Below are 90,312 nucleotides of genomic sequence, written 5' to 3'. Positions count from 1 at the left end.
CCCTATGACTGCCTCAGCCCCGGCCTGATGGACTATATCGCCATCTGGACCGCCAAGAAGTCGGGCGCCTTGGCGGCCTGACAAATCCTGCGATTTCTGCCATGGGGCTGGCTGACACGCCGGCCCCATGTTTGTTTGGAAGTAACGATGCCCGCACCCGTTGTCTACGTCGATGCCGACGCCTGCCCGGTCAAGGCCGAGGTCGAGAAGGTCGCGGAGCGCCATGGCGTCATCGTCACCTATGTCTCCAATGGCGGCCTGCGGCCGTCGCGCGATCCGATGGTCCGCAACGTCGTCGTCTCCAAGGGCGCGGACGCGGCGGACGACTGGATCGTCGAGAATGCCAAGGCCAACGATGTCGTGGTGACGGCCGACATTCCACTTGCCGCGCGCACGGTGGCGCTCGGCGCGCATGTGCTGGGACCCACCGGCCGCCCCTTCACGCCGGAAACCATCGGCATGGCGGTGGCGATGCGCGACCTCAAGCAGCATCTGCGCGAAACCGGCGAGAGCCGGGGGTTCAACGCCAGCTTCACGCAGAAGGACCGCTCGCAGTTTCTCGGCGAGCTCGACCGCATCTTGCGGCGGGCTTTGAAATCCGTCACACCGGACTGATCCAACGTCTTCAGGGGCCTCGGGCCATGGGTGAGGATCTCAACACGCCGATGCATCGGCACATGCAGTTCGCCCTCGCCGCGGCCATCGGCATCGTCGCGCTGCTGCTTGCCTTGTTGCTGCGCGCGCCGCTGCCCTACTCGATCGGCGCCAATGTGTTCTTCGCCAGCTATATCGCCCTGGTGCTGGCCCTGATGCCCAGCCTTACCGGGCGCTATCTCAGCAAGAACGCGCGCGCGACCGACCTGCCCGTCTTTCTGATCTTCGCCGTCACGCTCTTTGTCGTCGGCGCCGCCATCGTGTCGCTGTTCCTGCTCATCAACCAGAAGGATGCCGCTCATCCCCTGCAGCTCGCCTTCGCCATGCTGTCGATCCCGCTCGGCTGGTTCACCATCCACGCTATGGCGTCGCTGCACTATGCGCATGTCTATTGGAAGGATGGCGACGAGCTCGACGAGAAAACCCAGAAGAAGATGCCGGTCGGCGGCCTCGATTTTCCGGGCGGCAAAAGACCGGAAGGCTGGGACTTCCTCTATTTCGCGACGGTCATCGGCATGACGGCACAGACGGCGGACACGGCCATCACCACCTCGCAGATGCGGCTGGTCGTGCTCGTCCATTCGGTCCTGACCTTTTTCTTCAACACGGTGATCGTTGCCGCGGCGGTCAATCTCGCGGTCAGCCTGGGTTCTCCGTAATAAATCCGTGATCGCATGAAACAACGCTTTGCCTGACGGCGTATTGGGAGGAAGAACGCAAGCCGGTAAGCGGTGAGCGATGCAGGGCCGGAGACGAAGATGGAAGCCATTGCCAGGAACGAGCCGGTAGCAGAGGCCGATAAACCTGCGCCGAAAAATGGGCCGCTAATTTACCGGCAGTCGGGCTGGACCCGCCTTACCCATTGGCTCTGGGCTTTCTCGCTGTTCTTCATGCTGCTTTCCGGTCTGCAGATCTTCAATGCGCGACCGCAGCTCTATGTCGGCAAGCAGTCCGGCTTCGAGTTCAACAACACCATCCTCCAGATCGGCGCCGAGAATACTGCCAACGGACCGCGCGGTTTCACCGAAATCTTCGGCCATCGCTTCGACACCACGGGCGTGCTCGGCTGGTCTGGGCCGCCGGGACAAGAGACGCCGCGCGCCTTCCCGGCCTGGGCGACAATTCCCTCCTATTACGATCTCGGCACCGCCCGCGTCGTGCATTTCTTCTTCGCCTGGATCCTGACCACAACGCTGCTCGTCTGGCTGATCGCCGGCCTGGTCAACGGCCATATCCGTCGCGATCTCGCCCCTCGCGTGTCGGACCTGCGCAAGCTGCCGCGCGACATCGTCGACCACGCGAAGCTGAAATTCCACCACACGCGCGAATACAACACGCTGCAGAAGATGGCCTACGGCGGCGTGCTCTTCGTGCTGCTGCCGCTGATGATCGTCACCGGCCTGGCCATGTCGCCGAGCATGAATTCGGTGTTGCCCTGGCTGAATGAGATACTCGGCGGCAGGCAGACGGCGCGGACCATCCATTTCACCGCCATGGTGCTGCTCGTCCTTTTCTTCGTCATCCACATCCTGATGATTCTCGCCGCCGGCCCGATCAACGAGCTGCGCTCGATCATCACCGGCTGGTACCGCACCGACCCGCCCGCGAAGCACGACCAGCCCACCGAGAGGAGCGCCTGACATGGCAAAATTCCAGATCAGCCGCCGCAAGTTCTTGACCGCCAGCAGCCTCGGCCTGTCCGGCATCGCGCTGTCGGGTTGCGATGCCTTCGACAGCGGCCTCGGCATCGGCGGCGGCCTGCGCAGCTTCCTCGAAAACGCCAACGGCCTGACCTGGCGCGCGCAGCGCCTGCTTGCCCGCCGCGACGCGCTGGCGCCGGAATTCACCGAGGCCGATATCCGCCAGCCGCAAAGGCCGAACGGCGTCACAGCGCCCGATGACGACACCTACAAGGGTCTGCTCGCCAACAATTTCGCCGACTGGCGCCTGGAGGTTTCAGGCCTCGTCGAAAAACCGCTGTCGCTGACCCGCGAGCAGCTCCAGAACATGCCGAGCCGCACCCAGATCACGCGCCACGACTGCGTCGAAGGCTGGAGCTGCATCGCCAAATGGACCGGCACGCCGCTGTCGCTGGTGCTCGACCAGGCGGTGGTCAAGCCGCAGGCCCGCTACGTCATGTTCCACTGCCTCGACACGATCGAGCAAAGCCTGTCTGGCGACATCAAATATTACGGCACCATCGACCTGATCGACGCCCGCCATCCACAGACGATTCTGGCCTATGGCCTGAACGGCAAGCCCTTGCCGGTCGAGAACGGCGCGCCGCTTCGCGTGCGGGTCGAGCGCCAGCTCGGCTACAAGATGCCCAAATACATCTACAAGATCGAGCTGGTCGACAGTTTTGCCAATGTCGGCGGCGGCCGCGGCGGCTACTGGGAAGACAATGGCTACGACTGGTATGGCGGGATTTGATGGTCCCTCGCCTGCAGGCCGAGCACGATCTGTCGCCCATCGAATTGGCTGCCCTCGAGGAACGTCTCAACGGCGACAACCGACGCAAAACCGGCTGCGATGATGATCGGGGGTTGATCTTCGTGATCCGCGACGAGGCCGGAGGCGTGATCGGCATTGCCGCCGGCTACTCGTGGGCAGGAACCGCCGAACTCAAATTGATGTGGATCGATGAAGCCTATCGAGGCCGCGGCTACGGCAAGAAGCTGCTCGATGCTTTCACAGCCGAGGCCGCCAGCCGGGGCGTCGGGCGGGTATGGGTTTCGAGCCACGACTTCCAGGCGCCGGGCCTTTACGAAAAAGCCGGCTTCGAGCGCATGGCCGAGTTGCCGCAATGGCCCGAAGGCCATTCCAACGTCATCTTTTGCAAGACGATAGCCGCCCGGCATCGACTGGACGCGACGGAGGCTTAAGCAACCTTGTCGAGCAGCGGCCTCAGCGCCGGATGGATTTCCGGCGAAGCATGCTTGATCAGCGTCAGCAGCGCGCGCTCGTTGTCGCGCAGCGGCCGCTGGCCGCCGCCGACGCGCTCGGCCAGCCATTCGGCCTCGCTCGCATCGATCGTCTCGGCGCGGCGGGCAAGCGCTTCGGTGGCCCGATTCCTGGCTTCCCATTCCGCCTCGATGTCGCCCGGCGACTGATAGGCGCCGAGGATTCCGGCGAGCCCACCCGACACCATGCGACCGAAGAAACCGCCAAGGGTCGGCGCGGCTTCATCCAGGAAGGTTTCATGGCGCAGCGCCACTTCGCGCGTCGGCGGCTCGTAGCCGGCCGAGCACATGACGTAATTGGCGATCGCCTTGACGAAGAGGTCGTTCCAGGACGGATCGTTTTCGGCGGCCGCGGTCCGGTCGTTTATCCTGAACAGGATCTCCGCCTCGGCCTTGCTGATGGCGATGTTGCCGTCGCCGCCATAGGCATAGAGGATGCGCCGCAACAGATCGACCTCGGCCTTGGTGATCAGCCCAGGTACGAGATCGCCGAGCATCAACGGGCCTTTGCCATCGATTACCGCATGCGCGACCTGTTCCAGCGCGTAGGCCGAGAGTTGGCCGGGCGAGGATTTCGCTTCCTCCAGGACATGCACCAGCAGCTCCAGCTCGGTGCGGCTGTCGACCATGCCGTCGCGCGAGATCGTGCGGACCAGCCAGTCGGCATTCTGCTCGGAGATGTAGCCTTCCGGCTTTTCCTGGTGGACGATGTAGTCGGTCACCGCCTCGACGAAGAACGGCGCCCATTCGCCGCATTTGTCTCGCGCCGTCTGGTCGAGCGCGAACAGCGCCTCCGCCTCGCCGCGACCCACCACGCCATCCGCGAAAACCTCGCGCCGCAGCATCGTCACGTCTTCGGCCGTGATCTTGTTCTTCGAGGTCAGCCCCGCCACCGGAGCGCTCATGATCAATTCGCCCATTTGCCGTCCCTGCCCGTCGCCCGCTGCCGGCGAACTCAGTGCATTACCCCACCGAGCTTTATCAGCATTGTCTTGAGAAACCGGCAAACGGCGTGGTTAGCGAAGCCTTGTCGGCCAATGCATATCGCCGAAACGCAGCGCACGCTTTAAATGTCGCTGGGAGGTGACAAGGTGTCGCCGACGGGCTATGGATGGCGCGTCGGGGGCTCAGGCGACTGAGTCCTACCTGTTTGCGGGAGAGAGCAGCGCAAGCTGTCGCCGAAGGGGAAATCGCCCGAAATCTCTCAGGCAAAAGAACCGTAGACGGGAAAGACAACTCTGGAAAGTCGGGATTCGTCCCGCGCCGAAGGTGTAAGCGCTGCCGACAGAGTTACGGGGCGCGAGTCTCTCAGGCTTCAGACAGAGGGGCACGAATTAGGCCGCCACCGGCGGTCGATTGCGTGCGACTCTGGAGAAGACATGACGGGCGACGACATCAGACACCTACCCCTTGAGGATTTGCATCAGGCCGCGGGCGCGCGTTTCGGCGCCTTCGCCGGCTGGTCGATGCCGCTCACCTACCCGCCCGGCGTGATGAAGGAGCACCTTCACTCACGCGAGCATGCCGGCCTGTTCGACATCTCGCATATGAGGCTGTTCGAGGTCGCCGGTCCGGGAGCCATCGCATTGTTGAACCGCGCCTGCCCGCTCGATGCCGGCGCGCTGGACATCTCGCAGTCCAAATACACTTTCTTCCTCAACGAGGCGGCAGGCATCATCGACGACCTGATCGTGACGCGCCTGGGCGATGACCGGTTCATGGTGGTGGCCAACGCCGGCAACGCCGTCGAGGACGAGAAGCATCTGCGCGACCTCTCCGCCGATTTCGACGCCAAGGTCGAGCCGCTTGACCGCGTCTTCCTGGCGATCCAGGGACCGGATGCCTGGGCAGCCCTTGCGCGGGCCGGCACCGAAACCGGCTCGCTGCTCTTCATGCACGGGGTCGAGCCCAGGCAAAACTGGTTCATGAGCCGTTCCGGCTACACCGGTGAGGACGGTTTCGAAATCGGCCTGCCGGAGAGGGATGCCCGCGATCTTGTCGCCAGACTCCTGGGAGACGAGCGCGTGCAGTGGATCGGCCTTGCCGCCCGCGACAGCCTGCGGCTCGAAGCCGGGCTTTGCCTGCACGGCCAGGACCTGACACCGGAAATCGACCCGGCAAGCGCCGGACTGATGTGGGCGATTCCCAAGGAAGTTCGGGCCTCGGGTCATTTCATTGGCGCCGACGCGCTGCGCTCTGTCATCGAGCGTGGGCCGTCGCAGAAGCGCGTCGGCTTGAAGCCCGACGGGCGCCAGCCGGTGCGCGCCGGCGCGGCGCTCATCGATGCCGACGGCAATCCGGCCGGCCACGTCACCTCGGGCGGCTTCGGCCCTTCGGCCGGGCACCCCGTCGCCATGGGCTACGTCAACACCTCGCTGGCCAAGCCCGGCACGAAACTCTTCGCCGACGTCCGTGGGACGAAAATCCCGGTCGACGTCGCGTCCCTGCCCTTCACCCCACATCGCTACCGCAAAGGATAAGACCCAATGGCAAAGATCTATTTCACCGAAGACCATGAATGGCTGCGCGTAGAGGGCGGCGTCGCCACCGTCGGCATCACCGACTATGCGCAGGAACAGCTCGGCGATCTCGTTTTCGTCGAGCTGCCGGAAATCGGCCGCAAGCTTGCCAAGGGCGACACCGCCGTGGTCGTCGAATCCGTCAAGGCGGCGTCGGACGTCTACGCACCGGTCGACGGCGAGATCACCGAGGCCAACGCCTCGCTGTCGGCCGATCCCTCGCTGGTCAACTCGGCCGCGACCGGCGACGGCTGGCTCTGGAAGATGAAGCTCGCCAACGAAAGCCAGCTCGACAGCCTCATGGACGAGGCCGGCTACAAAGCCCATATCGGCTGATATCAGGACATAAAGACATGACCGCAGCGCTTACTCCCTTCTCGGCCCGCCATATCGGCCCGGGCGTCAACGATGTCAGAGCCATGCTTGCCGTGCTCGGCGTTCCGTCCGTCGAAACGCTGATCAGCCAGGCCGTGCCGAGATCGATCCGCCTCGACCAGCCGCTCAACCTGCCGGCTCCGGCCAGCGAAGCGGAAGCGCTGGCCGAACTGTCTGCGATCATGGCGAAGAACACGGTGCTGAAAAGCTTCATCGGCGCCGGCTATCATGGCGTCTTCGTGCCGCCGGTCATCCAGCGCAACCTGTTCGAGAACCCGGCCTGGTACACGGCCTACACCCCCTACCAGGCCGAGATCAGCCAGGGTCGGCTGGAGATGCTGTTCAACTTCCAGACATTGGTGACGGAACTGACCGGCCTGCCGGTGGCGTCCGCCTCGCTGCTCGATGAAGCCACCGCCGTCGCCGAAGCCGTCGGCATCGCGCTGCGCCACCACCGCGACAAGCGCACCAAGGTGGCGCTTGCCGGCACGCCGCATCCGCAAACGCTGGACGTCGTGCGCACCCGCGCCGAACCGCTCGGCATCGAGGTCGACGGCGAGACGATCGACGACAACACCGCCGCCCTGCTCGTATCCTGGCCGGACACATTCGGCGTCTACGGCGACCACAAGGCGGCGATCGAGAAGGCCCGTGCCGCCGGCGCGCTCGTCGTCTTCATCGCCGATCCGCTGGCGCTGACCCTCACCGACGCGCCGGCGAAGCTTGGCGCCGACATCGCCGTCGGTCCGATGCAGCGTTTCGGCGTGCCGATGGGCTTTGGCGGCCCGCATGCCGCCTACTGCGCCGTTTCCGACAAGCTGACCCGCCTGATGCCCGGCCGCCTCGTCGGCCAGTCGACGGACACCATGGGCCGCCCGGGCTACCGGTTGGCGCTGCAGACGCGCGAGCAGCACATCCGCCGCGACAAGGCGACCTCCAACATCTGCACCGCGCAGGCGCTGTTGGCCAATATGGCGACGGCCTATGCGATCTGGCACGGTCCTGCCGGCCTGCAGGCGATTGCCGGTCAGATCCACGGGTTGGCCGATCGCCTCGCCTCGGGTCTCGAGGCTGCAGGCGTTGCTGTGCTTGGCGCAAGCCGCTTCGACACAGTGACCGCGGAAGTGAAGGGCAAGGCCGCGGCAATAGAAGCTGTCGCTCAGAAGACCGGCCGGCTGTTGCGCGTCATCGATGCCGACTGCGTCAGTGTCGCCTTCGACGAGACTTCCACGGAAGCCGACCTCGAGGCGATCGCCGCCCTGTTCGGGGCCAAGCCCGGCGCGGCGGAAGGCGGCTCCATGCCTGGCAAGCCGCGCGGCAAGGAATTCCTCACCCAGCCGGTCTTCCACGACAACCATTCCGAAACCGAGATGATGCGCTTCCTGCGCAGGCTGGCCGACAAGGACCTCGCGCTCGATCGCACCATGATCCCGCTCGGATCCTGCACCATGAAGCTCAACGCCGCCGCCGAGATGATGCCTGTGAGCTGGCCGAGCGTCGCCAATCTGCATCCCTTCGCGCCGGCCGGCCATTGCGAGGGCTATCGCAAGATGGTCGGCGATCTGGAGGCCTGGCTGTCGGAAATCACCGGTTTCGACGCCGTCAGCCTGCAGCCCAATGCCGGCAGCCAGGGCGAATATGCCGGCCTGCTCGCCATCCGCGCCTATCACCGCGCGCGCGGCGAAGGCCACCGCACCGTTTGCCTGATCCCGTCCTCCGCGCACGGCACCAATCCGGCGAGCGCCGCGATGGCTGGCATGAGTGTCGTCGTCGTGCGTTGCCTGGACGACGGCAACATCGACATGGACGATCTGCGCGCCAAAGCCAACGAGCACTCCAAGAACCTCGCGGCGCTGATGTTCACCTACCCTTCGACGCATGGCGTCTACGAGGAAGGGGCGCGTCATCTCTGCGCGCTGATCCACGAGCATGGCGGCCAGGTCTATTTCGACGGCGCCAATCTCAACGCCCTGGTCGGCCTCGCCCGCCCCGGCGACATCGGCGCCGACGTCTGCCACATGAACCTGCACAAGACCTTCTGCATCCCGCATGGCGGCGGCGGCCCGGGCGTCGGCCCAATCGGCGTCAGGGCGCATCTGAAACCCTATTTGCCGGGCCATGTCACCGAAGGCTCGGCGCATGCCGTTGCCGCCGCGCCCTTCGGCAGTGCGTCGATCCTGCCGATCACGTGGATGTACATCCGCATGATGGGCGGCTCCGGCCTGAAGCAGGCGACCGAGACGGCGATCGTTTCCGCCAACTACGTGGCGACGCGGCTCGCGCCGCACTACCCGCTGCTCTACAAGGGCAGGAGCGATCGCATCGCGCATGAATGCATCCTCGACACGCGCGTGCTCAAGGAAAGCGCCGGCATCAGCGTCGACGACATCGCCAAGCGCCTGATCGACTACGGCTTCCATGCGCCGACCATGTCGTTCCCGGTTGCCGGCACGCTGATGGTCGAGCCGACCGAGTCCGAGCCCAAGCGTGAGCTCGACCGTTTTTGCGAGGCGATGATCGCCATCGCCGGCGAGGCGGCGAAAGTTGCGAAGGGCGAGTGGCCGTCCAGCGACAACCCGCTGGTCAACGCCCCGCACACCGCGGCGGAAGCGCTTGCCGGTGAGTGGAAGCATCCCTACTCGCGGCTGGAGGCGGCCTATCCGGCCGGCGACGCGGATCTGGCGGCGAAATACTGGCCGCCGGTCTCGCGCATCGACAATGTCGCCGGCGACCGCAACCTGGTCTGCTCGTGCCCCCCGCTGTCGGAATATCTCGGCGCCGCGGAGTAGCAGCCCAGGTTTTGCTCAGGCGGTTTTCAGGGCCGGCCCCACATCGGGCTGGCCCAATTCGGTCTGAGCGATGACGCGGTTGCGTCCTGCACGCTTGGCCGCATAAAGCGCGGCGTCCGCTTGCGCCAGCACCTCGTCGAGAGGGCGGCCGGCGGTCGAGCCGAATCCCACGCCGCCGCTGACGCTGCTGCGCAGCGGGCCGCGATGGGTCGCAACGATCTCGGTGCCGAAAGCGACGCCGATCCGGCTTGCCATGTCATGCGCCTTTTCCGGCGTCACGCGCGCCATGACGAGCGCGAATTCCTCGCCGCCCAGCCGGAATGCGTCGACCCCTGCCCTGCCGTATTTCTTGATCACCGCCGCGAAGCGGCAAAGCACCTGGTCGCCGACGGGATGACCGAAGACGTCGTTGGTCATCTTGAAATGGTCGAGATCGAACATCGCGATCGCCATGAACGGACCGAAGCTGCGATCGCCGTAAAGCTCGGTGAGCGCCCTGCGGTTCATCAGGCCGGTCAGCGGATCGGTCATCGTCTCCGCCTTGAGCTCGATCTGCGCCTGCAGGTGGTGCAGCGAAAGCGTCAGCGCGCCGAGGCCGGTCATGCAGGCGACCGCGACGACGGAGTTCAGCCGTTCCGCCCAATTGTCAGGCGCGGCGCCGAGAACCCATTGCCCCTGGACGAGCAACACCGCGCCGCACAGCGCGAAGGACAGACCGCAGGCTCCGCTGAGGAAGGAGACGACCAGAAGGATCCGCCGGTCGTGATCCCCCTTCATCCAGAACATCGCCCCGATCGCCGCGAGCAGTGCCGTCACGGCCGCATAGGTGATCTGGAAGCCGATGCCGTCGAAACCGAGATAGGTGACCAGAGCGCAGGCCGCCATGGCGGCCAGCGCCGGCACGATGGCGCGGCGGTAGTCGCGAAAGCCGAGATACTGCATGGCCGACAGGCAGATGATCAGGAAACCCAGGGTCAACAGCGCCAGCACGACCTGGCACAGCCAGGGATCGGCATCCTTGGCATAGCGCCAGAACGCGACGACATGGGCGACGAGCACCAAGGTGCCGCAGGCGACCGTGAGCACGAAGCGCGCCCGCGGCGTGGTGAGCCAGATTGCAAACATGGTGATGCTGAGGCATGTGCCCGACAGTGCCGCCGCGAGCAGGAGCGAACTGAAATCCAACATCCGTGAAGAACTGCCTCTAGCGTCTAACCGGTGCCCGTCCCCTCAATGTAGGCTGGCTGCGGCCGGCGCAAACCGTTTTCGGACGATGCCCAACGCTACCTCGACACAGGGTTTACAAAGCGTCGACATGTGAGGCGAAATCCCGTGACGATACACGGGAAACGAGAACCCGCAGACGGATCAGCCCTTGTCGAGCAGCGCCAGATTGGCGTTGACCACCGTCTGGTCGGCCATGCCGGCCTTGGCTTCGAGCAGCAGCGCGCGCGCCTTCTTCTTGTTGCCGCGCAGAAGCTGCGAATAACCCATATTGTTGACGATCTGCGGCTTGCGCCCGGCGACCTTCAACAACTGCATATAGGCGCGATCGGCGAAGTCGAAGCGGCCAAGCTCGTCATAGGATGCGGCAAGTCCCATCCAGGCCTCGGCATTGTCGGATTTGAGTTCTACCGCCTTGCGGAAATGCTGTTCGGCAAGGCCGAAATTCGCCTCGCGGAACTGCGCCTTGCCTTCAACGAGGTCGTTGGCGCTGACATCCTTGGCCACCGGCTGGATCGCCGTGGTCTTGGTTGTGTCGACGTTGTTGTTCGTCGTGCAGCCGGTAATCATCAAGACGGCCGCCAACGCCGCCGCTGCCCTGGGAAGTCTCTGACGCATGCCCCTGCCCCATCGCCCGATTTGCCGGGTCGTTCTTCAGGAAAAACCATACAGAAGAGCGATTAAGCTTCGGTGCCGAAATGCAGCTAAATTTTGGTTGCCCGCAGAGGATGCGTTAACCACGGTTGCCCGGATTCAGGTCAGGCCGAGCCGAAAGCGACGGGCTCCGAGAACCGGCCTACGCCGGCCGTACCTTCATAGAGCGGAGACACTCACGAGCGCTTCGGCCGGAAGCGCAGGAGGCCGCCATTTGCAGGCCGGCCTCACCTGAATCCTTAGTGCGCGGTCAGCTTCACGATGATCGGTATGATGGCGATCATCAGCACCACCGGCAGGATGCAGACCGTCACCGGAACGGACATCTTGGCCGGCAGGGCATGCGCCTTCTCCTCGGCCAGCGACATGCGCTTGTGCCGCATTTCGTCGGAAAAGACGCGCAGCGAGCCCGACAGGCTGGTGCCGAGTTCCTTGGATTGCTGCAGCAGCGTCGCGAAGGAGCGGACCTCGTCGAGGCTGAGGCGGTCGGCAAGCGCCTTCAGCGCGTCGTCGAGGCTGCGCCCGGCCCGCAACTCCAGCGACACCAGGATCAGGTTCTGGCTGAGCGACGGATAGGTCCTGGCAAGCTCCCTGGAGACCCGCTCGATGCCGGCCTCCATGCTCATGCCGGCATCGGAGCAGACGATCATCAAATCCATGAAATCGGGAAAGCCGTTGCGGTATTCGCGCATCTTTTCCCGAACCTTCTGCGTCAGCACCAGGCCAGGCAGGAAATAGCCGCCTGCAGCCGACAGGATGATGAAGGTCCAGCGGCTGGTCATGGTCGACTCGGCGCTGGCCGCCCAGTGGTTGACCAGGAATGCGCCGAACGCCGCGCCGACCAGCGCGGCGAAACGGATCAGGAAGAACATGCCGACGGCGCGCGGCTCCATGTAGCCGGCCTGGATGAGCTTCAGGCGCAGCCGCGCGACATTTTCCGGATCGCTCTTGGCATAGAACTCCTGCGCCCGTTTCACCGCCTTCTCGCGCACGGCGTTGGTGCTCTTCTTGGGCGCCGGCTCCGCCTGCTCGGCCGGCTGCAAAATCTCCACCTTCAGCCGGCGCTTGACGTCGCCGCGATCGCCCTTGGCGAGCACCAGCGGCCAGGCGACGGCGCCGCCGCCCAGCACAAGGAGCAGCACGGCGACCGGCATCGGCGAGGTCGGCGCGAGCGAAGCGAGGAAGCGGATGACGTCTTCCATCTCAGAACCTGAAATTCGACATCTTGAACATGATGGCGTTGCCGAGCAGCAGCCAGATCACGGAGCCGCTCAGCATGTACCAGGTCTTCGGCACGTCCCAGACATCCTGGTAGAACTGCGGCATCAGCACCATGATGGCGGTGAACAGAAGCACGGGGACCGCAGTCAGGATGTAAGCCGACATGCGCCCTTCCGTCGAAATGGCGCGCACCTTGCGGCGCAGCTTGCCGCGGTCGCGGATCGTCGCCGACAGGCCGTCGAGGATCTCGCGCAGATTGCCACCCGAACTGCTCTGGATCGACACCGCCGTGACGAACAGCGGCAGGTCCTCATGCCCCACCCGGTCGAAAAGGTTGTTCAGCGCCGAGACCAGGTCGGAGCCATAGGTCACCTCGTCGGCGACGACGCCGAACTCGGTGCCGATCGGATCGGCCATTTCGCGCGACACCATGGCAATCGCCACCGGCACCGGATGGCCGGCCTTCAGGCCGCGCGTGATCAGTTCCAGCGCCTCGGGCAGTTGCATGCCGAACCGCTTGTGCCGGCGCTTGCGCAGGAAGCGCATGGCCATTACCGGCAGCACCGGCAACAGCAAGACAAACAGGATAAGGCCGAACAGGAGCGGCAGGCCCTTCCAGATGCCGACAAGCGCCAGCGCCGCGGCCACGCCCGAGGTGATCGTCAGGAACTTCGGCAGCGGCGTGGTCATGCCGGACTGCGTGCGCAGGGCGCGGAAGCGGTCGAGGGAAAAGATGGAGCCGCCGCCGTCGATCCCGCGTTCCTTGCGCAGCTGGATCAGCACCTGCTCCTGGCTGATCTTGTTCTCCGCCAGCTTCATGCGGCGGTTGATGGCCGTGCGCTTGTCGCTGCGCCCGGCATAGAGCAAATAAAGGCCCTCGGCGATCATGATGCCGGTGAGCGCCGCCGCGGCGTAGACGACGTAGACCGGGCTGAATCCCTCGAACACCGGCCTAGTCCTGCGGCCGGCCGGGTTCGAAATACTTGCCCGGGAATTCGATGCCCATGTTGCGCAGGTCCTCGAGGAAGCGTGGCCGGATGCCGGTCGCTTCGAAGTGGCCGAGGATCTTTCCGTCCGCCTCCATGCCGGTGCGCACGAAGCGGAAGATCTCCTGCATCTGGATGACGTCGCCTTCCATGCCGGTCACTTCGGCGACGCTGGTCACCTTGCGCTTGCCGTCGGACAGACGCGTCAGCTGGACGATGATGTCGATGGCGCTGGAGATCTGGCTTCGGATCGACTGCACGGTCATCGGCATGCCGGTCATGCCGAGCATCTGTTCCAGACGCGAGATAGCATCGCGCGGCGTGTTGGCATGGATGGTGGCCATCGAGCCTTCATGACCGGTGTTCATCGCCTGCAGCATGTCGAAGGCCTCCTCGCCGCGGCACTCGCCGAGGATGACGCGATCGGGGCGCATGCGCAGCGCGTTCTTGACCAGGTCGCGCTGCTTCAATTCGCCGTGGCCCTCGATATTGGCCGGGCGCGTCTCCATGCGCGCGACATGCGGCTGCTGCAGTTGCAACTCGGCCGCGTCCTCGATGGTGATCAAGCGCTCGTCTTCCGGAATGAAGGCCGACAAAGCATTGAGCATCGTCGTCTTGCCCGTGCCGGTGCCGCCGGAGATGATCGTGGTCTTGCGGGCATGCACCGCCGCCGCCAGCACCTCGGCCATGTTCTGGGTGATGGCGCCGAATTCGACCAGCTTGTGCAGGCCGAGCTTGTTCTTGGAGAACTTGCGGATCGACACCAGCGGCCCGTCGACGCCGACGGGACGGATCGCCGCGTTGAAGCGCGAGCCGTCGAGCATGCGGGCGTCGACCATCGGCTGCGATTCATCGACGCGGCGGCCGACCGCCGCGACGATTTTATTAATGATTCGAAGTAGATGTGCCTCATCCTTGAACGGGATATTGACCTGTTGCAGCTTGCCGCGCTTTTCGACGAAGCAGTTCTGGTGGCCGTTGATCAGGATATCGTTGATCTCGGGGTCCTTGAGCAGCGGCTCCAGCGGGCCGAGGCCGACCATCTCGTCGACGATGTCGTCGACCAGGGCGTCGAGTTCGGCGTTGTTGATCGCCATCCGCTCATTGCGCGTCTTTTCCGAGACGAATTCATGCACCTGCCGGCGCATTTCATCCCGGGGCAGCCGCTCCAGCGCCACGAGGTTGATCTCCTCGAGCAGCATGCGATGGATACGCACACGCGCATCGAGCACCTTGTTGGCGCTCTTTGCAGGCGCTGCTTCAGGCTTCGGCGGCGCCGGCTTGCGGGTCGTCGGGATGATCACGGCATTGTGCGTGACCGGCGCGGATTCGGGCGCCCGCTGCGGACGAACGTCGCGGCTCTGCAGGTTGGAAAAGCGGCTGTTCATCCTGCCTTCCTCTTCAGCAAGCCCTTGCCCAGGCCGAACAGCGACTTCGACTTGGCCATCATCTGGACGGCCTCCTCCGGCAGGATGATCTTCTTCAGGTCGTTGACGACATTGGCGTTGGGGTCGATGGCGTGCAGCGGCACGCCGCGGTCGACCGCCTCGCGCACCAGCCGGTAATTGTTGGAGATGCCGCCAACGAAATGCTCGCCGAGTATCTCCTGGACGTCGGCCTGCTTGATGCCGCTGTCGAACATCTTCTGCTCGAAGCGGTTGACGATGACATTGGGCTTCACTTCCTTGCCGGCGGTCTCATAGACGGCCTGGATGAGACGCTGCGTATGGCGCAGGCAGGGCACTGTCATCTCGGCGACGATATAGAGCTTGTTCGAGCCGAGCAGCACCGTCTCGGTCCAGGGGAACCATGTGCGCGGCATGTCGATGACGACATTGTCGAAATAGGCCGCCACGAGGTCGAGCATGCGCACCACGACATCGGTCTTGAACGAGCGCATGTCCGACGGGCGCGTGGGAGCGGCAAGCACGCACAGCCCGCTCGCATGCTTGGACAGCATCACGTCAAGCAATTGCCGGTCGAGGCGCTCCGGCTGGTTCTCGATTTCCGTGATGTCGAAGCGCGGTTCGAGATCGAGATATTCGGCGCAGGCGCCTTGCTGGAAATTGAGGTCGACGACGCATGTAGAGGCGCCGCGCGTCACCGAATGATGCAGTTGGAACGCCGTCTGCAAGGCGAGCGTGGTGGTGCCGACGCCGCCGGCGGCCGGCATGAACGTGTAGATGTGCGATTCGGTGTTCTCTTCCCGCCCCGGCCCTTGCAGCGCACGGATGACGGAACGCACGAGGTCGGCCGTGGTGATCGGTTTGACCAGGAAATCGGCGACCTTGAGCTGCACCAGGATACGCACCGCCGCCGCATTGAATTCCTGGGTCACGACGATCACCGGAATGCTGCCTTCCAGCCGTCGCATGACGCGCTGCAGCGACTCGATTTCCTCGAGCTTGGCTGCATCCATGTCGACGATGACCGTGCCGAAGTCCGTCTCGAGGATCTCGCCGCGCAGCTCGTTGACACTCTTTTCCAGCGTCAAAAGCTCGATGACCTCGGAGGCCGCGAAAGCCGTCCGTGTGTCTTGCAAGAACGTCGTGTCCGTCGAAACGAGCAGGATCTTCTTGGTCTTGCTACCAGATGCCATCGTCGTCAGCCCATCAGTCCGATGTCGTTGATGATGTCGTCGGCGCCGACCCCGAGCCGGCCTTCGCACCGACGGCGGTGCTCTCGGAACCCGGACGCTGGGCCGGCACGAGAAGCCGGGTGTTCTGCACGCCGTACTTCCACGGATCGACCATCTGCATGGCGGTATTGGACGCTTGTGCGTTGCCGACTCCGAGCGTCACCCCTTCGGTGCGGACATAGTCGTCGCTGGTGCAGCCGCCGGCGAAACCGGCCAGGAGCAGAGCGATGCAAACGGGGATGCGCATGGCCTTAGTCCTTTGGCAGATCGAGGAAGTGGCCGGACGTGGCGGCAGCTATCGGGCGGGCGGCGCTGCCGTCCGCCAGCGTCACCGGACGCTTCGACGCCGAGGCGTCCACTTCCTCTGTGTTGTTCAGGAAATAGTCGGCGGGACTTGCCGGCTGGGTGCCGTCGGTCGGCTCGACCATCTTCTTCGAGGGATCGACCGGCTTGACCAGGTAAGGCGTGACGATGATGACCAGGTCGGTCTCGCGCCGCTGATAGGATTTCGACGAAAACAGCGGACCGAGCACCGGCAGCCTGCCGATCCCCGGCACCCGCGATGTCGTGATGTCGTTCTGCGACTGCAGGAGGCCGGCGATCATGAAGCTCTGGCCGTTCTTGAGGTCGACCGATGTCCTGGCGCGGCGCACGATGAAGGCCGGAATGGAAATGCCGCTGCTGACCTGGATGGAAGCGGACGGGTCGATCGAGGACACTTCCGGCGCGATGTCGAGGCTTACCAGCCCGTCCTTCAGCACCGTCGGCGTGAAATCCAGGCCGACGCCGTACTTCTTGTAGGTGACGCTGATCTTGCCATTGTCTTCGGAAACCGGGATCGGGAACTCGCCGCCGGCAAGGAAGCTCGCCGTCTGGCCCGAACGCGCAATCAGGTTCGGCTCCGCCAGCCGCCGCGCCAGGCCGCGTTCCTCCAGCGCCTTGATGGCGATGTCGATCGAAACGCCGTTCGACAGCAAGCTGCCGATGATCTCGCCTGTTCCGGCAGCCGTCAGGTTTCCCCCATCCGGGCTCAGCACGACTTTGCGGTTGCCGATGCCATAGGCGAAATTGGCGGCGTATTTGGCGCCGAGATCCTGACCGGCCTGGCGATTGATCTCGACGAAGCGGACGTTGAGCTGCACTTGCTGCGAGGACGAGATGTTGACCGAGTTGATGATTTCCTCGTTGCCGGAAAAGCGCGACGCGATCTTGCTGGCCTTGTCGGCGGCGACCGCATCGTCGGCCTCGCCCGACAGCACGACGCGGCCGTTCGCCGAACCGACCTTGATCTTGGCGTCGGGAACGCTGGCGCGGATGGTGCTGGCCAGTTGGTCTGTATCCAGCGTCACCTCGATATCGATGGTGCCGACAAGCTGCTTGTTCTGGTCGAACAGGGCGATACCGGTGGTGCCCAGATTGTTGCCGAGCACGTAGAAGGACTTGTCGGTCAGCGGATTGACGTTGGCGATCTCCGGATCGCCGATGACGATCTGGTAGAAGGCGGCGCTTGTCATGATCGTCTTCGGCTTGCCCTTGGCCACCTTGATCGAGGCGTTCTTGTTCGCCGATACATAGACGACGTCATTGCCAGCCCTTGCCGGCGCGGCGACGCCAAGCATTGCCGCCGCCAGCGCTATCGCGCCGAGAAGACGCCATCCCCCGGTCGTCCGAAATGCATCAAACCCGAACATCTTGCCCCGTCCCCGCCGGTCCCCACCGGCTATTGCTGCAGTTCCTGCGGCGGTTCCCGTGAAGGAACCTTGTATTCCTCGACCTTGTCGCCACGCGTCACGATCACCGTCTTTAGTTTCGGCTCGCCCTGGTCCTTCGTCATCGCATTGACGAGCGAGGCGGCGCTCGCCTGCGCGTTTGCGGCAACCGAGCCGCCGAAGGACGAGATGGTCGTAAGCCCGCCATTGCTGGCGGTTGCGTCGGCGGCCGACCGCAGCGACAACGACAGCGTGCCGACGGTGCGGGCAAGCGCCACTTTCTGCGCCCCTTCGTTGGTGACTTCGAGGGTCACGGAATTGGCGATTTGCGGCTCGGTCTTGCGCTCGTCGGCGCCCTGTCCAACCGAAAGCACCTTGGCATCGGAGACGACGATCTCGGACGTGACGGTCGATCCGGCGGCGCCCTGCGCATTCTTGGACACTTCCTGGATATCACCAGCGTCGCGCGTCAGCACGACGTCCACGCGGTCTCCCGGCGTGATGAAGCCGCCGACCCCGGCGATCTCATCGGTGCGGATGGTGACGGCCCGCATTCCCGGCGACAGCATGTTGGAAAGGGTGGCGCGGCCATTCGGCCCCGACAGCTTGGTGAGCAGCACCGGTTCGTTGACCTCGATCGGCGACAGCACGACCCGGCTGCCGTCCGCAAGCAGCTTGTCGATCGTCGGGAAAGCACCTTGCGGCAGGGAATCCTGCGGCCACGGAATCTCGGCGAGCTGCGGCCGTCCGAGCTCCATGCCGTAACGCAGTGGCGCTTGCGCCACCACGATGGTCTTGAACTCGACCTTGGGCTGCTGCGGCGCCATGACGGAGACGACCTTGACCTCGGGCTGAGCCTTTGCCTGGCTCTTGACCCAGAAATCCGCCGCAAAGATCGAGATCGCGCCGAACACGGCGGCGATGCCGATCATGGTAATGGCCCTGCCCCTCACAACGAAACCCCTGACGCCCGTGGTCTTTTGTTGGTTGGGCCTCACGCTAGGCGTTAATGTTAAAGAATCGGGAATACCGGGGCACGCCGACCGCCCTATTTCGGCCGGCTTGGTTATCGAATGGTTTTAGAATAAGAGACAGTTTGATCCCTGAACGGAACAGGAACTCGTTCGCCCGCCAAAAGCGTGGCAGTATCGAGACGTGATTCGCATTACCGGACGCTAGGCCCCAGCATGGACGACAGCAACGACCTCTTCGGCAAGATGGAAAAGCCGGCACAGCCGGTGCGCGCGCCGTCGCGCCCGGCCGATCCGCTCATACAGGCCGCGAAGCGTTCGGCCCCCGTCCGCGACGGCAGCGAGGGCTACAGCGCCGCCGACATCGAGGTGCTGGAAGGGCTGGAACCGGTGCGCCGCCGTCCGGGCATGTATATCGGCGGCACCGACGACAAGGCGATGCATCACCTGTTCGCCGAGGTCATCGACAATTCCATGGACGAAGCGGTGGCCGGCCACGCCACCTTCATCGACGTCGAGCTTTCCGCCGACGGCTTCCTGACCGTCACCGACAACGGCCGCGGCATCCCGGTCGATCCGCATCCGAAATTCAAGAAGCCGGCGCTCGAAGTCATCATGACCACGCTGCATTCGGGCGGCAAGTTCGACTCCAAGGTCTACGAGACCTCCGGCGGCCTGCATGGCGTCGGCGTCTCGGTCGTCAACGCGTTGTCCGACCATCTCGAGGTCGAGGTCGCGCGGGGACGTCAGCTCTACCGGCAGCGTTTTTCGCGCGGCGTCCCGGTCAGCGGTCTTGAGCATCTTGGCGAGGTCCACAACCGCCGTGGCACCAGGACCCGCTTCCATCCCGACGAGCAGATTTTCGGCAAGGGCGCCGCCTTCGAACCGGCGCGGCTTTACCGCATGACGCGCTCGAAGGCCTATCTGTTCGGCGGCGTCGAGATCCGCTGGACCTGCGATCCGTCGCTGATCAAGGAAAAGGACCAGACGCCGGCCAAGGCCGAGTTCCATTTCCCCGGCGGCCTGAAGGACTATCTCAAGGCGACGCTCGGCGACGAATTCCAGGTCACGCGCGAGGTCTTCGCCGGCAAGAGCGACAAGCAGGGCGGTCATGCTTCGCTCGAATGGGCGGTGACCTGGTTCGGCGGCGACGGTTTCCTCAACTCCTATTGCAACACCATTCCGACCCCCGAAGGCGGCACGCATGAGGCCGGATTCCGCAACGTGCTGACGCGCGGACTGCGCGCTTACGCCGACCTCATCGGCAACAAGCGCGCCTCGATCATCACCACCGACGACGTGATGATCTCGGCCGCCGGCATGCTGTCGGTGTTCATCCGCGAGCCTGAATTCGTCGGCCAGACCAAGGACAGGCTGGCGACGATCGAGGCGATGCGCATCGTCGAGAACGCCCTTCGCGACCCGTTCGACCACTGGCTGGCAGACAATCCGCAGGAAGCCTCGAAGCTTCTGGAGTGGGTGATCGCGCGCGCCGACGAACGCGTGCGGCGCCGCCAGGAAAAGGAAGTCTCGCGCAAGAGCGCGGTGCGCAAGCTGCGCCTTCCGGGCAAGCTCGCCGACTGCACGCAGAACGCCGCCGCCGGCGCCGAGATCTTCATCGTCGAGGGCGACTCGGCCGGCGGCTCGGCCAAGCAGGCGCGCGACCGCGCCAGCCAGGCGGTGCTGCCGCTGCGCGGCAAGATCCTCAACGTCGCCTCCGCCGGCAACGACAAGCTTGCTGCCAACCAGCAGATTTCCGACCTGATCCAGGCGCTCGGCTGCGGCACGCGCTCGAAATACCGCGACGAGGATCTGCGCTACGACCGCGTGATCATCATGACCGACGCCGACGTCGACGGCGCGCACATCGCTTCGCTGTTGATCACCTTCTTCTATCAGGAGATGCCGAACCTGATCCGCGGCGGCCATCTCTATATGGCCGTGCCGCCGCTCTATTCGATCCGGCAGGGCGGCAAGGTCGGCTACGCTCGCGACGACGCGCACAAGGACGAACTGCTGCGCACCGAATTCACCGGCCGCGGCAAGGTCGAGATCGGCCGCTTCAAGGGCCTCGGCGAGATGATGGCCGCGCAGCTCAAGGAGACCACGATGGATCCGAGGAAGCGCACGCTTCTAAGGGTCGACGTGATCGACGCCGAGCAGGCCACCAAGGATGCCGTCGACGCGCTGATGGGCACCAGGCCCGAGGCGCGTTTCCGCTTCATCCAGGAGCGCGCCGAATTCGCAGAGGCGGACGTGCTGGATATCTGATCGCCTGCCGGTCCATAACAGTCTCCGGCACGGAGAACCGATGTGACCTGGACACGGTTGAAAGAGCTTGTCGAAACGCCCTTAAGCGGTTTGACGCAGCCGACCCGTTCGGACTGGATTTTTGCCCTGCGCACGGTTTCGGCCGGACTGATCGTGCTGCTTGTCGCCTACGCGCTGAAGCTCGACCATCCGCAATGGGCGATGATGACGGTGTTCATCGTCGCGCAGCCGGTCGCCGGCATGGTGCTGGCAAAGGGCTTCTACCGGCTGCTCGGCACGCTGGCCGGCGGCCTGGCGGCCGTCGGCATCACATCGCTGTTCGGCGCCAATCCCTGGCTGTTGGTGAGCGTGCTGGCGCTCTGGATCGGCGTCTGCACGCTGGTCTCGTCACTGTTGCGCAACCCGGAGGCCTATGGCGCCGCGCTTGCCGGCTATACCGCGATGATCATCAGCCTGCCGGCCCTCGGACAGCCGCATATTGTCGTCGACCTGGCCGTCGCCCGCTGCGCGGAGATCGCGCTCGGCATCGTCTGCGCCGGCGTCACCAGCCGGCTGATCCTGCCGAAACTCGCGGCCGACGCCATCATTTCCAGGTTGAAGCGCAGCATCCTCGACCTCGCCGAATATGCCGGCGGCGCCTTTTCCAACGGCGATCCGGCAAGCCTCGCCGCACTCCAACGCAAGCTGATCACCGATGCCCAGACGCTTGCCGAGATGCGCACCTATGCGCGGCTGGAAGCGCCGAGCTTCGCCACCCGCGCCCACCCGGTGCGGCGCACGATCGGTCAGCTTCTGTGGGCGCTTTCGGCGGCGCGCGCACTGCACAGCCACCGCAGGCCGAAGAACGCGGCGCTCATTCCCATGCGCAGCGAATTGAAGGCCTTCGTCGGCGAACTCGCGGCGACACCCGGCGCGCTCGACGACACCGGCCCCTGGGTGGCGCGGCTCGATGCGATCGCAAGCAAGGCCAGGGAGATGCCCGACCTGCCCAACGATGACGGCTCCAACGATACCGCCGAAGACAAGGTCGGCACCATCACCCGCCTGACCATTGCCGGCGATTTCGCCGAGGCGCTGAAGCAGGTGATGCGCGGCCTTGACGCGCTTCGCTCGCCCGTCTCGCGGAAGTCGAGCGAGCGAGCCCAGCCGGCGCTGGTCGTCCACCGCGACTACCAGGCCGCGTGGCGCAACGCCGTGCGCGCCGCGCTCGCGACGTTGCTCGTGGCGATCTTCTGGCTGACGACCAAATGGTCGGAAGCCGCCGGCACCGTCATCCTCGTCGCCGTCGTCTCCAGCCTGTTCGCGGCGCGCCCGGATCCGGTGCAGTCCGCCTGGGGTTTCTTCACCGGAACGCTGATCGCGCTGCCTTTTGCCTTTCTGGTCGGCCAGGTCGCGCTGCCGGCGCTGCCGGGCTTCGGCTGGTTCACGCTCTTCGTGGTGCCGATCCTGGTGCCCGCGGCGCTCGGCATGGCAAATCCCCGCCATGTCGGCGTCGCCACCGCCTTCGCCATCAACTTCCTCGCCTTCCTCAGCCCGCATCAGCAGATGATCTACGATCCCGGGCCGTTCTTCGCCGGCTCGGCGTCGATCCTGGTCGGCATCCTGATTGCCATCGGCGTCTTCATCGTCGTGCTGCCCGCCGACCCCTGGGTCACCGTGGAGCGCATCTCGCAGGCGATGCGCGAGGATCTGGCGCGGCTTTGCCTGCATGAGCGCATACCCCGGCGCTCGGCCTTCGAAAGCCTCGCCTATGACCGGATCAACCAGTTGATGCCGCAGGTGCAGCAGACGGGCCGCAAGGGCGATCCCATTCTTGGCGGAAGCATTTCGGCCGTCACCGTCGGGCTGGAAGTGCTGCGGCTGCGCCACGCGCAACTGAACTCCGCCGTCCCGCACGAAACGGTCGAGTCCATCGGCAATTTCCTGCGCGGCCTGGCGCGCGAATTGCTGTTTAGACGGCCGGGCGAGCCGCAGACCGCGACCGTCGCGGTGGCGAGGCAATATGCGGCCAGCATCGCCCAACGCAGCGATCGGCTCGAAATGCTGCAGATCGCCGCCTCGCTGCGCATCATCGCCGCGGCGATGGAAGATTATCCGGATTTCTTTGCGAAGGGTCGCGCCTGAACAATTCGGAGCGTGCCCCGTTTCAGGTCAGACCGGTTCGGGAATGGTTCTTGTTAGGCTGGTCGAGACATCCTAGGTTGGACACATGGCGCTCAAACGGATGGACAACATAGGAATCGTCGTCGAGGACCTGGACGAGACGATTGAATTCTTCCGCGAGCTCGGTCTTGAACTCGAGGGACGGGCCATTATCGAGGGAGAATGGGCCGGACGTGTCACCGGACTCGGCGATCAGCACGTCGAGATTGCGATGATGCGCACGCCGGACGGTCATAGCCGGCTCGAGCTGTCCCGCTTCATCACACCGCCTGTCGTCGCGGATCACCGCAACGCTCCGGTGAACGCCCTGGGCTATCTCCGCGTCATGTTCGCCGTGGACGACGTCGACGAGACGCTTGAGAGACTCCGCAAGCGCGGCGCCGAGCTCGTCGGCGAAGTGGTCCAGTATAAGGACGCGTATCGGCTTTGCTACATTCGCGGGCCTGAAGGGCTTCTCATCGGCCTCGCCCAGGAACTCGGCTGAGACGTTAATATGCCCTAGGCCGCGGCGATGGCCAGCGCGTGCCCGCGCGCGTTTTCCCGCAAGGCATCGAGGTGGATAGACTTCACCAGCCCGGCAAGATCGCCCTCGGCGGGTTGGCCGCCGAGTTCCTTCAACATCAGCCAGCTCACTTCCTGTACGCCGGCGACACGCCGGCCGTTGGCGACCTCGCGCCAGATCTTAAGCGCGCGCAGGATGATGGCATGCGTGGCCGGCGCAAGTCCGGCGCTGCGGAACAGCGCCTGCAGGGCCACGTCGTGCCCGCCGGCTAGAAGTGCCGTCACCCGCTGCTCGGACTGTTGGGCCAAAGCCACCAGCGTCGAGCCGAAGAAGTCCACCTTGCCATGCGCGATGGTGCGGATGATGAAGCTTGCCGTAAGGTCGCCGCGCAGCCTCAGATGCTCGATCAGCGCGGCATGTTCTTCCAGGCGCGTTCCCTCGATCAGCGTCACCGAGGCCTTCACGCAGGCGTCGCGCATCACGCGATCGGCGCGCGCCGCGCCCATCATCGCCAGCACCAGGGGTGAACCTTTCAGGGTCTCGCCGAGCTTGACCAGCAGCATGTGCCGGCAATCGGCGGGCAGGCGTTGATCGGCAATCAGCGCCTCGCGCACCAGCGGCAGGTGGCCGTGCCGCTCGGCCATGCGGCGGAAGCTCAGCGAAGCAATCTCGGCGCCGCTGTTGCCGACTAGCGCGGCGCAGGCCTCCGGTTCGCCGATCTCGGCGATCGCCGCCGCCAGCGACATCGAGACGACCGGACGGTTGGCGATCAGCTTCTGCGTCGCCTTCTGGCCGCAGGCGACGCGGTCGATCAGATCGGCATCGGTAAGCAGCGGCGAACGCGCCAGAACCAGCGCCGCGACTTCCGGCTGGTCGGCGGCCAACGCGCTGATCACCTGCGGCGGCGCGTGATGGCTCATCGACAGCGCCTCGGCGAGCGCCTGGCGAACCTTGGAGGAAGCGTCGTCCAGAAGCAGCGTGAGCGCCGCCTCGGCGGCGCAGCGATCCTCGAACGGCAGATCGGAATTGATATAGGCACGCGCCAGCGCGCTCGCGGCGGCGGCACGCTCGGAAACCCTTGCCGTATCAATCCATTTTAGAAAGTGCGAAACAACCATGCCGACCAGCTACGCCCTCGCCGGGATGTTCCCGGCCCCGTTGTCAACGGTAGGCTGGAAATGGTTTACGAACGGTTCACCATGTTTCTTAACCGGCTTGATGGAGGCGAGGCCAACGCCTATCAAGCAGGTGCATTGGAGGAGATCGAACCATGGCCGGGCTTTATCTGGAAGAGTTTGTCGTCGGCCACGTTTTCCATCACACGCTGCGCAAGACAGTGACCGAGAGCGACAACATGCTGTTTTCGGTGATGACGCTGAACCCGCAGCCCCTGCACATCGACTTCGACTTCGCCGCAAAGACCGAATGGGGCAAGCCGCTGGTGAATTCGCTGTTCACGCTCGGCCTGATGATCGGCATCTCGGTGAACGACATCACGGTCGGCACCACGGTCGCCAATCTCGGCATGAAGGAGACGGTGTTCCCGCATCCCGTCTTTCACGGCGACACCATCCGGGTCGAGACGACGGTCGTTTCCGTGCGCGAGTCCAAGTCGAAACCCGACCGCGGCATCGTAGAGTTCGAGCATCGCGCCTACAATCAAAATGCCGTTCTCGTCGCCAAATGCACAAGGCAGGCGATGATGCTGAAGAAGGCGGCCTGATGCGCTCGCTGCTCTTCGTACCCGGCGACTCCGAGCGGAAGCTGGAAAAAGGTTTTGAAGCCGGTGCCGACGTGGTCATCGTCGATCTCGAGGATTCCGTCGCCGCCGCGAACAAGGGGGCGGCACGCACGACCGCGGCCGGGTTCATTTCGAGCCAAAGGCACCGGACAGGTTCCGCCATCTATGTGCGGGTCAACGACCTGTCGACCGGCCTCACCGACGCCGATCTCGCGGTACTCGTCGCCGCGAAGCCCGACGGCATCATGCTGCCCAAGTCGAACAGCGGGCGGGACGTCCAGCAGCTGGCGGCGAAGCTCCGCGTGCATGAGGCCGAAAACGGGCTGCCGGACGGCGCCATAAGAATCCTGCCGATCATCACCGAGACCGCGGCGGGCGTGCTGGCGGCGGCAAGCTATGCCGGAACGAGCGCGCGGCTCGCCGGCCTGACCTGGGGCGCCGAGGACTTGTCGGCGGCGATCGGGGCGCGCTCGACCCGCGACGAGGGCGGCCGTTACACCGACCTGTTTCGCCTGGCGCGCACCATGACCATTCTGGCGGCCGGCGCGGCCGAAGTCGCCGCTGTCGACACCGTCTTTCCGGATTTCCGCGACATGGCCGCCTTCGAGAAGGAATGCCGCGAGGCCGAGCGCGACGGCTTCACCGGCAAGATGGCGATCCATCCGGCGCAGGTGCCGGTCATCAACGCCGCCTTCACACCATCCGCCGAAGCGGTCGGGCGGTCACAGGCGATCGTCGACGCCTTCGCGGCGGCGGGAAACCCGGGCGTCGTCGGCATCGACGGCAAGATGTACGACCGGCCGCATCTGCGGCTGGCCGAACGGCTGCTGGCTCGCGCTAGAGCAATTCCAGGAAAAGTGTGAGCGGTTTTCTGTCCGGAATTGCGTAAAAACAAGGAGATAGAGCATTTCACCGTTTCACGGAAACGGTGAAATGCTCTAGGGCGGCAGGCAGCTCCGCCTGACCGCTACCAGACCATCGGGATCAGTCTGTAGCGAACGCGCCCGGCGTAATCGTCATAGCCCCGCAGGCCGGTCCGCAAGGTCTTTTCCTCGATGAAGGTGCGGATGGCGAGCAGGACGATGAAGGCGGGGACCGATGCCAACCCCCACCAGGAACCAAGCAGCAGCGCCGTGCCGGCAAAATAGAGTATGGCGCCGGCATACATGGGGTGGCGGACATAGCCGTATGGACCGGTGGTGATCACCTTCTGCCCGCGCTCGTCCTGGATCTTCACGACAGGCGCCGCAAAGCTGTTTTCCAGCATCGTGAGATAGCAGATCCAGATGCCGACGAGCAGGACCAGCACGCCGACCACCTGCACCCATACGGGAGTTGCCGACCAGCGGAAGCGGAAGTCGAGCCCCATCAGGATCAGCCAGGCGAAAATGCCGATAAGCAATATGCTCAGCACGATCTTGTCGGCCGCGGTCTGGGTCTTCTGGATCGGCGGGCGGAGGCGCTCGTTCATCAGGCCTGGATCGCGCCGGGCGAGCGCCACGCCCATGGTCAGGCTCAGTCCGACCATCACGACTATGTACACCCAGGCTCCGGTCCAGTGCAGCGTGCCGGCCGACACGAACATCAGCGCGCCCATGATGCCGAACCATACGAATGTCTGGAAAACCAATCTCGAGACCATGACCAACCTTCCGTGACGTCCCCCGCCACTATTGGCCGCCCGCCGAGCCGTTCTGCGAAAATCCCAAAAGATCCTAACCGGCCCAGGGACCGGCGTAATCGGCATAGAGCTTCGCCGGATCGGGCCGTGGCCGCTCCGGCGCAGGCCCCTGATACGACCCGATATGGACGAAGCCGACGATGCGCTCCTGCGGCGACAGTCCGAGGATCGCCCTGCCCTCGGCTACATCGGAATACCAGTTGCTGATCATGTTGGTGCCATAGCCCAGCGCGTTGGCCGCGATCATCAGGTTCATGGCCGCCATGCCGCCCGACAGGAACATCTCCCATTGGGGGATCTTCGGGTTCTCCTTCGGCACCGACACGACGCCGATCACCAGAGGCGCGCGCGAGAAGCGCGCCAGTTCCTGGTTGCGCCGGCCTTCCGGCAATGGCCCCTCGCGCTGTTCGGCAAGCGCCGCCAGCTTCCTGCCGATCTCGACCCGCGCCTCGCCGCGATAGAGGATGAAACGCCAGGGCTCGAGCCTGCCATGGTCCGGCACGCGCGAGGCCGCCGCGATCATCGTCGCGATCTCGACATCGCTTGGCGCCGGCTCCTTGAGGTCGGGGATCGGCGCGGAATTGCGGGTGAGCAGGAAGTCGATGATCGGCGACGCCATGGGCGCAAGTCTCCTAAGCATTCAATAGCATTCAATTTTGAGCTGAAGCACGCCATCGGGAGGTCGGGCGGCTCGGGCGGTGGCGTTTTGCGCCGGATAAGAAGCTGCCGCGCCGAGGCGACGCGCTTCTAGAGCATGATGCCGAAAAGTGTGAAGCGGTTTTCGGACGACATCATGCTCTACTTCTTTGACTTAGAGCCGGATTCAGATTTCAGGTCAATTCGACCTGAAATCATCCGGCTCTAGGCCTTGAAATTGCCACCGCCTTGGGCTTCAACGCAAGCATGTTTGAGGGGTACCTGCGCCTTTTCGTGATCGCACTGGTCGCTGCGTTGTTCGCGGTGCCGGTTTCCTTCGCGCTCGCCCAGAACGCCAATGATGTCGGCGACATCAAACTTCCAGGCATTTCGAGCTATGCGACGCCAAAGGCCGGGGCGCCGCTGGCGCTCGGCAATGGCGGCGCCATCACCCTGTCGGCGCAGTTGACCGACAAGGGCGCCGACATCACTCGCGGCATCGTCTGGCGGGTCTTCAAGCCGGAACCCGCCAGCGACGGCAAGCTGCCGATGGTGGCGTCCGCGCATGGCGGCACGGCCGTGTTCCAGCTCGACCCAGGCAGCTATCTCGTCCATGCCTCCTACGGACGCGCCGGCGCCACCAAGCGCATCACCGTCGGCAAGGAGGCCCGGCGCGAAAGCCTTGTGCTCGATGCCGGCGGCTTGAAGCTCGACGCGGTGACATCGGGCGGCGCGCCCATCCCGTCGAAGAAACTGCGCTTTTCGATCTATGAAGGCGCGGCCGCGGCCAATGGCGACCGGGCGCTGATCGCCCCCGACGTCGCGCCGAACACCGTGGTGCGGCTGAATGCCGGCACCTACCATGTCGTCTCAACCTATGGCGCGGTGAACGCCGTGATCCGCTCCGATATCCGCGTCGAGGCCGGCAAGCTGACGGAGGCGACCGTCGAGCACCGCGCCGCCGAGATGACGATGAAGCTGGTGCGCGAGCCCGGCGGCGAAGCCATCGCCGACACGTCCTGGTCGCTGCTCAACGAAAGCGGCGATCCGATCAAGGAAGCGGTCGGCGCCTTCGCATCGATGGTGCTGGCCGAAGGCCAGTACACCATCATCGCCAAGAACCGCGACCGCATCTACCAGAAGGACTTCACGGTCGTTGCCGGCCAGAACCAGGAAATCGAGGTGGTGGCCAATGAGCAGTCCGCCATCGATCCGGAGGAAGGCGCGGACTGACCGGGTCCGGCTCGCTCTCAGTTGAAGTGGTAGTTCAGGCCGATGCGAACGGTCTGCTCGTGGAACTTGGCCGACACTTTGAAATCCACCGGAGCAGTCGCAGGAGCTGTAAAAGACCGACGCCCGAGATCAACATAGAGGTACTCGGCTTTGACGCTCCAGTTGGGCGCCAGCATCGTCTCGACGCCCGCTCCCAACGCCCAGCCCAACCGGGTGCTGTCGGACGAACTGTTTACGCAAATATCAACTTCGGAGCAGGGATTCTGCGCGGGTATGGGAGGCAAATTGACCGTGCTGAAGCCAATATTGGTCTTGCCGTAGGCCAAACCGCCAGTCGCGTAGACCAGCCATTGCGGATCGACGAGATAGCCGGCGCGGGCGCGCACGGTGCCATACCAGTCAACTTTCTTGCTGACGGTCGTATCTGTCTGGTCAAAAGACTGGGGGCTCCTTAGTTGCGTCTCCGAGCCCTTTATCCCCGACGCCTGAATATCCGCCTCGATGCCGACGACCCAGTTGGAAGGCAGCTGCCAGTTATAGCCAACCTGGCCCCCGCCAACGACGCCGCGCGCGGAGGGCGACATCGACGTTGGAAACGCACCGGCCTGGTTAAGAGCGTCTACAATCGCCTGAATGTCTTCAATAGGAAAATCAGGCGGTGCGTGTTCAGGCCCTGGTAAAGCAACAGCTAAAATAAGGCTATCAAGGGTGACTATGTCGCCAAGACGAAGCTTGTCCGTCAGGCGGCCTTGCGCATCCGCTTCGGCAGGAACGGCACACGTCCGCGTTGCGCAGCCGGGATCGCTAGGTCGAAGACCGAGCGGTAGAGACGATCGAGCAGCGCCTTGCGCTCGCGCAGCGGCTCGAGGTCGCGCCAGCTCAGCACGTCGCCTACCCGCACCTCGATTGTCCTGCCTGACAGACGGGCGAACTCGCGGATGAGCAGGGAAAGACGCAGCGTCAACGATGCCTTGCCGATGAACTTGGCCACACGGTTGTCGCGCTCGGCCATGTTCATCGGACCGCTGACGAGGTGGAACAGACGCCCGTTCTGGCCGGAAAAGTGCATCGGGATGACCGAGGCCTTGGCCTCCTGAACCAGCTTGGCCGGAAACATTTTCCATGGCAGATCGATGGCGCGGCCGAAGACCTTGGGCGCCGTGGCTACACCGCCAGCGGGGAAGATCACGATGGTGACACCTTCCTTCAACAGCCTCACGGCCTCATGGCGCACCGCCATATTGTTCTTCAGCGCTTCCTTTGTCTCGGAAAAATCGATCGGCAGCGAATAGGGCTCCATCTCGCGGATCCTGAGCAGGTCCTTATGGATCATGACCCGGAACGGGCGGCCCAACTGCTCGACAAGCGAAAGCACGGCAATGCCGTCGCCGATGCCGAAGGGGTGGTTGGCGACGATGACCAGCGGCGTATCGGGCAGCGCCGCCGGCGGCCATTGCACGGCGTTGCGGACCTTGACGTCGATCAGCTCCAGCATGCGGGTGAACACGCGGTCGCCGGTGGGAACCACCTGGCGGCGCCAGAAGTCGTAGAGCACGGCAAAGCGGTCGCGACCCGACAGACCCTCGACGGAATGGATGAACCAGCGCGTCAGCACCGGTTGATGCGGGTTGGCGTAGGAGAGCTCGGGAAAACGTCTTTCCCGCAGTTTCAACTTGAGCATGGCGGCTCGTTACAAGGCTGGCGTGACAGGCATATGAAAATGGCGGTGGAGACGCCACCGCCATTCTAGGAAGTGCTGGTAGATCAGGCTGCGCGACGCTTGCGGTCGGGCGAGACCGCCTCGTTGGAAAGCTGCTTCACCGCTTCGTCGAGCTTCAGCGATTCCTGGTCGCGGGAGCCCAGCCGGCGGACATTGACGGTTTCCTCTTCCGCCTCGCGCTTGCCGCAGACGAGGATGACAGGGACCTTGGCCAGGGAATGCTCGCGCACCTTGTAGTTGATCTTCTCGTTGCGCAGGTCGGTCTCGGCCAACAGCCCCGCCGCCTTTAGCCGCTCGACGACCTTGATGGCGTATTGGTCCGCATCCGAGGTGATCGTCGCCACCACCACCTGCAGCGGCGCGAACCACAGCGGGAAATGGCCGGAATAGTTCTCGATCAGGATGCCGAGGAACCGCTCCATCGAGCCGCAGACCGCGCGATGCACCATCACCGGCTGCTTCTTCTCCGAGTCCGAGCCGATATAGAAGGCGCCGAAGCGCTCCGGCAGGTTGAAGTCGACCTGCGTGGTGCCGCATTGCCATTCACGGCCGATGGCGTCCTTCAGCACATATTCGAACTTCGGCCCGTAGAACGCGCCCTCGCCCGGATTGATCGAGGTCTTGATGCGGTTGCCCGAGCGCGTGCGGATCGTCTCCAGCACGTTGCTCATGATCGCCTCGGCGTGGTCCCAGGCCTCGTCGGTGCCGACGCGCTTGTCCGGCCGGGTCGACAGCTTCACGCTGACCTCGTCGAAGCCGAAATCGGCATAGGTCGACAGGATCAGGTCGTTGATGCGCAGGCATTCGGCCGCGAGCTGCTCCTCGGTGCAGAAGATATGCGCGTCGTCCTGGGTGAAGCCGCGTACGCGCATCAGCCCGTGCAGCGCGCCCGACGGCTCGTAGCGATGCACATTGCCGAATTCCGCAAGCTTGACGGGCAGTTCGCGGTAAGACTTCAACCCATGCTTGAAAATCTGCACGTGACCGGGACAGTTCATCGGCTTCAGCGCGAAGACGCGGTCGTCGTCGGTATCGTCGCCAGCGACAGTCACCTTGAACATCGCATCGCGGTACCAGCCCCAGTGGCCCGACGTCTCCCACAGGCTCTTGTCCAGCACCTGCGGCGCGTTGACCTCCTGATAGCCGTGCTCGTCGAGGCGGCGGCGCATGTAGTTGATCAGGTTCTGCACCATCTTCCAGCCCTTGGCGTGCCAGAAGACGACGCCCGGCCCCTCTTCCTGGAAATGGAACAGGTCCATCTCGCGGCCGAGCTTGCGATGATCGCGCTTCTCCGCCTCTTCTAGCAGCGTCTGGTAGGCCTCGAGCTGCGCCTGGTCGGCAAAGGCAGTGCCGTAGATGCGCGTCAGCATCGGATTGTTCGAGTCACCACGCCAATAGGCGCCCGCCACCTTCATCAGCTTGAAGGCATTGCCGATCTGCCCGGTCGAGGCCATGTGCGGACCGCGACACAAGTCGAACCACTCGCCCTGGGCGTAGATCTTGAGGTCCTGGTCTTCCGGAATGGCGTCGATCAGCTCGAGCTTGTAGCGCTCCCCCTTGTCGGCGAAGACCTTCTTCGCCTTCTCGCGCGACCACACTTCCTTGGTGAACGGCTTGTTGCGCGCGATGATCTCGCGCATCTTCTTCTCGATCACCGGGAAATCGTCCGGCGTGAACGGCTCGTTGCGCGCGAAGTCGTAATAGAACCCGTTCTCGATCACCGGCCCGATTGTCACCTGCGTTCCCGGCCACAGCTCCTGCACGGCCTCTGCCAGCACATGCGCCGTGTCGTGGCGGATGAGTTCCAGCGCGCGCGGATCCTCGCGGGTGATGATCTCGACCTTGCCGGACGTGCCCAGCGGATCGGGTAGATCGCGAACGGTGCCGTCGAGGCTATAGGCGACAGCCTTCTTGGCCAGCGACCTGGAGATCGATTCGGCAAGACCCGCGCCGGTCAGCGCCGCATCGTACTCGCGGACGGAACCATCGGGAAATGTCAGGGAAACCGAATTCGGCATCAGGGTTCTCCTATCCAGTCCCGCAAACGAGCGCGGGTGGTAAAATGCATGCCGCAGGATGCGTTGCGGCATGCAGAGGGTTAGCCGGAGGCGTCCGGCAGCGGCAGTCTTTTATGAGGAGTTTCCGCCGCCGTAAAGCCGCAAGCCGTTCTATTTGATAAGGCCGGGCAAATCCTTCAGGAACGCCGCCCGCGTCGCGAGGCCTTTCGGCTTATCGGTCCGTTTGGCATCGACGACCAGCCGGGCAAAGACGATGCGGCGGCCATTCTTCTCCGCCCAGCCGACGAACCAGCCGAGCGAGCGCTTGCCGTCCAGGCCGAGCCTGGTGCTGCCGGTCTTGCCTTGCACGGTCCAATCCCCTGCCGCGAAGGTCGGCAGGATCGCCCTGGTCATCTCATGCGCCTTCGCCGACACCGGCATCTTGCCTGCGAGCAGTTGGCGAAGGAACGCCGTCTGCTCGACCGGCGATATCTCGAGCGAGGAATTTATCCAGGATTGCGTCAGCCCGTTGTCCTTGCCCGCATCGCCCGAGACGTCCTTGTTGCCATAACCGAATTTCGACAGATAGAAGGCGAACTTCTCGGCGCCGAGACGCCGCGTGATCTCGCGCGAGTACCAGACGATGGAGTCGCGCTCCCAGATCGTCGGATCGACGGTCTTCTGGTCACGCTTCGCCGCCTTGAATTCCGGCTTGTAGTCCCAGCTCGGCGTGTGCCGATCGCTCAATATGCCGGCATCGTAGCCGATCAGCGCGAGCGGCACCTTGAACGTCGAGGCCGGGCTGACGCGCTTGTCGCAGGCGCCGTCCTGGTAAAGCGTTTCGCCGCTCTGTGAATCCTGGATCAGCGTGCAGTGGATATCGTCGAGCGGCGCCGATTGCGCCCGCACCGGTAAACCCAGCATCCATGCCAGAAGGAAGAGGACGATAGCGAAAATGAAGGGATAGCGGTCCATCTGGCGCATGGCGAAGTCACTCCGGAATGAGATTGCGGGAGCGGCTTAGCGAGGCGACTTGTCTCGATTTTGTCTCAAATTCGCAGTGTTTGTGCAGCTTCGCGTTAACCCTACCGGACGGTAAACAAAACTTAGACGATGACAGGCCTGCGAACTGTCTTGCCCGGCTGCGGGTCGGCCTTCAAAGCGCCATTTGGCTCAGCGGCAGGGCCGGCCGGATTTTCATTCACAGCTTTCGGCATATCGCGTGGCTGCGGCATCAGCCCGAGGAGTTCAGGCCGCAGCCCATCACCCCGCTTGGCGGCATGGGCGTGAATGGCCAGGAACAGCGACATCATGGGGAAACCTCGCATCTTGGAGGGCTCCAGTGTCGCTTCGGCCAGCGGGTGCCGCCACCCGTTTCGGGACAAGCCTCAGCTATTGGCTTCGCCGCGTTTCTTACCGATCCGCCAGTAGCGCCAGGGCATGAACCAGACATAGCGCTGGGCAAGCGTCTCCGGTACGCGGTCGATGCCGTGCGTTCCGAACGGACCGCAGCGCAGGACCCGGAACAGGCCCATCCAGCCACCGGCCCAAAGGCCATGGCGAGCTATCGCCTCATGCGCATATTCGGAGCAGGTCGGCAGGTGCCGGCAGCTGTTGCCGACGAAGCCCGAGAGCGTCAGTTGATAGAGGCGCACGAGCGACGTGCCCAGGATGCGCCCAGGCGTCTTGCGCCATGGCCCCGGCCAGTTGCGCCCGCTCTGCACCGGCCGGACGCCATGCGTATGCCCGGAATGGTCGCCCATTTCTCCGCAGCCTGTTTCACTGCGCGATAGATGTGGGCTCCGGCGCTGAAACGCAATGCCCTCATGGCCTGGAGCGCCGGACGGGATGGCTGCCGGTCCATGGGCGATGGTGAGAGGGAAGATCGCGACAGTTATGGTGGCCGCCGCGCACGACTTCGCCGTGCCATTGGAAGGTCGCTATCCGTATCACGTCGCTGAAAATGGCCAGGAACTCGTTCATGGCAGATCTCCTTCGAAACGGATTAGACTGCTGCTGGTCTTCCTGCTCAAACGAGTATAATTTCCGCTTTGAATAACTTGAGGTTATGCGAATGAAGCGAGGACGGCTGCCGCTGACGGCGCTCAGGAGTTTTGAGACGGCCGGCCGGCATTTGAGCTTCAGCCGGGCGGCCGAGGAGCTTTATGTCTCGCAGGCCGCGATCAGCCGTCAGATCCGCGAGCTCGAGACCTTCCTTGGGAGACCGCTGTTTCTGCGCCTCCATCGCCGCGTCGAACTGACCGATGCGGGACAAAGGCTGCTCGACCGATTGGTCAGGAGCTTCGACGACATCGACCGGGTGCTTTCGGAGCTTACGGCCTCACCGGCGCAAGCCGTCGTCCGTGTAAGCGTCGAACCGTCGCTTGCCGCCGTATGGCTGGTGCCGCGGCTCAATCGCTTCCGCCAATTACGGCCCGATATCGATGTGTCCCTCGAAGTCGATCCACGGCCGATCGAGTTCCGCAGCGATCAGCCCGAACTCGCCTTGCGTTTCAGCGCGCACGCCACGTCATGGCCGCGCAGCGAGGCCGAGCGCCTGGTCTCGACCGTCGATTCACCGGTTCTGTCGCCGGGGTTGTTGGCATCCGGCCCTCCCTTGGAGAAACCGATCGACCTTCGCCATTACACGCTGCTGCATGAGGAAAACCGCCAGGGTTGGGCGCGCTGGTTCCAGGCAGCCGGCGTGCCCGCCGATGCGGTACCCGCGCGTGGCCCCATGCTGGCCGACATCTCGCTGTCGAAACAGGCTGCGCTGCTCGGCCATGGCGTGGCGCTTGGCGATCTCCTCCAGGTCGGGGAAGAACTCGCGTCAGGCACTTTGATCAAGCCGTTCGGTATCGATGTCGCTTCCGGCGCCTACTGGCTGGTGGCCAGGAACCTGCGGAATCTGCCGGAGCCCGCCAAGGCTTTTGCCGACTGGATCCGAAACGAGTTCGCTGTGAACCGAAGAACTGCCTAAGTCCTATCCTTAGGCCGCCTGTCCGGCGCGCTTCTTCTCGATCTGGCCGATCGCATCGACCACCGCGTCGAAGGTCAGCATGGTCGAGGCATGGCGCGCCTTGTAGTCGCGCACCGGCTCCAGATATTTGAGGTCGGCGAAACGGCCATCGGGCGGTGCGCCGTTCTCCTTGAGCATCTTCAGCATGGTTTCGCGCACGGCGCGCAATTCGTCGGCGCGGGCGCCGACCACATGCTGGGCCATGATAGACGACGAGGCCTGGCCGAGCGCGCAGGCCTTCACGTCATGGGCGAAATCGGTCACCACGTCGCCATCCATCTTGAGGTCGACGGTGACCGTCGAGCCGCACAATTTCGAATGCGCCCTGGCCGTCGCGTCGGCATCGTCGAGCCGGCCGATCCGCCCTATGTTCCCGGCGAAACTGAGAATTTTCGCATTGTAGACGTCGTCGATCATATTTTTCCAATCCGTCGCCGCCGAGCGAACAGGCTTTGCCGCTCTCGCGTCTTCCTTTCGCGCCGCCAGAACCATATATAATAACCGCAGTCGGGCATCGACAAGGCGACGACAAGCCGTTGTCCCTGCCCATATGTTCACGCCGCTTGCGGGATGGAAATGGGCGATTTTCACCCAAAAGGTCGTGGTCCGTTCAACTCGTCCCACCTTTGAGTGGGACTACGGGAGACGCCTTTATGGATGCCGTCATCAAGAAAATCATGCCCCCGTCCGAATATCTGGACAAGCCTGTCACCGATCGTCCGAGCGAGGCTGAGGTCGAAGCCGCCGTGCGTACGCTTTTGCGTTGGACCGGCGACAATCCGGACCGCGAAGGCCTGATCGACACGCCAAAGCGTGTCACCAAAGCCTTCCGCGAAATGTTCAACGGCTATGACATGTGCCCGGCCGACGAGCTTGGCCGCACCTTCGAGGAAGTCGCCGGCTATGACGATCTCGTCATTGTCAGGGACATAAAGTTCCATTCGCATTGCGAGCACCACATGGTGCCGATCATCGGCAAGGCGCATGTCGGCTATCTGCCGGACGGCAAGGTCGTAGGCCTGTCGAAGATCGCGCGCGTCGTCGACATCTTCGCGCATCGCCTGCAGACCCAGGAAGCGATGACGGCGCAGATCGCCGGCGTCATCCAGGATGTTCTCAACCCGCGTGGCGTCGCCGTCATGCTCGAAGCCGAGCATATGTGCATGGCCATGCGCGGCATCCGCAAGCAGGGCTCGACCACGTTGACCTCGACCTTCACCGGCGTCTTCAAGGATACGCCCGAGGAGCAGGTCCGCTTCGTCACCATGGTGCGCGCCGGCTGATTTGCCGGCCGTCGCCTGCCCGAACATACAAGGACCGGCGATGTCGGCAGTCGAATTCCCAAAAGCTCCATCAGACAAGAAAGCGCTGGAGGAAGGCACCGTTCTTTCTCCGCGCTTCGATGCCGCGGGCCTCGTCACCGTCGTCGTCACCGATGCCGGCGACGGCATGCTCTTGATGGTCGCGCATATGAACGCCGAAGCGCTGGCGCTGACGCTCGAGACCGGGGTCGCCCACTACTGGTCGCGCTCACGCAACGCGCTGTGGAAGAAGGGCGAGACCTCGGGCAATTTCCAGCACGTCGTCGAGATGCGCACGGATTGTGACCAGGACGCGATATGGTTGCGTGTCAAAGTGTTGGGCCACGACGCAACCTGTCACACCGGCAGACGTTCCTGCTTTTATCGGACGGTGGGGCTGAACGACGGCAAGACGACGCTTGTCGACGACGGCAGCAGACCGCTGTTCGATGCGGACCATAGGTATCGGAAGCCGGTGTGAACCATTCAATATTCACAAACCACTCATATTCACTATTCTCAAATATCCTTGCGGTAGAAGGGATATGGGACAAGGGAGATCGTGATGCTCGAATGGGCGTCATTGCGCAGCAGATCTGACGTTCGGGAGGCCAACGGCCCCGCATCGTCCGGCGGCGCGTCTGACCCGAAGCCAGACAGGAAAGCCGGTATCTCGCTGGCGCTCGGCGGCGGATGCGCCCGCGGCTGGGCCCATATCGGCGTGCTGCGCGCGCTTGACGAGGCCGGCATCGAAGTATCGATGATCGCCGGCACCTCGATCGGCGCGCTGGTAGGCGGCTGCTACCTTGCCGGCAAGCTCGACGAACTGGAAGAATTCGCCAGAAGCCTGACCAAGCGGCGCATTTTCGGCCTTCTCGATCTCAATCTTCGCGGCAGCGGCCTGTTCGGCGGCATGAGGCTCGATCAGCGCCTGCGCGAGCACCTCGACGGCGCCCGTTTCGAGGACTTGTCGAAACCTTTCGTCGCCGTCGCGTCTGAAATCCGCACCGGCCATGAGATATGGCTGTCGAGCGGCTCGCTCGTCACCGCCATGCGCGCCTCCTATGCGCTGCCGGGCGTCTTCGAGCCGGTGGCCTGCAACGGCCGTATGCTGGTCGACGGCGCGCTGGTCAATCCGGTGCCGGTCTCGGTCTGCCGCGCCTATGAGCAGCCGCTCGTCGTGGCGGTCAACCTGCATTACGACCTGTTCGGCCGCGCCGCCGTCATCAAGCACAGCGCCGGCGAACTGCTTGTCGAGAACGACGCGCCGCGCCCCGGCCAGGTCAATCCCCAATCACACCAGACCCGCCTTGGTATCACCGGCGTCATGGTCGAGGCCTTCAACATCATCCAGGACCGGATTTCGCGCGCCAGGCTTGCCGGCGATCCGCCGGATATGTCGCTGCAGCCCAAGCTCAGCCATATCGGCTTGACGGAATTCCATCGCGCCGACGAGGCGATCAGCCTCGGCTACCAGGCGACGAAGTCCCAGATCAACGAACTGACCCGGCTGCAGACCGTTCTGGTCTGAATCTACCCCTATTGCGTCGTTAAGCTAGCGCCGCATCGCTGATGCGAAACTGCACCGTGCGGTTGCCGTTCCAGTAATTGCCCGAGAGCGAACCGGCGATATGCACGGTCCTGCCCCTGTTTTTGAACAGGAATTCACCGAGCGCGGTGTCGACGGCACGGAACGCCATGGCCTGGATTTTGCCGCCGCTTTGCGACTGCAGGTCCACGCGGATGTGGTTGGTGCCGATCGCGCGCGCGTCGGCCAGCCGATGGCGCGGCAGCACGAACACCGGTGCGATGTGTCCGGCGCCGAACGGCCCGGCTTTCTCCAGCGCGTCGAGCAGCGCGATGGTGGCGCCCTCGGCGGCCAAGGCGCCGTCGATCGCCAGGCTCTCCTCGTTCTGCAGCCGGAACACGTCGGCCGCGGCGCGCTCCTCGAAGAAGGCGCGCAGTTCGCCCAGCTTGGCGCGCTCGACGGTGATGCCCGCCGCCATTGCGTGCCCGCCGCCCTTGACGATCAGCCCGGCCTCGGCCGCCTCGCGGACCAGCCGACCGAGATCGAAGCCGGTCACCGAACGGCCCGAGCCCGTGCCGATGCCGGTCGAATTGAACGCGATGGCAAAGGCAGGCCGGCGCGCATAATCCTTGAGCCGAGAAGCAATCAGCCCGACGATGCCCGGATGCCAGGTGTTGCTGGCGGTGACGATGACCGCCGGGCCGTTGCCGCCGGCAAGCTCCGCATCGGCCTCGGCGCGCGCCTGCGCCAGCATCTCCTGCTCCATCTGCTGCCGTTCCTGGTTCAGCCGGTCCAGCGTCTCGGCAATCCCTGTCGCCTCGACGGGATCGTCGGTCGCCAAAAGCCGGCTGCCGAGCGCGGCATCGCCGATGCGGCCGCCGGCATTGATGCGCGGGCCGATCAGGAAGGACAGATGGAAAGTGTTGATCGGCTCGCCGATGCGTGAAACCCGCGCCAGCGCCGCCAACCCCTCGTTCTTCTGCTGGCGCGCCACCTGCAGCCCCTTGACCACGAAGGCCCGGTTGACCCCGGTGAGCGGCACCACGTCGCAGACCGTCGCCAGCGCCACCAGGTCGAGCATTGAAAGCAGGTCGACCGGCGCGGCGTCCGGCAGCCTCGCGCGCAGCACCTTCGCCGTCTGGACAAGACACAGGAAGACGACGCCTGCGGCGCACAGATGCCCCTGCCCCGACAGGTCGTCCTCGCGATTGGGGTTGACCACGGCGTCCGCGGCCGGCAGCGGGCCGCCGACCTGGTGATGGTCGAGCACCACGACATCGGCGCCGGCCTCTCTGGCCGCGTCGATCGAGGTCGCGCTGTTGGTGCCGCAGTCGACGGTGACGATCAGCTTCGCGCCGCGCGAGATCAGCTCCCGCATCGCTTCCGGATTGGGTCCGTAGCCCTCGAAGATGCGGTCCGGGATGTAGATTTCCGACGGCACCGAAAAATGCGTGAGAAAGCGCTTGATGAGCGCCGACGATGCCGCGCCGTCGACGTCATAGTCGCCGAAGATCGCCACTTTCTCGCGGGCGACGATCGCATCGGCCAGCCGCGCCGCCGCTTTCTCCATATCGGTCAGCGATGCCGGGTTCGGCAGAAGCTCGCGAATGGTCGGATCGAGGAAACGCTCGGTCTGCTCCACGCTGACGCCGCGCCCGGCAAGCACCCGCGCCACGATGTCGGGCACGCCACGGCCTTGCGCGATCGCGAGCGCGGCCATGTCCTGCCGCTCGGTCAGCCGGTGTTCCCAGGAAACACCGGTCGCCGACTGCCTGACATCGAGGAAGAACCGTTTCTCGCCGGTCATGCGACGCGCCGTCTGCACATCATTGCTGCGCAGATATCAACATGCGACGTCCAGAGCAATTGCGGGGAAGCGAGCAACCCAGGGAAAGGTGTGGAACGTTTTCCCCGAATTGCGGCAAAAACGCTCGGGCTAAGCGAGATCAGAACTTATCCAGATCCTGGTGCCTGGCCTTGATCTCGCGCACCGTGCGCGAGGACGAGCGCAGCACGATGGTGTGGGTGGTGATGAAGGTGCGGCCGAACTTCACCCCGTCGAGCAAATTGCCGTCGGTGACGCCGGTCGCCGCGAACAGCACGTCGCCGCGCGCCATGTCCTGGGCGCGGTAGATCCGCTTCGGGTCGGAAATGCCCATCTTCTGCGCCCGCGCCACCTTCTGCGGCGTGTCGAGGATCAGCCGGCCCTGCATCTGTCCGCCCGTGCAGCGAAGTGCGGCCGCCGCCAGCACGCCTTCCGGCGCGCCCCCGGTGCCGAGATAGATGTCGATGCCGGTCTCGTCCGGATCGGTGGTGTGGATGACGCCGGCGACATCGCCGTCGCCGATCAGCCGGATCGCCGCACCCGTGGCGCGCACGGCGTCGATCAGCTTGGCGTGACGCGGCCGGTCAAGGATGCAGGCGGTGACGTCGGAAACGGCCACGCCCTTGGCTTTGGCCAGATTGGCGAGGTTCTCAGCTGGCGAGGCGTCGATGTCGATCAGGCCTTCGGGATAGCCGGGACCGATGGCGATCTTGTCCATGTAGACGTCCGGCGCGAACAGCAGGCTGCCCTTCTCGGCAATGGCGATGACGGCCAGCGCGTTGGGCAGGTTCTTGGCGCAGATCGTCGTGCCCTCGAGCGGATCGAGCGCGATGTCGACGGCCGGGCCTTTGCCGCTGCCGACCTCCTCGCCGATATAGAGCATCGGCGCCTCGTCGCGCTCGCCTTCGCCGATCACCACGGTGCCCTTGATGGCCAGCCGGTTGAGCTCCTGGCGCATGGCGTCGACCGCCACCTGGTCGGCGGCCTTCTCGTCACCGCGCCCGCGCAGCCTTGCCGCCGCGACCGCCGCCCGCTCGGTGACGCGCACGACTTCCATGGTAAGGATCCGGTCGAGGCCGGCGGCGATGTTCTGGGCTATATTCATGAACAGGCATTCCTCGTGAAACTCAGCCTCCCGCCAGAGGCGCGCTTCTTCTGGCAAAGCTCCATGACAACGGCAAGACTTGCCCCGTCAATTTTTGAAATGACAGCAAAATCAATCGATTGAAGACGGAATCGGACTCGGCTATTCCGCCCGCTCGATGCGGATCACCTGCGGCTTGTCGGTCAAATGACCGTCTTTGGTGATGCCTTCGACGGCCTTGCGCACGGCCGCTTCCGTCGTCTCGTGGGTAACGAGGATGACGGTCTTCTGCGCCTGCGTTTCCGGGCCGGCTGCCTGCTGGACGATCGATTCCAGCGAGATGTCGTTGTCGGCCATGCGTTTGGCGATGGCCGCGAAGACGCCGGTGCGGTCATGCACGGTCAGCCGGATGAAATAGCCGCCGGCATGGCTGCGCATCCGCGCCTTCTTGTAGGGCTTCAGTTCCTTCGCCGGCCAGCCGAAGACCGGGCCGTGCTGGAAGCCCGGCCGGCTCTTGGCGATGTCGGCGATGTCGCCGACGACCGCCGAAGCGGTGGCATTGCCGCCCGCGCCCGGACCCGAGAGCAGGAGCTCGCCCAGGATGTCGGTCTCGATCGCCACCGCGTTGGTGACGCCATGCACCTGCGCGATGACCGAAGCCGTCGGCACCATGGTCGGGTGCACGCGCTGTTCGATGCCGCTGTCGGTGCGCTGCGCGACGCCGAGCAGCTTGATGCGGTAGCCGAGATCGCCCGCCGCGCGGATGTCGGCCTGGGTGATGTTGGAGATGCCTTCCATATAGATGTCGCCGGCGGCGATCCTGGTGCCGAAGGCAAGGCTGGTCAGGATCGACAATTTGTGCGCTGTGTCATGGCCTTCGATATCGAAGGTCGGATCGGCTTCGGCATAGCCGAGCCGCTGCGCGTCCTTCAGGCAGGCGTCGAAGGCGATGCCTTCGGCTTCCATGCGGGTCAGGATGTAGTTGCAGGTGCCGTTGAGGATGCCGAAGACACGGGTCACCGCGTTGCCCGCCATCGCCTCTCGCATCGTCTTGATGACCGGGATGCCGCCGGCCACCGCCGCCTCGTAGTTGAGCAGCACGCCCTTCTTCTCGGCGACCTCGGCAAGCGCCACGCCATGCTTGGCAAGCAGCGCCTTGTTGGCGGTCACGACATGGCGCCCGGCCTCGAGCCCCGCCTTCACCGACAGCCGCGCCGGCCCCTCGTCGCCGCCGATCAGTTCGACGAAGACGTCGATATCGGCCCGCTCGGCCATCTTGACCGGATCGTCGAACCATTTCGCGGCGCTCAGATCGATGCCGCGGTCGCGTTTCGGATCGCGGGCCGAAACGGCGGTCACGACGATGTCGCGACCGCACTGCCGGGCAAGCTCGGCCGCCTTGTCGCGCAGCACGCGTGCCACCGAGGCGCCTACCGTGCCGAGGCCGGCAATTCCAACGCGCAACGCTTCAGCCATGTCCGGCGACGCCCCTCAAACTTGCAAAAAATGTCAGGTGCAAAAAATGTCAGGCAACTCAACGACGAGCGGCTAAAGGCACCACATTGTTGGGCTGCTTGGCGGTGGTCGCGAGGAACTTCTTGATGTTGCGAGCGGCCTGGCGGATCCGGTGCTCGTTCTCGACCAGCGCCACGCGCACGTAGTCGTCGCCATGCTCGCCGAAGCCGACGCCCGGCGCCACCGCGACATCCGCATGCTCGATGAGCAGCTTGGAGAATTCGAGCGAGCCGAGATGGCGGAACGGCTCCGGGATCGGCGCCCAGGCGAACATCGAGGCCGCGGGCGCGGGAATGGTCCAGCCGGCGCGGCCGAAGGAATCGACCATCACGTCGCGCCGCTTGTGGTAGACCTCGCGCACCTCCTCGATGTCGGCGCCGTCGCCGTTCAGCGCATGCGCCGCCGCAACCTGGATCGGTGTGAACGCGCCATAGTCGAGATAGGACTTCACCCGCGTCAGCGCCGAAATCAGCCGCTCGTTGCCGACCGCGAAACCCATGCGCCACCCGGGCATGGAAAAGGTCTTCGACATCGAGGTGAACTCGACGCAGACATCCATCGCGCCCGGCACCTGCAGCACCGACGGCGGCGGATTGCCGTCGAAATAGATTTCCGAGTAGGCGAGATCCGACAAGATGATGATGTCGTTCTTCTTCGCGAAGGCGACCACGTCCTTGTAGAAGTCGAGCGAGGCGACAAGCGCCGTCGGGTTCGACGGATAGTTGAGGATCAGCGCCAGCGGCTTCGGGATCGAATGGCGGATGCCGCGCTCGACCGCCGGGATGAAGCCGTCATCGGGCTCGACCTGCAGCGAGCGGATCACCCCGCCCGACATGATGAAGCCGAAGGCATGGATCGGATAGGTCGGATTGGGGCACAGGATGACGTCGCCGGGCGCGGTGATCGCCTGTGCCATGTTGGCGAAGCCCTCTTTCGAGCCGAGCGTCGCCACCACTTGCGTGTCGGGGTTGAGCTTCACGCCGAAGCGGCGCTGATAATAACTCGCCTGGGCGCGGCGCAGGCCGGGAATGCCGCGCGACGACGAATAGCGATGCGTGCGCGGGTCGCGCACCACTTCGCACAATTTGTCGACGATGGCTTTCGGCGTCGGCAGATCCGGATTGCCCATGCCAAGGTCGATGATGTCGGCGCCGCGCGAACGGGCGCTGGCCTTCAGCCGATTGACCTGCTCGAACACGTAGGGCGGAAGCCGGCGTACCTTGTGAAATTCTTCCATTTCAGTTCCAGACGATCAAAAGGGGCGCTTTCGGCGCGCGATATAAACCTAATTGCAACTAGGGTCGAGAGCAGGGTCGCATTTGCCCTCGATCTGCTTCAGCGTGTCGTCGCCATGCGTCTTGGCCAAGGTGCTGAGTGCCGCCGCATTCGCCGGTGCCTTGACGCCGCTGCCCTTGGCGATCTGTGCCTGCTCCTTGGCCTTGAGCTGGGCGAGGTTCGCGGCCGTCTCTTCCTTGGTGAGTTGCTTGGCGGCGACCGGCGGCGGGACATTGAGGTTCGGATAGGAGCCGGTATCCTTCGGGCCTTCGGTCAAGGCCGTCGGCGCATTGGTCGTGCTAGTGCTCGTGCAGCCGCCGGCGGGCAGCAGCACGCCGACCAGCCCCGCCACGGCCGCCATGCGGCAAATCGAACCCGCGTCGAGAAAAAAAGTCCGGCCAACATTAATCGTCATATTGTTTTCCTGGCAGCCGGGTTACAGCAAATTGGACCCGGTCAGATGTCCCATGGTAATATGTCAAGAAAACGCTCCGGGAGGAACCCCGCGAACCATGTCCAAACCTGACGATTCGGACAAAGCGGAAAATGGCGGACCTTCGGCCATCGAGCAATATCTGGTGAAGGATCCCGAGCGCTTCGCCCTGAACATGGCGCGCATGATCGAGCAGGCCGGCAAGGCGGCTTCCGCCTGGGCCGAACCGCGCGAGAAGGGTGAAGTGCGCGACCATGTCGCCGAACCGGTCGTCGACATGGTCAAGACCTTCTCCAAGCTCTCGGAATACTGGCTGGGCGATCCGCAACGCGCGCTCGAAGCGCAGACGCGACTCTTCGCCGGCTATATGACCGTCTGGGCGAACGCCATCCAGAAAGTCAACCCCAACGCCGAGGCGCCGCGGGACGCGGTTCAGCCCGAACGCGGCGACAAGCGCTTCCAGGACCCGGAATGGGGCCGCAACGCCTTCTTCGATTTCCTCAAGCAGGCCTATCTCGTCACCTCGCACTGGGCGAACGAGCTTGTCGAGCATGCCGAGGGCCTGGACGAGCACACCCGCCACAAGGCGAGCTTCTACGTCAAGCAGGTGTCGAACGCGATCGCGCCGTCGAACTTCATCTTGACCAATCCGGAGCTGTTCCGCGAGACCGTCGCCTCGAACGGCGAGAACCTCGTGCGCGGCATGAAGATGCTGGCCGAGGACATCGCCGCCGGCCGGGGCGACCTGAGGCTGCGCCAGGCGGATTACACGCCCTTCGAAATCGGCAAGAACATCGCCACGACGCCCGGCAAGGTCATCGGCCGCAGCGACGTGGCCGAGATCATCCAATACGACCCGGTGACGGAGACCGTGCTGAAACGGCCGCTGCTGATCTGCCCGCCATGGATCAACAAATTCTATATCCTCGACCTCAACCCGCAGAAATCCTTCATCCGCTGGGCGATCGAGCAGGGCCACACCGTCTTCGTCATCTCCTGGATCAATCCCGACGAACGCCACGGGACCAAGGGCTGGGAGGCCTATATCCGCGAAGGCCTGCAATTCGGCCTCGACATGGTGGAGAAGGCGACCGGCGAAAAAGAGGTCAACGCCATCGGCTACTGCGTCGGCGGCACGCTGCTTGGCGCCGCGCTTGCCCTGTTGGCGCAGGAGGGTGACCACCGCATCAAATCGGCCACCTTCTTCACCACGCAGGTCGACTTCACCCATGCCGGCGACCTCAAGGTGTTCGTCGACGAGGACCAGGTCGCAGCCGTCGAGCGCTCGATGAGCGAAAAGGGCTATCTGGAAGGCACCAAGATGGCGACCGCCTTCAACATGCTGCGCTCGGGCGACCTGATCTGGCCCTACGTCGTCAACAACTACATGCGCGGCAAGGAGCCCCTGCCCTTCGACCTGCTCTACTGGAATTCCGATTCCACGCGCATGGCGGCGGCCAACCACTCGTTTTATCTGCGCAATTGCTATCTCGAGAACAATCTCTCGCGCGGCGTGATGGAGCTTGCCGGGCGCATGGTCTCGCTGGCCGACATCACGATTCCGGTCTACAACCTGGCCACGAAGGAAGACCACATCGCGCCGGCGCTTTCGGTGTTTCTGGGATCGCAGTTTTTTGGCGGCGACGTCGAATATGTGATGGCGGGTTCCGGCCACATCGCCGGCGTCGTCAACCCGCCCGCCGCCAGGAAATATCAGTACTGGACCGGCGGCAAGCCGGTGGGTGACTTCAACGCGTGGCTCGCCGCGGCGCACGAGCATCCCGGCTCCTGGTGGACGCACTGGCAACACTGGATTGAGAACCAGGACGACATCCGCGTACCCGCCCGAAAACCGGGCAAGCGTATGAAAACCTTGGGGGATGCGCCGGGCACCTATGTCAAGGTGCGCGTGTAACAGACTGTAATGTCTGGTGAGTTGACGCCCCGCCCAAACAGGGCGAAATGGTGGCGTCAATCGTTCGGCGGCCTCAAATCGGCGTTCGACGCAGAATAATTCCGAGGCTTGCAGATTCGACACACGTCCCGTTCCGGTTGGGAACAGGAGGGTTATCGCGGCGCCGTTCTGGAGTGGCGCGGCGATAACGAACCGACCGGATACCGAGGGGGAATTTATTTTGAAATCAGTAGGTTGGCGTCTTGCACGAGGGGAAAGCCGCAGCATTGCGGCGGCGCTTTTCTCCGTGCTTCTGGCCTCCTGCACATCGACCGGCGACCCGACGATGTCGGTCGTTTCGCCCGCCTACAATTCGACCGCGACCGAAATGAGCGCGTCATCCAGCGCCAAGACCGCGGCTTCGGCCGATTCGTCGTTGCAGGCATCGGCGCCCACTGACCCGGCAGCGACCGTGATGAGCGAGAGCGATACGCCCCTGCCTGAGAAGGTCGCCTATGTGCCGGAGACGCGGCCGGACGGCACCTTCCCCATCGCCATCCCTGCCGGCGCCCAGGCCATTGCCGGAAGCACGCCGCAACCGCTGGTTCAGCAGGCGCAAACGGCGCAACAGACGCAAGCCGTCGCCCAGCAGGTCGCCGCCGGGGATGCCGCCGCCGTCGCGTCGAAGGCGCAGGCGACCACGCAAGCCATGAGCAACGGCGTCTATGTGACCGCCGGCGAGCCTGCGCAGCCGCAGATCGCCGCGCCGAAGAAGAGCCTGTTCGCCTCGCTTTTCAGCACCACGCCGGCTGCGGCCGCGCCCGCCCCCCTGATCAACAACGCGCGCTCCGGCGACCAGCCGGCGGCGCAGGCCAAGACCACGCCGCCGCCGGCCAAGCCGATCGTGACGCTGGCCTCGGCGACCCCGGCCGAGAAGCCGGTGCAACTGGCCTCGCTCGACGACCCGGCCAATCACATCACCGGCGCCGACGCTCTCCCCGGCGTGCGCCAGACGGCGCTGTTCGAGATCAAGCGCAAGTCCGGCATCGACGACGAGAGCGACGTCGACCTCAATGAGGACGAGGGCGGCGGTTCCTACCAGGTGGCGTCGGCCGCCGGCATGGCGAGACTCGCGCCAAATGGTCTTTTGAAGCAGAATGAAAGCGTCGACGTCGCCTGCCTCAAGCCTTCGCTGGTGCGGGTGCTGAAGACGATCGAGGGCCATTTCGGCCGCAAGATGATCGTCACCTCCGGCTATCGCGATCCCTCGCGCAACCGCCGCGCCAACGGCGCCAAGAACTCGCTGCACATGTACTGCGCCGCCGCCGACATCCAGGTGCCGGGCGTCTCGAAGTGGGAGTTGGCGAACTACGTCCGCACGATGCCGGGCCGCGGCGGCGTCGGCACCTACTGCCACACCGAATCCGTCCATGTCGACGTCGGCCCCGAGCGCGACTGGAACTGGCGCTGCCGCCGCCGCAGCGGCGGTGGCGAGGACGGCTGAGCCTGCCCGCCGTTCGTGCACGTCCGGCGCTTTTTTCGTCTAAAGCCACGCGTTTCACGGCGCCGTGAAAAAAGTTGTCGCATGTGGCTGCGGATGGGTTGCCGGTTGGCAACAACGCAATTATAAGCCGCTTCGTCTGAGCGCGCCCATCGTCTAGCGGTTAGGACACCGCCCTTTCACGGCGGTAACAGGGGTTCGATTCCCCTTGGGCGTACCAGTCTTTTCAAAGACATTTGAGGACCGTCGAGCGGCGATCAGGGGCCTAACGCCTGAGGATTATCTGAGGCAGAACCTACCGACCGATCCGCTCAACAGCCAAATCGACAGTTTCATTTCTGTGTGCGACCGCTTCGATGAGCCTTTGGATAGCCTCACCGGAGGCGGCGCGGCTGGAAATTTCACTCCGGATCGGACCTTCATGCAATTGATGAAGCAGCGAGAAACCCTCCTGGGTTACATCCGAGGTTGGGTTGGCAAAGGCCTGGCCACATAGTAGGGGGCCATCGTTTCACTTGCGCAATTCATCAGGACTTCTTGTTGCCGTCGGGATTTGGTGCCGGTGCCTCTCGTACGTCTCGCGGTGGCTTATCGACATGTTCAGGCTCTGGCGATCCTTCCTGATCGGGAACAGGGCCCTTTTTCTGGTCGGACTTCGGCTGCGGTTCTTTGACCTTGGTAGGCATATCGACGTAACTGGTTAACCCGCACTCTCGTTCCGCTTGCGGAGTGAAATTGCACGTACAGATGGCCGAGAGATGCCCATTGTACTCCCTCTCGACGGAACAGGCCTCGGACGTCTTGTTCGCTTCGGATTGGCAACCGACGGGAGGCGTCATGGAGCGCGGCCAGGTCTGGTTCATTGCGGCAGTCGGTGCGACAATGGGCTCTCGGGGGCAGAAACCCGCCGTTAACGCCATTCACGGCTGACAGGGTGTAGGCTCCCAACCGAAGGTGTAGCTTCTCCTCGCTCCCAACCGTGGAGGCAAGAATGAACTTGCTTCGGATAGCGCTGCCGTGCGCGGCGATGATTGGCCTGGCAGGCGCTTCGCCTGTTCGCGCCGACGATCAACCTGTCCAGCCGAATAGCCAGCCAGCGACGGAACCGTCGCCGGCAATTCATTGCGAGGGGCAAAATTGCCTGCCCCCGGCCGAGGATCCGGTCCTCGACTGCAAGGGCCCGGATTGCACGCCGGCTCCGGCGACTGACCAGACGCCTGCCCCGGAGATCCAAAAGGTCAAGTAAATGGCATCAGCCGGCGTCTGGGATTACGTGCAAGCCGGGAAAGCGGCGCTGGTCGCCGATCAATCCGGAACCATGGGCGCCGGCTCTTCGCACCGATAAACCATGCACCGACCGTCACTGGCCGGGACATAGTCGACCATCGGCACGTAGGGAGCATCGCACTCGTTGCCGAACTGGCGGACGTAGCGATCATAGGTGTTCGCTCCGGTGCTCAGCACCGCCGCATGCTGGCTCTGGATCAGCGCCTGGGTCTGCGCGCAGGTCATCTTGCGCGTGTCGGGCCTCGCATCGGCGAAATTTGTGGCGGCAACGATCATCGCTGCCGCGCAAAACGCAATCTTGCGTATGGGCATGGTGGCATCCTCGCAAAACATCGTATCGCAAATTCGCATCTTGCGACGCCGCTCCGCAACAGCGGTGCGGTCACGATGCAGCGAGCAAAGCCTTGAAAAGGCGTTTGAAAGCCCGCGCCAAGGGTCTGGAATTGCCCGAGGACGAACGACGTCAGGTTGTTGCAAACACCACCGTCTGCAGCAACCCTCCCCCCTGCCTGTTCTCCAGCGTGATCGTGCCGCCGTAGCGCTCGATGATCTCCTTCGCGATCGCGAGCCCCAGCCCAGCGCCCGGAATGAATTGCGTGCGCGCCGGATCGACCCGGAAGAACGGCTCGAAGGCCTTGTTCAACAGGTCCGGCGGAATGCCGGGGCCGCGGTCGGCGATGGTGAGAGCCGCTTGGCCGCCCCGCCCCGCAAGCGCGAGGGAGCAGCTCTTGCCGTGCGTGGCGGCGTTGACGATCAGGTTGCGCAGCGCGCGGCGCAAGCCAAGCGCGCCGGCTTTGACCGATACGTGATCAAGGTGGTCGATCGTCACCGCGTGGCCAAGCGAGACCATCTCGACCTCGATATCGCGGACCAGCCTGTCCAGTTCCACCGGCTCGACCGCGTCCTGGTTCACCTCCTCGCGCACCAGGCGGATGGCGCTGTCGGCGATGCGATCGAGCTCGTCGAGATCGCTCAGCCATTTTTCGCGGTCTTCGTCGAGGAACTCGGCCCTGAGCCGCATCCTGGTCATCGGCGTGCGCAGGTCATGACCCGCGGCCGCGACAAGGCGCATGCGGCTTTCCATCGCGGTCTTGAGCCTTTCCGACAGCTCGTTGAGCGCACGCGCCGTCGCCCTGACTTCGGCGGGTCCTTTCTCCGGCACAGCCGCCAGCACCCCATCCGATCCGATCTTGCTGACGGCGGCTTCCAGCATCTCCAGCGGCCGCACCAGCACACCGGTAAAGTAGATCGAGACCGGCGTGGCGCCGAGCACGATCAGCGCCATCCAGCCCGCCAGCCCGTACCAGACATCGCGCGGCGGACCGAAATCGGGAACGTCGACGATCATCCAGCGATTGCCAGGCAGAGCGACCGAGGCGACCATGCCCGGCCCGCCGACGTTACGGGTGACGACAGCCGAAACATCGACGCCGTCATGCTGCAGGATATCGTTCAGCACGCGCGTGTGCTTGCGGTCCTCGATACCGGGGGCCGGACTGCCGCTGACGGTGATCGGCGCGTCGCGCGCGGTCTGCGCGTGGCCGGGAGCCAGTTGCACCATATACTGGATCTGGTGGGCCAGTGGCCCCATGATCAGTTCGGGCGACGGACCGCCGAGCACCTTGACGGCAACGAATGTCGCGAGGCCCACGACACCGAGGATCGAAACGACGAGAAGGATGATCAGCCGCCGGCGCAGCGAGGTCATGTGCCCGCCTCCGTCGTCGGGGCGCGGTACTCCATCGTCTCGACGCGCGCGGTCAGCTGATAGCCGCCATTGCGCACCGTCTTGAACAGCGCCGCCTCGCCCGCTTCGGCAAACTTCTTGCGCAGCCGGCTCACCAGCACGTCGACGGAACGCTCCAGCGGATCGCGCTCGCGGCCCTGCGTCAGGTCGAGCAACTGGTCGCGCGACAAAAGCCGGCCGGGACGGTCGAGGAAAACCTGCAGCAGGTCGAACTCGGCGCCGGTAAGATCGATCAAGGCGCCATCGGCATCCATTACCTTGCGCGTGTCCGGCTCCAGCCGGTAGCCGGCGAACTGGTAGACGCGCACCTTGGGCGGAGCGGCCTCCTCGGGCGCCGAGCGCCTGAGCACGGCGCGGATGCGGGCCGACAGCTCGCGCGGGTTGAACGGCTTGCCGAGATAGTCGTCGGCGCCGAACTCCAGCCCGATGATGCGGTCGACATCCTCTTTCAGCGCCGTCAGCAGGATGACCGGGATGTGCGGCTTGCGGTCACGCAGGCTCCTGCAGATGTCGAGACCCGAGCCATCGGGCAGCATGACGTCGAGCACGACAAGATCGAACTGGCCGGCGCCCAGCTTCTGCTCGCACTCGCGCCTGTCCGCCGCCACCGAGACGCGAAAGCCCTGGCCGTCCAGATAGCGCCCGAGCAGCGTGCGGATCTCGCGGTCGTCGTCGACGACGAGGATGTGGGGTTGTGCCTGCATATCCGGCCCGTTTCACCTTGCCCGTTATCGTTGCCCGTCTATCACTGCTTGTCCCTGATTATAGGAAGTGCCGCGCGCCAACGGCACGAAAAATTGCAACCGAACGTTTCCCGCAAGGCGCCGGAAACGTTCGGAAACAAATCTCCTTTTTGCGGAAACCTTCGGCAACACGCCGACGCGAAGCGGCAAAAGTCGCTTCCTATCCTCCCCGCATCCGAAGCATGCAGGAAAGGATAACGTCATGCGAAGCAGACTTTTGGCGCTCGGCCTGTTCTCGGTTGCGGCGATCCACCCGGTGCTGGCCGCCCAGCCCGAGCCCGGCGCACCGGGCGACCAGCCGCCGGCCTTCGACCGGCAGGACGATGCTGGCCCAGGCCCGATGCGCTGGCACGGACAGCACTGGGCGATGCGGCATGGACCGGAGGATTTCGGCCCTCGTCGCATGGGACCGCCGCCCGAAATGCTCGCGGCGCACCTTTCGTTGCTCGAGACCCGCATCGGCATCCGCTCCGAACAGCTTGACGCCTGGCGCGATTACACCAGCGCGCTGCAGGCGGTGCTGGCGCCGCCGGCACGACCGGACTTCGGCCTGGGCGGCACCGGCGGTCCGGATCCCGACAGACCTGCGCCAAGTGCTGCCCGCGATCCCTTCGCGTTCCAGGAAAAGCTGGCCGACGAAGTCACGACGCGCGCCGCTTCGGCGGCCAAGCTGAAGGACGCGATCACTGCGCTCCGCTCCAAGCTGACACCCGAACAGCTTGAAATCCTCGCTTCGGCGGATCGGCCGCATGGCCCGCCCCCCGGCCCGTGGGATGATCCGCCGGATGCAGCCGGCCCCGGAGGTCTGCCCGATCACGGCGGACAGCTCCCTCCACCCCTACCCCGGAATGGCGAGCAACTCTGACCGGCTGCGCCGGCCGGCCCCCTGACCCACCCGTTCAAGGGCCGGCCGGTACTTTCTGCGAGTTGGCGGACGCGTCCGCGCGACCGCCAACTCGCATGGAGCGCATTATGATGTGGGAAGCCCTGATGATGCTGCGGCTGCTTGCCTCCCTGGGCTCGCCCTTGACGACCCGCCCCGGCGCCGGCGCCAGGCAGCGGATCGTGTCGAAGCAGGCACTGCAGGGGGCGATCCGGCTGAGCTTCGCCGCTTACCGCCTGTCGCTTCCGATCTCGCCTTCGAACACCGAAAATCATGATCAGAAAATTGCGTAAAAGCCATCTTCTCCTCGTCGCCATACTGGCCGCGGCCGCTGTCGCCGCGATGCTGAAGGCCTATGGCCGCGGCGCGCCGGAGCCGGACGTCGGGAAAGCCGCGCCTGCTCAGGCTGCCACGCTCACCGTTTCGGTGGAGCGGGTCCATCCCAAGGCGGTCACATCGTCGATCAGCGCCACCGGCACCGTCGCCGGCACCGGCACCGGCTTCCTCAATGACGGCAATCTCGTGCGTGTCGCCGCCGGCCAAGCGACGGCTGCCGATGCCGCAAGCGCGGCGGAGCAGACGCGATGAATGCCATCTCCTCCTGGTCGATAGTGGCGCTGCCGCTGTCGGTCGGCGGCGCGCTTGGCTTCCTGCTCGTCACCGGCAAGGCACTTGGCATCTCGCCGTTGATCGGCATACTGATGCTGATGGGCATCGCGGCCAAGAACTCGATCCTGCTCGTCGAATATGCCCTGGTCGCCGAGAAGGAGCATGGCATGAGCCGCTTCGAGGCACTGCTCGACGCCGCCCGCAAGCGAGCCCGGCCAATCGTCATGACATCGATCGCCATGGGCGCCGGCATGTTGCCGATCGCGCTTGGCATCGGCGCCGACGCCGAGACCCGGGCGCCGATGGCGATCGCCGTGATCGGCGGGCTCATCTCCTCGACCGTGCTCAGCCTCGTCTACGTGCCGGTGGTCTACACCTTCATGGACGACATCCAGGGCTTCCTCGTCCGCCACCTCAGCAAGCTGTTGGTCGAAGCGCCCGGCGCGATCGGCCAAGCGGGAACCGCAACTCCAGCGAAAGATCCAGCCAATGCATATCAAGCCTGATCGCTCTCAGTTGCTGGCGAGGCCGCGCCGCCTGTCTTCCTGGGCGGGAATTCTGTGCGCCGCGCTTCTCCTGGCGGCCTGCTCGCAGGAAAAGAGCCAGGTGCCGGCCGGCATGGGTGGTGTCGGCAGGCCCGAGGTCGGCGTCGTCACGCTGCATCCGCAATCGGTTGCGATCACCGCCGAATTGCCGGGCCGCACGGCGGCCTCTCTCATTGCCGAGGTGCGCCCGCAGGTCGACGGCATCATCCAGCAGCGCCTGTTCCAGGAAGGCGCCGAGGTGGTGGCGGGACAGCCGCTCTACCTTATTGACCCGGCGAGCTATCAGGCGGCCTATGACAGCGCCGTCGCCACCCAGCAGAAGGCGGAAGCCGCGGTGCCCACCGCGCAGGCCAAATTCGATCGTTATTCCGGGCTGCTGAAGCAGAACGTGGTCTCGAAGCAGGATTACGACGATGCCGCCGCGACGCTGGCGCAGGCCCAGGCCGATGTCGCGTCGGCCAAGGCCAGCGTCGAGACCGCGAAGATCAGCCTCAACCGCACCTCGATCACCGCGCCGATCGCCGGCCGGATCGACAAATCGTCATTGACGCCGGGCGCGCTGGTCACGGCCAACCAGGAGACGGTGCTGACCACCATTCGCTCGCTCGACCCGATCAATGTCGACGTCACGCAATCGAGCACCAACCTGCTCAATCTGCGCCAGGCGATCAACGAAGGCCGGCTGAAGTTCAGCGGGGCCAATGTCAGCGTCAAGCTGAAGCTCGACAACGGCACCATCTACGCAGAGGACGGCAAGATGGAATTTGCCGGCGCCAATGTCGACCAGTCCACCGGCACCTTCGCGCTCAGAGCCCAGTTCCCCAATCCCGACCGCCTGCTCTTACCCGGCATGTATGTGCGCGCCATCGTCGAGGAAGGCGTAGCCCAAAACAGCTTCCTGGTGCCGCAGCGCGGCGTCACCCGCGATCCCAAGGGCCAGGCGACGGCCATGGTGGTCAATGCCCAGGGCAAGGTCGAGCAGCGTACGCTGAGCGTGCGCAACAGCGTCGGCAACAACTGGCTGGTGGATTCCGGCGTCGGCGACGGCGACCGCGTCATCGTCGAGGGCCTGCAGCTGGTGCGCGCCGGCGGCGACGCGACGGCGGTCGAAGTGACGATCGACGAAACGACCGGCGAGATCAAGGACCGCGAGCAGAACTCCGCCTCAGCCGCCCCCGCCGGCGGCAATGCCGCCGGTGCCGCAAAGCAGCCGGCCTCCGGCGCAACCGGGAACTAAAGCGATGTCGGGTTTCTTCATCAACCGGCCGATCTTCGCCTGGGTGATCGCCATCGTGATCATGCTGGGCGGCCTGCTCGCGCTGCAATCGCTGCCGATCTCGCAATATCCGCAGATCGCGCCGACCACCGTCAACATCAGCGCCACCTATCCCGGCGCCGATGCCCAGACCGTCGAGAACTCGGTGACCAAGGTCATCGAGCAGGGCATGACCGGCATCGATAATCTCGATTACATGACGGCGACGTCGACCTCGACCGGTCAGGCTTCGATCACGCTGACCTTCACCAGCGCCGCCAACGCGGACACGGCCCAGGTTCAGACGCAGAACAAGCTGCAGCTGGTGCAGTCGCAGCTGCCCCAGGTCGTCCAGAGCAACGGCATCACCGTCTCAAAATCCTCGACCGGCTTCCTGATGGTCATCGGCTTCGTCTCCAGCGACGGCAAGATGAACTCGACCGATCTTGCCGATTATGTCGACAGCACCGTCAACGACACCCTGAAGCGCGTCGAAGGCGTCGGCTCGACGCAGCTCTTCGGCTCCGGCTATGCCATGCGCATCTGGCTCGACCCCGACAAATTGGCGCAATATGCGCTGATGCCGAGCGATGTCGCCACCGCCATCGAGGCGCAGAACACGCAGGTTTCGGCGGGCCAGCTCGGCGGCTTGCCGGCGCGCAAGGGCCAGCAGCTCAATGCCACGGTGACGGCCAAGAGCCGGCTGCAAACCGCCGAACAGTTCCGCAACATCATCCTCAAGAGCAATACCGACGGCTCGCTGGTTCGGCTGAACGACGTCGCCAAGGTCGAGATCGGCGCCGAAAGCTACACCACGCAGGCCCATTACAACGGCAAGCCTGCCGCCGGCGTCGCCATCAACCTGGCGACCGGCGCCAACGCCATCAGCACCGCGGAGGCGGTACGCGCGACGATCAATCGCCTGAGCTCGACCTTCCCGCAAGGCGTCGAGGTCGTCTACCCATACGACACCTCGCCCTTCGTGCGCCTGTCGATCGAGGAAGTGGTGAAGACGCTCGCCGAAGCGATCGTGCTGGTTTTCCTGGTGATGCTGCTTTTCCTGCAGAACCTGCGCGCCACCATCATCCCGACGATCGCGGTGCCGGTGGTGCTGCTCGGCACATTCGGCGTGCTCTCCTTCTTCGGCTATTCGATCAACACGCTCACCATGTTCGCCATGGTTTTGGCCATCGGCCTGCTCGTCGACGACGCCATCGTCGTGGTCGAGAATGTCGAGCGCGTGATGCAGGAGGAAGGCCTGCCGCCGAAAGAGGCGACGCGCAAATCGATGCACGAGATCACCGGCGCGCTGATCGGCATCGCCACCGTGCTGTCGGCCGTGTTCGTGCCGATGGCCTTCTTCGGCGGCTCCACCGGCATCATCTACCGGCAATTCTCCGTCACCATCGTCTCGGCGATGGTGCTCTCGGTGCTGGTCGCGCTGGTGCTGACGCCGGCGCTATGCGCCACGATCCTGCGGCCGGCCAAGAACCACGCGACGCAGAAAGGTCCGTTCGGCTGGTTCAACCGCGTCTTCGATCGCGGCACGATCGCCTATCGCGACGGCTCGCACGGCATCATCAACCGGTCGTGGCGCTTCCTTGCCGTGTTCCTGGCCATCGTCATCGCCATGGGCTGGATGTTCGCCCGGCTGCCGAGCTCGTTCCTGCCGGACGAGGATCAGGGCATCCTGATCACCAGCGCATCGCTGCCGGTCGGTGCGACGCAGGATCGCACCGAACGCGTGTTGGCTGAGGTGACGAACCATTATCTGAACGAGGAGAAGGACGCGGTCGAAGGCGTGTTCACCGCTTCCGGCTTCGGCTTCGGCGGCGCCGGACAAAATGTCGGCATCGCCTTCGTGCGGCTGAAGGACTTCGACCAGCGCAAGACGCCGGCTCTCGCCGCATCGGCGGTCGCCGGCCGCGCCATGGGCGCCTTCTCCAAGATCAGGGACGCGCAGGTTTTCGCGCTCGCCCCGCCCGCCATCCAGGGTTTCGGCAACACCAACGGCTTCGATTTCTACCTGCAGGACGTCAATGGCGCCGGCCATGAAGCGCTGATCCAGACACGCAACCAGCTGCTGGGCCTGGCCGCGAAGAGCACGCTGCTCGCCAACACCCGCCCCAACGGCCAGGAGGATCAGCCGCAATTCTCGGTCGATATCGACCAGGAAAAAGCGAGCGCGCTGGGCATCAGCCTTGCCGACATCAACAACACGCTGTCGACCGCCTGGGGCAGCGACTACGTCAACGACTTCATCGATCGCGGCCGGGTGAAGCCGGTTTATCTGCAATCGGACCCGGACTTCCGCATGCAGCCGGAAGACCTCGACAAATGGCAGGTCCGCAACTCCGGCGGCGCCATGGTGCCGTTCTCGGCCTTCGCCTCCAGCCACTGGACCTACGGATCGCCCCGCCTCGAACGCTACAACGGCTCGGCCGCGGTGGAGATCCAGGGCGCGGCGGCGGCGGGCCAAAGCTCCGGCGCGGCGATGGACGAGATCGACAGGCTGGTCGCGCAACTGCCCGCCGGATATTCGCATGAATGGACGGGGCTGTCGCACCAGGAGAGGCTTTCCGGCAACCAGGCGATGTCGCTCTACGCGATTTCGGCGCTGGTCGTCTTCCTCTGCCTTGCCGCGCTTTACGAGAGCTGGTCGATCCCGTTCGCCGTCATGCTGTCGGTGCCGATCGGCATCTTCGGCGCGCTGGCGGCGGCAAGCCTGTTCGGGCAGACCAACGACGTCTATTTCAAGGTCGGGCTGCTGACCACGATCGGTCTTGCCGCCAAGAACGCCATCCTCATCGTCGAGTTCGCCATTGAGCGGCAGTCGGCCGGAATGGGATTGGTCGAGGCGACGCTCGAGGCGGCGCGACAACGCCTGCGGCCGATCCTGATGACGTCGCTGGCCTTCATCCTCGGTGTCACGCCGCTCGCGATCGCCAGCGGCGCCGGCTCCGGCGCGCAGAACTCGGTCGGCATCGGCGTCATGGGCGGCATGATCGCGGCGACCGCGATCGGCGTCTTCCTCGTGCCGCTGTTGTTTGTCACGGTGCGCCGCATCTTCAGGGGCAAGGCGGCCAAGCAGGATATGGGCGGGACACAAGCCACAGCCACTCCGGAATAGAGGTTTCTCTCAAATGTTTGATTTTGAACGCGGTTTCGCGACCGCGAAGGGGCTCTTTTTGCCTGCGCTTGCCGCTGCCGTGCTCTCGGGATGCGTCGTCGGTCCGGATTACCGGAAGCCTCTGCTGGCAATGCCGGCGAGCTGGAGCGGGCAGAAAGCGGCGAACCCGGCCAAGCCGGCGCGATTGTCGAAATGGTGGCAGCGCCTGCGCGACCCCGAGCTGAACGTGCTTGTCGACGAAGCGGTTGCCGGCAATCTCGATGTCGCCACCGCCAAGGCCAAGATCCGCGAGGCGCGGGCGAGCTACCGCCAGTCGGTAGGCACATTGCTTCCATCCGCCGACGGTTCGGCCTCGGCCACCCGCAACAGGGTCTCGGCCACCACTGCCGGAACGACGGCCAGCGAGACCTACAGCCAGTACCAGGCAGGCTTCGATTCCAGCTGGGAACTCGACCTCTTCGGCGCCAACCACAGGGGCGTCGAGGCGGCGAGTTACGGACTGGACGCCTCCGAAGAAGAACTGCGTTCAACCCTTCTCACGCTGGTTGGCGACGTGACCTCGAACTACGTCCAGGCACGCGGCTATCAGGCCCGCATAGCGCTTGCCCGGCGCTCTGCGGCGTCGCAGCGGCAAACCGCCCAGCTCACCCGCACGATGGCTCTGGCCGGCTCGGCGACCGCGGCGGACGTCGCCAAGGCGGATGGACAGGCCAGCGGCACGGAAGCCGGCGTTCCGAGCCTGGAAGCGAGCTATGCCGAGGCTGTGCATCGCCTTTCCGTGCTGACCGGGCGGCCGCCGGCGGCGCTCACCGAGCGCTTGAAGCGCGCCGGACCGATCCCGGCGCCGCGCCTGCCGATCCCGACCGGCATCCCGGCCGACATCCTGCTCACCCGTCCGGACGTGCGCATGGCCGAGCGGCAATATGCGCAGTCCACCGCAAAGATCGGCCAGGCCGAGGCGGCGCGTTATCCGAGCGTCAGCCTGACCGGCGACATCAGCACCACGGCCCTCAAGCTCGGCGATCTCGGCAAGAACTCCACCATCGGCTGGTCCTTTGGCCCCACGCTCAGCGTGCCATTGTTCAACGCCGGCCAGCTGCAGGCGGCCGTGGACGTCGCCAAAGCCCAACGCGATCAGTATTTCGTGGCCTACAAGTCCGCCGTGCTGACGGCTCTGGAAGACGTGGAAAACGCCACGGTTTCGCTGTCGCAAGAGCGCATCAGAAACGGCAAGCTCGCCTCCTCCGCGAAGTCTTATGGCGATGCCGCGCGGCTTGAAGGAACGCTCTACAAGGCTGGAGAGACCAGCCTTCTCGATGTGCTCGATGCCCAGCGGTCGGCCTATTCCGCCGACGACTCCGTCCTGCAAAGCCGCGTCTCGATCGCCACCGATTATATAGCCCTCAACAAGGCGCTCGGCGGTGGCTGGAACGGCGCGATCGACACCGCCAGGCCCGAAATCATCGATGTCCGCACCGGTCCGCGGCTGGCATCGAAGACGCAATGACCGGTGAGCCGTGCTGCCTATCCGTCACGAACGGCCCGAACAAATTCCCGTGAGCCATGCCCACAAGCAATATCCCACTATATACCCACTACATAATAGCGTCGTTGAGGTAATGAGATGTCAGGCGCCTACGATCTGGGAACCAATCTGGTCCGCCGTATCTATGAGAAGCGCATAGATGCACCGGCCATTCTTGATGCCGGCACGCATTTTCCCAATGCCGCGAAGTTCACCGCCGCCTGGCGGGATATCCGCGACGAGGCGCTGGCGGCGAAGTTGAGCAACGCGCCGCGCTTCCACGACATCATGCCGGAGCAGGCCGATATCTCGGCCAATGACGGTCTCGACTGGCGCATGTTCGTGCTCAAGGCCTATGACATGACGGTCCCGGAAAACCTCGCGCGCATGCCGGTCCTGAGCCGGCTGCTTGCGGAGTGCCCAGAGGTCAAATCGGCAGCTGTCTCATTCCTGGCCCCGTGCAAGCACATCCCGGCGCACCGCGGACCTTTTCGCGGCATCATGCGGTTCCATCTTGGCCTGGTCATCCCGAAACAGCCGGACGGCCGTCCGGCAACGATCATGATGATCGATCACGAGGAACGGCGCATCGCCGACGGCGAGTGCATGCTATGGGACGACACGTTCGAGCACGAGGTTATGAACAACTCGGATCAGCCCCGCGTCGCTCTCCTCCTCGACGTGTGGCGCCCGCAAATGCCGCTGGACATGGAAATCCTGTCGCGCGTGATCGTGCGCGGCGTGCAGGTGGGGATGCGCTATCGTGGCGTGTCGTTCGGCGGCTGAACCAGTTGCAAAGGCTCAAAGCGCGCCGCGCTTTAAGCGCGCGCCTCGCGATACGTCCCTGTCGCGCTGCCACGCTTGCCGGGGAACATCGCGTCCCTCGCCAGCAATCCGCTGACGCGGCAGAAGGCAGCGAACGCGCGGCAGGCTTCCTCGGCGCTGGCCACGTCGACCGTCGCGCCGAAACAGGCGTTGAACGCGGCTTCGAAGACCTTGCCCTGCCGGCGCTTCGGCCAATCCTGCAGGAAATCGAGCGCCTGCTCGACGCTGTAGATTTCCTCGACCGGCAGGCCGGGCGCGGGCGTGATGCGCACCGGCACCTCGAATTGCAATCTGTCCATTCCCTGTCTCCCGAACTGGCGCAGCCCTGAGCAACGCCGCTCGATGTGAAAAGTTGCTTTTGCGGCCTTCTGACTCGCAAATGTGACCTCAGTGCGGTGAAGAGTCGGTGCGGCGGATCGGCGTCAGTCCGGATCGGTACCGGCTGCATTGCCAATGCCGGATTTCCACCGTATTGCCGGCCATCACAGCTGCCGCGGGCGAAAATATGAGCGAAATCCGGGTCGAGTCTCTGGTCAAGCGCTATGGCGGCACCACCGCGCTGGACGGCGTTTCGCTGGCCTTTCCGCAGGGATCTTTCACGGCGCTGCTCGGCCCTTCCGGCTGCGGCAAGACGACGATGCTGCGGTTGATCGCCGGCTTCGAGGCGCCGAGCGAAGGCCGCGTTTTCCTTGGCGATGCGCTTGTCGCCGACCCGAAGCGGCAGCTGCCGCCGGAGGCGCGCAATGTCGGCGTCGTTTTCCAATCCTACGCGCTGTGGCCGCATATGGATGTCGCCGAAAACGTAGCCTATCCGCTGAAGGCCAGGCATGTTCCCTCCGCCGCCATCCCTGCCCGCGTCGCTTCGGTCCTCGATATCGTCGGCCTCGGCGGCTTCGCCAAGCGCCGCATCGACGAGTTGTCGGGCGGTCAGCGGCAGCGCGTCGCGCTGGCCCGCTGCCTGGTCGCCGAATCCGGCATCATCCTGTTCGACGAGCCGCTCGCCAATCTCGACATGCATCTGCGCGCGGCCATGGTCGATGCCTTCCGCGATATCCATCGCCGCACCGGCGCGACCATCCTCTATGTCACGCATGACCAGGCCGAGGCCCTGGCGCTTGCCGACCGCGTCGCTGTGATGAGCAAAGGCCGACTGCTGCAGGCGGCACCCCCGCGGGAAATCTATCGCTCTCCCGCCGACGCCGCTGTTGCCGGTTTCGTCGGTCGCGGCAGCTTGGTCTCAGGCAACACCGTCGGCCATTCGGACAAGGCCTCGATCATCGATATCGCCGGCCACCGGCTCACGGCGCGCAGCCACGACAAACCGGCCGGTGCGGTCAAGGTCCTGCTACGCCCGGAAGCCTTGCGCATCGCGGCCGAGGGACTGCCCGCGACGGTGCTGGACAGCGTCTACCGCGGGCCGGTGCATGAAGTGCGGCTGGCGCTCGCCGAGCCCGGCCAGCACCTGCTCGTCGACAGCGCGGAGGCACTGGCGGCGGGACAGCGCGTGCATGTCGCCGTGTCCGACGCTTGGGTGGTGCCGAGCGCCTGATTTAGCGCCAGGGCAACACGCCGGCCGGCAAGCGGCGCCCGAACCGATCAAGCGCCAGCAGCAGCGCGATCACGACGACGATCGTGGATACCGCGATTGCCGCTGCCTGCGTGCCGAGTCCCGCCTCTTCCAGGCTGAACAGCACGACGCCGAGCGTTTCCTTGCCGCTCGACCACAGCAGCGCCGAGACCGTCAATTCGTTGAAAGCACTCATGAACACCAGCAGCCCGCCCGCCACGGCCGCGGGCGCCGCGAGCGGCGCGGTGATCGTTGCGAGCCGCCGGAATGGACCGGCGCCGGACACCGCCGCCGCCTCTTCGAGATCGCGCGGAATCTGCCCGACGGCCGTCGTCACCGGTTTCATTGCCAGCGTCAGGAAGCGCATGGCGTAGGCGACGAGGATGATCGACGCGGTCGCGTAGAGGCTGCCGATCAGCGGCAGCGGCCGCAGGAACAAAAGGATGCAGGCGATCGCCAGCACCACGCCGGGGATCGTATAAGGCAGGTCGACGATGCCGCCGAGCATACGCCGCCAGCGCTTGTCGAAACGTTCGAGCCGCGCGGCCATCGGAATGACGCCAAGGGCGAGGATAAGCGCCGCGCCGCCTGCAAAGAGCAGCGAATTGCGGAAGGCCCGCGCCGTGGACGCCTGCCGGACAAGCACTTCCACATAGTTGGCGATCGTTGCCGTCCGCGGACTGAGCGGCACGCCGAAGGACGGCACCAGCGACGTCGCCAGCAACGCGCAGGCCGGCAGAATGAGGATCAGGCCGATGACCAGCCAGCCCGCGCCGGCGAGCGGCATGCGCAAGCCTCCAAGCTCGAATTGCGCCGGCGTGCCGGCAACGATGCGATGCCCGGCGCCGCGCAGCGCCAGCGACTGGAAAACCATGCCGGCCAGCGCCAGGGCGCCGACCAGCACCGACAGCGCCGCGATCTGCGGCAGCACGCCGGGCCCGAAGCTCGACAGGTCCTGGTAGATCAGCGTCGGCAAGGTCAGATAGTTGACGGGCATGCCGAGCAGCGCCGGTATGCCGAAATTGCCGACGCCGGAAACGAAGGCGAGTGCTGCGGCCGCCACGACATAAGGGCGCACCACAGGCAGCACGATGGTCCGCAACACGGCGACAGGCCTGGCGCCGCAGGAGCGCGCCGCCTCGACCAGATCGCGCGGCACGCGCGACAGCCCTGCCCGCATGGTGATGAAGACGATCGGCGCATGCTGGACGCCATAGAGAAGGATGATGCCGCCACGGCCAAGCATGGGATTGCCGGCCCCGGGCGCAGGCGCCAGCCCAAGCATACCGAGCAGCGTGCTCGACGGGCCGAAGAGATGCAGCCAGGCGAGCGCGGTGACCTGCGGCGCGATCATCAGCGGCAAAAGCAGAAGAAACCCGAGGATCTTTCGTCCCGGCAGATCGGTCATCGTCACCGCGACGGCGAACGGAATGCCGAGGCAAAGCGCCAGCAGCGCGCCGAAAAAAGCCGTGTCCAGCGTGTGCCACATCGCCTTGAGCGCGGCAGGACTGGCAAGCCGCCCGGTGAAGGCGGCGAAATCGGCCTCGCCGCCCGGCGCGATCGCCGCAAGCACGAGACGCGCCATCGGCAACAGGCAGAGCACGGCGATGACCAGCAGGACGGCCAGCGCCGACAGACGCTGGCCGAATATCGGGCCTGACGCCATGAAGCCGCCGGCCCGCGGCGACGCCACGCCCCGCCTGGCGATGTGATGTTCCGCGGAGGCCAAAGTTTCCCTTCCGGGCCGCTTACTGGCTCATCACCGCGCTGAACTTTTCCTTGTTCTGGGCATCATTGGCGAGCGCGGCCGCCGCATCATAGTCGAGCACCTTGATCGAGGCGCGGTCCGGATAGCCGGCCGGCAGCGCGACGTCGGCACGGGCCGGGATGTAGCCCATCTTGGCCGCCACTTCCTGCCCGTCCTTCGACAAGAGGAAATCGACGAAGGCCTTGGCGGCTTCCTTGTTCTTGGCGGTGGATAGGATAGCGACCGGTTCGGTGACGGCGGACACGCCTTCCTTCGGGAAGACGAACTCTACCGGCGCGCCCTTGGCCTTCTCGCGGATCGGCATGTAGTCGACGATCATGCCGAACAGCTTGTCGCCGCCGCTGACGGCCTTCAGCACGTCGCCATTGCCGCCGCTGGCCTGCGCGCCGTTCTTGGCGAGCGCGCCATAATAGTCCCAGCCCTCCGGCAGCTTGCCGGTCAGCGTCACCGTGTGGATCATCGCCGCGCCCGAGGTCAGCGGACTGGGCATCGCGATCAGGCCCTTGGCTTCCGGCTTCTTCAGGTCTTCCCAGCTTGTCGGCACGAAAGGCGCCTTGGTGTTGTAGACGATGCCGGTGGTGATCAGCTTGGTCGAGAAATAGGTCTTGTCCTTGTCGTAGAGCGCCGCGTCGAGGCCGTCGACCTTGGCCTCCGGATAGGCGAGCAGCCGGCCTTCCTTCTTCAGGCCTTCCATGGTCACGACGTCGGCGATCAGCAGCACGTCGGCCTGCGGCTGGCCGGCCTCGATCTCGGCGTGCAGCTTGGCCAGGATCTTCGGCGTCCCGTCGCGCACCCAGTCGACCTTGATCCCCGGGTTCTTCGCCATGAAGGCGTCGACGGTCTGCTGGGCGTCGGTGTTCGGCTGGCTGGTGTAGAGCACCAGCGTGCTGTCGGCGGCGGCGGCTCCCGCTACGGTGGATGCCAGCAACATGGCGGCGAAAACGATCTGGCGCATGGAAATACCTGTTGTTGATCAAGGCTGGGCAAAGTCCGGCAGGCGCCGGGGCTGGAAAACCTGAGTAAGGCCGCAGGATAACCATTGTGTGACAGGGCAACGCAACTCGCATCGCCCTGCCCTTGCCCCTGCTCGGTATCATCGGTGCTACTGGTTTGCCGGGTCAGTCTCGGCATCATAGGCCATGCGGGTAACCACCATCAGCACATAGGCCGACGGCAGCGCGAAGATGGCGCCGAGCATGATCGCCGCCGTTCCTTCCATGCGAAGGGTGGCGGCAACGGCCCAGTAGACGGTGCCGATGCAGATTACCGCCTGGACTGCCAGAAAAGAGGCCGCGGCAGCCGCGCGGGTAAGCGTCTTGAACGTCTTGATGCGTTGCATTGAACGGAATCCGAACTGACGCGCACGCAACCGGCGGACGGCCGGCGGCTGTCGCCGGATCGCGACGCGGAGGAATGTCTTTGATTTGAATGCCGCGCTCGGCGGCCAAGGCCTTACGCGGCGGGCGGCCCGCGTGGCTGGTTGGTGCGCGAAGCTGCTGCGCTTGCCGATACCGGCGCGACGCCCATTTCGGCCGGCAATACATGGCCGATAAGCAGGAAATCGGATGCGGGCGCGAGCACGCCGGGATTGCCACTGACGAGCTTGATCGGCAGTGGCCGGCCGGCCCGGATTTCAAGCGCCTGCGCCTTGCCGGTCGTTCTGAGCAGCGCGATCATGTCGCCCTGGCGAGCGGCGCTGACGCTGGAACTGCCCGGGAGCGAAACGGTCGACGCGGAGATTTCGGCCTGCGCGAAGCCCAGCAGCGCGAGCATCAGCAGCGCCATCAGGCCCGCGCAAGCGGTCCTGACCGGCAGCAGCATCGGTCTTTCGCGTTCAGGTGCCGTCAAGGCAATCTCCGGACATCAGGACGGACCTAACCCATGGAATGGCCGAAGGAAAGCCGCAATGGACGCCGCAATCGCACTTCGTCCTTGAACCTTGCGGCTTCCGGTGCCAAATCTGGAGCAGATTTTCGCATTCGGCTCCTTTGGAGCCAACGCCGGCAAACGGACAAAAATGGTTACCTATCTCGACGCCTCCACGGCCCCCCTTCGAAATACCGGCCAGATCCGCCTCTATGGCGAGGAAGGTTTTGCCGGCATGCGCAAGGCCTGCGACCTCACGGCGCGCTGCCTTGACGAACTCGTGCCGATGGTGAAGCCCGGCGTGACGACGGAAACGATCGACCGCTTCGTCTTCGAATTCGGCATGGACCATGGCGCGCTGCCGGCGACGCTCAATTATCGCGGCTACACCAAGTCGTCCTGCACCTCGATTAACCATGTCGTCTGCCATGGCATTCCCGACAACAAGCCGCTGAAGGAAGGCGACATCGTCAACATCGACGTCACCTATATCCTCGACGGCTGGCACGGCGATTCCTCGCGCATGTATCCAGTGGGCACGATCAAGCGCGCCGCCGAGCGCCTGCTCGAGGTGACCTATGAGTGCCTGATGCGCGGCATAACCGCGATCAAGCCCGGCGCCCGCACCGGCGCCATCGGCGCCGCGATCCAGACCTATGCCGAGGCCGAGCGCTGCTCGGTGGTCCGCGATTTCTGCGGCCACGGCGTCGGCCAGCTTTTCCACGACGCCCCGAACATCCTGCATTACGGCACAGTCAATGAAGGCGTCGAGATGCGGCCGGGCATGATTTTCACGGTCGAGCCGATGATCAATCTCGGCCGCCCGCATGTGAAGGTGCTGTCCGACGGCTGGACGGCGGTCACGCGCGACCGCTCGCTGTCGGCGCAATACGAGCACACGATCGGCGTCACCGACACCGGCTGCGAGATCTTCACGCTGTCGCCGAAAAAGCTCGACCGCCCCGGCCTCCCAGCCTAGTCTCAGCCGAGGCCTGAGGGGAGCGGGCGAGCATGGGGAAAGTCGAGGACGAGCGGGCGTTCTTTTCCGAAGGCTGGATCGAGCCGCCCAAGACGGCGCCGAAAAAGGCCACGGCAGCAGAAAAGCCCCATTATCACGGCCATCGCGACCGTCTGCGCGAACGCTTCGTCGCCGGCGGACCGGACGCCCTGCCCGACTATGAACTGCTCGAACTGCTGCTCTTCCGGCTGATCCCGCGCGTCGACACCAAGCCTATCGCCAAGGCGCTGATCGCCCGCTTCGGCTCGCTGGCCGAAGTGCTCGGCGCGCCGGCACCCTTGCTTGAAGAAGTCAAAGGCATCGGGCCGACCGTCGCGACCGATCTAAAAGTCATCGCCGCCACCGCCCAGCGCATGGCGCGCGGCGAGGTGCGCGGCCGCGAAGTCCTGTCCAACTGGACGCAATTGCTCGACTATTGCCGTTCGGCCATGGCCTTCGAGGCCCGCGAACAGTTCCGCATCCTGTTCCTCGACAAGAAGAACGGGCTGATCGCCGACGAGGTGCAGCAGACCGGCACAGTCGACCATACGCCGGTCTATCCGCGCGAGGTGGTGAAGCGGGCGCTCGAACTCTCCGCCAGCGCCGTCATCCTGGTGCACAATCATCCCACTCGGCCCTTTTCAATCACGCACGATCACGCTTTAGCACGTTGATACATATTGCTTTTTCGACTTGTCGCAGAGTCGGACATTGTGGCATATTGGGGTCGGTTTTAGGGGGATCCAGGCCCGTTTTGAACCCAACCGCAGACCCCTACTACCCGTCAGCCGATCCCACTCGAAAGCCTACGGGAGACCCCAGTGCCAAGCCTTACCGATGGAGAGATTCGCCACGCTTTGAAGCAGGTCGAGGAGACCAGTAAGCAGCAGAACCTTGTCGATGGCGAGGGCCATGGAACAGGCCGCCTCGTTCTAGTGATAAAGCCAATGCCGACCCGCATAACGGCGGACTGGATGGCCCAGCAGTGGCGAGACCAAAAGCGTCTCAAGAAAAAGCTCGGCTCGTATCCGTCAATGAGCCTCAGCCAGGCTCGCGAGATTTTCAGACGCGACTTCGCCGATATGATCCAGAAGGGACGCAGCATCAAGATAGCCGGCGACACGCGACCCGGCACCGTCGCCGATCTGTTTGAGGCTTACGTCGCGTCGCTTAAGGCAGATGGAAAACCGTCTTGGAAGGAGGCCGAAAAGGGCTTGAACAAGATCGCCGATTCGCTCGGTCGCAACCGCCCTGCCCGCGACATCGAGCCTGACGAGATCAGGGACCTCATTCGCCCGATTTATCAGCGAGGCAAACGGTCTATGGCGGATCATGTTCGCAGCTATATTCGATCGGCATACAGTTGGGGGCTGAAATCCGAGCATGACTACCGCACAACCTCGGTCCGTCGCTTTCGTCTCGTCTACAATCCAGCTGCGGGCATTCCAACCGAACCGAAAAAAGTTGGAACGCGCTGGTTGGATGAGGAGGAATTTATCCGTCTCTATCATTGGCTCGAATCTCCCGATGCGCCAGTCCACCCCCCTTACACGCGTGCCGTAAGAATTCTTATGCTGACCGGCCAGCGCGTCGAGGAGATCGCTCGGCTACACGTCGATCAATGGGATGCGGCCGAGCGCATTATCGATTGGTCCAAGACCAAGAATGGAAAGCCTCACGCCATCCCCGTGCCCAAGATGGCGGCGGAACTTATCGGGTCGATCAAGCCGAATGAATTTGGCTGGTTTTTTCCATCCGCGACCGACCCGTCCAAGCCGGTCAGCCATGGCACGCTCTATTCGTTCATGTGGCGCCAACGCGATCGCGAGGTCATCCCCGTCGTGACAAACCGCGATCTCCGGCGAACCTGGAAGACGCTTGCCGGCAAGGCTGGGCTCTCAAAAGAGATCCGAGACCGATTACAGAACCACACTCTGCAGGACGTCAGTTCCAAGAGCTACGATCGCTGGAATTACATGCCGGAAAAGCGTGCCGCCATGGCGCGGTGGGACAAGTTTGTCCGCGATATCCTGGTGAAGAAGAAGCGTAAAGCCACCTTCAAGGAAGCTGCGTGACGGCATCACATCTGTGATCGCTGGCAGACGTTTAGAGCTTCACAAAGAAACAGACCTCCGAAGGCAGAGGTCACAGGTTCGGATCCTGTCGGGTGCGCCATTTTTATATCGTAAAACGGGTAGGTTAGCGAGACCTTTTCTCGGCGAGAGGTCGCCGCGAAGCACGTCGCGGAAGCACCACGGAAGCAGTCGAACGCGCCTTGGTTAGCCCTTAGACCGATCAACGTCCAGTCAGGCACCAATTGCCCGGCCAAACTGACCGCCGGCAGGGGCAAGAACTACGGGTGCTGCGGTAACGATTTCGAGCCGTGCGCCATTCGACGCCATCGCGCTGCTCAGTGACGATGACAATCGCTGTCCAACTATGCGCCGAGGTAATATTCCGATAATTGGTCTGCAGCGAGGTTGACAAGAAGGCGACACCGAACGGTATTTACTCTGAGCCGCTCGGGACAGCCATCCCTTGCTCTTTACGCACATGATTATTTGATCTGTCTTTTAGGAGAGGCCCTAGATTGAGCACGGAACGCAGTCGTCAGCGCGCCTACCAACGGTCGATCGAAGATAGCACCTCCTCGAAGGTAAGAAAGTACCACTTCACTACCTTGTCACCCACCCGCGTTGACAACGGTGGGTGGAGCGGAGTCGTTTTGCCACCGTACTACAAAAAGACGGGCCCAAAGGGGATCATATCACTGGGTACCCGGTACAATGTACACGGCGTTGTTGCACATCTATTTTTTTGGGAGCGCGCAGCTATCCCAAGGCCTAACAAGAGCGCGCAAATACCAGACGAGTTCGAATTGGTCGATTATTGTCATAATGAGATACTTTCTCACCCGACAAATGACAAGGCTTTTTCGTTTAGCTCCGAAACCATGTTTGACAGTCCCAATTTCAACAATCGCACGACCGTTCGGCGATCGGAAATCCTGGATACGTCGGATATTGAGTGGGAGAACCAGGTTCAGACCTTCTTTGCTCTTGAGAAGAGAAGTCCAGGATCATGGGCGCTGGCGGATCCATTTTTCCAACACCGCAAACTAACTAGTGGCCGATCTCTTTTAGTTAGACTTTATGATGCGGTTCCAGTCCCGGCAGCAGGCGTAGAACTGTTGCAGATTGTGGAGTTTAAGGATCGTCATCGTGATGAATTAAAAGCGCTCCGGTCTCAACTGAATAGACTATTCTTGAAGATTGAAAGAGCAAAAGAGGGCGACTTCGCTTTCGCGGTTGAATTTTCTGACTTGAAGGGCGCAATTGCTGATTTGATTCATTGTATGGAGCGGCGGCGTCTTCCAATGACTCTTTCCAGCATCGATGCTCGTATGATATGGGACTTCGACTATCGCGCGCCGGTCGCTGCCGGGCTTGCAGTTGGAACCTTTGCTGGTTTGAAAACCGCGCTACTCGCTGCAGCCGGAAGTGCAGTAGCGAACCTTCTTCCGCGCGCGGAAGCGTCGATATCCCCGGGAAGAGTGAAGAGCACGGGGAACCCACTAGCCTATGCCTATCTAATTTCACGAGAGTTTGGGCGCGAGTTCAGCCTTGAGAGCTTAGACTCTATTAATTTGCTGAAGCCCTATCAGGAATCCGGAACCAAAACCGAAATGAAAGTTGAGTTGCATCGCTCTAGCAATAAAGCTCGAGAGATTTCTCCGCCAAGACGACAGAAGGTGCGACATGGTGAACGATTCGTTATAGAAATATACTTCCCGTCAGGCCTAACACTTTACTATGCGGAAAATGAGGAAACCATATTTATTGAGAATGCAAAGGAATTTGACAGCTATGAAGAAGCGAATCGTTTCTTAAATGAAAACATAGAACGCTTGGGGCGTGGTGGCGGAGCTGCATCAATTTACGTAGTAAAATGATCGCAAATATTCAAAGAGATTCAAACTTCAACTATGAGCGTGGCGGTGAAATTACAACGTCGACCCGCTCAAGACCCGTCTTGGGGCCGGAGAGGTCTGACTGTATCGCGGCGGGGTTTTTTAGCGCACATTCGGGGTCGTAGATGAGGCAGATAACTCGATCAACCTCCTTGTTGCCACCGTAGTCGAGGAAGTCAGTCGCCAACTCTCCTTTGATTTTCTTCGCATCCGAGGCTTTGCGAGCGAATTTCAGCTCGATCATCGTCCGGAGGGGTTTGAGAAAGAATTCGCACCGCCCAGATGACCCCGCGACTGAGGGACTCCACTCCTCGTCGCGAATGTCGGGCACATAAGCGGCCAGAATCGATCGAAACAGGTACTGGCTGTCCCATTCGTCGTTGATCTGGAAGGTCGCGCCGTTGTGAGGGTGGTGCTTAAGGCTCAGTACGGCCTCGTGAAACCGACGCGCCAACCCCACAATGAGGTTGAGGTCCGCTGTTTCCGGGCCGATTATGTTGGTGGGTGCCGCTGGCCTCTTATCCAGCACGTAGTCGACGGCTGCGAGGGTATTGCGAACCTGGCGCCGAGCGACGTCGACCAGATAGGGTACCCCGTCCTTCCCCTGTTCCTTGGCCGCCTCTTCGTCGAGTTCGTCGGACATGGTCTGGATCCAAGCCCTGTAGTTCACCAACTCGGCCTCGAAGACTTCTGGCGAGGGGAACGACTCGTTGGGAATCTGGGCAGAGGCCGCAAACTCAGCGGATCGATGATAGAGAGCGGTAATGATGCTCTTGCAGCTCGTATACCAGCTATCGCGCGGGGCGCGATGGTGCCCGCGCAGTTCTTCCATCGCCCCATTAAAATCTTCGTGGATAGCCAACCGTGCCTTCTGCAGATACTCGAGGCTCCAAACCGCCCATTCCATTTTGTCCATGTTATTGATCCCTGGTGCGTCCGGCCGGACGAACAGGGCGCTTTTGTAAGGGTTCAGAGTCGGCGGGTCGAGCGACAATTTGGGCCTGGGCTCCGAAATCGCGCAGGACCAAATCCACGTTCATTACGGCCTGGTTTCTTTCTCTAATCCGCTTCGATGACAAACGCCGACCGTCGCGTCAAACGAGGGTCAGCAGCCCGGCCCTCTCGGCCGACCAAGTCGGTCGCCACCGCTTTGTAACGCGCACAGTCCGCCTGGACTACCGATCGCTCAGGCCGTTTAAGCGGCAGGCTGCCAGCGATTTCCTTCAAATCGGCAAGGACCGAAGCAATATGTGGCCAGGGAAAGTCTGTTGGATCGTCGATGTCACGATCTGCGCCAACAATAATTTCGAGCTTGGCGACAATGCCAAGAAGCGACCTCGCCTGTACATGGGGGACTTTGTCTTGAAGCTTCAAGGCAGCAGTCGTGGCCTCGACTTCCGCGTGGCAGGCGATCGAATAGCCGACCTTCTTATCCATCGCGTCCGGGGCCGCAGCGTCGAGAACGCGCCTCTCTAGACGTTGCTGGAGTCGGCAAAGGATCTGCGAGACATGCTGTGCCCGCAACCAGCCTTGGAGCAGCGCAAGAGCCGGGTCCGCATCGTCGAAACGATCTTCCCCGTTCGCCCTCAGCCGTTGCCCTCGCCCGTGCGTGACGCAAGGCAAAGTCGTGCTATTGTCGGAATCAGCCATGATCCGAGCTCCTCAACAGCTTTGGCGTGGCCAGGCCGGATTGGTGTTGCATCACCCATCCGGCCGCCAAGTGAAACCGAGACTACACACAGTGCATTATCTAAGCAACCAAAATCACCATAAAATGGTGATTTTATGAATCCGGTGCAGTGCCGCATGGCTCGGGCTGCATTAGGATGGGGTGTTTTAGACCTCTCAAAAGAAGCCAAAATATCGACCCAGACGATTGTTCGCTTCGAAAGAGGCGAAGCGTTGAAGCAATCGACTGTGGAACTGATAAGAAGCACGTTCGAAAGCGCCGGCATTGAATTCATTCCAGGGAATGGCGGCGGCCCTGGAGTTCGTCTGTCTCGCAATCAGAAATGACGCTTTTTTCGCCATGCAACAGGATCAGCGATCCATCGATTGACATCGGATTCCCGCCAGCCTGCCCCGTTTATGCTGATCTTGATCTGGGCCGGGAACGTGCCTTCGGCAATTTTGCGATAGATGGTTGAGCGGGACAGGCCGGTCCGGTCAAGGACAGTTCTGAGGCGGATGATGCGATCCGGTTCGGACATAGCTCGCCTGCTTGTCAGTGGTTGTTGCTGGTATCTGCTGGGACAGACAGGACGGAGCTAGCGCTGGACGCAATCAGGATTGTGGCTTCAGCCGCCCGCGGCGTGGAAACGGCGGCAATCCGGAGGGTTCAGATTCCGATGCCGCGTCCCCTTCCGATGCCATGGCTGAATGCGAGCTCCGCCCCGAGTCGGCGGCCGGAATCAGTGTGAATGCCAAGCTCGCGCTTGCGGTTGGCAAGGAGCGATTCAAGCTGCGGATCGCGTTCGAGGCTCTTCGCCATGTCGGACATGGCCGTGCGCGTTGACTTGTAGCCGGACATGTCGCCGGCCTGGTATTGGCGCTGGCCCGTCCGATCGAGCTTTTGCCAACGTTCAACGAAACGGTCTGCGCGGCGGATCGGATCGATGTCCAGTCCGGTGCGGATTTCCGTCTCAAGCTGGAGCGCAAGCACGATGCGATTGACGCGGCCGGTCGCCGCCTCACGGACAAGCTCGGGATTCTTGACATAGGCCGCTTCGGCATCGCGCCAGCCATGCGGGCGAACCTTCTCAAAAGCGCTGCGGGCCTCTCTCAATTCTCGGATCTGTTCGGGACTGCCCTGCCCATCCGCATTTCCAGTGCTGAGGATCGCGTCGAGCGCACGCGCGTGACGCACAAGCGCCTTGGTGCGAGCGCTACGCAACGCCGCTTCCGCGTCCACCGGCACACCCGCCTCGCGCTGCGCTCCCCTGGCGGAAGCTTCTCTTCCGGGCGTGGGGCCGGCATCGCCACTTTGCCCTCCACCGTCTCCTCTTTCCGGCCGGAGCCCACGGTCCTGACTGGGCTCCGCTTCTCCAGGCGAACGCAACCCGTCGACCAGCCCGCCAATCCTCTCGCGCAGCTTCTCCGGAACGATCCGGCGCACGATCTCGACCACACGCTCGCGGAAGGTGATACCGCGCCGTTCGGCATAGCTCTGCGCCGAGTCGATCTGCTCGTAATCCGACGCCATGTCCTTGGCGCGGTCGCGTGACAGCGTACGGACGAGGCGTTCGCGGGTTGTGAAGTCGTCGCTGCCGTAATGCAGGTCCATCCTGTCTCGATGCCGCGACAGTGCGACGTAGCTGCCATGCGCATCCATGCCTGGCGTTGCCAGCACATGGACGCGGTCAACGGTCATGCCCTGCGCCTTGTGAATGGTCGCGGCATAGCCGTGGTCAAGGTGGGGATAATCTTTCAGGTCAAAGCGCACCGACCTGCCATCGTCAGTGCGCACGGCCATACTTTGTATGCTGACCTCTTCGATCACACCAAGCGTGCCGTTCTTGACGCCGAGCGACCGCTCGTTGCGCAGGAACATGACACGGTCGCCGCCCGCAAAGTTTCTTGCACCGCGTTCGACTGTGATCTGAACATCGACGCCAAGATCGCCGGCGGCGCGCATGCGCTCGCGCGCAGCCTGGTTGAGCGCACGCACCTCGTCGTTTGTATGGGTGAGAATGATCCGGCTTGCCTGGGGCTCCGCCTGCCTGTCGCGGTCCCAGCGCTCGACGAGTTCAGATCGCGCTTCGTCGCGCGTTGCAGCCTGAAGCACCATGCCTTGCGCATCGTAGGCGCTGATTGCGGCGCCGATCCTGCCGGTTGCCAGGTCGCGCGTCGCGTCGCGCTGCCAGTCCTCACGCTGCCGGCGCACCTGGCCGATTTCGATACCGCCATGACGCTCGTGGATCGAACGGAATGCGGCGCCGGCTTCGATTGCCTGCAACTGCTGCGGATCGCCAACCAACACGACCTTTGCGCCGACGTCCGCCGCATGGGAGAGCACGCGCTCCAACTGGCGCGTGCCGACCATGCCAGCCTCGTCGATCACCAGGACATCGCGCCCGGTGAGCAGATCGCGCCCCTGTCCCCAATTATGTTCCATGCTGGCGATCGTGCGAGACGGGATGCCGGATCCGCCTTCCAGATTCTCAGCGGCAATCCCGGAGAGTGCCGCACCCCGGACCTCATAGCCCGCCGCTGCCCATGCCTGGCGTGCAACACCCAGCATGGCGCTCTTGCCGGTTCCGGCAAAGCCGACAACGATACCAAGACCGCGGCCATCGGTGATGTGATCCAGCGCATCGGTCTGCTCGCCTGACAGAAGAAGGCCGCGTTGCGTTGCCCGCGCCAAAGCTGTCTCGCGGTGTGCGCCACTCACCGCATGACGTTCCTGTCCGGCCATGCGTTCCGCCGCGCGATGCAGGCGCTGTTCGGTCTCGATCATCTGCCGGGTGGTGAAGCGATCTTCTCCGCGTCCATCCTTGCCGAGTTCGACCAGATCGGGCGCGTTGCCGATGGCTGCCACCACCTCGTTGAACTGCTCCATTCCATCGCTGTGGCGATGTGCGAACTTCGCAATGTCTTTTCGCGTGAAGGTCGATTGCTGATGCGTGATTGCGTCCAGCGCCACGGATGGATCGGCAATGATGCGCGCGCCATTGTTGCGTGCGATCTCGCGATGCAGTTCGGCGCGATCTGCTTCAATGCCGGCAGCGTCAAGGCCACCGCCCTCAATGCGTTGGGCCGGCGCACCAATTTGGGTTTGCGGCTCCAGGGCAATGCCCTGCGCTTCCAGACTGCGATGATCGATGCGGGCGTCGATGTCGAGTTCGGCAAGGCGCTCATTGGCAAGCTCGGCCCATCGCTCGCGCCAGCGCTCGACAAGCTCGGTGCTGTTCCAGTCGCGCACCTTTGCGCCAAACCCGTTCTCGTCCACGGACCGCATGGCGAGCATGACATGAACGTGCGGCTTGGGACTGCCATCTTCTGCCCTGTCCCAATGCACATTGAGATCGGCGACCATGCCCCGGCTGACAAACTCGGCGTGTACGAAGTCGCGCGCCAGCTCGATGCCTTGCGCCTGGGTGAGTTCACGCGGCAGGGCAAACTCCACCTCGCGGGCAAGCTGCGCATCCTTCCTGACCTCGAAGGCCTCGACATCGTTCCACAGCCGTTCGCGGTCGCTCCACGCATCCGGCGCATTGTCCGGCAGCATCACCTCGGAATGAACGACGCCGCGCTTGGCCGAGAAGTCATGCGTTCGTTCGATCCGCTCGTCGCGCAGCCGCGAAGCCGAGCGATACGCGGCCGATGCCACAGCACTGCTCCCAGCCTTGCGGCCAATGACCTTGACGTGAAGATGATAGATCGCCATCGCGACCAGATCATTTGCACGCCAAAGCGCACGTCGGCACGACGTATAAGCGCGCCCTCCCTCGAAAAAATCTCGGGATGGACCAGTCCGTCCCGGGCTGTCTCGGCAACTGTGAAGCCTTTCGGCAGGCGCTCCCCTATCATTGCCACATCGACAACCGATGGAGACAGCCATGCGAAAGCCGCGGGACTTCGACGCTGAACTGAAGGCGCTGGAAGAAAAAGCGCGAGAGCTCAAAACCAGAAAAGTGCAGCAACTTGGCGAACTGGTGATCTCCACGGGCGCCGATCAACTCAGCACCGACGAACTGGCCGGGGCGTTGATTGCACTCGCCGAAACGAAAGACACCGCAAAGCGAGAGGCATGGGCTAAGCGTGGAGCGATGTTTTTCGAGAGCCGGCTCCGGCGATTTGCTCCTGCATCTCGGCGCAACCTGCGCGGCGCTCCGGCGCAACCGGGCAGCCCAAAATCGCCGGAAAGCGGCGATGGCTCGCAATGACATGCGCGCGTGGCAGGTCGAGCGCCGCAAGCGCACCCGACATTTGATTGAACTCGGTGGGCTGGTCGTCAAGGCAGGGATCATCGAACTGACCAATGACGATCGCGACATCATCTACGGAGCGATGCTCTGGATCGCCGCCAAGCTGCAAAATTATGAAGGCGAGCATGCGCGAGACCTGTGGGCCGCGAAGGGAAAGCAGGCATTCGATGCGGAACGGCATGAAGTCCATAAGAACCATCGAACATAGTCGTGGTTGGCGAGCAGCGGCGATGCAAAGCCGTCCATTTGGTGACACCCCGCCAACAACTAATTCAGTGTGAAATGGTCTTTCCCACTCAACTTCCGACGGCATTCATTTTTTCCGACGACGTTCATTCTTCCACCAAATCGCGAAGCGCCGAACGGATGCGCGGCCGAAGTGCATTCACAAATGCGTTGGTTCGCTCCTGAAGCCAGTTGAGGGCACGTTCGCGGTCTTCTGGATTCTCCAGGTCCCGCACGGTGAAGTCCTGCGCAATAATCGGCCTGTCGCCCTCAAAATCGATAGTCACCCCCGGGCCCAATTCCGCAGCCAGTTCTTCCGCTTGGGGGGCCAGCGCTTTAGACGCCCGCTCGCCCACGGAGTTTCGATTTGAGGAAAGGTCCAGACCGACGCGGTTGGTGCGCACATCACGGTAAACGGTCAACCAACTTGAGCCACCGGGAGCTCCGAACTTGAAGACGATATGGCCGCCAAGGGCAGGCGGGGGCCGCATCTGATCCGGATCGTCGAGATGGAGTCCCGACAGGAAATCTAGCCAGAAGCTCTGCCTGATGGCGTTGCGCCGCTCCCGCCCGGCTCTTCTTTCCGGTGACTCGATGGAAGCAGAAGATTCCCCTTCTTCGTCCTCAGACAGAGCGAGGCCTTCCGGAAGCGCGATAACGGTCCTCACAATTGTCTGCGTCTTGGCGAGCACACGCGGCACAACGATCCGTGCCCCATCTACCAACTGGTAAATCGGCATTTCGACGAGGCCCAATGTGAAATGAAGTCCGGAATGACCTTGCAGATACTCAGCGATTGTCTCCACACCGACGCGAATACCATCACCAACAATCAGAAGCAGGAATCGCCCGCGCCTTAGGTTCAGCGTCAGCGCGTCATTGAAGCTTATCTCGTCCACATCGTTCCCTGCTGCCCGCACCAAATCGAGAATGACATTTCCTTCTCTGCCTACTCGTCGACTGGCCTCGCGCTGCAGGTCGGATGAGGTCCACAGAGCGAGTTCCTTCGCATAGTCGAGAATCTGCCCAACTACCTCCCGCCTGCCTTCTGGATTGCGCCAAAGCTTGCATTCAACGAGCACCGGCAGGCCAGTGGGCGTGACCATGAAGTTGTCGATTGGACCAGCCGGCGTCGAAAGCTCTCGGCAAATCGATACCGGGTTAGCGAATAACGGATCGATCTCGGCGATGGGCAGGCAAGATGGAAAGCGATGAATGAGGTCCTGAATCGCCGCCTCGGTCATGCCATGTCCCCCTCCGCCAAGCTCGAGGAGCCTTGCAGTCACTACCGAAGCTCCGTCGTCGGAGATAACCAGAGGCGTTGAATGCTGCCTCGCCATGCGTCATTCCTCCTGTTTAGGCTGCGGCTGAACCGCATTTGCCAGCGGCCCGATTGCCTCTCTGGGCAACAATTTCTTCTTCAAGCACCGCTTAGGCGCGCGCATTGAGTAGTTCTGTCGCGACCGCGCCGATCTCTGTCCCTATGTTCGCGCGCGCTTTGGCCCACAGCCTTCGCAAAAGTGGCTCAGGGACCATAACGTCGAACCTCGCTGTCTCGAGGTTCTCGACGAACTCCGAAATGGACTGAATATCCGGTGGACGTTCAGCTACCTGGCGAAGGACCGCCTCAGCTTCTTCAGGTGTAGTCTCCAGAACCGTCACACCGACGTCGTGCATCACGCATTCAAGGCCCGCCGAAACCAATGTGAAGGCGAGAACGGCATTGGCTTCGGTGCCTCTCCAGGTCAGGACCTGCGTATCCTTCACTGCCGGCAGGAATCTGGTCTGCCGCAGTCCGAACTCCGCATATGCCTCCCTCCCCTGGCGCAGGAAGTCGGCGGCGGTCGCATCGAGATAAGCGGGAATGTCGCCGCCTTCTAGGACCGCTCGCATCTCGGCCGAGAGCCTGTCGTGGACAGGTTCGCTCATCACGTTGTCGAACTGAGGAATCTTTCCGGACCGATGCCGCTCGACCTCGAGCACCTTGCTGCGGTCGTCCACCGATGCGATACGCCAGCGCTGTCCGGCGAAGGCAATCACCACTCCGACGGCTACCGGATTTGATATCGGGATAGTTCCAAGAGTACGACCGCCGCAGACGATCCGCCACTCCTCGTCCGTCGAGAACACGGCGTAGAAGTCGCGGCCAGCCGTAAGCCGCTCCCCGAATTCGCCGAGCATGACGGTACCATCGGGCGCCTGCTCCAGCAGCCGGTTGTCCGCCGAGGCCATTCCGCGCAGCAACTCGACATAGTCGCCTTTTCCCAAAACAGAAAGCGGACCCGCCGAGCATATCGTCTCGAAAAGGCGATCAGCGCGCTGCCCGCCCTCCTGTGCGATCACGGAGAGCGTCTGGTGAAGCGCGACGGTCGCAACGGCGTCGACGACGGAAGGTGGCTCGACGAACTTTGCGACGAGCAAGCGCACGGCGGCAACTGCACGCACCGTCTCCAGTCTCAGGTGATCGAGTGGGTCGGAATCTTGTCCGAGATTTCGTTCTCGCACATACATGCGAAGGATTGCCGGAACGCCGCGCCGCCGGCCGCTGCGTCCCAGGCGTTGGCGGAGCGAAGCGAGCGACCGCGGCGCCCCGACTTGGGCCACCGACTTAATCGATCCGATATCGATGCCGAGTTCCAGCGTTGTCGTAGCGACCGCTGTCGTGGGCAGGTTGGACTGCTTCAGCCTGTCTTCGAGTTCCTCCCGCAACTCCTTCGAGAGGCTGCCATGATGGGGAAAGAACTCGTTGGGAACACCGGCTTTCTCGGATCGCGTCCGCAGCCTGTCCGCCAGGGCTTCCACGCGCCTGCGCGACCCGGCGAATACCAGGTTGTTCGCTCCGCGAAGCGTCGCGAACATATGGTCGGCGATGAAGTCGAGCGCGACTGGCTTCTCCTCCGCCTCCAGCCCGTCGATGTCTTCCGCGTCTTCGTCATCCGCGTACCCCCGCACCTGGAGCCTTAGCTCAGGCGAGTCGGCCAAGGACTCCACGATCGAAACGGAAGATGGCGAAGCTGGATTCAGCCAGCCGGCGGCAACGGACAGGTCGCCTATCGTGGCGGACAGCCCGATCCGCCTTGCTGGTTCCGCGGACAAGGCATCCAGCCGCCGCAGCAAGGTTGCCAGATGGAGGCCGCGCGGCCCGCTCAGGAAGGCATGCAACTCGTCGATGACGATGAAGTCCAACGCGCCCAGCATCCTCCTTGCATCGCCCGGACGACGCAGGAGCATCGCCTCGATGGATTCCGGAGTTATCAGGACGACGCCGCGCGGATCGCGTCTCGTCCGCTGCTTGGCGGCTTGAGGGGCATCGCCATGCCATCGGACGACGTCGATCTCCATCCGCTCGCAGAGGTCGTCCAGGCGGCGGAACTGGTCGTTGATCAGCGCCTTGAGCGGACTCACGTAGAGGACCGACACGCCCGGCTCCGTCCGTGCCGCCACCCTCGTCAGGATTGGCAAGAAGGCGGCTTCCGTTTTCCCAGCCGCCGTGGCGGCCGCGATCAGGACGTCGTTCCGGCCGCCCAGGATCGCGGCGATCGCCTTGTCCTGGACATCGCGGAGTTCCTCCCACTTACGCTCCCAGATCCAGCGCCGGATCGTTTCATGAAGCCTATCGAATCCAGAGGGCGTCTCAGAGCCTGACGGTGGCAAGATCCTCATCCCCACCCGCGGTTTCGTCCTCGCTCTCGTCCGCCGAAGAGCTTTCGGCGTCCGGCGCGATATCGACGCGGCCCACCAGGCTCGCCCATTCGGTTCCAGGATTCTGCTCAAGGATTGCCAGAAACTGCACGAACGCCTTTATCGTGTTCCGAGGCGTCCTGAAGTAGGCATCCCCGACGTGCTTGTTGCAATGCTCCATGAACGCGGGAAGGGCTTCATCCGGAACGAGGTTCTTGGCGGGGTCGCCGGAGGCAAACACTGATCGGATATTTGAAAGAAGGATCAGGAGGTCCTCGGGCGTGAGGCTTTGGAGGCGCAGCACCGGACCGGAAAGATCGACCAGGCCATTCGTCGCGAATGCATTCTCGGAAAGGCGGGACTGCAGGGCGGAGTAGCTGTACAGGCCGCGGCGGGTGTCCATGAGGAACTCCGGCGTGCCGCCGAGCGCGAAACCGAAACCGCCGAAGTTGCCCTGCAGCACGTCGTTGAGCATGCGAAGGACTTGCTCGAAGTTCTGGTTGCGAGCCTGGGCACTCTGAAGCTTGTACAGGTTCACCATTTCGTCGAAGACAACGAAGAGCCCGGCGTACCCCGCAAGCCTCACGAACGCTGCCAGCAGCTTGAGGGAATCATAGACGTTGTCGTCATCGATGATGTTGCGGACGCCAAGCGCCTGGCGCGCCTCTGTCTTCGTGGAATATTCCCCGCGGAGCCACCGAAGGGCCGAGGCCTTGAGGACTTCGTCGCCCTCCTCACTTCCTTTCCAGTACGCCTTCAGGACCGTCGCGTAGTCATAGCCGCCGACGTGTTCCTGCAGGTGCGCGAGACGCTGATCGATGATGCGCTCGACCGGCACGCCCGCTTGTGCTGCCTCCTGGATGCAGTCCGTCACGAAGCGTTCGACCACGCTCGGCAGTGCGCCGCCGTCGGGCCGGGTCCGCGTCGCCATATTCCTTACGGCTTCGGCATAAAGTCCCCTCGCCTGGCCTGCCGTCGCATGAATCCTGCGGTCGGGCGCAAGGTCGGCATGGATCGTGACACATTTGCGCTCAAGCGCGACCAGACGCACCAGATTCAGGAAGAAGGTCTTGCCGGCACCGTATTCGCCGATCACGAAACGGATGGCTGCTCCACCGTCGCAGATGCGATCGATATCGCGGACCAACGCTCCCACCTCAGCCGCGCGGCCGACCTGTACATGACGAAGTCCCGTCTTCGGGACAACGCCGGCGGCGAGCGCCTGTAGAATGGCATCGCGATCGCGCGTCTTGATAGTCGTGACAGCCGTCATGCTTCCACCCTCGCTTGCTGAAGCTTATCCCTGAGATGCGCTACGAGTGAAACGCGTTCGTCGCCTTCGACTATAGGTTCATCGAACCTGTCGAAACCCCATTCGTTGATCGTTTCCATCGCTCCGTCGGGCAACAGCCTAAGCTTCCGCGCCTCGTCTTCGAACGCTTGCCTATCCAGTTCGCCGCTTTCGGCCAGAAGGCTCAGCAACCTGGCGTGGGCGCCGTCGAGGCCGGCGAACTTTCCTTCGGCAGCAACAGCTTCCCTGACCTGAGGCGGTAAGGCTGACGGCTCCTGTTCAGTGAAGATGCCCGCGAGAAGCTCCGATACGGCCGTGGTCTCCGATTTGATCCGCTCCAGGCGACCGTGATCGATTCTGAGACCGCCCGAGGGGGATGGAGGAGGCGGCGCCGGGATCGGAACGCCGGTCGCACGCGTCTCCGGAGCGACGGCGACGGGCTCGTCGAGCGCGACCGACCCGCGATGGAGGGTGGAATACAGATCCTCCACCGGGTAGCCGAGCGCCTTGTACAGCCGCTCGAGGAACTTCACCTCGTCAGGAGCCGCGTAGCCATCCGCCAGGACGGCCGACGTGGCCGATCTGACGGCGCTGGCGCGGGCATCTGCACCGATGCTGCCCAATTTCTTGATGGCGGATTGCTGCGCTGCCGGGTCCTTGAGAAGCGTACTGGCATACGCCATCAGCCTGCCGCGCTCGACGCCGCCCATGCCTGGAAACGAACGGATGTCCGCCTTGATCGATTCGAATTCGCTGGGCTCGACCCTTCCGTCGGAAACGGCCGCCAGCGCCGCCACTTCTACCATCGCCCTGGCGGCAGCATAGGCTGAAGCCTCGCCGTCAACGGGAGCGCCATCCTTCGCCTTGAACAGCAGAATGTAGCCGTCGGCTTCCAGGCAGCGTGAGCCGTACCTGCGGTCCGGCTCGAAGCCAACATCCAGCTTGTCCATCAAGGCGCCGATCGGGTTGCACAGGCCGGCGCCGAGTTTTCCCTTGGTCGGGATTTCCATTCCCAGGGCTTGCGCCAGTCGCGCCACCTTCAACCCGGCGATCCTGTGATCGCCAAAAAGATCGTCAACGCGCTTGAGCGCCGCGGCTCCGGTCCCGGAGCCGGACGTCAGGATCTCCTTGGGCAACAGGAAAGCGGCTTCGACAGACCCCTTGGCCTCAGGTTTCTTCCCAAGAAGACGGCTGTAGGCGGCAAGCTCGTCGGTACAGGCGGTGAGAAGGTCTCTGAGCCCATCAATTGGCGCGGAAAGGGCAGCTATGTCAGGAAGCGGCCCGAGCTCGCTATCCGACAAGTCCACCCTGCCCCCGAAGCCACCGCTCGCCGCCCGGTATTCGATTTTGATCTTCGTCCTCGGCGAATTGACCTTCAGCCCGTCCGGATAGCGCGACGCAAACCGTAGGTGCCAGAGTTCGGCGAGTTCCTCGAAGCATCTGGATGCGGGCGTGCGCAGCTGCGTGTCTGGAAGTGACAATATCCACAGGAGCGCGTCGGTGCTGTCGAAAGGAAGCTTGGAACTTAGCTTCCGCCCGAGATGAACCCTTACGGACAGCGGCATTTCATAGCCGCTCCTCAGGTCTGGCGAGAGAGTCGGTCGAGAAGTGTCCGGGTTCGCCATCAAGTCGGCCACGTCAAGGAACTTCGAAGCGTAGCCCTTGAAGGAGTAGTTCTCGCCATGGAGCGTTAGAAGGCGTCGGACCTCCGCTGCCATCGCCGGAGCCTCATTCCTCGCCTCGTCGATGAAGAGACGACGTTCGAGGCCATAGAAGAATATGAAAACGTAGCCTATGCCGATCGAAGGATCGTTCCTGCCTCCTGCAAGCCACTCGAGATACGTCCGCCGCGCCCCCGGGGAGATCGACTGATATGATGGCCAGTAGGGCAACGTTTTGCCTTCGGGATCGCCTCGTACGGATCCGACCTGGCAAGTTGGATCAACCAGGCAGTTCTCCGCCCCGGATTTTCCGGCGAAGGACGCGCCGAGATAGAACATGCCCGAGTTGATTGAGACTCCCGCCACCCGAACATCTTCTCCAGAAGGTATCCATTTTGCCGGAGTTTTGGGCTGACGACCGCTATCGCGTGCGAGCATGCTAGCCGTGACCGGGCGCCTTTCCCACTGGCTGCTTCCATCGGTGAAGCGCCTGTCCGGACGAGATCGCGAATCCTGCCAAGGCTGCTGCGGCGACACAGTCCGCTCGCTCGTCGGCGTAGACCCGTCCTGCACAAGTAGGCGTGAGCGCTGCGGTGTCTCTGCGAGACTCTGCTTGCGTCCCAGATAGATCAGCCACGCAACCAACGCCGCGCCGATCAGGAACCATTCCATAGTCGTCCCCCCGGACCCTCAGGATATTCCGTTGACATCATGGCATGGTCTGCGGGTATCGGACAATCTTCGAACAAAGATTGCCGCCGATAGCAAACAACTTCGGTGACGAAGAGCACACTCCTTGGTCATCGCCGCCAAAGAGAGCCGGACAATAGGGCTGTGGGTTGACCATGCGAGTACCACGCACCCATTATCTTGCGGCTTCCGGGTGCCGCTACGTGGCGAAAGTTTCTTCCGCTAGAGTTTATTAACGACACGGAATGGAAATAGGCTCCGCAGCAGCAATGGGGGGACACGGTTATGCAGCTGGTTGCGGGCGAACTTCGGCTTAGCGCGAGTGACTTGGTAGGCCATCTAAGTTGCCATCATCTGAGTGTCCTTGACCGGGCAGTTGCGGAGGGACAGCTCGCAAAGCCCTCCCATTGGGACCCGCAGCTCGAGATTCTGCGGGAGCGCGGCGCCGTCCACGAACGGAACTTCGTGCAGCATTTGATCGACAGCGGCTTGGAAGCAGCACGGATCGACGGCGTCGACGTCTCTGACCCGGCCGTTGCGGCGACTCTCCGGTCGATGGCAGCGGGCACCGAGGTCATCGTCCAGGCAGCGCTGCGCTACGGCCGTTGGGGCGGTCGGGCCGACATCCTGCGGCGTGTGGAGAAGCCAAGCAACCTTGGCTCGTGGTCGTACGAGGTGCTCGACACCAAACTCGCACGGGAAACGAAAGCCGGAACGGTACTCCAGCTCTGCCTCTATTCCGATCTGTTAGAACGCGCGCAAGGCCTAGCGCCGGATCAACTGCATGTCGTGGCGCCTTGGTCCGATTTCGTGCCGCAGACGTTCCGCTTCGCCGACTACGCGGCCTACTATCGGCAAGCAAAGCGTCGGTTCGAGCAGTCGCTTGAGCAGGAGGATGCTTCAGCCACGTATCCCGACCCGACTCCTCACTGCGACATTTGCCGCTGGCGCGACACTTGCGATGGCAAGAGGCGAGAGGACGATCACCCCTCCCTGATCGCCAGTGTCACGAAAGTGCAGATCAACGAGTTCGCGCAACACGGCGCCGCGACGATGGCCGGCATCGCATCGCTCCCCCTTCCCCTTTCCTGGCGTCCCGAACGTGGGTCGCTTGGCTCGTACCGCCGCGTTCGGGAACAGGCGCGCGTCCAGGTGGAGGCGCGGGAAACCGGAGAGCGCAAATTCGAGATGCTTGAGATCGAGCCAGGGTTCGGACTGGCGCGCCTTCCTGAACCATCCGACGGCGATATCTTCCTGGATCTCGAAGGTGATCCGTTCGTGGGAGAGCACGGCCTCGAATATCTCTTCGGCTACCTGTCCAGCGACGGTCAGCGCCAAAACGTCTATCGCGGCGAATGGGCTTTAAGCCGATCCGAGGAACGGCAGGCTTTCGAGCGGTTCGTCGATTTCGTCATGGCGCGCTGGGAGGCGTATCCGGACCTCCACATCTACCACTACGCGCCCTACGAGCCAGCAGCCCTCAAGCGTTTGATGGGAAGGTACGGCACGCGCGAGGACGAAATCGACCGCATGCTACGCGCGAAACTCTTCGTCGACCTCTATTCGGTGGTTCGCCATGCCGTTCGCGCCAGCGTCGAGAGCTACTCCATCAAACGCCTCGAACCTTTCTACGGCTTCATAAGGCAGGTGCCGCTCCCGGAGGCGAATAGCGCGCTCACAAACTTTCAGGCCAATCTCGAGCTCGGCGACGTCGCGTCCATCAGCGAGGAAACCCGCGCGACAGTGCGCGGCTACAATGAAGACGACTGCCTCTCGACGGCCGCCCTCCTCTCATGGCTCGAGGATCGGCGGGCAGAATTCATCGCCGCCGGCTCGGATGTCCCACGGCCTGGAGGCGGGGATGACGGTGCCCCGAACGAGAACGTCACTGCCTGGCTTGCGCGCATCGCTCCCGTTATCGAGCAGCTTCTGCAAGGCATCCCTGACGATCCTGGTGATCGCTCGGAAGAGCAGCAGGCGCGTTGGCTGCTTGCCAACCTGCTGGATTGGCACCGGCGGGAAGCCAAGGCGACCTGGTGGGAGCTCTTTCGCCTTGCAGCGGTGTCAGCCGAAGAGCTGCTCGACGAACGGGCGGGGCTGTCAGGGCTTGTGTTCGTCGGGGAAGTCGGCGGGACGGCTCGTGCTCCCATTCACCGCTACAGCTACGCTCGGCAGGAGAGCTCCCTGCGCGGCGGTGAAGACCTTCGCAATTGCGGCGGCGAGAAGCTCGGATCAGTCGCAGCGATTTCGCTTGAGGAGCGGACGGTCGACATCAAGAAGCGTCAGGACAGCGCGACCCTGCACCCTGAAGCCGTTTTCGCCCACAAGGTAGTTGGCGCCGAGGTCATTGCGAAAGCGCTCCTACGCATTGGCGAGCACGTCGTGGCCAACGGGATCGAAGGCCCCGGCCCGTACAAGGCCGCCCGGGATCTTCTGTTGAGGCGGCCGCCTCCAGTCGGCGAGCATCCCATCAGGGAGGCAGGCGAGAGCACGCTGGATGCCGCGTCGCGGCTGGCGGGGCATCTCGCTGAAGGCGCCCTGCCCGTCCAGGGACCGCCGGGTGCCGGAAAGACGTTCACGGCGGCGCGGATGATCTGCGACCTCGTTCGGCAAGGCAAGACGGTCGGGATAACCGCAAACAGCCACAAGGTCATCCGGAACCTCATCGACAAGGTCATCGAGGAAGCGGATGGGCTCGGCGTCGATCTCCAGTGCTGTCACAAGGCCGACGAGGAAGAAGAAGAACACCATCGCCTGACCATCGCCCGGCGCAGCGAAGACCTCATCGCGGCGATTGGCCATGGCGTACACGTCGGAGGGGGAACGGCATGGCTCTGGTCTCTCCCTGACGCCTTTGAGGCGGTCGACGTGCTTTTCGTCGACGAGGCAGCCCAGATGGCTCTCCCGAACGTGCTCGCCGTCTCGCAGGCAGCGAAGACGATTGTCCTCGTGGGCGACCCGCAACAGCTCGACCAGCCGATTCAGGGCAGCCACCCTGACGGCTGTGACGTGTCAGCCCTCGACCACATCCTAGGCGGCGCCCAAACCATTCCGGCGGATCGCGGCCTGTTCCTCGACGAAACGTGGCGGCTACACCCCGACATCTGCAGGTTCACCTCCGAGCTCTTCTACGCGGGGGAACTCCATCCTCGCCAAGGACTGGAGCGCCAGTTCATCGGCGGCGACACGCGTGTGTCAGGCGCCGGCCTCCGGTGGTTCCCAGTCGAGCACGACGGCAACCAGAGCAATTCGCCGGAAGAGGCCGAGGCCATCGCGGGTCTGGTGAACGAAGCCATCGCGGCGCGCGTCACCTGGACGGATCGCGACGGAAATCTCCGTCCTTTGACGCTGGACGACATTCTCGTCATTGCGCCGTTCAACGCGCAGGTTTTCGAAATCCAGAAGCGCCTGCCCGGGGCGAGGGTCGGGACCGTTGACAAATTCCAGGGGCAGGAAGCGCCGATCGCGATCTATTCCACGGCGACTTCAAGCCCCTCCGACGCACCGCGCGGCATGGAGTTCCTTTACAGTCTCAACCGCTTGAACGTGGCGACCTCCCGGGCGAAATGCGTATGCGTCCTGGTATCGTCTCCAATGCTGTTCCAGGCCGAGTGCCGAACGCCGCGCCAGATGCAGCTTGCAAACGCACTTTGCCGCTATTTGGAACTCGCAACATCGCTTTAATCGGATACACATCCTCAGTGCGAAATGGCTATTTCGCCCTGAGCACCGTCACGAGGCCGGTGCCGGGAAAGGGTCGGCACGGTTCGCTTTTCCGGACGAACACAGCGACATCACAATAGCCGGGAATGCACCCGTCACACAGCCGCTCGCGCAGAGCGGCTCGTCTGTCACCGGGGGGGGTGAACCACCGTGCTGGTGACAGAGGAGCCTTCCTATCCTGCTGTTTTCACAATTAGCTTATATGCGGCTACTAACTCGCGGGTCAGTTGGCATGCTGTTCGCTTTCCATGGCCAGCTTCTTTTTGCTCTTGCGTACCCTGATCTCGATACGGCGTCTCGCCGGAGCATCACCAGACTGCGCCCCATCTGTTAGGCGATCGTCAGGAAGGATCAGCTGGCCTCCTGACATAGGAAGAATGTTGAGGTGATCGAGCCCTGGAAGCTTTTTCAGGAGCGATGCGACTGATATCGCACGCGCGAGGCCTAGCCCAGCATTGTCGCCCGGCTCCATTTTGCTCACACCTTCATCGCCGGAAAGCACCCGCTTAAGAACGAAGTCCATATTGGACTGACGTGAAAGCCGCTGTTCGTCGGTGTGTCCAATGACCTCAACGACGTCGACATCATATCTCGCAACGATGTCGGCGATCTGAGAAGCGATATCGCCTTCAAGCTTCGCCCTGAAGTCCGGTTTCAATTCGGCACTGCTGACTTCAAACGAATAGCCGTTGGCTTCACTCAAATGGATGATCGGCGGCAGATCCTTGGGCTGCCGCGTCGTCTCAGCGAGTTGCTTCTCGGCGTCTGCCAGCTTCCGCTCCGCTTCGGACGCACGCTTGTCCGCCGACACGAGTTTGCGAACGTCGTCGGCATTTAACTTATTGTCACGGAGAACCGCTGTGGCTTCTGCCAAGTTGACGGCTTCTTCGGCCGTTAGCCCTTTTTGCTCAATTTGCTCGATTGCCTTCCTCGCAAGGATCAGCTTTCGCCATTCCTCGTCGGGCACCTTGTGTCCCGTGGTCTGGGCCATGAGCTCGGCAATTTGAGCCAGCAAATCCTTGTTCTCTTGTCTCAGTTGCTGGACCGCCGCCTCGCTGCGCGAAACCGTCTCCTGGGCAATGCGAAGCTGCTCCCGCGTCTTCTCAACAATGGCTCCAGCGACCAACAGCAGACAGAAAACGAGCAAGAGCATCGTCTCAGCCATTGTTAGGCCCGAAATCAACCCTCGGGCGTACCCCTTACGCTCGTAACCGACAGAAGCCCCGCTCGGTTCGCTCAGCGCCACCATCTCAACCTCGATTGTGCCCTCTCAACGATCGGCTCCGCGACCTCCGGCTGTGGCGGCACTTCGTTTGCGCCATTGTGAGAGGCCCCACTTGTATCGGGCTGCCCATCCTGCGCAGTTGCCTCTGACAGCGGGACAAAGATAGATGGCTGGACAACTGGTTCGGTGACAGCAACCGGGGCTACCGGTGGGATTTCGTTAGGGACGGGAGCGGCCCGATCGTGATCGAGAAGGCGCGACAACAATGCAGTCGTGCCAGCGTTTTGTTCCGACTGCTTATCGAGCTTTTCCAAGAGAATCTTCTGATGCGCTGCCATCCTGAGGACGGCATCAGAAAGCTTGTCAGTCCTTTCTCCCTGCTCTTTCGAAAGTGCTTCCGCTCGCTCCGTGAACTTCCCAACAGATGCAGCAAGAACCTTGAGGACCGTAACGACATCGGTCTTGAGGACCTCGTCGGGGATTACCACTTTCGAAAGCTTATCGGCTACAGCGTCAGCCTGAGCCTCGAATTTCGAGACCGTTCCGGCCATTGAGCCGTTCGCCTTGTCCAGGGATGCGGCAACAGTCTCGACCTTTTCGGCAACCCCTGAAAACATGCCCTCGATACGGCCGAAAGTCTCCTCCAGGGTTTTGGCGATTTTTTCCGACGTCTCCTGGACCGGCTTTATTGCTTTGCTGGCCATCGAATCGAAGGCTTGTCGGACTTGCTCACCGTTCTTTTCTGCTTGGCGGGCGATTTCATCGAAACCCTCTTCCAGCATTTGGTTGCAAACCCGGCGGAAGTCGGCGAATTCTCGCGCAACGCTCTCCATTTCAGTGCGTACGCGACGTGTCATATCCGCAAGCTCGTGCCGAGCCGCGCGCTCGACGTCGGCAGGGTCGCGCCGAACCTGGTTGTAGAAAATGCGCAGGGCGATACCCGTAATGGTCGAGGTTACGGCAATGCCGAAATTCCTGACAATCTCGTCCGTCGATGCGCTTGTGCCGAACTGGTAGAGCGAGGCCCCCAAGCTGGAGAGAGTAAAAAGGAAGCCCATGTAGTAGAGGTTGTCGGTAAGCGGTGTTTTGGGGCCACCTTTCGGGAGTGATCGCGATCTGTGAGGTTGCCGATCCTGTAGTGGGATCGGAG

Annotated in this window: 80 protein-coding genes, 1 tRNA gene, 2 pseudogenes and 1 riboswitch; of the genes and pseudogenes, 39 read left to right on the top strand and 44 right to left on the bottom strand. The window is 63.4% G+C overall.

The window, feature by feature from the left end:
- From FJ424_RS23940 to FJ424_RS23915, 6 genes and pseudogenes are all read left to right on the top strand, one after another.
- Positions 1–81 (top strand): annotated as a pseudogene (locus tag FJ424_RS23940) (aldehyde-activating protein); the annotation flags it as partial.
- 66 nt (positions 82–147) lie between these two features.
- Positions 148–615, top strand: a complete 468-nt coding sequence (locus FJ424_RS23935) for a YaiI/YqxD family protein (RefSeq protein WP_140647814.1) — start codon at positions 148–150, stop codon at positions 613–615.
- 26 nt (positions 616–641) lie between these two features.
- Positions 642–1,313, top strand: a complete 672-nt coding sequence (locus FJ424_RS23930; protein WP_140652327.1) for a DUF1345 domain-containing protein — start codon at positions 642–644, stop codon at positions 1,311–1,313.
- Positions 1,314–1,412: 99 nt separating this feature from the next.
- Positions 1,413–2,294, top strand: a complete 882-nt coding sequence (locus tag FJ424_RS23925) for a cytochrome b/b6 domain-containing protein (protein WP_140652329.1) — start codon at positions 1,413–1,415, stop codon at positions 2,292–2,294.
- A 1-nt stretch (position 2,295) separates the two neighbouring features.
- Positions 2,296–3,087, top strand: a complete 792-nt coding sequence (locus FJ424_RS23920; RefSeq protein WP_140652331.1) for a molybdopterin-binding protein — start codon at positions 2,296–2,298, stop codon at positions 3,085–3,087.
- 44 nt (positions 3,088–3,131) lie between these two features.
- Positions 3,132–3,539, top strand: a complete 408-nt coding sequence (locus FJ424_RS23915) for a GNAT family N-acetyltransferase (protein ID WP_246677336.1) — start codon at positions 3,132–3,134, stop codon at positions 3,537–3,539.
- Here the strand turns inward: FJ424_RS23915 and FJ424_RS23910 are convergent.
- Entirely contained in the window at positions 3,536–4,537 is a 1,002-nt protein-coding gene (locus FJ424_RS23910) for a hypothetical protein (RefSeq protein WP_140652335.1), read from the bottom strand. The two genes, FJ424_RS23915 and FJ424_RS23910, sit on opposite strands and share 4 nt — an antisense overlap.
- Positions 4,538–4,760: 223 nt before the next feature.
- Positions 4,761–4,847: riboswitch (glycine riboswitch) on the top strand.
- Between the two features lie 149 nt (positions 4,848–4,996).
- On the opposite strand from FJ424_RS23910, the gene gcvT reads away from it, so the two are divergent.
- Genes gcvT through gcvP form a run of 3 tightly spaced genes read left to right on the top strand, consistent with a single transcriptional unit; the run spans position 4,997 to position 9,300 of the window.
- Positions 4,997–6,097, top strand: a complete 1,101-nt coding sequence (gene gcvT, locus FJ424_RS23905; RefSeq protein WP_140652337.1) for a glycine cleavage system aminomethyltransferase GcvT — start codon at positions 4,997–4,999, stop codon at positions 6,095–6,097.
- 6 nt (positions 6,098–6,103) lie between these two features.
- Positions 6,104–6,472, top strand: a complete 369-nt coding sequence (gcvH, locus tag FJ424_RS23900) for a glycine cleavage system protein GcvH (protein WP_140652339.1) — start codon at positions 6,104–6,106, stop codon at positions 6,470–6,472.
- A 17-nt stretch (positions 6,473–6,489) separates the two neighbouring features.
- Complete coding sequence (gcvP, locus tag FJ424_RS23895; RefSeq protein ID WP_140652341.1) at positions 6,490–9,300, top strand: aminomethyl-transferring glycine dehydrogenase; 2,811 nt, start codon at positions 6,490–6,492, stop codon at positions 9,298–9,300.
- 15 nt (positions 9,301–9,315) lie between these two features.
- Here the strand turns inward: gcvP and FJ424_RS23890 are convergent, their stop codons facing one another.
- From FJ424_RS23890 to cpaB, 9 genes are all read right to left on the bottom strand, one after another.
- Positions 9,316–10,488 carry a GGDEF domain-containing protein gene (locus FJ424_RS23890; RefSeq protein ID WP_140652343.1) on the bottom strand — a complete coding sequence of 391 codons (1,173 nt, stop codon included), beginning with the start codon at positions 10,486–10,488 and terminating at the stop codon, positions 9,316–9,318.
- A gap of 180 nt (positions 10,489–10,668) precedes the next feature.
- Entirely contained in the window at positions 10,669–11,142 is a 474-nt protein-coding gene (locus FJ424_RS23885; RefSeq protein ID WP_140542191.1) for a hypothetical protein, read from the bottom strand.
- Positions 11,143–11,417: 275 nt separating this feature from the next.
- Positions 11,418–12,380 (bottom strand): type II secretion system F family protein, encoded by a 963-nt coding sequence (locus FJ424_RS23880; protein WP_140652345.1) that lies wholly within the window; start codon positions 12,378–12,380, stop codon positions 11,418–11,420.
- A 1-nt stretch (position 12,381) separates the two neighbouring features.
- Positions 12,382–13,347: a type II secretion system F family protein gene (locus tag FJ424_RS23875; protein ID WP_140647825.1), complete on the bottom strand. Its 966-nt coding sequence runs from the start codon at positions 13,345–13,347 to the stop codon at positions 12,382–12,384.
- 4 nt (positions 13,348–13,351) lie between these two features.
- Positions 13,352–14,773, bottom strand: a complete 1,422-nt coding sequence (locus tag FJ424_RS23870; protein ID WP_140647826.1) for a CpaF family protein — start codon at positions 14,771–14,773, stop codon at positions 13,352–13,354.
- On the bottom strand, positions 14,770–15,984 hold the full coding sequence (locus FJ424_RS23865) for a response regulator (RefSeq protein ID WP_140647827.1): 1,215 nt from the start codon (positions 15,982–15,984) through the stop codon (positions 14,770–14,772). Before FJ424_RS23865 ends, FJ424_RS23870 begins: the two co-directional genes overlap by 4 nt.
- Positions 15,985–15,997: 13 nt before the next feature.
- On the bottom strand, positions 15,998–16,270 hold the full coding sequence (locus FJ424_RS23860; protein WP_140652347.1) for a hypothetical protein: 273 nt from the start codon (positions 16,268–16,270) through the stop codon (positions 15,998–16,000).
- A gap of 4 nt (positions 16,271–16,274) precedes the next feature.
- On the bottom strand, positions 16,275–17,642 hold the full coding sequence (locus FJ424_RS23855; protein WP_226891767.1) for a type II and III secretion system protein family protein: 1,368 nt from the start codon (positions 17,640–17,642) through the stop codon (positions 16,275–16,277).
- Positions 17,643–17,743: 101 nt separating this feature from the next.
- Positions 17,744–18,664: a Flp pilus assembly protein CpaB gene (cpaB, locus tag FJ424_RS23850; RefSeq protein ID WP_140652349.1), complete on the bottom strand. Its 921-nt coding sequence runs from the start codon at positions 18,662–18,664 to the stop codon at positions 17,744–17,746.
- Positions 18,665–18,919: 255 nt separating this feature from the next.
- Between cpaB and parE the strand changes: the two genes are divergently transcribed.
- The 3 genes from parE to FJ424_RS23835 all read left to right on the top strand — a co-directional run bounded on the left by parE (position 18,920) and on the right by FJ424_RS23835 (position 23,621).
- Positions 18,920–20,974: a DNA topoisomerase IV subunit B gene (parE, locus tag FJ424_RS23845; protein WP_140652351.1), complete on the top strand. Its 2,055-nt coding sequence runs from the start codon at positions 18,920–18,922 to the stop codon at positions 20,972–20,974.
- Between the two features lie 42 nt (positions 20,975–21,016).
- A complete protein-coding gene (locus FJ424_RS23840; protein WP_140652353.1) occupies positions 21,017–23,098 on the top strand; it encodes an FUSC family protein in 2,082 nt (693 codons plus the stop codon).
- An 85-nt stretch (positions 23,099–23,183) separates the two neighbouring features.
- On the top strand, positions 23,184–23,621 hold the full coding sequence (locus FJ424_RS23835; protein WP_140652355.1) for a VOC family protein: 438 nt from the start codon (positions 23,184–23,186) through the stop codon (positions 23,619–23,621).
- A gap of 14 nt (positions 23,622–23,635) precedes the next feature.
- Here FJ424_RS23835 and FJ424_RS23830 read toward each other — a convergent pair whose 3' ends face one another.
- A complete protein-coding gene (locus tag FJ424_RS23830) occupies positions 23,636–24,757 on the bottom strand; it encodes a DUF2336 domain-containing protein (protein WP_140652357.1) in 1,122 nt (373 codons plus the stop codon).
- 152 nt (positions 24,758–24,909) lie between these two features.
- On the opposite strand from FJ424_RS23830, the gene FJ424_RS23825 reads away from it, so the two are divergent.
- Both FJ424_RS23825 and FJ424_RS23820 read left to right on the top strand, forming a co-directional pair.
- Entirely contained in the window at positions 24,910–25,362 is a 453-nt protein-coding gene (locus tag FJ424_RS23825; protein WP_140647835.1) for a MaoC family dehydratase, read from the top strand.
- Entirely contained in the window at positions 25,362–26,243 is an 882-nt protein-coding gene (locus tag FJ424_RS23820; RefSeq protein WP_140652359.1) for a CoA ester lyase, read from the top strand. Before FJ424_RS23825 ends, FJ424_RS23820 begins: the two co-directional genes overlap by 1 nt.
- 104 nt (positions 26,244–26,347) lie before the next feature.
- Here the strand turns inward: FJ424_RS23820 and FJ424_RS23815 are convergent, their stop codons facing one another.
- Together FJ424_RS23815 and FJ424_RS23810 are read right to left on the bottom strand one after the other, a co-directional pair.
- Entirely contained in the window at positions 26,348–27,022 is a 675-nt protein-coding gene (locus tag FJ424_RS23815) for an isoprenylcysteine carboxylmethyltransferase family protein (protein WP_140652361.1), read from the bottom strand.
- Between the two features lie 73 nt (positions 27,023–27,095).
- A complete protein-coding gene (locus FJ424_RS23810; protein ID WP_140652362.1) occupies positions 27,096–27,680 on the bottom strand; it encodes a nitroreductase in 585 nt (194 codons plus the stop codon).
- A 284-nt stretch (positions 27,681–27,964) separates the two neighbouring features.
- On the opposite strand from FJ424_RS23810, the gene FJ424_RS23805 reads away from it, so the two are divergent.
- Positions 27,965–28,930 (top strand): hypothetical protein, encoded by a 966-nt coding sequence (locus FJ424_RS23805; RefSeq protein WP_140652364.1) that lies wholly within the window; start codon positions 27,965–27,967, stop codon positions 28,928–28,930.
- A 17-nt stretch (positions 28,931–28,947) separates the two neighbouring features.
- Here the strand turns inward: FJ424_RS23805 and FJ424_RS23800 are convergent, their stop codons facing one another.
- The 7 genes from FJ424_RS23800 to FJ424_RS33690 form a co-directional block, all read right to left on the bottom strand.
- Positions 28,948–29,514, bottom strand: a complete 567-nt coding sequence (locus FJ424_RS23800; RefSeq protein ID WP_140652366.1) for an outer membrane protein — start codon at positions 29,512–29,514, stop codon at positions 28,948–28,950.
- A gap of 155 nt (positions 29,515–29,669) precedes the next feature.
- Positions 29,670–30,611: a GNAT family N-acetyltransferase gene (locus tag FJ424_RS23795; RefSeq protein WP_140647841.1), complete on the bottom strand. Its 942-nt coding sequence runs from the start codon at positions 30,609–30,611 to the stop codon at positions 29,670–29,672.
- A gap of 83 nt (positions 30,612–30,694) precedes the next feature.
- Positions 30,695–32,668, bottom strand: coding sequence for a threonine--tRNA ligase (thrS, locus tag FJ424_RS23790; RefSeq protein WP_140652368.1), 1,974 nt, complete (start codon positions 32,666–32,668; stop codon positions 30,695–30,697).
- Between the two features lie 150 nt (positions 32,669–32,818).
- The gene (blaOXA, locus tag FJ424_RS23785; RefSeq protein ID WP_140652370.1) at positions 32,819–33,631 is read right to left on the bottom strand and encodes a class D beta-lactamase; all 813 of its coding nucleotides are present in this window, start codon (positions 33,629–33,631) and stop codon (positions 32,819–32,821) included.
- Positions 33,632–33,753: 122 nt separating this feature from the next.
- Entirely contained in the window at positions 33,754–33,960 is a 207-nt protein-coding gene (locus FJ424_RS23780) for a hypothetical protein (RefSeq protein ID WP_140652372.1), read from the bottom strand.
- Positions 33,961–34,035: 75 nt separating this feature from the next.
- Positions 34,036–34,410, bottom strand: coding sequence for a membrane protein insertion efficiency factor YidD (gene yidD, locus FJ424_RS23775; protein ID WP_140652374.1), 375 nt, complete (start codon positions 34,408–34,410; stop codon positions 34,036–34,038).
- A gap of 61 nt (positions 34,411–34,471) precedes the next feature.
- Positions 34,472–34,630 (bottom strand): hypothetical protein, encoded by a 159-nt coding sequence (locus tag FJ424_RS33690; RefSeq protein WP_181181997.1) that lies wholly within the window; start codon positions 34,628–34,630, stop codon positions 34,472–34,474.
- A 91-nt stretch (positions 34,631–34,721) separates the two neighbouring features.
- Between FJ424_RS33690 and FJ424_RS23770 the strand changes: the two genes are divergently transcribed.
- Complete coding sequence (locus FJ424_RS23770) at positions 34,722–35,627, top strand: LysR substrate-binding domain-containing protein (RefSeq protein ID WP_140652376.1); 906 nt, start codon at positions 34,722–34,724, stop codon at positions 35,625–35,627.
- 9 nt (positions 35,628–35,636) lie between these two features.
- Here the strand turns inward: FJ424_RS23770 and FJ424_RS23765 are convergent, their stop codons facing one another.
- Positions 35,637–36,083, bottom strand: coding sequence for an iron-sulfur cluster assembly scaffold protein (locus FJ424_RS23765; protein ID WP_140652378.1), 447 nt, complete (start codon positions 36,081–36,083; stop codon positions 35,637–35,639).
- Positions 36,084–36,319: 236 nt separating this feature from the next.
- Between FJ424_RS23765 and folE the strand changes: the two genes are divergently transcribed.
- From folE to FJ424_RS23750, 3 genes are all read left to right on the top strand, one after another.
- Positions 36,320–36,949, top strand: coding sequence for a GTP cyclohydrolase I FolE (gene folE, locus FJ424_RS23760; protein ID WP_140648134.1), 630 nt, complete (start codon positions 36,320–36,322; stop codon positions 36,947–36,949).
- Between the two features lie 40 nt (positions 36,950–36,989).
- The gene (gene hisI, locus FJ424_RS23755) at positions 36,990–37,448 is read left to right on the top strand and encodes a phosphoribosyl-AMP cyclohydrolase (protein ID WP_140652380.1); all 459 of its coding nucleotides are present in this window, start codon (positions 36,990–36,992) and stop codon (positions 37,446–37,448) included.
- Between the two features lie 84 nt (positions 37,449–37,532).
- Positions 37,533–38,498 (top strand): patatin family protein, encoded by a 966-nt coding sequence (locus tag FJ424_RS23750; RefSeq protein WP_140652382.1) that lies wholly within the window; start codon positions 37,533–37,535, stop codon positions 38,496–38,498.
- A gap of 19 nt (positions 38,499–38,517) precedes the next feature.
- On the opposite strand, the gene recJ is transcribed toward FJ424_RS23750, so the two are convergent.
- The 5 genes from recJ to FJ424_RS23725 form a co-directional block, all read right to left on the bottom strand.
- Positions 38,518–40,302, bottom strand: a complete 1,785-nt coding sequence (gene recJ / locus FJ424_RS23745; RefSeq protein ID WP_140652384.1) for a single-stranded-DNA-specific exonuclease RecJ — start codon at positions 40,300–40,302, stop codon at positions 38,518–38,520.
- Between the two features lie 139 nt (positions 40,303–40,441).
- On the bottom strand, positions 40,442–41,425 hold the full coding sequence (glpX, locus tag FJ424_RS23740) for a class II fructose-bisphosphatase (RefSeq protein ID WP_140652385.1): 984 nt from the start codon (positions 41,423–41,425) through the stop codon (positions 40,442–40,444).
- Positions 41,426–41,566: 141 nt separating this feature from the next.
- Complete coding sequence (locus tag FJ424_RS23735) at positions 41,567–42,880, bottom strand: homoserine dehydrogenase (RefSeq protein ID WP_140652387.1); 1,314 nt, start codon at positions 42,878–42,880, stop codon at positions 41,567–41,569.
- Between the two features lie 58 nt (positions 42,881–42,938).
- Positions 42,939–44,156, bottom strand: a complete 1,218-nt coding sequence (locus FJ424_RS23730) for an LL-diaminopimelate aminotransferase (RefSeq protein ID WP_140648140.1) — start codon at positions 44,154–44,156, stop codon at positions 42,939–42,941.
- A gap of 48 nt (positions 44,157–44,204) precedes the next feature.
- Entirely contained in the window at positions 44,205–44,609 is a 405-nt protein-coding gene (locus FJ424_RS23725) for a hypothetical protein (RefSeq protein ID WP_181181998.1), read from the bottom strand.
- Positions 44,610–44,706: 97 nt separating this feature from the next.
- On the opposite strand from FJ424_RS23725, the gene phaC reads away from it, so the two are divergent.
- From phaC to FJ424_RS23710, 3 genes are all read left to right on the top strand, one after another.
- Positions 44,707–46,542 carry a class I poly(R)-hydroxyalkanoic acid synthase gene (gene phaC / locus FJ424_RS23720; protein ID WP_140652389.1) on the top strand — a complete coding sequence of 612 codons (1,836 nt, stop codon included), beginning with the start codon at positions 44,707–44,709 and terminating at the stop codon, positions 46,540–46,542.
- A gap of 325 nt (positions 46,543–46,867) precedes the next feature.
- On the top strand, positions 46,868–48,025 hold the full coding sequence (locus tag FJ424_RS23715) for a YcbK family protein (protein ID WP_181182005.1): 1,158 nt from the start codon (positions 46,868–46,870) through the stop codon (positions 48,023–48,025).
- A 142-nt stretch (positions 48,026–48,167) separates the two neighbouring features.
- Positions 48,168–48,242, top strand: a tRNA-Glu gene (locus FJ424_RS23710).
- Between the two features lie 1,085 nt (positions 48,243–49,327).
- Here the strand turns inward: FJ424_RS23710 and FJ424_RS23705 are convergent.
- From FJ424_RS23705 to FJ424_RS23695, 3 genes are all read right to left on the bottom strand, one after another.
- Positions 49,328–49,621 carry a hypothetical protein gene (locus FJ424_RS23705; RefSeq protein ID WP_140652393.1) on the bottom strand — a complete coding sequence of 98 codons (294 nt, stop codon included), beginning with the start codon at positions 49,619–49,621 and terminating at the stop codon, positions 49,328–49,330.
- Positions 49,622–49,772: 151 nt separating this feature from the next.
- The gene (locus tag FJ424_RS23700; protein WP_140652395.1) at positions 49,773–51,017 is read right to left on the bottom strand and encodes an ATP-binding protein; all 1,245 of its coding nucleotides are present in this window, start codon (positions 51,015–51,017) and stop codon (positions 49,773–49,775) included.
- Positions 51,014–51,760: a response regulator gene (locus FJ424_RS23695; protein WP_140647622.1), complete on the bottom strand. Its 747-nt coding sequence runs from the start codon at positions 51,758–51,760 to the stop codon at positions 51,014–51,016. Before FJ424_RS23695 ends, FJ424_RS23700 begins: the two co-directional genes overlap by 4 nt.
- A gap of 241 nt (positions 51,761–52,001) precedes the next feature.
- Between FJ424_RS23695 and FJ424_RS23690 the strand changes: the two genes are divergently transcribed.
- The 8 genes and pseudogenes from FJ424_RS23690 (at position 52,002) to FJ424_RS23655 (ending at position 60,532) form a co-directional block, all read left to right on the top strand.
- Positions 52,002–52,664, top strand: a complete 663-nt coding sequence (locus FJ424_RS23690; RefSeq protein ID WP_140652396.1) for a hypothetical protein — start codon at positions 52,002–52,004, stop codon at positions 52,662–52,664.
- A 125-nt stretch (positions 52,665–52,789) separates the two neighbouring features.
- Positions 52,790–52,975 (top strand): hypothetical protein, encoded by a 186-nt coding sequence (locus FJ424_RS23685; RefSeq protein ID WP_246677335.1) that lies wholly within the window; start codon positions 52,790–52,792, stop codon positions 52,973–52,975.
- Complete coding sequence (locus FJ424_RS23680; protein WP_140652398.1) at positions 52,956–53,270, top strand: hypothetical protein; 315 nt, start codon at positions 52,956–52,958, stop codon at positions 53,268–53,270. Before FJ424_RS23685 ends, FJ424_RS23680 begins: the two co-directional genes overlap by 20 nt.
- Positions 53,271–53,290: 20 nt before the next feature.
- Positions 53,291–53,797: pseudogene (locus tag FJ424_RS23675) on the top strand (efflux RND transporter permease subunit); the annotation flags it as partial.
- Positions 53,781–55,073 (top strand): efflux RND transporter periplasmic adaptor subunit, encoded by a 1,293-nt coding sequence (locus tag FJ424_RS23670; protein ID WP_140652400.1) that lies wholly within the window; start codon positions 53,781–53,783, stop codon positions 55,071–55,073. The pseudogene FJ424_RS23675 and the gene FJ424_RS23670, both read left to right, overlap by 17 nt.
- A 4-nt stretch (positions 55,074–55,077) precedes the next feature.
- Positions 55,078–58,221, top strand: coding sequence for an efflux RND transporter permease subunit (locus tag FJ424_RS23665; RefSeq protein WP_140647626.1), 3,144 nt, complete (start codon positions 55,078–55,080; stop codon positions 58,219–58,221).
- A 13-nt stretch (positions 58,222–58,234) separates the two neighbouring features.
- Complete coding sequence (locus FJ424_RS23660) at positions 58,235–59,728, top strand: efflux transporter outer membrane subunit (protein WP_140652402.1); 1,494 nt, start codon at positions 58,235–58,237, stop codon at positions 59,726–59,728.
- A 117-nt stretch (positions 59,729–59,845) separates the two neighbouring features.
- Positions 59,846–60,532 (top strand): aspartyl/asparaginyl beta-hydroxylase domain-containing protein, encoded by a 687-nt coding sequence (locus tag FJ424_RS23655; RefSeq protein ID WP_140652404.1) that lies wholly within the window; start codon positions 59,846–59,848, stop codon positions 60,530–60,532.
- Positions 60,533–60,564: 32 nt separating this feature from the next.
- Here the strand turns inward: FJ424_RS23655 and FJ424_RS23650 are convergent, their stop codons facing one another.
- Entirely contained in the window at positions 60,565–60,870 is a 306-nt protein-coding gene (locus FJ424_RS23650; RefSeq protein WP_140652406.1) for a DUF982 domain-containing protein, read from the bottom strand.
- A gap of 206 nt (positions 60,871–61,076) precedes the next feature.
- On the opposite strand from FJ424_RS23650, the gene FJ424_RS23645 reads away from it, so the two are divergent.
- On the top strand, positions 61,077–62,120 hold the full coding sequence (locus FJ424_RS23645; RefSeq protein ID WP_140652408.1) for an ABC transporter ATP-binding protein: 1,044 nt from the start codon (positions 61,077–61,079) through the stop codon (positions 62,118–62,120).
- A 1-nt stretch (position 62,121) separates the two neighbouring features.
- Here the strand turns inward: FJ424_RS23645 and FJ424_RS23640 are convergent, their stop codons facing one another.
- The 4 genes from FJ424_RS23640 to FJ424_RS23625 form a co-directional block, all read right to left on the bottom strand.
- Entirely contained in the window at positions 62,122–63,804 is a 1,683-nt protein-coding gene (locus FJ424_RS23640) for an iron ABC transporter permease (protein WP_140652593.1), read from the bottom strand.
- 82 nt (positions 63,805–63,886) lie between these two features.
- Complete coding sequence (locus FJ424_RS23635) at positions 63,887–64,861, bottom strand: ABC transporter substrate-binding protein (protein WP_140652410.1); 975 nt, start codon at positions 64,859–64,861, stop codon at positions 63,887–63,889.
- Positions 64,862–65,008: 147 nt separating this feature from the next.
- Positions 65,009–65,245 carry a hypothetical protein gene (locus FJ424_RS23630; protein WP_140647632.1) on the bottom strand — a complete coding sequence of 79 codons (237 nt, stop codon included), beginning with the start codon at positions 65,243–65,245 and terminating at the stop codon, positions 65,009–65,011.
- Between the two features lie 113 nt (positions 65,246–65,358).
- A complete protein-coding gene (locus FJ424_RS23625) occupies positions 65,359–65,727 on the bottom strand; it encodes a hypothetical protein (protein ID WP_140652412.1) in 369 nt (122 codons plus the stop codon).
- Positions 65,728–65,923: 196 nt separating this feature from the next.
- Between FJ424_RS23625 and map the strand changes: the two genes are divergently transcribed.
- The 4 genes from map to FJ424_RS23605 all read left to right on the top strand — a co-directional run bounded on the left by map (position 65,924) and on the right by FJ424_RS23605 (position 70,721).
- A complete protein-coding gene (gene map / locus FJ424_RS23620; protein ID WP_140647634.1) occupies positions 65,924–66,751 on the top strand; it encodes a type I methionyl aminopeptidase in 828 nt (275 codons plus the stop codon).
- 32 nt (positions 66,752–66,783) lie between these two features.
- A complete protein-coding gene (gene radC, locus FJ424_RS23615) occupies positions 66,784–67,443 on the top strand; it encodes a DNA repair protein RadC (protein ID WP_140652414.1) in 660 nt (219 codons plus the stop codon).
- Positions 67,444–67,590: 147 nt separating this feature from the next.
- The gene (locus FJ424_RS23610) at positions 67,591–68,844 is read left to right on the top strand and encodes a site-specific integrase (protein WP_140652416.1); all 1,254 of its coding nucleotides are present in this window, start codon (positions 67,591–67,593) and stop codon (positions 68,842–68,844) included.
- A 515-nt stretch (positions 68,845–69,359) separates the two neighbouring features.
- Complete coding sequence (locus FJ424_RS23605) at positions 69,360–70,721, top strand: DUF6236 family protein (protein ID WP_140652419.1); 1,362 nt, start codon at positions 69,360–69,362, stop codon at positions 70,719–70,721.
- Between the two features lie 31 nt (positions 70,722–70,752).
- On the opposite strand, the gene FJ424_RS23600 is transcribed toward FJ424_RS23605, so the two are convergent.
- Positions 70,753–71,733 carry a hypothetical protein gene (locus tag FJ424_RS23600; protein WP_140652422.1) on the bottom strand — a complete coding sequence of 327 codons (981 nt, stop codon included), beginning with the start codon at positions 71,731–71,733 and terminating at the stop codon, positions 70,753–70,755.
- Positions 71,734–71,798: 65 nt separating this feature from the next.
- Positions 71,799–72,389, bottom strand: a complete 591-nt coding sequence (locus FJ424_RS23595; RefSeq protein ID WP_140652424.1) for a hypothetical protein — start codon at positions 72,387–72,389, stop codon at positions 71,799–71,801.
- Positions 72,390–72,524: 135 nt separating this feature from the next.
- Here FJ424_RS23595 and FJ424_RS23590 point away from each other — a divergent pair, with 135 nt between their 5' ends.
- Positions 72,525–72,755 (top strand): transcriptional regulator, encoded by a 231-nt coding sequence (locus FJ424_RS23590; protein WP_210239438.1) that lies wholly within the window; start codon positions 72,525–72,527, stop codon positions 72,753–72,755.
- Here the strand turns inward: FJ424_RS23590 and FJ424_RS23585 are convergent.
- Together FJ424_RS23585 and traA are read right to left on the bottom strand one after the other, a co-directional pair.
- Positions 72,746–72,949 (bottom strand): AlpA family phage regulatory protein, encoded by a 204-nt coding sequence (locus FJ424_RS23585; protein ID WP_140652426.1) that lies wholly within the window; start codon positions 72,947–72,949, stop codon positions 72,746–72,748. The two genes, FJ424_RS23590 and FJ424_RS23585, sit on opposite strands and share 10 nt — an antisense overlap.
- Before the next feature lie 128 nt (positions 72,950–73,077).
- Complete coding sequence (gene traA, locus FJ424_RS23580) at positions 73,078–76,125, bottom strand: Ti-type conjugative transfer relaxase TraA (RefSeq protein ID WP_140652428.1); 3,048 nt, start codon at positions 76,123–76,125, stop codon at positions 73,078–73,080.
- A gap of 172 nt (positions 76,126–76,297) precedes the next feature.
- On the opposite strand from traA, the gene FJ424_RS23575 reads away from it, so the two are divergent.
- The gene (locus FJ424_RS23575) at positions 76,298–76,624 is read left to right on the top strand and encodes a conjugal transfer protein TraD (protein WP_140652429.1); all 327 of its coding nucleotides are present in this window, start codon (positions 76,298–76,300) and stop codon (positions 76,622–76,624) included.
- Positions 76,611–76,874: a conjugal transfer protein TraD gene (locus tag FJ424_RS23570; RefSeq protein WP_246677334.1), complete on the top strand. Its 264-nt coding sequence runs from the start codon at positions 76,611–76,613 to the stop codon at positions 76,872–76,874. The genes FJ424_RS23575 and FJ424_RS23570 overlap by 14 nt, the downstream gene beginning before the upstream one ends.
- A gap of 124 nt (positions 76,875–76,998) precedes the next feature.
- On the opposite strand, the gene FJ424_RS23565 is transcribed toward FJ424_RS23570, so the two are convergent.
- The 4 genes from FJ424_RS23565 to FJ424_RS23550 all read right to left on the bottom strand — a co-directional run bounded on the left by FJ424_RS23565 (position 76,999) and on the right by FJ424_RS23550 (position 83,962).
- A complete protein-coding gene (locus FJ424_RS23565) occupies positions 76,999–78,135 on the bottom strand; it encodes a hypothetical protein (protein ID WP_245340495.1) in 1,137 nt (378 codons plus the stop codon).
- A gap of 187 nt (positions 78,136–78,322) precedes the next feature.
- Complete coding sequence (locus FJ424_RS23560; RefSeq protein WP_246677333.1) at positions 78,323–80,545, bottom strand: DEAD/DEAH box helicase; 2,223 nt, start codon at positions 80,543–80,545, stop codon at positions 78,323–78,325.
- Entirely contained in the window at positions 80,526–81,845 is a 1,320-nt protein-coding gene (locus FJ424_RS23555) for an ATP-binding protein (RefSeq protein ID WP_140652433.1), read from the bottom strand. Before FJ424_RS23555 ends, FJ424_RS23560 begins: the two co-directional genes overlap by 20 nt.
- Entirely contained in the window at positions 81,842–83,962 is a 2,121-nt protein-coding gene (locus FJ424_RS23550; RefSeq protein ID WP_281405444.1) for a TerB N-terminal domain-containing protein, read from the bottom strand. Before FJ424_RS23550 ends, FJ424_RS23555 begins: the two co-directional genes overlap by 4 nt.
- Before the next feature lie 537 nt (positions 83,963–84,499).
- On the opposite strand from FJ424_RS23550, the gene FJ424_RS23545 reads away from it, so the two are divergent.
- Positions 84,500–87,898 (top strand): TM0106 family RecB-like putative nuclease, encoded by a 3,399-nt coding sequence (locus FJ424_RS23545; protein ID WP_140652437.1) that lies wholly within the window; start codon positions 84,500–84,502, stop codon positions 87,896–87,898.
- Positions 87,899–88,160: 262 nt separating this feature from the next.
- Here FJ424_RS23545 and FJ424_RS23540 read toward each other — a convergent pair whose 3' ends face one another.
- Both FJ424_RS23540 and FJ424_RS34140 read right to left on the bottom strand, forming a co-directional pair.
- A complete protein-coding gene (locus FJ424_RS23540) occupies positions 88,161–89,186 on the bottom strand; it encodes an OmpA family protein (protein ID WP_140652439.1) in 1,026 nt (341 codons plus the stop codon).
- A partial coding sequence (locus FJ424_RS34140) for a hypothetical protein (RefSeq protein WP_246677331.1) occupies positions 89,174–90,312 on the bottom strand: 1,139 nt, incomplete at its 5' end. The genes FJ424_RS34140 and FJ424_RS23540, both read right to left, overlap by 13 nt.

The organism is Mesorhizobium sp. B3-1-8, from assembly GCF_006439495.1.
In the GTDB taxonomy this organism is placed as follows: domain Bacteria; phylum Pseudomonadota; class Alphaproteobacteria; order Rhizobiales; family Rhizobiaceae; genus Mesorhizobium.
Note: the sequence above shows the minus strand (reverse complement) of the source record. Positions and strands in the feature narration are given on the sequence as shown.

Bases quoted from the DNA above. Each gene is read 5' to 3' on its own strand.
- FJ424_RS23765 (WP_140652378.1), bottom strand. From the start codon at position 36,083: ATGATCGACGACGTCTACAATGCGAAAATTCTCAGTTTCGCCGGGAAC.
- FJ424_RS23890 (WP_140652343.1), bottom strand. From the start codon at position 10,488: ATGTTGGATTTCAGTTCGCTCCTGCTCGCGGCGGCACTGTCGGGCACA.
- FJ424_RS23640 (WP_140652593.1), bottom strand. From the start codon at position 63,804: ATGGCGTCAGGCCCGATATTCGGCCAGCGTCTGTCGGCGCTGGCCGTC.
- FJ424_RS23865 (WP_140647827.1), bottom strand. From the start codon at position 15,984: ATGGCATCTGGTAGCAAGACCAAGAAGATCCTGCTCGTTTCGACGGAC.
- recJ (WP_140652384.1), bottom strand. From the start codon at position 40,302: ATGACCGGCGAGAAACGGTTCTTCCTCGATGTCAGGCAGTCGGCGACC.
- FJ424_RS23920 (WP_140652331.1), top strand. From the start codon at position 2,296: ATGGCAAAATTCCAGATCAGCCGCCGCAAGTTCTTGACCGCCAGCAGC.
- hisI (WP_140652380.1), top strand. From the start codon at position 36,990: ATGTCGGCAGTCGAATTCCCAAAAGCTCCATCAGACAAGAAAGCGCTG.
- FJ424_RS23695 (WP_140647622.1), bottom strand. From the start codon at position 51,760: ATGCAGGCACAACCCCACATCCTCGTCGTCGACGACGACCGCGAGATC.
- glpX (WP_140652385.1), bottom strand. From the start codon at position 41,425: ATGAATATAGCCCAGAACATCGCCGCCGGCCTCGACCGGATCCTTACC.
- gcvH (WP_140652339.1), top strand. From the start codon at position 6,104: ATGGCAAAGATCTATTTCACCGAAGACCATGAATGGCTGCGCGTAGAG.
- FJ424_RS23670 (WP_140652400.1), top strand. From the start codon at position 53,781: ATGCATATCAAGCCTGATCGCTCTCAGTTGCTGGCGAGGCCGCGCCGC.
- radC (WP_140652414.1), top strand. From the start codon at position 66,784: ATGGGGAAAGTCGAGGACGAGCGGGCGTTCTTTTCCGAAGGCTGGATC.
- FJ424_RS23585 (WP_140652426.1), bottom strand. From the start codon at position 72,949: ATGTCCGAACCGGATCGCATCATCCGCCTCAGAACTGTCCTTGACCGG.
- FJ424_RS23870 (WP_140647826.1), bottom strand. From the start codon at position 14,773: ATGAACAGCCGCTTTTCCAACCTGCAGAGCCGCGACGTTCGTCCGCAG.
- FJ424_RS23595 (WP_140652424.1), bottom strand. From the start codon at position 72,389: ATGGCTGATTCCGACAATAGCACGACTTTGCCTTGCGTCACGCACGGG.
- FJ424_RS23565 (WP_245340495.1), bottom strand. From the start codon at position 78,135: ATGACCGAGGCGGCGATTCAGGACCTCATTCATCGCTTTCCATCTTGC.
- FJ424_RS23540 (WP_140652439.1), bottom strand. From the start codon at position 89,186: ATGGTGGCGCTGAGCGAACCGAGCGGGGCTTCTGTCGGTTACGAGCGT.
- FJ424_RS23715 (WP_181182005.1), top strand. From the start codon at position 46,868: ATGTCGGTCGTTTCGCCCGCCTACAATTCGACCGCGACCGAAATGAGC.
- FJ424_RS23930 (WP_140652327.1), top strand. From the start codon at position 642: ATGGGTGAGGATCTCAACACGCCGATGCATCGGCACATGCAGTTCGCC.
- FJ424_RS23820 (WP_140652359.1), top strand. From the start codon at position 25,362: ATGCGCTCGCTGCTCTTCGTACCCGGCGACTCCGAGCGGAAGCTGGAA.
- FJ424_RS23700 (WP_140652395.1), bottom strand. From the start codon at position 51,017: ATGACCTCGCTGCGCCGGCGGCTGATCATCCTTCTCGTCGTTTCGATC.
- FJ424_RS23590 (WP_210239438.1), top strand. From the start codon at position 72,525: ATGAATCCGGTGCAGTGCCGCATGGCTCGGGCTGCATTAGGATGGGGT.
- parE (WP_140652351.1), top strand. From the start codon at position 18,920: ATGGACGACAGCAACGACCTCTTCGGCAAGATGGAAAAGCCGGCACAG.
- FJ424_RS23825 (WP_140647835.1), top strand. From the start codon at position 24,910: ATGGCCGGGCTTTATCTGGAAGAGTTTGTCGTCGGCCACGTTTTCCAT.
- FJ424_RS23730 (WP_140648140.1), bottom strand. From the start codon at position 44,156: ATGGAAGAATTTCACAAGGTACGCCGGCTTCCGCCCTACGTGTTCGAG.
- FJ424_RS23665 (WP_140647626.1), top strand. From the start codon at position 55,078: ATGTCGGGTTTCTTCATCAACCGGCCGATCTTCGCCTGGGTGATCGCC.
- FJ424_RS23625 (WP_140652412.1), bottom strand. From the start codon at position 65,727: ATGCTGCTGCCGGTCAGGACCGCTTGCGCGGGCCTGATGGCGCTGCTG.
- FJ424_RS23910 (WP_140652335.1), bottom strand. From the start codon at position 4,537: ATGGGCGAATTGATCATGAGCGCTCCGGTGGCGGGGCTGACCTCGAAG.
- FJ424_RS23650 (WP_140652406.1), bottom strand. From the start codon at position 60,870: ATGGACAGATTGCAATTCGAGGTGCCGGTGCGCATCACGCCCGCGCCC.
- FJ424_RS23735 (WP_140652387.1), bottom strand. From the start codon at position 42,880: ATGGCTGAAGCGTTGCGCGTTGGAATTGCCGGCCTCGGCACGGTAGGC.
- traA (WP_140652428.1), bottom strand. From the start codon at position 76,125: ATGGCGATCTATCATCTTCACGTCAAGGTCATTGGCCGCAAGGCTGGG.
- FJ424_RS23655 (WP_140652404.1), top strand. From the start codon at position 59,846: ATGTCAGGCGCCTACGATCTGGGAACCAATCTGGTCCGCCGTATCTAT.
- FJ424_RS23705 (WP_140652393.1), bottom strand. From the start codon at position 49,621: ATGCCCATACGCAAGATTGCGTTTTGCGCGGCAGCGATGATCGTTGCC.
- FJ424_RS23880 (WP_140652345.1), bottom strand. From the start codon at position 12,380: ATGGAAGACGTCATCCGCTTCCTCGCTTCGCTCGCGCCGACCTCGCCG.
- FJ424_RS23860 (WP_140652347.1), bottom strand. From the start codon at position 16,270: ATGCGCATCCCCGTTTGCATCGCTCTGCTCCTGGCCGGTTTCGCCGGC.
- FJ424_RS23545 (WP_140652437.1), top strand. From the start codon at position 84,500: ATGCAGCTGGTTGCGGGCGAACTTCGGCTTAGCGCGAGTGACTTGGTA.
- FJ424_RS23660 (WP_140652402.1), top strand. From the start codon at position 58,235: ATGTTTGATTTTGAACGCGGTTTCGCGACCGCGAAGGGGCTCTTTTTG.
- FJ424_RS23835 (WP_140652355.1), top strand. From the start codon at position 23,184: ATGGCGCTCAAACGGATGGACAACATAGGAATCGTCGTCGAGGACCTG.
- FJ424_RS23680 (WP_140652398.1), top strand. From the start codon at position 52,956: ATGATCAGAAAATTGCGTAAAAGCCATCTTCTCCTCGTCGCCATACTG.
- thrS (WP_140652368.1), bottom strand. From the start codon at position 32,668: ATGCCGAATTCGGTTTCCCTGACATTTCCCGATGGTTCCGTCCGCGAG.
- FJ424_RS23725 (WP_181181998.1), bottom strand. From the start codon at position 44,609: ATGACGATTAATGTTGGCCGGACTTTTTTTCTCGACGCGGGTTCGATT.
- gcvP (WP_140652341.1), top strand. From the start codon at position 6,490: ATGACCGCAGCGCTTACTCCCTTCTCGGCCCGCCATATCGGCCCGGGC.
- FJ424_RS23855 (WP_226891767.1), bottom strand. From the start codon at position 17,642: ATGCTTGGCGTCGCCGCGCCGGCAAGGGCTGGCAATGACGTCGTCTAT.
- FJ424_RS23645 (WP_140652408.1), top strand. From the start codon at position 61,077: ATGAGCGAAATCCGGGTCGAGTCTCTGGTCAAGCGCTATGGCGGCACC.
- FJ424_RS33690 (WP_181181997.1), bottom strand. From the start codon at position 34,630: ATGAACGAGTTCCTGGCCATTTTCAGCGACGTGATACGGATAGCGACC.
- cpaB (WP_140652349.1), bottom strand. From the start codon at position 18,664: ATGATCGGCATCGCCGCCGTGTTCGGCGCGATCTCGATCTTTGCGGCG.
- FJ424_RS23815 (WP_140652361.1), bottom strand. From the start codon at position 27,022: ATGGTCTCGAGATTGGTTTTCCAGACATTCGTATGGTTCGGCATCATG.
- yidD (WP_140652374.1), bottom strand. From the start codon at position 34,410: ATGGGCGACCATTCCGGGCATACGCATGGCGTCCGGCCGGTGCAGAGC.
- FJ424_RS23925 (WP_140652329.1), top strand. From the start codon at position 1,413: ATGGAAGCCATTGCCAGGAACGAGCCGGTAGCAGAGGCCGATAAACCT.
- FJ424_RS23630 (WP_140647632.1), bottom strand. From the start codon at position 65,245: ATGCAACGCATCAAGACGTTCAAGACGCTTACCCGCGCGGCTGCCGCG.
- FJ424_RS23570 (WP_246677334.1), top strand. From the start codon at position 76,611: ATGGCTCGCAATGACATGCGCGCGTGGCAGGTCGAGCGCCGCAAGCGC.
- FJ424_RS23800 (WP_140652366.1), bottom strand. From the start codon at position 29,514: ATGTCGCCCTCCGCGCGCGGCGTCGTTGGCGGGGGCCAGGTTGGCTAT.
- FJ424_RS23810 (WP_140652362.1), bottom strand. From the start codon at position 27,680: ATGGCGTCGCCGATCATCGACTTCCTGCTCACCCGCAATTCCGCGCCG.
- FJ424_RS23795 (WP_140647841.1), bottom strand. From the start codon at position 30,611: ATGCTCAAGTTGAAACTGCGGGAAAGACGTTTTCCCGAGCTCTCCTAC.
- FJ424_RS23635 (WP_140652410.1), bottom strand. From the start codon at position 64,861: ATGCGCCAGATCGTTTTCGCCGCCATGTTGCTGGCATCCACCGTAGCG.
- FJ424_RS23805 (WP_140652364.1), top strand. From the start codon at position 27,965: ATGTTTGAGGGGTACCTGCGCCTTTTCGTGATCGCACTGGTCGCTGCG.
- FJ424_RS23685 (WP_246677335.1), top strand. From the start codon at position 52,790: ATGATGCTGCGGCTGCTTGCCTCCCTGGGCTCGCCCTTGACGACCCGC.
- FJ424_RS23885 (WP_140542191.1), bottom strand. From the start codon at position 11,142: ATGCGTCAGAGACTTCCCAGGGCAGCGGCGGCGTTGGCGGCCGTCTTG.
- FJ424_RS23690 (WP_140652396.1), top strand. From the start codon at position 52,002: ATGCGAAGCAGACTTTTGGCGCTCGGCCTGTTCTCGGTTGCGGCGATC.
- gcvT (WP_140652337.1), top strand. From the start codon at position 4,997: ATGACGGGCGACGACATCAGACACCTACCCCTTGAGGATTTGCATCAG.
- FJ424_RS23575 (WP_140652429.1), top strand. From the start codon at position 76,298: ATGCGAAAGCCGCGGGACTTCGACGCTGAACTGAAGGCGCTGGAAGAA.
- FJ424_RS23780 (WP_140652372.1), bottom strand. From the start codon at position 33,960: ATGATGTCGCTGTTCCTGGCCATTCACGCCCATGCCGCCAAGCGGGGT.
- FJ424_RS23550 (WP_281405444.1), bottom strand. From the start codon at position 83,962: ATGCTCGCACGCGATAGCGGTCGTCAGCCCAAAACTCCGGCAAAATGG.
- map (WP_140647634.1), top strand. From the start codon at position 65,924: ATGGTTACCTATCTCGACGCCTCCACGGCCCCCCTTCGAAATACCGGC.
- blaOXA (WP_140652370.1), bottom strand. From the start codon at position 33,631: ATGCGCCAGATGGACCGCTATCCCTTCATTTTCGCTATCGTCCTCTTC.
- FJ424_RS23830 (WP_140652357.1), bottom strand. From the start codon at position 24,757: ATGGTTGTTTCGCACTTTCTAAAATGGATTGATACGGCAAGGGTTTCC.
- folE (WP_140648134.1), top strand. From the start codon at position 36,320: ATGGATGCCGTCATCAAGAAAATCATGCCCCCGTCCGAATATCTGGAC.
- FJ424_RS23750 (WP_140652382.1), top strand. From the start codon at position 37,533: ATGCTCGAATGGGCGTCATTGCGCAGCAGATCTGACGTTCGGGAGGCC.
- phaC (WP_140652389.1), top strand. From the start codon at position 44,707: ATGTCCAAACCTGACGATTCGGACAAAGCGGAAAATGGCGGACCTTCG.
- FJ424_RS23555 (WP_140652433.1), bottom strand. From the start codon at position 81,845: ATGACGGCTGTCACGACTATCAAGACGCGCGATCGCGATGCCATTCTA.
- FJ424_RS23935 (WP_140647814.1), top strand. From the start codon at position 148: ATGCCCGCACCCGTTGTCTACGTCGATGCCGACGCCTGCCCGGTCAAG.
- FJ424_RS23770 (WP_140652376.1), top strand. From the start codon at position 34,722: ATGAAGCGAGGACGGCTGCCGCTGACGGCGCTCAGGAGTTTTGAGACG.